The organism is Paenibacillus sp. FW507-14B1B (assembly GCF_058781425.1).
Genome location: NZ_JBYSWS010000001.1, coordinates 346,029 through 461,371, shown reverse-complemented (window position 1 = coordinate 461,371; position 115,343 = coordinate 346,029). Strand labels below are relative to the sequence as shown.

At 40.1% G+C, this 115,343-nt stretch carries 94 protein-coding genes and 2 pseudogenes (1 of these 96 only partly in view); 71 read left to right on the top strand and 25 right to left on the bottom strand.

Annotation, left to right across the window (positions count from 1 at the left end; translation table 11 throughout):
• Nucleotides 1-1,233: the 5' portion of a sensor histidine kinase gene (locus AC3WJJ_RS02005; protein ID WP_492537539.1), read on the bottom strand. Its footprint begins 576 nt before the window's first position; only the first 1,233 of its 1,809 coding nucleotides appear in the window; its start codon is at nucleotides 1,231-1,233; its stop codon lies beyond the left edge, outside the window.
• Between the two features lie 248 nt (nucleotides 1,234-1,481).
• On the opposite strand from AC3WJJ_RS02005, the gene AC3WJJ_RS02000 reads away from it, so the two are divergent.
• From AC3WJJ_RS02000 to arr, 19 genes are all read left to right on the top strand, one after another.
• Nucleotides 1,482-2,756 (top strand): ABC transporter substrate-binding protein, encoded by a 1,275-nt coding sequence (locus AC3WJJ_RS02000; RefSeq protein WP_492537537.1) that lies wholly within the window; start codon nucleotides 1,482-1,484, stop codon nucleotides 2,754-2,756.
• A gap of 106 nt (nucleotides 2,757-2,862) precedes the next feature.
• Entirely contained in the window at nucleotides 2,863-3,732 is an 870-nt protein-coding gene (locus tag AC3WJJ_RS01995) for a carbohydrate ABC transporter permease (protein WP_492537535.1), read from the top strand.
• Between the two features lie 13 nt (nucleotides 3,733-3,745).
• Nucleotides 3,746-4,549 (top strand): carbohydrate ABC transporter permease, encoded by an 804-nt coding sequence (locus AC3WJJ_RS01990; RefSeq protein ID WP_492537534.1) that lies wholly within the window; start codon nucleotides 3,746-3,748, stop codon nucleotides 4,547-4,549.
• A gap of 55 nt (nucleotides 4,550-4,604) precedes the next feature.
• Nucleotides 4,605-7,589 (top strand): beta-phosphoglucomutase, encoded by a 2,985-nt coding sequence (pgmB, locus tag AC3WJJ_RS01985; protein ID WP_492537532.1) that lies wholly within the window; start codon nucleotides 4,605-4,607, stop codon nucleotides 7,587-7,589.
• Between the two features lie 31 nt (nucleotides 7,590-7,620).
• Complete coding sequence (locus AC3WJJ_RS01980; RefSeq protein WP_492537530.1) at nucleotides 7,621-11,775, top strand: discoidin domain-containing protein; 4,155 nt, start codon at nucleotides 7,621-7,623, stop codon at nucleotides 11,773-11,775.
• Nucleotides 11,776-11,984: 209 nt separating this feature from the next.
• A complete protein-coding gene (locus AC3WJJ_RS01975; protein WP_492537528.1) occupies nucleotides 11,985-17,114 on the top strand; it encodes an MGH1-like glycoside hydrolase domain-containing protein in 5,130 nt (1,709 codons plus the stop codon).
• A 405-nt stretch (nucleotides 17,115-17,519) separates the two neighbouring features.
• A complete protein-coding gene (locus tag AC3WJJ_RS01970; protein ID WP_492537526.1) occupies nucleotides 17,520-17,942 on the top strand; it encodes a histidine phosphatase family protein in 423 nt (140 codons plus the stop codon).
• 157 nt (nucleotides 17,943-18,099) lie between these two features.
• Nucleotides 18,100-19,122, top strand: coding sequence for a DUF2332 domain-containing protein (locus AC3WJJ_RS01965; protein ID WP_492537524.1), 1,023 nt, complete (start codon nucleotides 18,100-18,102; stop codon nucleotides 19,120-19,122).
• Nucleotides 19,123-19,576: 454 nt separating this feature from the next.
• Nucleotides 19,577-20,470 carry an aminoglycoside phosphotransferase family protein gene (locus tag AC3WJJ_RS01960; RefSeq protein ID WP_492537522.1) on the top strand — a complete coding sequence of 298 codons (894 nt, stop codon included), beginning with the start codon at nucleotides 19,577-19,579 and terminating at the stop codon, nucleotides 20,468-20,470.
• Between the two features lie 177 nt (nucleotides 20,471-20,647).
• A complete protein-coding gene (locus AC3WJJ_RS01955; RefSeq protein ID WP_492537520.1) occupies nucleotides 20,648-21,730 on the top strand; it encodes a nucleotidyltransferase domain-containing protein in 1,083 nt (360 codons plus the stop codon).
• 76 nt (nucleotides 21,731-21,806) lie between these two features.
• On the top strand, nucleotides 21,807-22,736 hold the full coding sequence (locus AC3WJJ_RS01950) for a DUF2268 domain-containing putative Zn-dependent protease (protein WP_492537518.1): 930 nt from the start codon (nucleotides 21,807-21,809) through the stop codon (nucleotides 22,734-22,736).
• A gap of 234 nt (nucleotides 22,737-22,970) precedes the next feature.
• A complete protein-coding gene (locus tag AC3WJJ_RS01945; protein ID WP_492537516.1) occupies nucleotides 22,971-23,330 on the top strand; it encodes a BlaI/MecI/CopY family transcriptional regulator in 360 nt (119 codons plus the stop codon).
• A 9-nt stretch (nucleotides 23,331-23,339) separates the two neighbouring features.
• On the top strand, nucleotides 23,340-24,533 hold the full coding sequence (locus tag AC3WJJ_RS01940; protein WP_492537515.1) for a M56 family metallopeptidase: 1,194 nt from the start codon (nucleotides 23,340-23,342) through the stop codon (nucleotides 24,531-24,533).
• Between the two features lie 187 nt (nucleotides 24,534-24,720).
• Entirely contained in the window at nucleotides 24,721-24,942 is a 222-nt protein-coding gene (locus AC3WJJ_RS01935; protein WP_422661252.1) for a hypothetical protein, read from the top strand.
• A 357-nt stretch (nucleotides 24,943-25,299) separates the two neighbouring features.
• Nucleotides 25,300-25,620: a GNAT family N-acetyltransferase gene (locus tag AC3WJJ_RS01930; protein WP_492537512.1), complete on the top strand. Its 321-nt coding sequence runs from the start codon at nucleotides 25,300-25,302 to the stop codon at nucleotides 25,618-25,620.
• A 95-nt stretch (nucleotides 25,621-25,715) separates the two neighbouring features.
• A complete protein-coding gene (locus AC3WJJ_RS01925) occupies nucleotides 25,716-25,997 on the top strand; it encodes a lysophospholipid acyltransferase family protein (RefSeq protein WP_492537510.1) in 282 nt (93 codons plus the stop codon).
• On the top strand, nucleotides 25,967-26,326 hold the full coding sequence (locus AC3WJJ_RS01920) for a lysophospholipid acyltransferase family protein (protein WP_492539546.1): 360 nt from the start codon (nucleotides 25,967-25,969) through the stop codon (nucleotides 26,324-26,326). Before AC3WJJ_RS01925 ends, AC3WJJ_RS01920 begins: the two co-directional genes overlap by 31 nt.
• Before the next feature lie 147 nt (nucleotides 26,327-26,473).
• On the top strand, nucleotides 26,474-26,698 hold the full coding sequence (locus tag AC3WJJ_RS01915; RefSeq protein WP_492537509.1) for a hypothetical protein: 225 nt from the start codon (nucleotides 26,474-26,476) through the stop codon (nucleotides 26,696-26,698).
• Between the two features lie 166 nt (nucleotides 26,699-26,864).
• On the top strand, nucleotides 26,865-27,281 hold the full coding sequence (gene arr, locus AC3WJJ_RS01910; RefSeq protein WP_492537507.1) for an NAD(+)--rifampin ADP-ribosyltransferase: 417 nt from the start codon (nucleotides 26,865-26,867) through the stop codon (nucleotides 27,279-27,281).
• Between the two features lie 243 nt (nucleotides 27,282-27,524).
• Here the strand turns inward: arr and AC3WJJ_RS01905 are convergent, their stop codons facing one another.
• Nucleotides 27,525-28,028: an RrF2 family transcriptional regulator gene (locus tag AC3WJJ_RS01905; protein ID WP_492537505.1), complete on the bottom strand. Its 504-nt coding sequence runs from the start codon at nucleotides 28,026-28,028 to the stop codon at nucleotides 27,525-27,527.
• A gap of 107 nt (nucleotides 28,029-28,135) precedes the next feature.
• On the opposite strand from AC3WJJ_RS01905, the gene AC3WJJ_RS01900 reads away from it, so the two are divergent.
• The 5 genes from AC3WJJ_RS01900 (at nucleotide 28,136) to AC3WJJ_RS01880 (ending at nucleotide 34,950) form a co-directional block, all read left to right on the top strand.
• Entirely contained in the window at nucleotides 28,136-29,218 is a 1,083-nt protein-coding gene (locus tag AC3WJJ_RS01900) for a YhgE/Pip domain-containing protein (protein ID WP_492537503.1), read from the top strand.
• 420 nt (nucleotides 29,219-29,638) lie between these two features.
• Complete coding sequence (locus tag AC3WJJ_RS01895; RefSeq protein ID WP_492537501.1) at nucleotides 29,639-30,436, top strand: phosphotransferase; 798 nt, start codon at nucleotides 29,639-29,641, stop codon at nucleotides 30,434-30,436.
• A 502-nt stretch (nucleotides 30,437-30,938) separates the two neighbouring features.
• Nucleotides 30,939-32,192 (top strand): MFS transporter, encoded by a 1,254-nt coding sequence (locus AC3WJJ_RS01890; protein ID WP_492537499.1) that lies wholly within the window; start codon nucleotides 30,939-30,941, stop codon nucleotides 32,190-32,192.
• 39 nt (nucleotides 32,193-32,231) lie between these two features.
• Nucleotides 32,232-32,819, top strand: coding sequence for a hypothetical protein (locus AC3WJJ_RS01885; RefSeq protein WP_492537498.1), 588 nt, complete (start codon nucleotides 32,232-32,234; stop codon nucleotides 32,817-32,819).
• A gap of 391 nt (nucleotides 32,820-33,210) precedes the next feature.
• The gene (locus tag AC3WJJ_RS01880) at nucleotides 33,211-34,950 is read left to right on the top strand and encodes an ABC-F family ATP-binding cassette domain-containing protein (protein ID WP_492537496.1); all 1,740 of its coding nucleotides are present in this window, start codon (nucleotides 33,211-33,213) and stop codon (nucleotides 34,948-34,950) included.
• Between the two features lie 143 nt (nucleotides 34,951-35,093).
• Here the strand turns inward: AC3WJJ_RS01880 and AC3WJJ_RS01875 are convergent, their stop codons facing one another.
• Nucleotides 35,094-35,801 carry a P-loop NTPase family protein gene (locus tag AC3WJJ_RS01875; RefSeq protein WP_492537494.1) on the bottom strand — a complete coding sequence of 236 codons (708 nt, stop codon included), beginning with the start codon at nucleotides 35,799-35,801 and terminating at the stop codon, nucleotides 35,094-35,096.
• Nucleotides 35,802-36,017: 216 nt separating this feature from the next.
• Here AC3WJJ_RS01875 and AC3WJJ_RS01870 point away from each other — a divergent pair, with 216 nt between their 5' ends.
• The 14 genes from AC3WJJ_RS01870 (at nucleotide 36,018) to AC3WJJ_RS01805 (ending at nucleotide 53,827) form a co-directional block, all read left to right on the top strand.
• Nucleotides 36,018-37,112: a serine hydrolase domain-containing protein gene (locus AC3WJJ_RS01870; RefSeq protein ID WP_492537492.1), complete on the top strand. Its 1,095-nt coding sequence runs from the start codon at nucleotides 36,018-36,020 to the stop codon at nucleotides 37,110-37,112.
• A 110-nt stretch (nucleotides 37,113-37,222) separates the two neighbouring features.
• Nucleotides 37,223-38,098 (top strand): aldose 1-epimerase family protein, encoded by an 876-nt coding sequence (locus AC3WJJ_RS01865; RefSeq protein ID WP_492537491.1) that lies wholly within the window; start codon nucleotides 37,223-37,225, stop codon nucleotides 38,096-38,098.
• Between the two features lie 339 nt (nucleotides 38,099-38,437).
• Nucleotides 38,438-39,316 carry a phosphotransferase gene (locus AC3WJJ_RS01860; RefSeq protein ID WP_492537489.1) on the top strand — a complete coding sequence of 293 codons (879 nt, stop codon included), beginning with the start codon at nucleotides 38,438-38,440 and terminating at the stop codon, nucleotides 39,314-39,316.
• A gap of 518 nt (nucleotides 39,317-39,834) precedes the next feature.
• Nucleotides 39,835-41,202: a cytochrome ubiquinol oxidase subunit I gene (locus tag AC3WJJ_RS01855; RefSeq protein WP_422661266.1), complete on the top strand. Its 1,368-nt coding sequence runs from the start codon at nucleotides 39,835-39,837 to the stop codon at nucleotides 41,200-41,202.
• Nucleotides 41,199-42,212 (top strand): cytochrome d ubiquinol oxidase subunit II, encoded by a 1,014-nt coding sequence (locus AC3WJJ_RS01850; protein ID WP_422661267.1) that lies wholly within the window; start codon nucleotides 41,199-41,201, stop codon nucleotides 42,210-42,212. Before AC3WJJ_RS01855 ends, AC3WJJ_RS01850 begins: the two co-directional genes overlap by 4 nt.
• A gap of 37 nt (nucleotides 42,213-42,249) precedes the next feature.
• Nucleotides 42,250-44,025, top strand: a complete 1,776-nt coding sequence (gene cydD / locus AC3WJJ_RS01845) for a thiol reductant ABC exporter subunit CydD (protein WP_492537487.1) — start codon at nucleotides 42,250-42,252, stop codon at nucleotides 44,023-44,025.
• The gene (cydC, locus tag AC3WJJ_RS01840; protein WP_492537486.1) at nucleotides 44,022-45,749 is read left to right on the top strand and encodes a thiol reductant ABC exporter subunit CydC; all 1,728 of its coding nucleotides are present in this window, start codon (nucleotides 44,022-44,024) and stop codon (nucleotides 45,747-45,749) included. Before cydD ends, cydC begins: the two co-directional genes overlap by 4 nt.
• 246 nt (nucleotides 45,750-45,995) lie before the next feature.
• The gene (locus AC3WJJ_RS01835; protein ID WP_492537485.1) at nucleotides 45,996-46,502 is read left to right on the top strand and encodes a hypothetical protein; all 507 of its coding nucleotides are present in this window, start codon (nucleotides 45,996-45,998) and stop codon (nucleotides 46,500-46,502) included.
• A gap of 94 nt (nucleotides 46,503-46,596) precedes the next feature.
• A complete protein-coding gene (locus AC3WJJ_RS01830) occupies nucleotides 46,597-46,848 on the top strand; it encodes a hypothetical protein (protein WP_492537484.1) in 252 nt (83 codons plus the stop codon).
• Nucleotides 46,849-47,036: 188 nt separating this feature from the next.
• On the top strand, nucleotides 47,037-47,915 hold the full coding sequence (rarD, locus tag AC3WJJ_RS01825) for an EamA family transporter RarD (protein WP_492539544.1): 879 nt from the start codon (nucleotides 47,037-47,039) through the stop codon (nucleotides 47,913-47,915).
• A gap of 347 nt (nucleotides 47,916-48,262) precedes the next feature.
• Nucleotides 48,263-48,961 (top strand): ribonuclease toxin immunity protein CdiI, encoded by a 699-nt coding sequence (cdiI, locus tag AC3WJJ_RS01820; RefSeq protein WP_492537482.1) that lies wholly within the window; start codon nucleotides 48,263-48,265, stop codon nucleotides 48,959-48,961.
• Between the two features lie 310 nt (nucleotides 48,962-49,271).
• The gene (locus AC3WJJ_RS01815) at nucleotides 49,272-51,278 is read left to right on the top strand and encodes a DUF5054 domain-containing protein (RefSeq protein WP_492537481.1); all 2,007 of its coding nucleotides are present in this window, start codon (nucleotides 49,272-49,274) and stop codon (nucleotides 51,276-51,278) included.
• Between the two features lie 283 nt (nucleotides 51,279-51,561).
• Nucleotides 51,562-53,130: a maltose/glucose-specific PTS transporter subunit IIC gene (locus AC3WJJ_RS01810; protein WP_492537479.1), complete on the top strand. Its 1,569-nt coding sequence runs from the start codon at nucleotides 51,562-51,564 to the stop codon at nucleotides 53,128-53,130.
• A gap of 4 nt (nucleotides 53,131-53,134) precedes the next feature.
• Nucleotides 53,135-53,827, top strand: a complete 693-nt coding sequence (locus AC3WJJ_RS01805; RefSeq protein WP_492537477.1) for an N-acetylmannosamine-6-phosphate 2-epimerase — start codon at nucleotides 53,135-53,137, stop codon at nucleotides 53,825-53,827.
• A 634-nt stretch (nucleotides 53,828-54,461) separates the two neighbouring features.
• On the opposite strand, the gene AC3WJJ_RS01800 is transcribed toward AC3WJJ_RS01805, so the two are convergent.
• Complete coding sequence (locus tag AC3WJJ_RS01800; protein WP_492537476.1) at nucleotides 54,462-55,232, bottom strand: class I SAM-dependent methyltransferase; 771 nt, start codon at nucleotides 55,230-55,232, stop codon at nucleotides 54,462-54,464.
• Between the two features lie 94 nt (nucleotides 55,233-55,326).
• Between AC3WJJ_RS01800 and AC3WJJ_RS01795 the strand changes: the two genes are divergently transcribed.
• The 4 genes from AC3WJJ_RS01795 to AC3WJJ_RS01780 all read left to right on the top strand — a co-directional run bounded on the left by AC3WJJ_RS01795 (nucleotide 55,327) and on the right by AC3WJJ_RS01780 (nucleotide 60,240).
• A complete protein-coding gene (locus AC3WJJ_RS01795; protein ID WP_492537474.1) occupies nucleotides 55,327-56,343 on the top strand; it encodes a S66 family peptidase in 1,017 nt (338 codons plus the stop codon).
• Between the two features lie 137 nt (nucleotides 56,344-56,480).
• Nucleotides 56,481-57,395, top strand: coding sequence for a phosphotransferase (locus AC3WJJ_RS01790; RefSeq protein ID WP_492537473.1), 915 nt, complete (start codon nucleotides 56,481-56,483; stop codon nucleotides 57,393-57,395).
• Between the two features lie 839 nt (nucleotides 57,396-58,234).
• Nucleotides 58,235-59,014: an alpha/beta fold hydrolase gene (locus AC3WJJ_RS01785; RefSeq protein WP_492537471.1), complete on the top strand. Its 780-nt coding sequence runs from the start codon at nucleotides 58,235-58,237 to the stop codon at nucleotides 59,012-59,014.
• A 128-nt stretch (nucleotides 59,015-59,142) separates the two neighbouring features.
• On the top strand, nucleotides 59,143-60,240 hold the full coding sequence (locus AC3WJJ_RS01780; protein ID WP_492537469.1) for an L-dopachrome tautomerase-related protein: 1,098 nt from the start codon (nucleotides 59,143-59,145) through the stop codon (nucleotides 60,238-60,240).
• Between the two features lie 218 nt (nucleotides 60,241-60,458).
• Here the strand turns inward: AC3WJJ_RS01780 and AC3WJJ_RS01775 are convergent, their stop codons facing one another.
• From AC3WJJ_RS01775 to qac, 6 genes are all read right to left on the bottom strand, one after another.
• On the bottom strand, nucleotides 60,459-60,755 hold the full coding sequence (locus AC3WJJ_RS01775; protein WP_492537467.1) for a spore coat protein: 297 nt from the start codon (nucleotides 60,753-60,755) through the stop codon (nucleotides 60,459-60,461).
• Nucleotides 60,756-60,765: 10 nt separating this feature from the next.
• Nucleotides 60,766-60,966, bottom strand: coding sequence for a hypothetical protein (locus AC3WJJ_RS01770; protein WP_492537466.1), 201 nt, complete (start codon nucleotides 60,964-60,966; stop codon nucleotides 60,766-60,768).
• A gap of 32 nt (nucleotides 60,967-60,998) precedes the next feature.
• A complete protein-coding gene (locus AC3WJJ_RS01765; RefSeq protein ID WP_492537464.1) occupies nucleotides 60,999-62,135 on the bottom strand; it encodes a zinc-dependent alcohol dehydrogenase in 1,137 nt (378 codons plus the stop codon).
• Complete coding sequence (locus AC3WJJ_RS01760) at nucleotides 62,132-62,518, bottom strand: spore coat protein (RefSeq protein ID WP_492537462.1); 387 nt, start codon at nucleotides 62,516-62,518, stop codon at nucleotides 62,132-62,134. The genes AC3WJJ_RS01765 and AC3WJJ_RS01760 overlap by 4 nt, the downstream gene beginning before the upstream one ends.
• A gap of 11 nt (nucleotides 62,519-62,529) precedes the next feature.
• Complete coding sequence (locus AC3WJJ_RS01755; RefSeq protein WP_492537460.1) at nucleotides 62,530-62,772, bottom strand: spore gernimation protein GerQ; 243 nt, start codon at nucleotides 62,770-62,772, stop codon at nucleotides 62,530-62,532.
• Nucleotides 62,773-63,123: 351 nt separating this feature from the next.
• Nucleotides 63,124-64,674, bottom strand: a complete 1,551-nt coding sequence (gene qac / locus AC3WJJ_RS01750) for a QacA/B family quaternary ammonium compound efflux MFS transporter (protein ID WP_492537458.1) — start codon at nucleotides 64,672-64,674, stop codon at nucleotides 63,124-63,126.
• Nucleotides 64,675-64,888: 214 nt separating this feature from the next.
• Between qac and AC3WJJ_RS01745 the strand changes: the two genes are divergently transcribed.
• From AC3WJJ_RS01745 to AC3WJJ_RS01665, 17 genes and pseudogenes are all read left to right on the top strand, one after another.
• On the top strand, nucleotides 64,889-65,446 hold the full coding sequence (locus AC3WJJ_RS01745) for a TetR/AcrR family transcriptional regulator (RefSeq protein ID WP_492539542.1): 558 nt from the start codon (nucleotides 64,889-64,891) through the stop codon (nucleotides 65,444-65,446).
• Nucleotides 65,447-65,621: 175 nt separating this feature from the next.
• Nucleotides 65,622-66,500, top strand: a complete 879-nt coding sequence (locus AC3WJJ_RS01740; protein WP_492537456.1) for a PhzF family phenazine biosynthesis protein — start codon at nucleotides 65,622-65,624, stop codon at nucleotides 66,498-66,500.
• 298 nt (nucleotides 66,501-66,798) lie between these two features.
• Entirely contained in the window at nucleotides 66,799-67,782 is a 984-nt protein-coding gene (locus tag AC3WJJ_RS01735) for a phosphotransferase family protein (protein WP_492537454.1), read from the top strand.
• A gap of 28 nt (nucleotides 67,783-67,810) precedes the next feature.
• A complete protein-coding gene (locus AC3WJJ_RS01730) occupies nucleotides 67,811-68,233 on the top strand; it encodes a VOC family protein (protein ID WP_492537452.1) in 423 nt (140 codons plus the stop codon).
• 364 nt (nucleotides 68,234-68,597) lie between these two features.
• Nucleotides 68,598-69,350: a nucleotidyltransferase gene (locus AC3WJJ_RS01725; protein WP_492537450.1), complete on the top strand. Its 753-nt coding sequence runs from the start codon at nucleotides 68,598-68,600 to the stop codon at nucleotides 69,348-69,350.
• 98 nt (nucleotides 69,351-69,448) lie between these two features.
• Nucleotides 69,449-69,991: a dihydrofolate reductase family protein gene (locus AC3WJJ_RS01720; protein ID WP_492537448.1), complete on the top strand. Its 543-nt coding sequence runs from the start codon at nucleotides 69,449-69,451 to the stop codon at nucleotides 69,989-69,991.
• A 95-nt stretch (nucleotides 69,992-70,086) separates the two neighbouring features.
• On the top strand, nucleotides 70,087-70,272 hold the full coding sequence (locus tag AC3WJJ_RS01715) for a hypothetical protein (protein ID WP_492537446.1): 186 nt from the start codon (nucleotides 70,087-70,089) through the stop codon (nucleotides 70,270-70,272).
• A gap of 95 nt (nucleotides 70,273-70,367) precedes the next feature.
• Nucleotides 70,368-72,341: a GTP-binding protein gene (locus AC3WJJ_RS01710; RefSeq protein ID WP_492537444.1), complete on the top strand. Its 1,974-nt coding sequence runs from the start codon at nucleotides 70,368-70,370 to the stop codon at nucleotides 72,339-72,341.
• A gap of 367 nt (nucleotides 72,342-72,708) precedes the next feature.
• Nucleotides 72,709-73,500: a VOC family protein gene (locus AC3WJJ_RS01705; RefSeq protein WP_492537442.1), complete on the top strand. Its 792-nt coding sequence runs from the start codon at nucleotides 72,709-72,711 to the stop codon at nucleotides 73,498-73,500.
• 24 nt (nucleotides 73,501-73,524) lie between these two features.
• On the top strand, nucleotides 73,525-74,322 hold the full coding sequence (locus tag AC3WJJ_RS01700) for a helix-turn-helix domain-containing protein (protein WP_492537440.1): 798 nt from the start codon (nucleotides 73,525-73,527) through the stop codon (nucleotides 74,320-74,322).
• A gap of 344 nt (nucleotides 74,323-74,666) precedes the next feature.
• A complete protein-coding gene (locus AC3WJJ_RS01695; protein ID WP_492537438.1) occupies nucleotides 74,667-74,813 on the top strand; it encodes a hypothetical protein in 147 nt (48 codons plus the stop codon).
• 193 nt (nucleotides 74,814-75,006) lie between these two features.
• Nucleotides 75,007-75,660: a hypothetical protein gene (locus tag AC3WJJ_RS01690; RefSeq protein WP_492537436.1), complete on the top strand. Its 654-nt coding sequence runs from the start codon at nucleotides 75,007-75,009 to the stop codon at nucleotides 75,658-75,660.
• Entirely contained in the window at nucleotides 75,657-75,821 is a 165-nt protein-coding gene (locus tag AC3WJJ_RS01685) for a hypothetical protein (protein WP_492537434.1), read from the top strand. The genes AC3WJJ_RS01690 and AC3WJJ_RS01685 overlap by 4 nt, the downstream gene beginning before the upstream one ends.
• A 1,034-nt stretch (nucleotides 75,822-76,855) precedes the next feature.
• Complete coding sequence (locus AC3WJJ_RS01680) at nucleotides 76,856-77,575, top strand: RNA polymerase sigma factor (protein WP_492537432.1); 720 nt, start codon at nucleotides 76,856-76,858, stop codon at nucleotides 77,573-77,575.
• Nucleotides 77,576-77,660: 85 nt separating this feature from the next.
• Nucleotides 77,661-78,020 carry a VOC family protein gene (locus AC3WJJ_RS01675; RefSeq protein WP_492537431.1) on the top strand — a complete coding sequence of 120 codons (360 nt, stop codon included), beginning with the start codon at nucleotides 77,661-77,663 and terminating at the stop codon, nucleotides 78,018-78,020.
• Nucleotides 78,021-78,165: 145 nt separating this feature from the next.
• Nucleotides 78,166-79,626 (top strand): annotated as a pseudogene (abc-f, locus tag AC3WJJ_RS01670) (ribosomal protection-like ABC-F family protein).
• Between the two features lie 525 nt (nucleotides 79,627-80,151).
• A pseudogene (locus AC3WJJ_RS01665) lies at nucleotides 80,152-80,590 on the top strand (transposase); the annotation flags it as partial.
• A gap of 852 nt (nucleotides 80,591-81,442) precedes the next feature.
• Here the strand turns inward: AC3WJJ_RS01665 and AC3WJJ_RS01660 are convergent.
• Nucleotides 81,443-81,892: a MarR family winged helix-turn-helix transcriptional regulator gene (locus tag AC3WJJ_RS01660; protein ID WP_492537429.1), complete on the bottom strand. Its 450-nt coding sequence runs from the start codon at nucleotides 81,890-81,892 to the stop codon at nucleotides 81,443-81,445.
• A 232-nt stretch (nucleotides 81,893-82,124) separates the two neighbouring features.
• On the opposite strand from AC3WJJ_RS01660, the gene AC3WJJ_RS01655 reads away from it, so the two are divergent.
• The 8 genes from AC3WJJ_RS01655 (at nucleotide 82,125) to AC3WJJ_RS01620 (ending at nucleotide 95,229) form a co-directional block, all read left to right on the top strand.
• Complete coding sequence (locus AC3WJJ_RS01655; RefSeq protein WP_492537427.1) at nucleotides 82,125-82,760, top strand: SDR family NAD(P)-dependent oxidoreductase; 636 nt, start codon at nucleotides 82,125-82,127, stop codon at nucleotides 82,758-82,760.
• Between the two features lie 120 nt (nucleotides 82,761-82,880).
• Nucleotides 82,881-83,852: an aldo/keto reductase gene (locus AC3WJJ_RS01650; protein ID WP_492537425.1), complete on the top strand. Its 972-nt coding sequence runs from the start codon at nucleotides 82,881-82,883 to the stop codon at nucleotides 83,850-83,852.
• A gap of 205 nt (nucleotides 83,853-84,057) precedes the next feature.
• Nucleotides 84,058-84,336: a hypothetical protein gene (locus tag AC3WJJ_RS01645; RefSeq protein WP_492537423.1), complete on the top strand. Its 279-nt coding sequence runs from the start codon at nucleotides 84,058-84,060 to the stop codon at nucleotides 84,334-84,336.
• A 63-nt stretch (nucleotides 84,337-84,399) separates the two neighbouring features.
• A complete protein-coding gene (locus AC3WJJ_RS01640) occupies nucleotides 84,400-84,549 on the top strand; it encodes a hypothetical protein (RefSeq protein WP_492537421.1) in 150 nt (49 codons plus the stop codon).
• A 798-nt stretch (nucleotides 84,550-85,347) separates the two neighbouring features.
• Nucleotides 85,348-86,202, top strand: a complete 855-nt coding sequence (locus AC3WJJ_RS01635; RefSeq protein ID WP_492537419.1) for an ankyrin repeat domain-containing protein — start codon at nucleotides 85,348-85,350, stop codon at nucleotides 86,200-86,202.
• A gap of 846 nt (nucleotides 86,203-87,048) precedes the next feature.
• On the top strand, nucleotides 87,049-88,938 hold the full coding sequence (locus AC3WJJ_RS01630; RefSeq protein ID WP_492537417.1) for an ATP-binding protein: 1,890 nt from the start codon (nucleotides 87,049-87,051) through the stop codon (nucleotides 88,936-88,938).
• Between the two features lie 319 nt (nucleotides 88,939-89,257).
• Nucleotides 89,258-93,067, top strand: coding sequence for an nSTAND3 domain-containing NTPase (locus AC3WJJ_RS01625; protein ID WP_492537415.1), 3,810 nt, complete (start codon nucleotides 89,258-89,260; stop codon nucleotides 93,065-93,067).
• Nucleotides 93,068-94,542: 1,475 nt separating this feature from the next.
• Nucleotides 94,543-95,229, top strand: coding sequence for a DNA alkylation repair protein (locus tag AC3WJJ_RS01620; protein ID WP_492537413.1), 687 nt, complete (start codon nucleotides 94,543-94,545; stop codon nucleotides 95,227-95,229).
• Nucleotides 95,230-95,246: 17 nt separating this feature from the next.
• On the opposite strand, the gene AC3WJJ_RS01615 is transcribed toward AC3WJJ_RS01620, so the two are convergent.
• The 5 genes from AC3WJJ_RS01615 to cls form a co-directional block, all read right to left on the bottom strand.
• Entirely contained in the window at nucleotides 95,247-96,362 is a 1,116-nt protein-coding gene (locus AC3WJJ_RS01615; RefSeq protein ID WP_492537411.1) for a Ger(x)C family spore germination protein, read from the bottom strand.
• The gene (locus AC3WJJ_RS01610; protein ID WP_492537409.1) at nucleotides 96,359-97,462 is read right to left on the bottom strand and encodes a GerAB/ArcD/ProY family transporter; all 1,104 of its coding nucleotides are present in this window, start codon (nucleotides 97,460-97,462) and stop codon (nucleotides 96,359-96,361) included. The genes AC3WJJ_RS01615 and AC3WJJ_RS01610 overlap by 4 nt, the downstream gene beginning before the upstream one ends.
• Nucleotides 97,455-98,987 (bottom strand): spore germination protein, encoded by a 1,533-nt coding sequence (locus AC3WJJ_RS01605; RefSeq protein WP_492537408.1) that lies wholly within the window; start codon nucleotides 98,985-98,987, stop codon nucleotides 97,455-97,457. The genes AC3WJJ_RS01610 and AC3WJJ_RS01605 overlap by 8 nt, the downstream gene beginning before the upstream one ends.
• Nucleotides 98,988-99,224: 237 nt before the next feature.
• A complete protein-coding gene (locus AC3WJJ_RS01600) occupies nucleotides 99,225-100,289 on the bottom strand; it encodes an acyl-CoA dehydrogenase family protein (protein ID WP_492537406.1) in 1,065 nt (354 codons plus the stop codon).
• Between the two features lie 156 nt (nucleotides 100,290-100,445).
• Complete coding sequence (cls, locus tag AC3WJJ_RS01595; RefSeq protein ID WP_492539540.1) at nucleotides 100,446-101,894, bottom strand: cardiolipin synthase; 1,449 nt, start codon at nucleotides 101,892-101,894, stop codon at nucleotides 100,446-100,448.
• A 217-nt stretch (nucleotides 101,895-102,111) separates the two neighbouring features.
• Between cls and AC3WJJ_RS01590 the strand changes: the two genes are divergently transcribed.
• From AC3WJJ_RS01590 to AC3WJJ_RS01580, 3 genes are read left to right on the top strand one after another with little or no spacing between them, the layout of a single operon-like run.
• Nucleotides 102,112-103,197, top strand: a complete 1,086-nt coding sequence (locus tag AC3WJJ_RS01590) for an endospore germination permease (RefSeq protein ID WP_492537404.1) — start codon at nucleotides 102,112-102,114, stop codon at nucleotides 103,195-103,197.
• A gap of 27 nt (nucleotides 103,198-103,224) precedes the next feature.
• Nucleotides 103,225-104,721, top strand: coding sequence for a spore germination protein (locus AC3WJJ_RS01585; protein WP_492537402.1), 1,497 nt, complete (start codon nucleotides 103,225-103,227; stop codon nucleotides 104,719-104,721).
• 1 nt (nucleotide 104,722) lies between these two features.
• Nucleotides 104,723-105,886 (top strand): Ger(x)C family spore germination protein, encoded by a 1,164-nt coding sequence (locus AC3WJJ_RS01580; RefSeq protein WP_492537400.1) that lies wholly within the window; start codon nucleotides 104,723-104,725, stop codon nucleotides 105,884-105,886.
• A gap of 91 nt (nucleotides 105,887-105,977) precedes the next feature.
• Here AC3WJJ_RS01580 and AC3WJJ_RS01575 read toward each other — a convergent pair whose 3' ends face one another.
• The 6 genes from AC3WJJ_RS01575 to AC3WJJ_RS01550 all read right to left on the bottom strand — a co-directional run bounded on the left by AC3WJJ_RS01575 (nucleotide 105,978) and on the right by AC3WJJ_RS01550 (nucleotide 113,086).
• The gene (locus tag AC3WJJ_RS01575; RefSeq protein WP_492537398.1) at nucleotides 105,978-107,744 is read right to left on the bottom strand and encodes a DUF3658 domain-containing protein; all 1,767 of its coding nucleotides are present in this window, start codon (nucleotides 107,742-107,744) and stop codon (nucleotides 105,978-105,980) included.
• 45 nt (nucleotides 107,745-107,789) lie between these two features.
• The gene (locus AC3WJJ_RS01570) at nucleotides 107,790-108,485 is read right to left on the bottom strand and encodes an ATP-binding cassette domain-containing protein (protein ID WP_492537396.1); all 696 of its coding nucleotides are present in this window, start codon (nucleotides 108,483-108,485) and stop codon (nucleotides 107,790-107,792) included.
• Nucleotides 108,478-109,380 (bottom strand): hypothetical protein, encoded by a 903-nt coding sequence (locus AC3WJJ_RS01565; protein ID WP_492537394.1) that lies wholly within the window; start codon nucleotides 109,378-109,380, stop codon nucleotides 108,478-108,480. The genes AC3WJJ_RS01570 and AC3WJJ_RS01565 overlap by 8 nt, the downstream gene beginning before the upstream one ends.
• Nucleotides 109,381-109,965, bottom strand: coding sequence for an RNA polymerase sigma factor (locus tag AC3WJJ_RS01560; RefSeq protein WP_492537392.1), 585 nt, complete (start codon nucleotides 109,963-109,965; stop codon nucleotides 109,381-109,383).
• 140 nt (nucleotides 109,966-110,105) lie between these two features.
• Nucleotides 110,106-112,205, bottom strand: a complete 2,100-nt coding sequence (locus AC3WJJ_RS01555) for an ABC transporter permease (protein ID WP_492537390.1) — start codon at nucleotides 112,203-112,205, stop codon at nucleotides 110,106-110,108.
• Nucleotides 112,205-113,086 (bottom strand): ATP-binding cassette domain-containing protein, encoded by an 882-nt coding sequence (locus tag AC3WJJ_RS01550; protein WP_492537388.1) that lies wholly within the window; start codon nucleotides 113,084-113,086, stop codon nucleotides 112,205-112,207. The genes AC3WJJ_RS01555 and AC3WJJ_RS01550 overlap by 1 nt, the downstream gene beginning before the upstream one ends.
• Before the next feature lie 252 nt (nucleotides 113,087-113,338).
• Here AC3WJJ_RS01550 and AC3WJJ_RS01545 point away from each other — a divergent pair, with 252 nt between their 5' ends.
• Nucleotides 113,339-113,962 (top strand): DUF2238 domain-containing protein, encoded by a 624-nt coding sequence (locus AC3WJJ_RS01545; RefSeq protein WP_492537387.1) that lies wholly within the window; start codon nucleotides 113,339-113,341, stop codon nucleotides 113,960-113,962.
• Nucleotides 113,963-114,029: 67 nt separating this feature from the next.
• Here AC3WJJ_RS01545 and AC3WJJ_RS01540 read toward each other — a convergent pair whose 3' ends face one another.
• Genes AC3WJJ_RS01540 through AC3WJJ_RS01530 form a run of 3 tightly spaced genes read right to left on the bottom strand, consistent with a single transcriptional unit; the run spans nucleotide 114,030 to nucleotide 115,330 of the window.
• Nucleotides 114,030-114,542, bottom strand: coding sequence for an NUDIX hydrolase (locus tag AC3WJJ_RS01540; protein ID WP_492537385.1), 513 nt, complete (start codon nucleotides 114,540-114,542; stop codon nucleotides 114,030-114,032).
• A gap of 21 nt (nucleotides 114,543-114,563) precedes the next feature.
• On the bottom strand, nucleotides 114,564-115,094 hold the full coding sequence (locus AC3WJJ_RS01535; protein WP_492537383.1) for a P-loop nucleotide/nucleoside kinase family protein: 531 nt from the start codon (nucleotides 115,092-115,094) through the stop codon (nucleotides 114,564-114,566).
• Between the two features lie 26 nt (nucleotides 115,095-115,120).
• The gene (locus AC3WJJ_RS01530; RefSeq protein WP_492537381.1) at nucleotides 115,121-115,330 is read right to left on the bottom strand and encodes a hypothetical protein; all 210 of its coding nucleotides are present in this window, start codon (nucleotides 115,328-115,330) and stop codon (nucleotides 115,121-115,123) included.
• Nucleotides 115,331-115,343 lie beyond the last annotated feature (13 nt).

The window sequence follows — 115,343 nt, the reverse complement described above, 5'->3', positions numbered from 1 at the left end:
AATCATATTTAAGGTGTTATAAATGAAATGAGGTCTGATTTGTCTAGTAAGTGCATTTAACTTAGCTTCTTGTTCCAATAGATTAGTTTCATAGACTTGTTTAACGAGTTGTGTATTATCCGAGATAATATGACTTATTTGTGAGACCATACTATTAAAAGACTTCCCTAAGTACCCGATCTCATCATTGCGCTGCTCGGGAAATCGAACACTCAGGTTACCGCTCTTAACTTGTTTCATAAGCCGGATAATCGCAAACAAAGGATTAAGGAAATTCTGTATTGACAGAATTACGATAATTAACATGAGTACTGAACAAGCAAATGCGAAGTATAACGTCCGATTTCTCATTTCAGCTGCATTCTGATTTAACTCATCTAACGAGTTAAGAGAATATATATGCCATCCAGTTCCCTCAATAGGTATGGTGTATGTTAAATATTCTTTTTTATTAAGTGAAGTTTTTACAGCTTGATTCGAAAAGCTATCTTTTTGAATCCCCAGGATATCCGCTTTACTTAGATTATCCCCTAAACTAGAGTAAAGAATGTTTCCGCTTTCATCGGAAAGGACAATGCCTCCTTTTTTTCCATTACTGACGGTATTTAGGATATTAATAATACCATCAAACCTAGCATCCACTTTGATAATACCGATAATATCAGCATTTCGCTCGCCACCGAAAATAGGACGAACAATAGAAAATATCTCAGCATAATCATCCTTGATCAAGCTCTCTTTGTTATTGCTGAGGAAAAAAGGCGCTTTGTCTTGAATGGCTTTGTTGTACCAACTTAATTGTCTAAAGTCGATTAGAGAATCTAAAGACTCATAATTTCTCGAACCCAGATATACGCGATCGGTGATTAGAAAGACTCTTAAAATATCTTCCTGCGGATAAATCAAAGTGTTCTCTAGAAAATTATTAATAAAGCGATTATGTAGTAACTGTTCCATACTATTCCTATTATTCTCTTGAATTGATGCTATAAGTTCCGAGTTGTAGTAGGGAAGCATGGAGGTTCTTATCATTTCCTCCGTGTATTGTTTGAGATTAATGGAGAGTTGTGCGCTCGTTTCTACCGTATGTTTATAGGTCGTATTGATTGAGTTTCTTTTATACTGCATATACGAAAATACAGACGCTGAAATTACTGAAATGAGAATAAGGGTACTACATAAGAAAATTAGTTTTGTTTTAAATGTTAACCCTTTGTATTTTCTAATAGCCATGATGACTTGCTTTCCCCCTTCTAATAAAGGAGTGTAGTGAACTTCAACTTAGGTGTCAAACAAATTATTATGCGAGTTTGTGAAATCAAAAGAATTCGGAATAAAACCAAAGAACTAGGAATTTTAGCGAGTCGTGCGAGATGATACCATTAACGTGTAAGGAAAAATATAGATTAAAGAGGGGCAGGGCAAATCACATGTTACCTAAGCGCAGAAGAGTATTGGCTAGTATGCTTGTTTCCGTTTTAATGTTGAGTTCTTTAGCAGCCTGCGGGGGCAAATCTACAAATGATGAAACGTCGAGTGGAGGGGGGACAACCAAGGGAACTCCTGTTAAATTAACATTCCTTCAAGGAAATCCTGAAATGGTTGAATGGTTTAACTCGGCGATCGAGGAATTTAACAAAAAGAATCCGGAAATCAAGGTTGTACAAGAGAATTCAAAGGAACCAGAGAACCTCTTAAAGGTCAAATTTGCTTCAGGAGACGTTCCTGATATTACGAATCGTCAACCTCAAGAATTTATTGATAAAGGCCTTTTCTTGGATCTGTCCGATGAGGCAGAGTGGTGGTCCCGTCTGACACCTGAAGCGAAGGAAGCAAGTTCGGATTTGAAGACTGGTAAGCAATTTAAAGTCGTAACTAACTTTATTAATGGCGGCATTTTCTATAACAAGTCCCTTTTTGCCAAACATAATCTTCAAGAAGCATTAACATGGGATGATTTCGAGAAAAATCTAAGAACCATTAAAGAACAGGATCCATCTGTTGTTCCGTTTTATCTCAGTGGAAAAGACGCTTGGACTATTGCTCATCTAGGAAACTTGATGGCTGAAGGTGTTGAGAAACAGAAGGTTGGTAACCTTGAATTTAAGAAGGCAAGTCTGAATAACGATGCGAATGTTCTTAAATTTGATGAAGCAGGCGGACCACTTGAGATACTAGCAGGACATTTATTGGATATGCAAAAAGAAGGATTGATCAATAAAAATATCCTTTCAGATACATATGACCAACAGATCGATGCAATCGCAAATGGTAAAGCAGCCATTATTAGTCAGGGTATGTGGGCTCTTGGGGATATTCTTAATAAAAATCCCGAAATTGTAAATGATCTTGGCTTTAGTCCATATCCAAGCATTGTAGAGGGCACAAAACCAACCGTATTGAATGCAGACGATCAAGCTTATTCTATTCCAGCAGGCTCCAAGCATGTGGAAGAGGCCAAGAAATTCTTGGACTTCCTATTTGAAGCAGAGAATCAAAAGTCATTTAGTGAAACACGTAAAGCTCCAAGTGCCTTTACCGATGTAGAAGCAGATTGGGCACCTATTAAAGATCAAGTTAGTGAGGCTTTAGCTAAAGCAGCGAATGTGGATTGGGATATTCGCCCCATTGGATTTGATAATAATGAGCAAGGACAATTGTATCAAGAATTATTGGTTGGCACATTTACTCCAGAACAATTTACACAAGAGTTTAAAAAGAGATGGGATAACGCTTGGAAGGCAATGAACAAGTAATAAATTTGAAGGTGTACGAGTGGCTTGAGATTTTATAAAATCTCAAGCCACTGTGGTTCAGAAGCTATTTTAAATTCTACATATAAAAAAGAGTTGGAGGGGAAACATGTCTACTATATCAAAAAACCTACACAAGTTTATGGCTGTTCCCGCAATACTGTTATTTATCCTATTTTTCCTTTATCCACTAAGTTACGGCATAGGTCTTAGTTTCACGGATTGGGATGGGCTTTCAGAATCGAAAAACTTTGTTGGAATTCAGAATTTTATTGATTTTTTCAAAGATGCACGTGCAATCGGAGATATAAAAAATACATTGCTATTCGGACTGGTAAGTCCACTTCTACTAAATATATTTGGATTTTTACTTGCATTATTACTAGACAAAGAAATTAAGGGGAAGAACTTTGCGAGAACCCTTATTTACCTACCAGCCATCATAAGTCCTCTTATTATGGGGTATGTGTGGTTAATGATCTTGCGTCCAGATAGTGGGTTTCTGTTCAATGTACTTCAAGCACTGCATTTAGAAAACTTATATTCTAATTGGCTCGTGGATCCTCATAAAGCGATGTGGGCTATCATCATTGTGAACTTGTGGCAGTTCATAGGTTATCCGATGATTATCTTCCTTGCAGGCCTGCAATCCATTCCATCCGAAATGTACGAAGCAGCCAAGATTGATGGAGCAACATCATTACAAACCGTACGATATATTACCATTCCACAGCTCATGCCGGCCATTCAGATTAATATTATTACTAATATTATTAATTCGCTGTCCGTATTTGAAATTATTGTGGCATTAACCAATGGAGGACCTGGATATTATACAGAGCCATTAAGTCTCTATATTTATCGAAACGCATTCGCAGGTTTAACCGGTTATTCCACATCGGTTGCGATGATATTATTTGTCATTATTCTTATCCCCGTCGCAATAGCTTTTAAATTTTTCAAATATGACAACAACTAGGAGGTGCAGAGCGGTGCGAATACTTAAATATGTAGTGATGATTCTCTTGGTTCTATTAGCAATTGTACCTTTTTATGTATTGATTATGACTGCGTTATCAAGCTCTCCTAGTGGTGGAGAAGGCATACTGGTAAGAGAGTTTCAATGGGATAACTTTGCTGAAGCATGGGTTCTATCAAATATGTCAAGTGCATTATTCAATTCCATTGTAATTACGTTTCTTGCAATCTTAGTATCTGTTCTATTCTCAGCGTCAGCATCCTTTGCAATCGTGAGAGTACCGTCCATATTTCATACGATTGTTTTCTTTGCCTTTATATTCAGCATGTTAATACCCGCTATTATCAATATTGTTCCTTTGTATACGTTTATGAGACAAATTCATGGAATTAATACGATTTGGGCTATGAGCTTATTGCTGGCAACAACCGCACTGCCATTGTCCGTATTTGTATATAGCAACTTCATTCGCAGTCTATCCAAAGAAATTGAAGAAGCTGCAATCATAGATGGCTGTTCATTGTTTACTGCCTTCTGGAGAGTAACATTCCCATTGTTACGGCCAGTGACGGCTACTGTTATTATTTTGACAGCCGTACCTGCTTGGAATAACTATACCCAGGCTATCTTTTTCTTGCAGGATAAATCCATGCAGACGATACCATTAGCCATTTCCAGCTTCTTCACAACCTATGGTGCCAATTGGAATATGATGGCTGCTGCCTCTGTTATAGGGATGCTGCCTACCGTACTTGTGTTCTTATTCTTACAAAGATCCTTTATCAAAGGCTTGACGGCAGGTGCAGTTAAAGGATAAATCATACTTTTTTGATTCAAGGTATCATTTCATAGCAGATGCGGAGGACACGAACATGATTAAAGATATACAAGACTATAAGGTCCTATATCCTTACGATGAATGGAAAATTATTGAGACCGAGTTTGCGTTAGAGAATAACTACCGGAATGAAACGATCTTTTCACTAGCCAATGGATATATGGGCATGCGGGGAACCTTTGAAGAAGGATATAATTTACCTCCCGATAAAGGACTTGAAGGCACTTTTATCAATGGGTTCTACGAAAGCGAAACGATTCGCTATGGTGAACTAGCATATGCCTATCCAGAAAAAACACAAACGATGTTGAATGTGACGAATGGAAAAATTGTAAAAATATTCATTTGCGGTGAAGAATTCAACATGTTAGAGGGGACATTAGAACACTACCAACGTGTATTAGATTTAAAGAAAGGCATCGTCGAAAGAAACGTAATCTGGGTATCTCCGAAAGGGAAAAAGATTCAAATCGCTACGAAAAGATTGATTTCCTTCACGAATAAACATCTAGCCGCGTTCCATTATGAAATTACTCCTTTGAATTTCGATGGAGAGATCAAGGTTGAATCACTCATGGATGGGAACGTGGAAAACTCGACAGAGAAGACAAATTCACGAATCGATTATGGGCCGTATGGCAGAGTATTAGTAGAGAAGAGTAGGACGTTACTAGAAGATATTAGTGCTTTGATTCAAAAGACGAAGAACACGCAGATGTCTCTGATTAGTGCAATTGATCTTCAATTTGAAGATATGAAAATATTAAAAAATAGTGCTGACATCAGTTTAAAGGATCGACTAGGCAAGTGTTACAGGTTGGATTCAAAAACAGGTGAGACGATTCGTTTCACCAAACACTTGGTCAATATCAGTTCGAATGAAGTTGATGAGGATCAGTTGTTCAGAAGGGCACACGAAATACTTATCGATGCTAAGACAAGAACATTTTATGCACTAGAAGAAGAACAACAAGCGTATATGGACCAATTTTGGGATCGGACAGATATCGAGATCAAAGGAGATCTGGCGCTACAGCAAGGAATCCGCTTTAATATGTTCCATTTATTGCAGTCTTCCGGAAGAGATGGAAAGACGAGTATGGGGGCAAAGGGACTTTCTGGTGAAGGGTATGAAGGTCATGTGTTCTGGGACACAGAAATGTATGGATTACCTTTCTTCACCTATAACAATCCTGAAATTGCTAAGAGTTTGCTTGAATACCGATATAATAAATTGCCTCAAGCACGAGCGCGAGCGCGGGAGCTATCTATTACAAAAGGTGCCTGCTATCCGTGGAGAACGATTAACGGCCAAGAAGCATCCGCTTATTATCCGGCAGGAACAGCCCAGTTTCATATCAATGCGGATATTGCATTTGCTGTACAGAAGTACATCGATGCTACAGATGATCATGAATTCACTCTTCAAATGGGTGCCGAAATTTTAATTGAAACAGCAAGGTTCTGGCATGAATTTGGTGCCTACATCCCAACAAAGGGAAATCAATTTTGTATTAATGGTGTAACGGGACCTGATGAATTTACAGTGCTCGCAGATAATAATTTCTTTACTAATTTGTTAGCACGTGAAAATATGTGGAATGCTTATAACGTAGCAGCATGGATGAGAGAGAATTATCCGAACCAATATAAGAAACTTGCTGAGAAAATCGGACTTGAACCGGATGAATCAGATGCATGGAAACAGGCAGCGGACAACATGTATCTTCCTTACAGTGAGGAATTAGATATATTCCCGCAGGACGATGGTTTCTTATATAAACAGCCCTGGGATATTACAAATACACCAACGGACAAATATCCGCTATTGGATCATCATCACCCACTGGTCGTATATCGCCATCAGGTATCCAAACAAGCGGATCTCATACTAGCATTGTGTCTATTAAGCCATCAATTTACGAAAGAAGAATTGAAACGAAATTTTGATTTTTATGAAAAAGTTACAGTGCATGAATCATCGTTGTCAGCATGTATCTTTAGTATCGTAGCTAGTCAAATTGGCTATTACGACAAGAGCTATGAGTATTTTATGACCACTTCACGACTCGACTTGGATGATTATCATCGAAATGTTCATGCCGGTATTCATACGGCCAATATGGCAGGGACCTGGATGTGTATTGTACACGGATTTGCTGGTATGCAGACTCACGACAATATGCTGAGCTTCTCACCATATTTACCGGAGGGATGGGATGAATATACCTTTAAAATTAATTATAAAGGTAGACTGATAAAGGTCGTTACGAATCGTAGAGGTACACACTATGAGCTCCTCTCGGGATTAGAGATCGAGATTATTCATCAAGGAAATAAAATGCTCTTACAACCAAAATCGGATATTCAAGCAGTCATTTTTGACTTGGATGGCGTCATTGTAGATACAGCAAAATATCATTATTTGGCATGGGAACGACTGGCCGATCAATTAGGGTTTGAATTTACGGAGAGAGATAATGAACGTTTAAAAGGCATCAGCCGAATGAGTTCATTAGAGATTTTGCTTGAAATCGGAAATCTTCAATTTAGTGATGATGAAAAGCTGCATATGGCACAATTAAAGAATGATTGGTATGTGGAGTATATCACCCAGCTAAAGGAGACTGAAATCCTACCTGGAGTTAAAGATTTCATCCTACAGTTAAGAGGACAAGGATTGAAGACCGCGATTGGGTCAGCGAGTAAAAATACGACTATGATCTTAGATAATCTTCAAATCTCGGAATTATTTGATGCTGTTGTAGATGGTAGCAAAGCATTACAGGCGAAACCAGATCCGGAAGTGTTCTTGCTTGCAGCAAAGGAATTGGGAGTAGATCCTTCAGCCTGTATCGTATTTGAGGATTCATTCGCTGGTATTGAAGCGGCGAAGTCTGCCGGTATGTATGCGATCGGAATTGGTGATTCAAATATTCTATTTAATACTGACACGGTATTAGAAAGCTTTACACAGATTAAAACAGATCTTAAATATATTCTTGAGTTCACTTCATAAGCCATAAATCTATTGATTGGAGGACGGAAAAATGAAACAAAAACAAAAGTCATCGATTGCTTCATTGTTATCATTACTCATCTTCATTCAACTTGTAATACCTACAGCTTCAGCGGGGGCCTCTTCCACTTCGGAAGATCCTTCCCCGAGAAATGAACGTGTGGCTAGTCAAAATGTCGTTAGCTCAATATCTAAGGTTACGAATCTTACCTCTGTGAATTTGTCAGAAGTAGGGGATTTGGATTGGCGTTCTATCGCAACTACGCAGCCACCCATTGATTATGATGTGAAAAAACCTGGAACATCCCTGATTCAGTTATCGGAAACGCTTGGCGCAAATGGTACTAGTCAAATGCTTGAGGACGGGTTATTTAAATTCTCGTCTTCGGCTAATGAAAATAATCTGTCCAATGTGCAAAAGGCTCGCTCGAATTCAGGAAATGGTGCAACATTTACAATTACCGTTCCTGCATCCCAAAAAGAGCGTGAACTCAAAATCTATCTTGGTGCGAACCAAGGGACGATTCAAATGACCGCAGCATTGGGAGCCCAAAGCTATAAGCTCGATGAATTTAAGACAGCTAATAATGAAAGCGGTATCTATACCATTAAGTATACGGGTGATGATCAGCAAGACTTAGTTGTTACAGGAACACTATCGACTGCGAATGCTTCAGGATATTTCATGTTAGGAGCCATCGCGCTATCGCAAGCTCCAGACCCTGGTGTGAACTTGGCTCTGGGCAAGCAAGCTACCAGTTCATCGAATTCAGAAAGCCCTGAATTTACAGCGAATAAAATGCTGGACGGAAATTACAATACACGTTTCTCCACCAAACAAGCAGGACAAGTAACGATTGACTTGGGTAAGACTTATAAATTAAATCAAGTCGTCGTGTATTGGGAAGCTGCATATAGCTCTAACTTTACGATTCAAGTATCAAAAGATAATTCAACCTGGACAACAGTGGATTCCGTCTCAGGTAAATCCGATTACGCTCCGACCTATCATAACTTTGCGCAGAATGAAGCACGTTACGTTAAGATTGCACCAACGAATAATTCAAACGGATACAGTATTTTCGAAGTGGAAGTCTATAACTTGTTAACTATATCTGATTCCAATCAGATTATGGGCATTACATCGAATAAAGGAACACTTTTACCTACTTTTAATCGCAATGTTAAAGAATACGAAATCACCGTCGGTTCTGATACGGAATCGATTGCATTACAAGCTAAAATAAAAGGAGGAAATACGCAGCTTGTAAATATTGCCGGGCAAGTTGTAGCAAGCGATCAAGCGGCCACAATTCCTCTCAAAAAAGGACTTAATGAAGTAAAGATTATTTCTACGGATTCAATCGACTCTAGCATTCAAGAAACCTATAAGGTAAGTATCTATCGATTGGATTATAATTTTGGATCCCAGACTTATAAGAATGTTATTCAGGCAGCAAAAGCTGAGAACGGAAGTAACTTCAAAGTAACTTCGTCCAAATCATCGTTCTGGTCACCACTGGCTCAAATAGCGGATGGGAATCGGTACAGTATTGCCCAACCTAACTTAGGCGCAAATACGCCTTGGGATGCCAAGATTAATTTAGGAAGTAAATATATTGTAGACCAGGTTAAGTTCTTCTCCAATCGGGGCAGCTTTCTGGATGCCTATGATATCCAGCTTTCAACAGATGGGTCGACTTGGAAGACCGTGGCTGCTGAAACAGCAGGTAACGGAGAGAATAAGACCTATCGCTTTGCACCTACTACGGCACAATATATTCAAGTTGTAGGTAAAAAAGCTGTCGGTTACTCTTCAATCAGTGAAATTGAAATGTATGGTGTTAACGTATCCATGGAGAGCATTATCAACTCACTATCTGGATATAAGATCAATAGAGGGGATCGTATTTTTGATATAAATGTTCCTGACGGATACCGTATTTCGATTATCTCGTCATCTAACCCGAGCGTAATTGCAAAGACGGGTGAAATCACACCTAAGAAAAATCAAATCCAATCATCAAAATTAAAATTCTCGGTTCAAGAAATATCAAGTGGTGTCACGCAAACATCCAATGAGATCGAATACACCGTTCCTGCGTTAGTGGATTTAGTTAGTATCAAGGAATTATCGAAATCTACTGTAGAATATGGAAACTCGCTCTCGTATGTACTGGAGAAGGTTCTTCCTGCAACGGCAATCGTCACTTTAAGTGATAACAGCAGCGAAGCTTTCAGTATAAACTGGAACCCGGATTCCACACCTGTTTATGAGGGGACAAAGCCTGGAAAGTATGTATTTACCGGGAAGGTTATCCTGCCGGCAGGGGTATCCAATGACAATAACATACCGTTAACAGTCTCAAATGAGGTTACCTTAAAGGATGCAGCAGCTAATTCAATCGTTGTAAGCCCAGGAAATCAGGTATTGCCTGTCCCTCAATCGGGAACAACCAAGCGAAGATTTTCAGCAAAAATAAATAACACATCTACCAAATATACGAATGTAACTTGGAGTGTTAACAGCAATAAAAACTATATCAGTATTGATCAAGACGGTTTGTTGACGATACGCCCTAGTACAGAAATGATGCCAGGCGAAAGCTATGATCTTATTGTTAAAGCGAAGGATAACAATAGTGACGTGTTTGGAACCATTCCGGTTAAGATTTTATTTACCAAGAACTCGCAGTCAGAACCTAGCAATCTGAACAAAGATGGTTATACACTATATTATGCAACTGAATTCAATGATAATGACATTGATCGCAAAGCATGGTCTGATTATTACCTTAGACAGTGGGCTACGAATGGAGATGCACAGGCCCAGGCCAATTACAGCTTTGAAGACGGCTCAATTGTACTCAAGATTGATGAAGATACGAAGCCGTGGAGTCCACTTGATGGCAAAGTCATGACCTCCAGTATTGTATCGTATGAAAAACCTGGATTGCACAAATTCGGGAATAATAAATATGAGGATAGCCGAAACATTCCAACCTTTGATGGAGCAGCCACGACCAAATATGGTTATTTTGAAATGAGAGCCAAAATGCCAACAGCAACGGACGGAAGTCACGTCGCCTGGTGGATGGTTGGTAACCAGGAAGATCAGAATATCTATGATACGGGCACGGCCTATGTTTCTAATCAGGTCAGTGAAATTGATATTAATGAAAGTCCATTTGGGACGATTCAAGCTAACAAGTGGTTCTCTACCTACCATCAGTGGGGCAGTGATGCAAGTGCAACATCATCTAATCCATCAGATGGATATGTACCTACAGGACTGAATGCAGGATCTAGACTCGATAACGAATTCCATAATTACGGGATGGAATGGGATGAGAATGGTCTGAAATTCTATTTTGATGGTAAATTAATCAGAACGATTTCAGTCCAACTGGATCACCGTCTTGAAACTCTTTTAGGTCTTTATACAAATTCATGGGGCGGGCAGGATGCTGGAATCTATCCGAAAGAATTGGCTATTGATTATTTCAGGATCTACAAGAAAAATGATTCTGTCGGAAAAATCAATGATATCTTCTTTGACCTCACTACAGTTCCACAGAAGCTGCAGAAGCCAACCGCTGGAAATACAACAAAAATGAAAATTACTGCTACACCTGTTGATTCCTTGCACAAACCAGTTAATAACGCAGAATTGGAGTGGTATTTTGCTTCCGATATACCTTTTAAGAAGGAAACTACGGTAAATGGTGCAACAATTGATCGGAAGACGGGAGAAGTCACCATTACAGATCAGATTGCAGCAGGTACTGTGCTAAGAGTTAGTGCGAAAGCAAAAGATAATATTCGCATTCGTCAATCCTATAGAGTCATTGTAGAAAACAAAGCAACTTCAATCCCGACAAGCATTTTCTTTAAGAATGCTAAGAATATAAATACGATACCTGTACCCACTGCCACGACTGAATTGCAATTGGAAGCGACACTGTATGATCAATATATGAAACCTATGCAAGCGACTATGGAGTATTCACTCGTGAAAGATACACCTGGATTGAAGCTTGCTACACCGACAGGAGTAACCCTTACCAATAATGGGAAATTGATTATTCAGTCGAACGCTAATCCAGGAGAAGTATTCTATGTTCATGCAAAGAATGGAGTGATTTCGAATAACTATATCGTTGAACTGGTAGAGATTAAAAATTAGCAAATATGAATGAATTGCAGTAATTACTAGAGCTCTGGGTATGATGGATGTATTTATTGATGGAATGGATGAATGTTTAATACCCCACTGTTTTTTTATCAGTGGGGTTAATTTTAACAAAGTAATTATTCACAAAAATTAGAGCAGTTTTGGAGTGATACATACCGTTAACTTTATTGGAACTTAATAATATTATCTAGGAGGTAATTATGTTGTTATTTAAAAAGATAATGTCATTTTTGATTGTATTAAACATGATAAGTTTGTTTTTGTTACCGGTTGTTGTACTAGGAGCTCCTGAAACGCTTCCCGAAAGCGGATACAAAATTGATATGGATCTTATACCTAAAGTTTACCTGGGTGAGCATAAGGATTGGGAACGATTATATGATGAAGCATGGCAGTTTCATAAGAATAACATTAGAAATAACAAATCGAATATAACGGGGATAAGTGATTATTGGGTAGATGAGGCTTTTGACAACAATCTTTATCAGTGGGATACATTGTTTATGATGTTGTTTAACAAGTATGGTTACCAACAGTTCCCTACATTACCTTCTATGAATAATTTTTACCGTGGGCAATTTGATTCTAATGGTACGACAGAAGGAGACAAACAAAATGGATTTATTTCAAGGATAATTAATGAAACGAACGGGAGACCACAGTATAAGTATGATAACGCCGATGCCATCAATCCGCCTTTGTTCGGATGGGCGGAGTGGGAGCAATACTTGTTGCATAATGACAAGGAGCGATTCACACAGCCGTTGACTTCATACATGTCATCTTCCATTCAGAATGTACCGAGTAATGTTGTAAGCCCTGTATCCAAAACTGTTTTGCAACGCATGATTGATTACTTTGAATTTATTAAGAGGAATCGTACATATACAAACGGAGTAGGGAAGGATCTATTTTACTCGGCAGGACAAGCCAACGGTTTGGATAATACGCCGAATCAGGATTGGGGAGCTAAAAGGGAGGTTTATAACGATATTAGCATACAGATGGTGCAATATGCAGATAGTATATCGAAAATTGCAGCTGAAGTAGGCGACACAGCAAACGCATACAAATATGCGGGAGAGCGTGACCGTATAAGCGCACTGATCAACTCGACGCTGTGGGATGAAACGGATGGTTTTTACTACAATTATGACAGAAGCAAAGGGACACTAACGAAAATAAAGACGCCGACTGGGCTTTGGGCTATGACGGCGGGAGTTGCGTCGACGAAACAGGCTGAAAGGCTTGTTCAATCTATGTTGAACTCCGAGGAATTGTTTCGTCCTAATGGTCTTTCAACGGTAGCTTATAATTATTCTTCATTTAAACCTACCGGTGGTTACTGGAATGGTGCCGTTTGGGCCCCTACTTCTTATCAAGCGCTAGACGGTCTGAAAAAGTATGGATATGAAGACTTGGCTTTCCAAATGGCTATACAGCATCTTAACGCTTTTAGTGAAGTGTATAAGCAAGGTGCCTATGATCGAAATGGAAATTTCCTACATACTCTTTGGGAAAACTATTCCTCCGAATATACATTACCAGGCTCAACGGAATTTTCCGATAATGAAGCTTCGAGAAAGGACTTTGTAGGTTGGACGGGTGCGATTCCGATTGCGTCACTTATTGAGTATATTCTTGGTATTGATGTTAATACGCCGAAGAATACGATTAACTGGAGCATACGACTTCTAGAAGAGCATGGTATGGACGGTCTTGTCTTCGGTAACCCAGCTAATCAATCGGATAACATTGTATCCTTGAGGGCAGCAGCAAGAAATAGTGGGACGTCCGGCACAACGATTACGGTCAATGCCCAAAAACCGTTCAAATTAAAAGTTAATATAAACGATGTAACGAGGACGTTTGATGTGAAAGCGGGAACCCAAATATTTAATGTTGATGGCATTGATGGAAATACTCCTTTTTTGAGTGCGGCAAAGCAGGAGTTGGACAATCAACAGGATCGAATTGATAGCATAATCCAAAGTAAAGACTTTGTCTTGTTTAGCGATAAAACAGATAACACGGTCGTTGATGGAATAAAGAACCGCTATGGTAAATCAAAAGAAGAAAGGCTAATTTACAACGTAAATACGATCGGCCACCGAAATGCGACGCTGAAGCCTGCTATCCAGATGGAGAACAGTATTGACGGGGTACAGCTATTTGAAATGGCTAAATCCGGATTAAATGAAGGTTTCATGGCGATGGCACCAGCAAATAACCGTTTACAAACCTTGAGACTGGTGTTAGGAGTGAAAAATGCGAAAGCGACTATGACCGCATCACTTAGTGACAGTTCGCAGCCTGACATGAACATGCAGCTTCGGGGAGGAGATAAGGAAGTCGAATACGTTATAGATGTTCCTTATAGAGCAGGATCCAAAGATAAGAATATACTAATTAAATATGTTATTGCGGAAAATGAGCCCGGTAAAAAAGGAGTAATTACATTAAAAGGCATTTCGCTTAATGATGGAGGACAAGAGTATGAGCAACCTTCAGATGCTCCGACAAATGTAACGGTTATACCGGGAGATAATAGTTTGACTGTTAATGCTGATATAAGCAATCAAGCTAATCTGGATGGTTACAAGATTCAACTAGGCTTAACTCCTTTTGATAAGATTAATGAATATAGTACGACAAGTTTACCTTTCACGATTAATGGGCTTGATAACCATACAAAATATTACGTGGCCATACAGGGTGTTAAAAATTCGATTGACGGTAACTTAAGCGAGTTTGTCTCAGGTGTTCCAGAAGAAGGAGGAGGGAAGGCAACACTAGAGGAAAAAGTAAATAGAGACTTAGTTACGATCTTACCGCAAATCTTAAATGGAAATTCTGATTTGGGCAATATTACAGATAAGCTTAAATTTGAATCTATTGAAGGACTGTTATACGGTAGTCAAGTGAAGGTAAGCTCGCTTACGACAAACGCTATAGATGTGAATGGAAATGTAATCAGATCTGTCGGAGCAAACGCGGATAAGAAGGCAATCATAGCGGTGCAGATTATTTTGGGGACATATACAACGACAAGGCAATTCATTGCTACTGTTAAATCTGTAGACCCTGCGGTAGAACCTTATGTTGCAGCTGATCTGATGGATTACTCTGAGAATATTAATTTAACCGAGCAGGGTGAGCTTGACTGGGTGCATTTCGATAGAATTACAGCATCTGACTTCCCAAGAAAGAAGAATGCCAATCAAATAGCAGATATTTCATTCAGTTCGGGCATGCCTGACGAGAATCCGAAAGATTATCCGAGGAAAGTATTGTACACAGATGGACAGACAAGCAATGGTGATGTTCCAATAGTTACGGAAAGCTCAAATCAGTCCATGTACTTTACTGGTATTTCTGGACAAAACAAGAAACTGGAATTCACGCTCCACGGAGACAACGAATTGAGAGATGCCAGAATTTATTTAGGATCGTGGAATAGTATGGTGCGAATTCAGGCGACCTCATCAAATGATCCTAGCAAGATCTATTATTCAAATACGTTTGGTAAAAATAGTTCCGCGGGTGTATTAGTGAAGGAATTAGTAATTAAGTATCAGCTTCCGAAAAATGACAAGCTCAAGGTAACAATATCCGTAGATAATGGGCAGAAGGCATTTATCCAGGCGATCACACTGAGAAATGCCTTAATAGAGAAGGAGAAGAACGTTAATGTAGTAGCTGCTCCCGCTCAGGCCGATCTTACAATTGAAGGCTCAAAGGACTGGGCTCATTTTAACAATAAGACACCGGATGCTTATGAGAGAAAAAATATTATGTCTAGTTACATTACAGACTTCACCACGCTTACGGGGACAACAATTGAAAAGGTGGCCACAGATACTGCAACAAATTTCACCTATTCAGATGCCACGGGACGTAATTATACGGAAACCAGTGGGAATAGCAAAGGTTTGGTGGCACAGAGAACGGGAGGAGGTTTTCAATTTACGCTTCCGTATTCTTCAGCCAAACAATCCGCCAAAATATTTGCTGGTTCTTGGGCATCAACGATTTCGGCGGAGTTATATATTACGGAGGATGGCAAGCCTGATGAATTGTACGATAAAGTCGAATTTGGAAAGAATACTACGACAAATGGTGCCGAAAGTTATATTGTACAACTTAATTATCAATTAGATCATCCAGGACAAAAGTTAAAGGTTAAAATGTATAACAAGCAATTGTATGATTCAACGTACGGCAATATGTCGCTTCAGGCTATAACATTGCGTGAAGATACTAGTTACACCTATAGTAGCTTACATGCTTCAGCCGGAGAAGGTGGTACGATTACGCCAAATGGTGTTCTGAGCGTAATCAGAAATACCTCTCAGCCATTCATCATCGAACCATTACCAGGATATCAACTCGATAAGCTGTATGTAAATGATACAGAAGTATTGGGGTTTAATGGATTAGTCTTTGATGTAACGGCAACTAGCGATAATATGAAAATCCATGCATCATTTAAACAGAAGACTTTTAAGGTAACAACAATGGCAGGTAGCGGTGGAACGATAACAGCAGATAAGAACGAAGTAGAAAAGGATGGAAGTGTTAATATTACGGTAACACCTGATAAAAACTATGACATCTTAGACGTATTGGTCAATAGTAAGCCTGTCAAGTTAAACTTGCAGAACCAATACACTTTTAACGGAGTAAGAACAAATGTCGTCGTCTCGGCTGCGTTTAAAAAAAGTTCACAGACCGAAGTTACATCAGGAGTGCTTTCCGCTAAAGAAGAGATAGAAGTAGGTGAACAGTTTGTAGTTGTTTACGGATTGAAGAATACTCAGGATCCGGTTTACGGGCAGGATGTGACCTTTATGTACGACTCAGAAAAGCTGAGGTTAGTCACCTATAAAGCCTCAAGCGAGGGCTTTCAAATTGTGCATAAAAAAGATGATACGCCTGGAATACTTCGTGTCATTTCTGCTGGTATGGGGAGTGGGGTTACGAACGGCGATAATATCATTCTGACCTTCGAGGCGCTGGCAGCTGTCGAAGCACCGGGCACGACGATACAGGCGATGGATAGCGTGATTGCAAACGGTGTAGGGTTGGAACAGGCATTGGAAGACGCTACGTTAAGTGTAGTGGTAAACAAAGCGTCTGTTGGGCTTCCGGGTGATGTTAACCAGGACGGAAAACATTCCATTGGTGACCTTGCAATGATCGCCGCTGCATATGGCAAGAGATCAACGGATGTCGACTGGGAGAAGTACAGTAAGCTTGACGTCAATAAGGACAATGTTATCAATATTGAAGACTTGGCCTTTGTGGCATCGAAAATTTTGAGTAACTAATTGGCCAACAATACGAGGGCGTCTAATCATTTTGATTAGACGCCCTTTTATTGAACTAGGGGCAAGATGATTAGCATTATCAATGTGAAATGAGGCATTTGATGTTAGATGCTCATCCGTTATAGGCCCGCTTCCAATCTCCTAAAAATAATGCTCTTGAAATCGTCATACATCAACTTAGCGATGGGAAAAATTAAACCGTCGTCAACTCTCTTGTGTATCACATCTTCGTAAATTTATATTAGGAATGACCCAATATAGATTCTAGATGAGACTTAAAATAAAGTCTCATTCCTTTACGTTGTTAATTTTACCAAGAGTCCTTTTAAAAAAACTAACGGGCAGGATAGATCAAGACAACCGTAGAAATACCTAATATCGTATTTGATGTTAGGAGGACGGAAAATGGAATTCATATATATACGTCACGGTCATGGAGAACATCTCAATGATTATCCAAATCGGTTGAATACGCTACATCCTGGTCTTACAGAGTACGGCAAGTTTCAAGTAACACAGCTACGAAATGAAATTAGGATTAATCCTGAAGATCTAGTGCTTGTAAGTCCAACTATACGTACTATTGAGACGGCAACTATTTTGAAAAATAGTAAAGACTTCATTATTTCACCATTTGTAGGTCCGCGTATGTTTCCTCAGAACCCCGAACTTCCCTTTTTTGCATGTGATCACATCCTATCTAAAACTGAAATCACAACTCGATATGGAAATATTGGGTTTCTTGATTTCGACTTGGATTGCTGGACAGAAGGAATAAATATGATCGAACAAGTTATTTTTGAAGGATATGCTAAGCAGGATCAGTGAAAGCTATAAAAGAATATTCATCATTTCACATGATGGTACAATTACGAATTATCGGATATTCCTTGGAGAAGAAGGATTGACCAGAGAAGATTTTCTCGGTGAGGCTGGGGTATATCGAATGAAAATATAATATTTTAAGGCTAGGGTGGTGGATGTGTTGGATATCCAAGTTCTATCGGAACGTTTTAGGATTTTTGCAGAAAGAGAGTGTAAAAACTCTAGTCGGCTTTATGAACATCTTGCAGCGAACATAGCAAATGACTTGGACTTGCTTACATTAGCCGCACACTCCAAATCGGGTCAACCCGTACCCAACCTCTTACTGGGGGCAGTTCATTATTTGCTTTTAAGTGGGGTAGAACATGAAGTAGGCGCGTATTATGCCACCATAGCAGACCAACCCAAGGAAGCTTCAGGAGCAATATTTTATTTCAAGGATTTTTGTATACAGAACGAAAACAAGATTATTCAACTTTTAGAAAGTAAACGTGTCCAAACGAATGAAGTTAGACGTTGTGCCTATTTGTATCCCAGCTTTTGTCACATCTATAGGATATCAAAGAAGTCGCTGACTCTAATAGAATTGGGAACAAGTGCGGGTCTGCAACTTCTATGGGACCAATATACCTACTCTTATAATTCCAGCCAAAAATACGGATCTAAACATTCGACGTTAGAGCTACGTGCAGAAATTAAAGGAGATAGGTCTCCATTTTTGTTTGAGCATAGTCCACCTGTCACACGCAGAATCGGATTAGACTTACACGTTAATAACCTAAACAATTCCGAAGATTATCTTTGGCTAAAAGCACTGATTTGGCCAGAACACAAGGAACGTAATACGTATTTTGAAAAAGCAGCTGATTACTTAAAAAGCCAGCCCATTGAACTGATTGAAGGAGACGGGATATCCATTCTTCCAGAAATTATCCCTACTATTTCTCAGGATTCATCCATTTGTATTTTTCATACCCATGTGGCCAACCAGATACCGGCAGATTCTAAGAATAAACTAAGTGCGCAAATTCAGTCATTGGGTAATGAACGAGAAGTATTTCATCTCTATAATAATATGTGGGACCCTGACCTTCATCTTGATTACTATATTAATGGAACTGAACACCGTGAAACGCTAGCAGAAACAGACGGACACGGTCGTTGGTTTAAGTGGAAATTATGAGATAAAATCCGAATACAAATAATCCGAATCCTACGATAAAATGAATACTTCTTACCATCCACCATGGTAATATTCTTAATAATAGTCCCACAAACAAGCCAAATAATATACTACCGATTACACTGATTATTGCCCCAAAGATCCAACCTATAAAAGTATCGGATGAAATGTTTAAGAAACTAGGCAGTACGATTGAATCAGTAACCTTTCGATTCTTATGGACTTCTTTAGTAGTATAAAAGCCGAACCCAATTGCTATAACAGCGACTACCCAACAAAGGAATACCAAGAACATTGTTCCTCCCAAAATCATTCATTAATAGATATTAATAGATATATTAGCTATCCTAGTATAACTACCCCCACATTCTCACGTCTAATTCCATATTATTGAAAAAACGCTGTCTTCAAATCTAATTGAGGCACTAATATAGTAATAAGGAGAATTTCATTCATGGCTATCGAGTCTAAGCTACAGGAACTTTTTCACGATCCTATCGAGAGGATCACATCTCTAGATCCAGGTTATTCTGGGCATGCCAGTGATGTATGGTTAGTCAAAACTGCTCGAGATGAGTACGTCGTACGTTCATCCAGAATGACTGAGGCGCCAAGCCGAGAGTTTTGGTGGGGCTGTTACGATTTATTTGGTATCGACCCGAGACAAATGCGACATTTCGAGAAAAATGCTGCGATGCTCAGCTCCATTTTGGACATTCGGGTACCTCAGGTATATTCGCGAACTGTTATCGATAACAAGGAGTATCTCGTTGTCGAGAAGATGAATGGTGAGACACTTCGGGCATTCATTGGGCAATCTCATGCGCTTCTTCATCAGTTAGGTATGTGGCTAGCCCAAGTCCATTTAAATCGTTACGATTACTTCGGAAACCTTTCATCTGGCCAAATTGACAGAAAAGATTCCTTCCACGTCCACATGTCCCAAACGATCCAGCATCTTGTCGAGCGCGATTATAAGCATGATCGTAAGATCCAGGCGCAGGTAGATGATATTATCAGTCAGCATATTGATCTACCTGTACCGGAACACTTTTGCCCCGTGTTTATTGATCTGGACCCGTCACAGTTCTTAATCGAAGACGGTATGTTGTCAGCGGTCGTCGATGTTGAAGCTTATGCTATAGGCCCGCGCGAATTTGATTTTGTAGGACTAGAGTATGTGCTCGATGGGACATCTGCAGCTTCTTTCCTTGAAGGTTACTCGAAGATCCTAGCTCCCCCTGATATATCGAAGTATCGCAAGGTGTACCGTTATTTTTACCGCTTGTTAGGAGTACAAGGTTCTGTTGATTTGGATCAATGGTATGCGCAGCGTGCAATATTCTGACGGCCAAATGTTCAACTAACTAATGAAATCCGCTAATCGTCATATCGACGGTTTAGCGGATTTTGTGCAAAGATGATTTAAAACAAATTATACATATCAATAACACCTCTAAATCGATAGACTCAAGCTATGGTTGTTGAAATGAATGCGGCCGGCTTATGTGAAGGGGTGTAACAAATGAACGAAATTATAAAGAGCAAGCTATTGGACAAAAATGAACAACTAATCAATATGGTAATCGAACGCGTAAAGAGAGATTTTCTAGACGATATCGCAATTATCGGGCTTACAGGTTCATTTAACACGGGAGATTTTCATGAAAAGAGTGATCTTGATTTAATTATCATAAATAATACAGATAGGGGATGGGGGATATCCAGTTGCTTCATCTTAGATGACATTGGATATGACATCTATTGCACACCATGGGATACAAGAATATACGCTCAGTCCTCCTTGGAGAGTCCCAATGTATCAAGCTTAACCGATCTCAAAATACTCTATTATGCAAAGCCTGAGGATTTAGAAAAGCTGAACGAATTCAGGCAAAATGCTCTTGATGCACTCTCGAATCCAATTGGAGAAGCGTGTCTTAATCGAGCAAAGACATGGATCGATCTGGCTAAGCAGGGATACAGCGATACAATGCTGGGTAATGATATCGGATCGGTACGATGTGCATCTGCCGGTGTTTTGTACAATCTAGTTAATGCCTTGGTCAGCATGAATAACATGTGTATTAAACGAGGAATCAAGCGATACTTGGAAGAAATATGTTCGTATCGCTATGTTCCAGATGATATTGAATCTGTATACATGTCAGTTATCGAAGCTCGTACCATTGAAGATATCCGAATAGCATCTTTTAATATGTTGAATAGCGTTACGAAGTTGTATAGCACAATGTGTGATAACTTTATTGTTAAACCTGTTCCGACCTTTGATAATCTGAAGGGAACCTACGAAGAATTATGGTGCAACTACCGTAATAAAATCTTGAACAGTGTTAATACGAACGATGCTTCCTATGCCTTTCTTTCAGCTTTTGGAGCACAAGAATATCTTGATGAAATGGCTGCGGAGAAAGGAACCAAGAAATTTGATCTTATGCGGGACTTTGATGCAAGTAATTTACCCGTTTTGAAAGAAAAGTTCCTTGAAATGATGGATGAATATGTAGACCAATATGGTAAGGTCGGTAGAGAAGTCGAACGATTTACAACCTTCGAGCAACTATATGCTCATTATATGAATATATAGGGTTTACCAAAGTTCTTGACTCTGACGTTAGGTCATAGTTCATACTTCTCACTATAAACGACAAGGAGTGAGAGAGATGAATATACAATCACTGCGTTCAGATCACATTTATCAAAAAGTTGCCGAAGCTTCACCCGAAGAAAAGCTTGAATTATTTAGAAACGAAATGATGGCTCCTTTTATGAAACAATGGCAGATTCAACAGATCCCTTTTAGAGCGGAAGCGGCGAATGGTTTTGACGTTATTACGTTTAATAGTATGATGCATCGATCCCCTGATCAGATAACCCCACAGATTTCGTCTGAGATCGGTCTGATTTCGTCTGAATCATTTTGGTTAGAGTGTGAGCGTACTGTGAAGAAGAGTCTGCTTCTTTTTGAAGAACATGATATTAACCTCCCGGTCTCCGATTATTTGTTTACCATTCAATTAGGGAATCCGGAAAGCCGTGTCTTAGTAATAAACGAAGGATATAGCGGTTTTGGGGGCATTCCCGGGTTTATCTGGGGTACACTCTTGCCAAATGAGTACACCATTCCTCGGATGAAGGTTGCTCTGGCGCACGAATGTAACCATAATGTGAGATATCAATTTATTCAGTGGGATCATAGCGTTAATTTGGGTGAACTCATTGTAAGTGAAGGATTAGCTGAAAACTTTGCTGCGTTCATGTTTGGAGAAGAATTCCTCGGTCCTTGGGTAATAAATACAAGTGCAGAAACACTTAACACACGTATTAAGCCCGTGCTCCGAGAGCAATTGCAATTAACGGGGTTTGATCAAATTGCCCCGTATCTTTACGGTGACGAGATCGCCGAACTTCAGAACTTTAAACCGGTCAATATGCCTTACAGCGCTGGTTACGCTTGCGGATATTACTTAATCCAATATTACTTAAGAAAAACAGGTAGAACGATCTTCGAGGCAACAATAACACCTGCGGATCAAATTCTAGATGAATTAAAAGGATTTTGGGATGAAGATACCATAATTCATGGCTTGTGATAAAGAGTTAGAGGCAAAATTACGGCAGTCGGTCACATGATCGATTGCCGTTTTTTTATATACCCGCATGATTGCAGAAGATTTGTAAATGATGCGGTCATTTAACTAGGGGAGAACTCAATACAACCTGAATATTTTTAGACTACCACAATAGTCTTGACAATCACAGACTATCGGAGTAGTATTCGTGTATAGATTATTGCAATAGTCTACAAATCAAAGGAGTACGCGCGTATGGAAATTAAATTATTTGATTCAGAATTACAAGTTATGAATATTCTGTGGGAAGAAGGGGATCTGACAGCCAAAGAACTTTCACAAAAGTTAAATGAAAAAATCGGTTGGAATAAAAATACTACTTATACGGTAATAAAAAAATGTATCAAAAAAGGAGCAATTGAAAGAATTGAACCGAACTTTATTTGTCATCCTTTAATTGCGAAAGAACAAATTCAAGAACAAGAAACAAGCGAATTGATTGACAAAATGTTTAATGGTTCAACATCTTTATTATTTGCATCTTTATTAGATCAAAAAAAATTATCATCTAGTGATATTTCTAAATTAAAACAGATTGTTAAAGATTTTGAATAAGGATATACCATGAATATTATACAAATGAGCTTAGACGCTTCGGTCCTACTTATTGGTGTAATGTTAATTAGGTTGTTGTTTATGAATAAGATACCAAAGGTAACATTATTAATTCTTTGGGGAATAGTTGCATTAAAACTTATCGTTCCCTATTCTTTTTATTCAAAACTTAATTTTCTTCCATTAATTCAAAGTCTATTTTCTAATATCACGAACACACAAGGTTCAGATCTTATAAAAGAGGTCATTAAGGTTCCACAAGAATCCAATACGGTATATAGTCATTTTTCACTTGCTATACAGAGTGACTTCGTCTTATCAATATGGTTCATTGGTGCAATCACGATCTTAGTATTCTTTATAATACTTTATGTTAGGACTTATAAAGAATTTCAAACTGCTATCCCAGTTAAAGATAATTCTTATCTTAATGAATGGCTACGAAAAAATAAGTTAAAAAGAACGGTTCAAATCTCTGTATCAGATAGAATAACAACGCCTTGTACATACAAACTGTTTAAACCAGTGATTATTTTTCCTAAATCATTCGATTGGAACGATGAGAAAAACCTTCAATTTATTTTAGCCCACGAATACGTTCACATCAAAAGATGGGATGTATTATGGAAAGTCATATTGACGGTCATTGTAGCTTTGCACTGGTTTAATCCACTAGTATGGGTTATGTACTATATCGTAAATAGAGATATTGAATTATCTTGTGACGAGAAAGTAATTCGACAATTTGGAGATGAAACAAAATCAGAATATGCTTTATCTCTAATAAATATGGCTGAGAAAAGTCAAAAAATGACCTCGCTTTGCAATAATTTTAGTAAAAATGGAATCGAAGAAAGGATTGTATCTATTATGAAATTAAAGAAAACATCGATTTTGGGAGTAGCATTAGCAAGTACATTAGTTGTAGGAGGCATTACTATTTTTGCTACAACTGGACAAGCTTCAGAAGCACCAAAAATTGAAATAAACCAGCTAGATGGTAATAAAGTTTCGAAACAAGAGAAGAACGGACAAAGTGAAGTTGTAATTAATGATAAAGAAGTAGATTTAGTGAGAAACAGCCAGAGAAAAGTTGAAATCAACGGTAAAGAAGTGAAAAACAATGTTGATACTATAGTTCTCAAAAAGACAGATGAGGGTATAGAAATTGAAGGAGAAAGATTTATCTATAAAGATAAATAAGTTAATTCGTAGGAAGACAAAAATTGTAACATCAGAAGCCGCTGATTAAGCGGCTTTTTTATATTTATGTTGATCAAGAGCCACCTGTTCAATAGAGTTTGAAACTTTAGTGAAATCGCTGCTGATTAAATAATTGAAGGAAGTTTCCGAATCGATGTCGAACTGTGTTGTCGAGGGAGGTGATGTAATGTTTGTAATTGAAAAGTATTTTCTGAAGAGTGGTGGGGTTATTGAAGTTGTAGTTAAAACTGACTTGTCTCTGGAAGACCATCAAGAAGATACACTGCAAACGATTCTTGATCCAGAGATTGGCGCACTTCAAATTGCTAGTGCCAGTGCTAATGACAAATCTTATTATTTGATCCTTACTGATGAAATTGCAGCATATAAAGTAGTAAAAGCACCTTAACCGGTGTTTTTTTTATTTGGATTCATGATGCTGAGATTAAGGGTCGTTTGTTTAGTTAACCAGGGATGTAAGGCAGAAAGAACGAAATTTTAATACCTATTTATGGTAATGTGTATGTACTGATACTTTTTTCAAAGATACTTTGTGAGGGGTGTTATGAATGAGCGAATTAAACACCGTATATATCGAAACAAAAAGGCTGGTCGTCAGAACTCGAAAACGATTTCGAGCCATTTACAAAGCTTTTAGATTTGTACCATGGTTGGAAATTGCAGAAGCCAAGAGCAAAAGAATTTTTTAACTGGCACCTTTCTAATTATAAGAAGATGGATATTATAACTGGAACATTATGCTTAGGTGTTTTTGAAAAAGAAACAGGTGAAATTCGCTGCAATAGAACATGATGATCTAAAAGAACCTGAATTTGGCTACGGAATCCTCCCGTGTGCAAGAGAGAAAGGGTACGCTAAAGAGGCAGCAAAAGGAACTTTTAAATGGATAGAGGAGATGTACGATATTCCATATATCATTGGAACTGTTGCAATCGACAACATTCCGTCTCAAAAGGTTCTTGAACACTGCGGTTTCAAGCTTATTAATGAGCAAAATTTGTTGATTCATATGATGAATGAGAGGCATGATTTTAAGTATTATCGGTATTACTTTGAAATTTCTTGAGTTTGAGGAGAACAACAATGAAGAATAGAGATATAACAGGTATTAATGCCCTTCTGGTGCAGCTCCTAATGCACCGTCGGTAAAGGAGAACAAACATGTATGCAATAGCAAGTCGGTTAGTTCAAGTCTTTCTTTTTTTTGCCTTTAAGCGGACATACATCAATAAGGAGGTACTCCCAAAGACGGGTGGATATATTCTTGCAGGAAGGCATATTTCTTGGCTAGATGTAGTGTCCTATGGAGTTGCGGTTTTGCCGCGTCAAATCCATTTCATGGGAAAGGAAGAGCTGTTTGCTAATAAAGCAGTTGCGTGGCTTTTGTCTCGAATTAAACGCTTTTCCAGTAAATCGAGACCATCCAGGTCCCCAGTTCTATAAAAATCCCCAGTAAACTACTGCAGGAAGGCGAGATATTCGGGATTTTCCCTTCCGGAACGCGCAAGCATAATAATGCGATGAAACTAGGTGTAACAACGATCGCGCTCAGAAGTAAAGCACCAATTATTCCTGCCGTGTATATAGGTCCAGAACGATTTTCATGGCGTTTCTTGATAAGTAGACCTAAAGTGACCATTATTTTTGGTGAAGCGATTGATTCTTCAACAGCATCATCCGACGACAACCAAGATGAGAGAGATGTAAGACTTCGACTATTGCAGGACATTGATGACACTTTCCAGGATCTGTTGAATAAAGTTAGGAATTAAGGAGGGGCTAATACCTAAGTGAAGATAAGACCAATACGAGGTATCGAATATATGCCACACGCGTTCAATTAAATCTGCTTGTGCGAGTAAGCGACTCTTACTATGTGACGATATCATTTATCTTGATTGGAAATGAGGGTTTAATCAATGAATAGGAATATTATTTGGGGAATCGTATTCTTAGCGCTGAGTTTGTTCCTTAAGCCATTATTGACGATTGTGGGGTTGGATGAAAACTTGTTTGGATTGCACTGGCAAGGTGAAACTGTGTTTTTACTAAGTCCATCCTTAGTTCGGATTATTCTAACATTAATTGGGGTTTTTATGCTTATCATCGGTGGTATGCAACTTTCAAAGCAGAGGAAAAATTAGTTGAACGTATTGAGATCTCATCAATAATTGCAATTTTATTAGCATTAAATCTTACTCTCTACTTATATTATAACAACATCCAATAATCTTTTATAGACTGTTTTTTCAGCGCTCACTTAGCTTATACTGTTATACGCTAGTCAGAAATTTTAAGGGGTGTGTTTATATGGATGATCAAAAATACAACTTGGATCCTGGTCCATTCTTTCATGGTACTAAAGCAGAACTAAAAATCGGAGATTTGCTCGAACCTTTGCACTTATCCAATTATCAGGATAAAAAATCCAACTATATATATTTTACAGCAACTTTAGAAGCTGCTAAATGGGGGGCTGAATTAGCTAGATCTGAATCCAAAGAGAGAATTTATGTTGTAGAGCCATTAGGTGATTTTGAGAATGATCCGAATGTAACGGATAAACGATTTCCTGGAAATCCAACTCGTTCCTATAGATCTAAATCTCCTTTGAAAATATTAGCTGAATTAAGTTCATGGGAAAGACACTCGGATGAAGAAATCAATCATATGCTTACATCTTTAAAAAAGTTAAGTGAAGAAGGAAAATATATAATCTACGATTGATTCTGACACGCTACTCCTGGAGAGGTATTCTATGCTCATTCATTGAGTGGAGGGATCTCGAATAACTATAGGATAGAAGTGCAGAGATTACAACAGCTCAGCAAGTAGATATTACATTGCAGGAGTACCTGTCGTCAAAGTACAAAGGTAAAATTGGACTAAGCAAATAAGTACAGAAATCTTTCTCTATTGCTGAAGTGAAAACTGTTTAAAAACCCACTGATTAAATCAGTGGGTTTTGTTTTATTTATCTAGGATTTCTTTCCAATTAATCACAATGAAATTACCATCTTTATCTTTGGGAACTACTTCAGATATGAAGTGCTTTTTCATTACTTGTTTATAAGAGTTTTCTGCTTCAGTAAAAATTTGCTTCGCTAATTCACCGTATTGAGCAACTAATTTTTCAGAATGAAACATGGTATAGATCACATCGTAATTCACCTGTTCCAAGAAACTATCTTGTGTTTCCATGATCACAAAAAGATCATAAAAACTAATTTCTTCAACACTTTTATTTAAGGAATAACCACCGTTCTTGGAAGCTTCTGATTTGATGATGCCTGCATCCTTGAGTTTTTTTGCAATCTTTTGTAGATATGTATGCGATACTCTCATCCTATTGCTAAGTTCTACAGATTTTAGATTCACCCCTTCAGGTAACTCGGCTAACATGACAACTATGGCTATAGATTGAATAAACGAATTGCTTAGTTTCAAAAAAATCGCCCCTTGTTTTGTTGACATTGTATATCCGTGGATTTACTATATACACAGACATTTGATATCTATAGATAATTGATGTCTACAAAAATTATAATGTATCGCAACTATACATTCAAGAGGTGGGTATTATGCAGAAGAAGTTTAAATTGTATTTTATACTAGGAATTTTAGCATTAATTCCAGTTATTTATTCAAGTCTATTTCTAGGTTCGATGATGGATCCTTATGGGAAAGTTAATCATTTACCTGTAGCTATCGTGAACAAGAATCCTAATACAGTCTATGATAATTTACTGAAAGCAAATCTCTTTAATTACAGAATAGAGAATTTAGATACAGCTAATCAGGATCTTAAAGATGGCAAAGTATATTCCATAATTTATTTTGAGGACGATTTTCAAGAAAACTTAAACCGTTTTGTGGTAAAGCAAAAGTCCCCAACCATTCAATTAATTACTTCAGAAGGGCTTAGCTATTCAACAACAAAGATTTTGAGTAATGTTATGAACCAATTTGTTAATGAAGCTAATGATCAAATAAGCAGCCAAATTATCACTCAAATGGGGCATAATAATATTCCCTCATCTATTAGCTCTGTAATAACTTTGGATTTAAAAGATGTACACCCTGTAAAAAACAATGGTGAGGCAATGGCTCCATACATCTTATCGTTAACTTTGTTTGTTGGTGGAATATTTGTAAATCAATTTATCATACGCATTTTTGCTAATAAAGGGGATTCCTTTTTTACATATTGGAAAAAGCAGTTCTTAATCCCATTAATCATAGCTGTTTGTCAGGTCTTTCTACTGCTCTTAATTAATTACCTGTTTATCCATATAAAAATTGATCAGGTACTCCTTTTTATTCCTTTTTTATTATTAGTCGCCGCAACTTTCTCTAGTATCATAGTTGCATTTAATAAGCTTATCCCTGGGATCGGAAGTTTAATTGTTTTATTACTGACAATGTTACAAACCTCATCTTCAGGCGGAGCTTATACGATAGATTTATCGGGCTCATTTTTTCAAAAAATCCATCTTTTCCTTCCAATGACCTATAGTATAAATGGCATGAAGAAACTGATGAGTTTAAATAATACTCATGTGTTGCAAGAAACGGTAATTTTATTCCTGTTCTTCTTAGTAGGACAAATTATATTAATAGCTGCTTATAAAAGACACGAAGAGAAAAATGTGAATCATGATTAATTTAAATAACTATAAAGGAAAAGCCCTTGGGACATTCTCCAAGGGCTTTATAAGTTGGAGTTATTAGTGGTATAAGGAGTGAGTTGAGTAGCTGTAGATGCTCTTCGTCATTATAGAGAAATAAAAAACCTTTTAATGGTTGTTAATTTCTGGTAACATCTAATTTAGAGATGTAAGAGAGGGGAATCTATTCCTATGTTGAACACCTTGAAATGATTATCTAATTGGATAGAGACAGTAGCGGTCCTTGGTTCATAAGGATGCGTTTATTTGTCTATCTTAAATCATTCAAGGGAACATGGTGTGGACAATTCTATTTCCATTACTGAGCAGATACCTTTGTATATCTGCTTTTATTCATGGAAAAAAACACATCTCAATTGACACAATCATAGAGCCCCTATATTGGGGGGAATTTTAATGAATAGTCAGTACGATAATGAAGAAACGCTAACTGGAGGGAATATTTCCAGTGTACATCGTTTAGGAGATACGGTTAGACGAGAATTAAACCCTGAGAGTGTTAAAATCCATACATTGTTAAAGCACCTGGATAGCAAAGATTTGCACGGCGTGCCGAAGTTTCTAGGGATTGATGAACAAGGGAGAGAAATCTTAACCTTTATCAAAGGAGAAGCTGGAAATTATCCGTTAAAGACATATATGTGGTCCGAAGAAGCTTTAAAAGGAATCGCAAAAATGCTTCGGCGCTATCATGATGCAGTGAATGATTTTCCTATGGATGAAGATTGGCAGCCTATCGATAACACCCCGCAGCCTTTTGAGGTAATATGCCATAATGATTTTGCCGTCTATAATATTATTTTTAATCATGAAGAGCCAGTAGGTGTGATCGATTTCGATTTGGCTGCTCCTGGTCCAAGGCTTTGGGATATCGCTTATACGCTTTATACTTGTGTTCCATTAAGCAGGCTTTATCATACGGAAGCGGGCGAAGCCATTTATTATAATTCGTTAAAGGATGCTGAGCGAATCAAGGAAAGGATTAAATTGTTTTTTGATTCCTATGGTATAGAGGGAATAGATAAAGGATTCCTAGAGATGGTATTGCTGCGAGTTGATGGTTTATGTAAAACCATGCTAAGGAAAGCTAAAGAAGGCGATTTAGCGTTTCAAAGAATGATCGATGAAGGTCATTATGATCACTATCAAGAGGACCTTCGATTCATTCGTGAACACGGAAGAGAATGGAGTTAAGGGGAACGGCTTTGTAAACTACGGGAAAATATAAAAGTGGTTGAATAAAAATACTATGAAGAACACTGCTTTATTAAGCAGTGTCCTTTCTTTATTTTGACGGATATAAGCTTGTGCCATATTGAATCCTGCAGATTCAAAAAAGTCGATGTTTGATTCATGAGTGCACCTTTGAATTTGTATATTGAACTACGAAACACAATAGTAAAGACAAGAAACGCAACCGAACAGCATGATCGATATTATGGCAAAAGATATACAGTACGACTGTACTGTAAATACACACATAAATTCGTCAGCTGAATGTGCGGATTTAATTCTAAGATGTTTATTTGGCAGGTCCGAAAATTAAATTAGTTGATACTAACTAGATACACTAAATTTAAAACCTCCTATTCGAAGCAACTAGATCTCATAGTTCTATTAAGGGGGGTGTTATGCATCAAACGGACAGGTTAATGCTTATATCTGCTGTTTTTTAAATTTAGAGAGGGGGATTGATTTGCTGCAGTTAAATACTAATCCTCAAGTTAATCTTTTACGGTCTAACAAGAATATTTTTTGGATGTTTATAGGGATGTTGATATCAAGACTTGGAGATGGAATATACTCCGTCACTTTAATAGCCGCTGCTTATGGAATAACAAAATCAGGTAGTGGAACGGGTATAGTCTTAGCTTCTTTTGCAATCGCAAATTTTATCTTTGGATCTGTTTCAGGAATATTTTCAGATAAGATAAACAGAAAAAAACTAATAGTTTGGTCAAGTTTTATATGTGGATGTATCATTGTGGTGATGAGTGTTTTCTCCTATGCAAACATGCTTAATATTTTTATGTTATCAGCTCTTTCTTTCTTATTAGGTGGGGCTACCCAATTCTTTGAACCAACTGTTAACGCTGTTATACCTTCATTAGTAAAGAACGAAGAGCTTACTGTTGCTAATTCTACAATTGGTATGACAGAAAGTATTGGTTATTTAGCTGGTCCAGCGTTGGGAGGAATTCTGCTATCTTTTCTTAGTTTGGAAACTGTTTTAATTATTAATGCATCAACATTCATTATTGCTATGGTTACCGGCATGTTTCTAAATGTAAATACAGAGCAAACAAAAAAAGATGGTAATACAAAATTCATTAACGAGGTCTTTCTAGGATTTAAGTTTGTTATTAATAATAAGACAATTAGAAATTTATTTCTTGTTAGCTCTGTTGGCTTATTAGCTTACTCTCCATTCTTTGTGATTTTACCTGTCTTCTTAGATAAAAATTTAACAATATCTATAGAGAATCAATCTAGTATTATAGGTTTTATATATTCAGCATTAGCATTAGGACAATTGCTAGGCTATTCAGTTATTGTTTATTTGAAATTAAAGCCATATCAATATTTACTAATAAGTTATTTTATTCAAGCACTAGGTTTTGGATTGATTTCGTTATATACAAGTCAATATTTAATTGTTACCTCAATCTTTTTTTGTGGATTTGCTTTTGGTATATGTGCTTCTAGTTTTAATTCACTGTTACAAAAAAGTACACCGAACTATTTATTAGGAAGAGTTTACGGAGTTAATTATACATTGAGCGGGGTAATCTCTCCTCTTGGGAGAAGTGCCTCTGGTATCTTAAGTGATTTTATTGGAGGAAGGGTTATATTTGTGTTGATGGGAGCATTATATGCAATCTCAGCTGTATTATCAATGTCCTTAAAATGTAATGAAGAAAAAGATACTAAATTATATGAAGGGAAATGAAATTTTATAAAATATAATAAAGTAAATAAGAGGTCAACTATGAAAAAAGTGTTGGTGACTATAACAGGATGGGTATGTTTTTCAATGCTTGCAGTAATTATCTTCGTGTCGTGGCCTTGGTTGTTATTGATTATTGGAATCAATTCACAGCCGAACCCACAGCAACCAACCATCAAACATGGACAATTTCCATTTCGTTTGGAATATGAGTTGAACGGGCAACTTAAGATTATTGAAGATACTTTAATATGTGAATTTGATGGATATGGATCGGATGAAGGACAAGGTAAACACCGTAAATGGAAAGGATATTTAGCCAGTGGCAAAGAGAGTTTATTACTATTGGAAGTCGATAAGCCTGTTGCCCTAGGGGGTGATGGAAAGGTTGTGAAACAAGAAATCTATTATTCAGAAGGAAGTGCACGATTTTACATGGGAGATATGAATGAGTATGAAGGATATAGACAGTCCTTTCCAAACGCTGGTTATTTCGAACAATATGAGGATGGAAGAACTAGTTACGGTGTTATTCAGGCAGATGAGTTGCTTGGAAAGTACAATATCAAATTAATAAGCTGGGATTATACGCAGCCAATAAAGAACACTTTTGTTACATCAAAGGAATAATAGTAGTCCCTAAAATCGAGCCGTGAACCGACATTGAACTTTCATTAAAAGTCTTGTCGGTTTTTTGTAGTCTGAACAAGCAATACGGGGTGTTAGTATAAAATCAAATATGTTTGCACTACCTAGTATATAGATTCCTTTATTATGCAAACGAGGAAATGAGATAAATTTCACACGGTTTAAAGTAAGCCTAATCTTTGGCTTTTTAAACGTAATAAGAGAGGCCATTTAGAGTATATCTAAGTAAATAAAATTAGTGAAATTTCAAAGTGCGGGTTAAAGGCTAAAAATGAATTGAACTTGCTAGCAAAGAGTGTTACTCTAAAAGTCTGTGTTCGACAATACATTTAATAAATAGTCACCATTTTAGTTGTAAAGAAAGGTATTACTTATGATAAAGGTTGAAAACCTATCCTTCTCATTTCCACAAAAAGAACTATATAAAGACATTTCATTTACGCTAGAAGAGGCACAGCATTGTGCTTTTATTGGAACAAGTGGCAGTGGTAAAAGTACACTGATCGATATACTGATGGATCCAGAGAAATATTTGTTCGAAGGCAAGTTAGAGATAGATCCAACCTGCAAAATTGGTTATGTAAGTCAGTTCTCCCAACTAGACAGTACTAAAGAAACAACTGTTTTTGAATATATCGGGGAAGAATTTATTAAGCTACAAAATGAAATAACATCTATTTGTAGTGAAATGGAAACCTCATCGGATATTGAGCCGTTACTCGAAAAGTATCAACTTGCTTTAGACGCATTTGATGCAATGGGCGGAGAAAATTTTGAGAGTAACATTAATAAGAAGCTAAATCTAGCGAACCTCTTGAAGCTAAGAGATGTTAGGGTATCCGACCTGAGCGGCGGGGAATTCAAACTGATTCAAGTAATGAAGGAAATGCTTAATAGTCCTGACTTAATGATCATGGACGAGCCGGATGTATTTTTAGATTTTGAGAATCTAAATGCGCTAAAAAAACTTATTAATACGCACAAAGGCATGCTGCTAGTTGTTACACATAATCGATACCTATTGAATCATTGTTTCAACAAAATTATTCACCTTGAAAACACGGAGATCCAAGAGTTTGATGGGCGATATATTGAGTATAATTTCTCATTACTTCAGACAAAAATGGAGCTGCAGGAAATTGCAGTCGCTGAAGCTGAAGAAATTGAGAGATACGATACCATTATTGATAATCTTAGAGCGATCGCAACTATTAATTCTGAAGCATCTAGAGGTAGAGCGTTAAAAGCGAGAGTTAGATTTCAAGAGAGATTAGAAGCGCGTAGAATTAAGGCACCATTTGTTGAAATTAAGCAACCGAATATCCGTTTCGGTATTGAGAATGAAATCGAAGACAGCACTGTTGTAACAGTCAATAATTATAGTGTTGCCTTTGATGAACTGCTTCTAGAGAATGTTAGCTTTGAGATAAAGTCTACGGATAAAGTAGCCATTATTGGTCCAAATGGTACAGGGAAAACAACTTTACTCCGAGATATCTTTAACAACAATCATGATTCCATTGAAATTAATGATAATGTAAAAGTGGCTTATTTATCTCAGAATCAAGGTGAGATTCTAAAGGATTCTAATACAATACTAGAAGAATTCATCGATGCAGGGTTTCAATCTTATGATGAAGTTAGATCGTATATTTCAAACTATGGCTTTGAAGGCGAAATCGTTAATCAAAAGATTGAATCGCTATCTGGTGGAGAAAAAAACATACTGCAATTGGCTAAAGTTTCTGCTAGTCATGCAAACGTACTGCTTCTTGATGAACCGACAAGTCATTTAGACACATATACACAAATTGCACTGGAAAATGCCATTAAAGACTATAAAGGTGCAATTCTCATGATATCTCATGATTTCTATTCTGTTGTAAATGGTATGGATTATGTATTAATCATTGACAATAAAACGATTAGAAAAATGAAAATGAAAAAATTCAAACAGATGATTTATGCTAGTCACTTTGATAAAAACTATTTAGAAGCAGAACAAAACAAAAAAGCAGTTGAAATGAAAATAGAATTGGCTTTAAAAGATACTAATTTTGAATTAGCAAAAGTATTGGTTGATGAGCTAGAGGAGCTAATTAAGTTGCTTTAAATTTCAGCTTTCGAATTGAAATGATGATGAATCATGATGTTGGTGAAAAAGTATCAACATAAAAGACACTGATGAAAGAATTATCAGTGTCTTTTTTCTACATAGAGCCTAGTATTGATTTTTGAGTCAGGTAAGCCTTTATTTCATTTTGGCCGTGTATTCGTACCTTCGTTCAGCAACGATTCTGACACAAAGCTGTCGATTTGAGCGTCATACTCAGCCCACGTATAATCCTTGTTCTCTATGATTAATTTTGGTATTGGCCATGCATCGATCGCCGCGCGTACGAAAGCCTGACTTGCGCTCCACACCTCGCCAGCCTGAACGAAATCTTCTTCCGATTGAAAGGAGACTGGACCCCATTCGTTGCCACGAATACCACATATGTACCGCCACTGCCCCTCGACATCAGTGTGGTAATAGTAGATCAAGTGAGGGTTCAGAGGCATCAATAACCGTTGCAACGACTCGGTTAAGCTTTGGAGCTGAGCGATATTCATGCCTTGCAGATGCGAAACGCTGACAATATCCTGGAAAAGGACGCTTTCTATAATGGTGATGTCTTCGGAGCTGCTTAATTGCTCATCGACGAACCGGCGGTACCGGTCAACTAGTTGCCGAATAAAAGCGTCAGCGCCATCTTCTGTATTCAACAAATAGTTCTGCTCCATGGACGGCAGTAAAGGGTGATTTTCTGTCTGTTCGAGCAAGCATTTTGTGCGTATGTCTTGTGATGTCAACCGGTTATAAATGCGGGTCGCCGTCGTCGTTTTGCCCGAGCCGGGGATACCGTCGATAATAAGCAATCGTTTCGAAGAATGGATGGATGTTGCGTGAGGTACCTCGTTCATGGTTGTTTAGAATGCCTCCTTTGGTCAGTAAATCGACTATACTTTCGACGTTTGGGAGAAATATCCTTCTTTCGAAGAGATCGAAGCGCCTATAGGGCAGGAATATCGAGATATGGAAGCGAATACATGATTTAGCATCCCAATATAGGTTTGTTAAAGTGATTTCAACATTCGATTTATGAAAGCGACATTAGACTAAAAGGAGTAACTTCCACAATGAAGGATTTACATAATTTTGTATCAGATTACACAAAAGATAAGAAACGATTACATCTTGCTATCGGGATTATTAGGGAAGGAGATATTGAATGCTTCTCATTTTGTAATAGTAAAAAGAAAAGTAGGGTCCCTTCTGAGAATATGTTGTTTGAGATCGGATCCATAACCAAAGTTTTTACATCTATACTTTTATTAAAAATGGAACAGGAAAAATTGCTTTCTTCTGATGACACGGTTGGTAAGTTTGTGCAGAACGCTAAAAACGATTATTTGAATAAAATTACCTTGAGAAGCCTTGCTACGCATACCTCTGGATTACCTATATTGGCAACCAACCATAACTTGGCTAAAAAGAGATCGAATCCTTATTTAATGTATACCGAGCAAGATTTAATTGCTTTCTTATCTAATGCTGATTACACGGATAGCATGGGTTCGTTTGGTTATTCCAATATCGGTGTCGGTTTACTGGGATACATACTGTGTAATCTGTCAGGAAGTACGTATGACCAACTGTTAAAAAAATATATAACGAATCCATTAAAGATGAATGAGACAGCCGTTATGCTTGATTCAGAACAGAATAGTAGGTATTTGAATGGACATGCATCAACTGGGAAAAGAGTTCCTCATTGGGACAATATTTCTATTCATGAAGGGGCAGGGGGGATTAAGTCATCTATTAGAGATTTAAGTTTATTTGTCCAAGCCAATCTCAATGATGATAATCCGATAGCCTCTACATTGCAAAAAAGTCATCTCCCTATATGGATCGGTAATTCAAACCGTTATTTTGGCTGGGGTGAGGATAAAATTCTAGATAACGATATTCTCTGGCATAATGGGGGTACAGCTGGTTTTAATAGTTATCTAGCTTTCAACAAGGAACTCCGTGTAGGAGTTGTATTGCTATCCAATTATTCTTTTTTCTCGAATTCTCTTATGGACTATTATGTTGCTCAATTACTTAAATGGATTACTAAAAAAGAGCCTTCTCAAGGAACTATGATAGACTCAACAGGCAAAAAAATACTTGAAGCAATCATAAGTAGAGAACAGACATTAGAGTCACGGAATACGATAGCTGAGTAAGCTCGAAGAAACGGCAGCCGATGAACTGGCTGTCGTTTTCTCATCTTTCTCCAGAACTTTGATATAATATGAGTATCTGTACTATATGTATGAAAAGGGAGTATACAACCATGAATAAGATTTTGCGCAGTAGCTCGGCAGAAGCTGAGATTAATACCCTTGGGGCCGAACTGATCAGCTTCAGAAAGCTGGATTCGGAAGCTGAATATATCTGGAGCGGTGACGCCACGTATTGGACAGGCCGTTCTCCGGTGCTGTTTCCCATTATTGGTGCGGCCCGGAACGGAGAGATTAAGGTGGACGGCACAGCCTATAAGATCGGCAATCACGGATTCGCAAGACGCAGCGAATTTACGCTGGTCCAAGAAAGTGACACTCACGCGGTTTACCGTCTATCTTATGATGAGAAAACCCTTGCCAGTTATCCATTTAAATTCAACCTATTTATTACATACAAACTGATTGCAAGCACACTGGAACTGAGCTACCGGGTGGAAAATAGTGATGAACAGGATATCTTCTTCCAGCTCGGAATCCATCCGGCGTTCAATTGTCCGATGGATAACAAAGGTAGCCTAAGCGATTGCTATCTAGAGTTCGCTGAATCGGAAAACCTTGAAAGGTTGTTCCTGAATTCAGACAGCCTGCTGATCAGCGGCAAATCGGAGTCCGTTCTGAAACAAGAGACCATCCTACCTTTATCCCATGAAATGTTCACCGAAGGCGCATTGATTTTCCGAAATGTGAGGTCTCGGCAGATTTCACTTAGAAGTAAGCAGTCCGCCAAAAGTGTAGTTGTCACCTATAAGGGTTTTCCCGACCTCGGCATCTGGCAGCCTTTGAACGCTCCCTTTGTATGCATCGAGCCTTGGCATGGAGTAGCAGATATGGACGTCTTCGAAGGTGAACTTCAAGATAAAGAGGGGATCATCACCCTGGCGACGGGAGAGAATTTCACAAGTTCCCTGACCATAGAAATCAATTGACGATCTGAAGGAATATTCAGGGTCCTCCACTGGTGAAGCTCGGCTTCATACCATTGTAAAAGGTTCAATCAATAGGAGGAGAAGAGGACGCTGAAGACTCCTATTTTTTCGAAAGAACAGAAGCCGCTATTCAGCGGCTTTTTTATATTAGCGACACAAGTTATTGCACCGAGTCGAGGACAAAAACTTCTACCAATCATCGATTAGATTAACACTAATGATCTTCCATGCAGTTTCATTGAGCGAGCTGGAATTTTTGTTAAATATATCAAGTGTGTACCTATCAAACAAAGAGTTTGTGTTATAAAATTAATGAGGTGATTTCGGGAGGTAGTAAACATGGAATTAGGAATAGATGTTAACGAGATTATTAAAGAGCTTTGTGATAAAGGCATAATTGATCGCAACACTAAAATTACTAATAAGATGAATGGAACAACAGAAGGCCAAGTCTATACTCTTGCAGTTGATGACAATCCAAAATATGTGTTTAAACTCGACAGTTCACATAATATTTATATGGTAGAACAATTGCATCAAGCTTATAAACAACACACACTTTTACCTAAACTTCTCTACACCGATCCTGAGAAAAAGTTCATCGTATATTTCTATACTGCTGGTCAAACACATTTTAATCGAGGTTCAAAAATAAACTGGCTGACACTCTTAATCCATAATCTCCTGAATCATTACAAAATCTATCAACTTACAGATAAATGGGGCTTTTGGTTAGAAGATCCTTGTCAAACTTGGCGCGATTTCATTAATCGGGGTGTTGAATATGCCCGAATTAATGTGGGTAACTTTTTACCAGCTGAGGATTATTATTTAGTGAAATCATTTGTTGAGAATATATCGACGGGTGAAGGGCATGAAAAGTATTTGCTTCACGGTGATTGTGGTGTCCATAATTTCGTGTATGATCAACAAGTACTAAATGGAGTTATTGATCCTTCACCCATGGTTGGACCTGTTTTATATGATTTTCTTTATGCGTTTTGCTCCTCACCGGATGATTTAAACCTAGAAACTTTAATTTCAACAATCACCATGCTAAAACATGTGTCTATTGAGAGATCAAGACTTATTGAAGAAGTAATCATTCAGCTTTATTGTCGTATAGGGATTTGTCTAAAACACCATCCACATGATTTAACTGAATACTTAAATGCTTGGGATTACTGGAAAGGCCTTACCTCGAACCTCAATGGATAAACCGTCGTGTCTTGACTAAGGGTAATGTTCAAATGATAATTGAAGAACTTAATGAACATAAAAAACAGTGGACCAGAGGAGTACAAAACTCTTTGGTCCATTTTTTGTAATTATGACACTGTCCACTGTGATGTTTTTCACTAAGTTGTCAGAAAAGGTTGACCTTTTCTTGAACATTCAAGGACGAACATGTGTCAGTGATTGAATTCGTGGTGAACAAAGATATAATAGCGGTACGATCAGGTTTCGCACTCGTACATTTGCCTGCATTCCATACCCGATCAATAAAGGCTCTTTAGATCTCTGTTCACTAGCTAAGTACGGTATGACACAAGAATGATGTGGGCGCAGCCAATGTAGCATCTTACTTTGTGAAAAAAATCTCTTTTTACATAGTTGAGATCGAGGTGCACCTTATACCACTTGGGTATGGATTGCAAGTAAACGACGGGCAGACCTGTTCAAAGGATTAATTTACCCCAGGATGAAACAGAAGTTTGAAAGGAGGCAGTATTATTATGGAAATGGATACGGTACTGTGGAGCAGGCTGGTGACAGGTTTGACACTTGCATTCCACGTGATTTTTGCAACAATTGGCGTCGGTATACCATTAATGATTGCAATTGCAGAGTTCATCGGGATCCGCAAGAAAGATCCCCATTATACATTGATGGCGAAGAGGTGGGCGCGAGGATTTGTCATTTCGGTTGCGGTAGGTGTCGTGACCGGTACAATCATCTCCCTGCAGCTGGCCCTGGTATGGCCGAACTTTATGAAGATGGCTGGAAACGTCATTGCACTGCCGTTATTCATGGAAGTGTTCGCATTCTTTTTTGAAGCCATTTTTCTGGGCATTTATTTGTATACCTGGGATCGATTCAAAAACAAGTATATCCACTGGCTGCTGACGATTCCAATTGTGGTCGGGGCAGGCATGTCTGCTGTGTTTATTACGACGGTCAACGGATTTATGAACCAGCCTGAAGGTTTTGTCTTGGAAGCGGGTCAATTCTCAGCGGTTGATCCGGTGCAAGCGATGCTAAATACGGCGACGTTCTCCAAGGTATTCCATGTGTTAAGCTCGGCCTATTTGACAGGGGCGATCCTTTTAGCCGGAATTGCGGCTTTTGCGATGCTGAGAAAAGGAATTTCCCCATATCACAAAAAAGCCTTGAACCTCATGATGGCCGTTGCCTTGTTGTTCGGCATGCTGAACACGCTCGCCGGGGATGTGTCCGCCAAGTTTTTGGCTGAGCATCAGCCGGAGAAGCTTGCGGCGGCAGAGTGGCATTTTGAGACGGAAAGTGGTGCGGACCTGATTCTAATGGGTTGGCTGAATGCCGAGCATGAAATTCTAGGTGCCTTGCATCTGCCGAAATTCCTTAGCTTCCTGGCCTTTGGCGACTTTAACGCTGAGGTAACGGGGCTAGAGGAATTCCCTCAAGATGAATGGCCTCCGCTTCTCGTGCATTATTTGTTTGATTTAATGGCAGGAATCGGATTCGCACTGGTTGCTATTTCGCTACTTTATTTCTTGTTTAAGATCTGGAAAAAGCGCAATGAGCTGAACAAATGGATGCTTTGGCTTATCGCACTCTGCACACCGCTCGCCTTTCTGGGTGTTGAGCTCGGCTGGTTCTATGCAGAAGTTGGGCGACAGCCATGGATAATCCGAGGAATTTTACGTGTAGAGGAAGCGGCTACGACTTCACCGACGGTAAGAACTTTATTCTTCGTCTTCTTGCTACTGTACATCGTACTTGGCATCATGTGTGTCGTTGTGTTAAGACGCTTGTTCAACAATAAGCCAGCAGAAGTTGAGATGGAGAAATGGTTAAAAGAAAATCCTAATCAGACTATAGAAAAGGGGGATCCTGCACAATGAGTTACGAATTGATTGGCATCACGGTGCTCTGGCTGTTCTTGTACGGCTATTTAATTATAGCCTCAATTGATTTCGGAGCAGGCTTCTTCGCTTTCTATGCACGTTTGACGAAGCAGGATCATTTGATTAACCGTCTGATTTCCCGTTATTTATCTCCCGTTTGGGAGATCACGAATGTATTTTTTGTTTTCTTCTATATTGGTATCGTCGGATTCTTTCCGGACACGGCCTATTATTATGGCGCAGCGCTGCTTGTTCCAGCAAGCATAGCCGTAATCCTACTTGCCATTCGCGGATCTTTCTATGCATTTGAAAATTACGGTTCCAAGAAAAGCCTTGTGTATTTGTTTTTATACGGAGCTACAGGTTTACTTATTCCGGCTTCGTTATCCGTGGCGCTGACAATATCTGAAGGCGGCTTTATTGTAAAGCTGGGTGAGACGGTTTCTCTGGATTACTGGGAGCTATTTACCAATCCGTTATCTTGGAGCATCGTCGGACTCGCCATCGTATCCGTACTGTTCATTAGCGGATCATTTCTAGCATTTTATGCTTCTCGGGCAGAGGATCACGCTGCTCTGAAGCTGATGCGTAACTATGCTCTGTTCTGGAGCACACCGACGATTATTCTTGCATTGACAGCATTCATTTTTTTGGGTCAACACAATGAACGGCATTTTCAAAACATGATGGACTTATGGTGGTTATTAGGTCTTTCCGTTGCTTTCTTCATGATCGCCATGTGGCTGATCTACAACGGACGTCGATACGGATTAGCTTTTATTTGCGTCATGCTGCAATTTTTCACTGCTTTTTTTGCATACGGAATCGGGCACTATCCTTATATTCTGGATCCGTACATCACGGTTCAGAGCAGTGCTACATCACCAGCCATGGGCTTCGCATTAGTTGCTGCATTTATTGGTGGTCTGCTCTTGTTAATCCCGTCCCTGATACTGGTCTTCAAATTATTCCTGTTTGATGCGGATTATGTAAAAGGGAAAAAGTGATTTCATTATAAGCTTGTATATAAAGGAGGAGAAAACTGTGAAAAGGAAATCCAGTCTGATTTCTCAACAAATGTCTTCACAAAGAAAAAATATAGTTCTCCTCGCAGTCATTTCACTTGCGCTTGGTGCAGCTATTTTGAGTCAGGCTGGATTACTTGCTGAAGCGGTCCAGCGGGTTTTCGTGGAGCGTGCTACCTTTTCATCGGTTATCGTACTGCTTGGTCTGCTTCTGGTTGTTATGGTTGTACGCACACTGTTGTCATATGTAAACGGTAAGGTTGGACTGCGTATGGCTGCAATGGCCAAGACGAATATGCGAGCAGCCGTACTGCAGAACTTGACTCAAGCCTCCATGCCTTCAACCCTTCGTGGACAGACAGGCGGGAAGGTCAGCACTCTACTGGATGCGGTGGATGAGGCTGACAGTTATTTCAGTCAATATATGCCCCGGATGATGGAAGCGGCGATCATCCCGATTATGATTCTGATTGTTACATTTACTGAGCATGCCAACACTGGTTTCATTATGTTGTTTACAGCCCCGTTCATTCCACTGTTCATGATTTTGGTAGGGCTTAAAACGAAGAACAAATCTGAAGAAAAATATGCACAGCTGGCCGAGTTCTCGGGTACATTTCTAGATTCTCTCCAAGGACTAGTGACACTAAAAATATTCGGACGTGCTCACCGTCAGCAGCAGGAGATTGAACGCAGCAGTCTAGGTTACCGAGATGCCACGATGGGCATTTTGAAGATTGCATTTACGAATACCTTCATGCTGGAGTCGATCGTGATGCTAAGCATCGGCATTGTCGCGCTCGAACTAGCCATCCAGCTGCTTGTTTTCAAATCGATGACGTTCCACACCGCGTTTCTTGTATTGCTGCTCGTTCCCGAGTTCTACAGCCTGTTAAAGAATACGGGAACTGCCTTTCACAGCGGTCGAACAAGTATGGGTGCTATTCATAAAGTGGAGCAGATGCTTGAGGAAACAACAGCGAAGAGCCAGGACCTGAATAGCACTGAAGGTGCGGATACTTCTGAGAAATTCGCCGAAATCGACAACATGCCGCCAACCATAGAACTGGACCATCTCCGGTTTCAATATGCGCCCGATTCTTTTGAGCTTAAGACTGGAGAAATCACGCTCAGTCCGGGAGAACATATCTCTATCGTTGGCAAAAGCGGCTCCGGCAAAACGACATTGCTCCATCTCATTGCAGGTCTGTTGAAGCCAGCATCGGGAACGGTTCGGGTGAATGGAAGCCCGCTCTCCCATATGGATGAGGATGTATGGTTTAAGCATGTCAGCTACATTACACAGCACCCGTATATTTTTACAGGCACATTGGCTGAGAATATTGCAATTGGTGCTGGTAGAAACATTACCGGTGCTGAAATAGAGCGGGCAGCGGAGGAAGCCGGTCTTGCTGCGCTTACAGCCCAATTGGAGCATGGACTGAGTACCTTTGTTGGTGAAGGAGGCAGGGGATTATCTGGTGGGGAAAAACAGCGACTTGCGTTGGCACGAGCTTTTTTGAAGCGGCCTGCCATCATTCTGTTTGATGAGCCTACCGTTGGTCTGGATTTGCACACCGAGCGGGTACTGCAGCATTCCATTGCTAAACTGGCAAGAACGGCTACGATGATTACGGTGGCTCACCGATTATATACCATTCAGCATGCTGACAAGATCTTATTCATGGACCATGGAGTGTTAGTGGATGCCGGACGGCATGAAGAGCTTATGGAGCGCCTGCCACAGTATGCCGAGATGATCGATATAGAGCGCAAAAGGAGGGAAGCATCATGAATGAACTGGCTGTCCTGTCCAAGGCGATGATTCAGGAGCGAAAAGACATCTTGCTTTCGATTCTGGGTGGATTCATCGCAGGTATAGCGGGTGTGGCACTCTTTTCTGCGAGCGGGTATCTCGTTTCGCAAACCGTGTTTGCGCCACCGCTATATACTTTGATTGTACTGACCTCGACGGTCAAACTGCTGGGTCTGCTTCGGGCGGCAAGCCGTTATGGCGAGCGATTGTTTTCTCACCAGGCGACGTTCTCGATACTTTCTCGTTTGCGCACCTCCTTTTTTGCCAAGCTTATTCCTTTAACGCCGGGTATATTAAATAGAAATCGAAGTGGGGATCTGCTTGCGCGGATCGTTGGGGACGTAGAGAGCTTGCAAAACTATTTCCTGCGAGTGGCATATCCCCCCATCATTGTCGTGATGGTGTTCTTGGCTACGGTGTTGTTTACCTCTGCTTTCTCGTTCTGGATTGCTCTTCTGTTTGTCATCGGTATGCTCTTAGCGGGATTCGTTGTACCGGGCATTGTTTTGCTCGGGCAGCGGAAAATACTTGGACGCGTTCGCGACCAGCGGGCGCAGCTTTCCACGGAGCTCACCGAAGTACTATATGGTTTTCGGGATTTGAAAGTATACGGGCAATTGGCACAGCGGGAACAGCAGCTTCAGCAGGCTTCCGCAACACTAGCAGCCGAGCAAAAGCGAGCAGCAGAGAACTTGCTTCGCGGGCAAGCGATGCACGCTTTGGTTACGTTTCTCATTTCATGGGGAGTGCTCGCGCTTGGAGCCTACTTGATTATGGATGGAGCACTTGCCGGGGTGTTTCTTGCTATGCTAATCATGGCTTCTTTAACCGTGTTTGAAGAAGCGGCGGCAATGGCTACATTACCCGCGTATAAGGAGGATAGCGAACATGCAGCCAAACGATTGACAGAAACGGTTCAGTCTTCTGAGGTGCAGTTATCGGAGCCAGAGGGCGCGTTGTCTCTTGATCAAGCCGTTTCGTTAGAATTATCCGGTGTTACGTTTCAATATGAAGGGGAGTGGAGACCGGCGCTTAACGATATTTCCCTGCATTTTTCACCTGGCTCCAAAACAGCGATTGTCGGCCCGAGCGGGTCAGGAAAATCAACGATTATCGAATTATTGCTTAAGCTGCGTAGACCAACAGTTGGCGATATACGACTAAACGGCGTTTCAGTAATGGAGCTGGACGAGAAGAACATCTGGGAAGCGGCTAATGTCGTGTTGCAGCAAAGTCATTTTTTCCGGGGAACGATTCGCGATAACTTGCTACTGGGCGAGGAAGAACATACTGACGAACAATTGCTGGATGTGTTGGCTAAAGTACAACTGCCAGATAAATCGTTGACCGATATCGTGTATGAAAAAGGGGAGAATCTATCGGATGGGGAGAAGCAGCGACTGGCTCTGGCTCGAGCACTGCTCCGCAAAGGACGTCTGTGGCTTCTGGATGAACCTACCTCATCAATGGATTATGTGACAGAGCAGCATGTGTTGAAGCATCTTTATGCACAGACCGCTCAAGATACACTTATTTTGATATGTCATCGTCTTACTGGATTGGAAGAGATGGATCGAATTGTGGTCATGGACCAAGGGAAGATCGTCGAAACAGGTTCTTATTCGGAGTTAATGGAGCAAAAAGGCTATTTTTATGAAATGAAGCAAATCGAGCGGCAAATGATCGGAGAAGCTGCAGTGTAGTGTAATAAGTAGAAAGCCCAATGATCAGGATTTAAGAATGCTGTCGAGGGCCAAGAAACATGTGTACAGGAAGTCGCTATTATAGCGGCTTTTTTTGCTTTATCGGTATAAGTTCTTGACCTAGCTCTGGGATAATAACTTGGGATTTATTGACTTAAAAAGAATATTTAAATATATTTTCATTAATATAAATCCAACATACCCTTCGATTTTTTGGTATTTATAAATATCAAAGGTGGGACATAAATGAAAAAGATATTACTCATTATTTTTTTGATTTCTCTTATCTTCATAATAACACCGAACAAAATAAATGCTTTATCATGTATCAGTCCTCCGTCAATAGAAGAACGGTTTGTGTATACCGATGCAATTGTCATTGCGAAAGTTGAAGAAATAAAAAAAGGATCAAGTCGATATAATGATGTCATCTTAAACATTTCAAAAAGTTATAAAGGAGTTAATGAAAAAACAATAACGATGAAAGAAATGGCTGATTGGGGAACAAGTGTAGTTGGTGAGGAATATTTATTATATCTGCAAAAAACAGAGGATGCATGGGCCAATGCATCGTGTTATTCTATGCTGGCTAAACATGCAGATGTAGAACTGAAATTCCTCGAAAATAAACAAGAATTAAAACTTCACGAGAGAAATAAAGACGTTGCTAGTTTTATGTACTTTATCGTTTTTTTCGTTGTCGTTGGAATCCTTATATTATGTTTTAAATGGATTAGAAAGTATAAGAAATAAAATGATGATGAGTATCGGGGGAAAACATCGTGATTCCAGTGCAATATAGGAACTGGAAGCCAACGAATCATATTACATTTTGAGGAGGGGCAAGATGTTTAATTTTGAATTGGGATTAGTGTTTTTAATCGTACTCACACTAATAGTTATTGCAATCTTTTATGTATTTGTATTTTTGGAGTTTATCAATCCAAGTGCTCTTCAAGTTCAACTATTAGGTGTACATATGATACTGTTCGGAGTGATTGTGTTATTGGCATTTGAAGATTCTTCTGGATATGGATTTACCTTTGGGTTAATAGGGCTTATTACAGGAATTTTTGGTTCATTTAGAGAACCTAAATAGTCCCAAAATTGAGAGTTTATTGAAAAAACGTGTCGGGTTACGATAGCTTAATCTAAATAAGAAGGCAGCTGATCATTGTATCGGCTGTCTTTGTTAAATTAATAGGCAGTTTATCAATCCCTTTACTTAAAAGATGATAGAGGCGTATAATTCGTTAAGACATCGTAGTGAGAAGAGGGAAATTGAATATGAACAACGGATTGGTTAATGCTATTATCGCGTATATTATGTGGGGGGTTCTCCCACTTTATTGGAAGTTATTTAACGATGTACCAGCAGGAGAGATTCTGTCACATCGGGTTGTCTGGTCGTTTGTCTTCATGGCTATTCTCGTCGCCGTCCAGCGTCGCTGGGGAGACATGAAGCGGATTGTGACTAGCCGCTCGCTCCTGCTGTCGCTGACCGCTAGCGGGCTGTTGATCGCTGCTAATTGGCTCATCTTCATCTGGGCGGTCAACAACGGCCATGTCGTCGAGACAAGTCTAGGTTATTATTTGAACCCATTGCTTAATGTGCTTCTTGCGGTTGTCTTCCTTCATGAGAAGCCCAACCGTGGTCAATGGCTAGCGATTGCCATCGCTAGTGCGGCGGTGCTTATCATTGCCATCGACTACGGACGGTTCCCATGGATCTCAATCACACTGGCCGTGACGTTTGGCTTGTACGGTCTCGCGAAGAAGAAGATCGGGCAAGACGCTTCTGTAGGCTTGCTATCGGAGACGGCTGTAGTCCTGCCGGTTGCGCTAGGCTACTGGATCTATTTGGCCATCGTGGGAAAGACGACCGCATGGACGCTACCTTTATCCACGTTCGTCGAGCTGCTTCTTTCCGGCGTGGTAACAGCACTACCACTGCTTTTCTTTGCGCGAGCGGCTGCCCGGATGGAACTGTCCACGCTAGGATTCGTACAATACATCGGGCCGACGATCATGCTGTTACTGAGTATATTTGCATTTAAGGAATCGGTCTCACCCGTGCTTCTTATCGGCTTCGCGCTCATCTGGACAGCCCTTGTCGTATACGCTACGGCATCAATTCGTGGCACAAAACTTGCGAAGGCAAGCTGACGGAATAAACGTCCAAGCACCCGGTAACAACAAAACAGCTATTTTCTCTCGAATCCGGAGGAGAATAGCTGTTTTCTGTTTGGGATTAAGTTAATTGGTAGGGTAGTGAAATGGAATAGGACAACCTATTCCATCATGGTGAAACGCGGCGTCTGAAACATAATCAGTTGCAGGGCGGTAAAGCTAAAACCTTTTTGCATGATGAAAGGAAATGTAAAAAAAGTACGAACATCAAGGAGCAATTATGTATTTGGAGGAAGTCAAATAAGTATTCATAACTCTCGATTGGCAACAGAAATTTTACAAGGTTATGTTGGTACTAGATACTATAAGAAATGAGTGATTCAATGAAAATCTTATTTAATTTTAATACAAATGAATATTCTTATAGATACTGTCTTTCAATAGTTGAAGACATGCAAAGATATCTTGGGATATCGAAACAAGAAGCAGTAGATCGCATCAATAGTTTTTGGAAAGATGTGGATCTAACAGGCGATGAAGATCTTATATTTCATGAGAATCCAACTTATTGGGCTTACCAAATATTCAGTGATGATAGTGCATGGTGGAATATGAAGAAGGAAGATATTACTCCACGAAAATATACGAAATCAAAAGTTTGTATTTATCCTAATGAACCATTAGAATTCGTCACGCTGTCTGACTTCAAAATTTTAAAAGAAGACGAAAAAAAATTACTCGAATTGTACTACGCCCATATTCCTGATGAAAAATTTATAGGTGTCTTGAGAAATTATCAGAAGTTACGAGGGAACCAGGAAGATAGTATGTGGTGTGTTTTTGCAAATGAATTTGATCCTTGGAATGATTTTTATTTTGGAGAAACGGGAGTTATGTATTTTATTAAATCACCTCTAGACGATCAAGAATTTGCTATAGATAACGAGCACTTCTATAACTATCTTGAACATGCAAGCTTGGAGTACTTAAAACGAAATCCAAAAGATGAACAAGTTGTAAAGGGTTATTTAAATCAGATAAAAAATAAACTGGGGCTAAACAGTAAAGATGTTAAATCATGATTTATGAAATAATACAAAAATGGGGAATGAAAACTACTATTTATAAGATGGCAGCCGATCAACTTGATTGGTTGCTTTTTCATTATGCTAACCTGATATGTAATTCATTTGGTTTTAATAGATTTATTCGCATGAAAGAGGTGGTAGACATATTAAAATGTCAGGATTTTATAAAGATATGTCCGTATAAGATAAATACTAGACGGATGGAATCATCTATTATTACTTCGAATACTCCAAAATATGCTGAGATGTTAAGTAAACAACAATTTCACGACGTATTATGACTATGAAAGGCGTGATTATAGTAATGAAAAAAATCTATGTGGTAAACAAAACTCATTTTGACATTGGCTTTACCGATTTAGCAGAGAATGTCTTGCACAAGTATTGCCATGATTACATTCAAAACGCTATCACTCTAGCTGAAGAGTTAAGAAAAGAAGGCAAAGACTTTGTTTGGACAACAGGTAGCTATCTTATTGAATATTACTTCAAAAACATGGATGAAGAAGCTTGTAAAAGGCTAGACGACGCCATAAAGAAAGGTTACATTCGTTGGCACGCAATCCCATGTACGTTTGAATCTGAAGCTATGACACCTCAAACTTTACATTACATAACTTCAATCTCAAAGAAATTAGATGCTCGTTATGGATATAAAACTACAAGCGCAAAGATGACGGACGTCCCAGGACATACGATCGGTATTGTTGATGAGTTATATCGTCAAGGCATTAAATTTCTGCACATTGGTGTAAATGGCTCGAGCTCAATTCCAGAAGTTCCAGATACTTTTCTATGGAAGAATGGCGAAAGTGAGATCATTGTCTCGTATTCAGACGACTATGGTGGCGTAATCGGGATTGATTGCATGGATAACAAGCTGGCGTTTATGCATACTCATGATAATAGTGGTCCAGGAACCAAAGAGAAAATTAATGCCTTTTTGTCAAAAATGGAAAGCGAGTATCCAGACTATGAGCTTGAAATGACTTCAATGGATCAGTTTGCAAATGAAATTTGGGAAGTACGTGACCAACTCCCAGTTATTACAGAAGAGATTGGGGACACCTGGATTCACGGATTGATGTCTGATCCGAAAATCATTCGTGATTATCGGATTTTAACCAATTACATGTCTGACAACAAAATAGAAAATGATGATGCTAATTTCTACGCGATGTTAGTTCCAGAGCATACTTGGGGAATGGATATCAAACGCTATTTCAGTGACTATATGAATTATGAAAAGAAAGACTTCCAAAGAGCGCGTAGTTTAGACCAAATTACCGATGATGATTTAACCTACGCTTATGGAATTGTTAAAGATGCAACGCTTAAAGAAATGCAATACACTTATAATGAGTGGACTGATCGTTCGTACAAATTTTATGAGTCTTCATGGAAAGAACAACGTAAGAACATTGATCGTGCAATAGCTTGTTTGGAGCCTGAAGATCAAAATAACATTAAAAAACTTATCGAAGTTCCATATTATATCTTTGATAACCAAGGTATAGAATGTGGTTTGGAAGAATTGATTTCGGTAAACGGATATCAAGTTATGTTCGCTAGCGATGGTTCAATTAACCACTTAGAAAAGGATGGAACACTTTACTTTGATCAGGATCATAAACTCGGGGTTCTGAGTTATACAATTGCTGGGCAAAATGACTATGATAATCTACGTTACAACTATGTGCGTGAATTACAACATAATTGGTGGGCCATTGACTTCTTAAAGCCAGGCATGGAAATACAAAAACGCATTCAACTAAATGAAAATTTCACACCACATGTTGTGAAATTAGTTAAGGAAAATGATTCGATTATTGCAACTTTAAAGTATAGTGAGCGAGCTGTGAAGGAGTATGGTGCTCCAAGAGTTGTAAAGGTTAAATATCAATTTGGAGATAAAGTCGAAATTGCACTTTTACTAAAGGATAAAGATGCAATTCGTTATCCAGAAATTTATTCTTTTGACATGACACCACGTTTGAATTCGCCATACTTAACTAAAATCCGAAAAATTGATACCGTTATTTCACCTTTTGAAGTGGTAGGTCACGGTAATAAGTTGCAACACATGATTGAAGAGTTAATCTACGATGGTAGCGATAAAAAAATCAATATTAAACCTATTGATGCCCCTCTTTTGGGAATCGGAACTAATAACAATTTAACTTATAACAACAAATACCATCAAGACAACAATAAATTTACGTTTACACTATTGAATACAACTTGGGGAACTAATTTCACGATGTGGTATGAAGAAGATATTTTCGCTCGTTTTGAATTAGTGTTGGGATAAGAGTTACTCCGAGCATAGGGACACAATAGTTGAATATGATAAGAAGGCAGCCGATCTATACGATCGGTTGCTTTTTCTTTTAAGGCACACGGAAATGACTTCATAATGGTATATGCCTAATGGATCTAGTCACATTTCACAGTTTGAATAAAAAGATTCACTCTAGAAAATAATGAAAATCAGGATATATCCTAAAGTATTGCTAGGAGTGTCCTTCACACGGTACTTCATGTACAAACATGGTTGTTGAAGATCTAAAAAATTAGAATGAGAGGTCCCCCTCATGAAACAATACTTTGAGAAGGCGCAAAAATTCGGCAAATCCTTCATGCTTCCTATTGCAGTGCTTCCAGCGGCTGGTCTCTTATTAGGCATCGGCGGTGCACTATCCAATCCGAATACGATTAACTCCTATCCTTTTCTAGAAATAACATGGCTTCAACAGATTTTCACCGTAATGAGCAGTGCTGGGAGCATCATTTTTGATAATCTCGCTTTGATCTTTGCCATTGGCGTTTCCGTCGGGATGGCAAGAGCAGATAAAGGAACAGCAGGACTTGCAGCAGGGTTGGCCTATCTGGTTATGAATGCATCAATCCATGCGATGTTGATTAATTCCGGGACGCTTGCAGCGGATAACCTAGCCGGTGTGGGACAGGGCATGGTGCTGGGAATACAAACATTACAGACAGGGGTCTTGGGCGGAATTATTGTTGGATTGGTCACGGCGTGGTTACATAACCGGTACAACAAAATAGAGCTTCCACAGTTTATTGGCTTTTTTGGAGGTTCTCGGTTTATTCCAATTATTTCGTCCTTTGCGGCCATATTCATCGGTCTTGTTTTATTTTTAATCTGGCCGACAATCCAAGTTGGAATAGCTAATCTCGGTAGTCTAGTGGATAAGACCGGTTATATCGGGACGCTGTTTTATGGATTTTTTCTACGTATGCTTGGTCCTCTTGGGCTACATCATATTTTCTATCTTCCATTTTGGCAAACCGGCTTGGGCGGTGTTTTGGAGGTAGCGGGCAAAGTATACGAAGGAACACAGAATATCTTTTTTGCACAACTAGGCGATCCCGCTACGGAAAAATACTTTGTGGGAACCTCGAGATTCATGTCAGGACGTTTTATTACGATGATGTTCGGATTGATGGGTGCAGCACTGGCCATTTACCATACGGCTAAGCCTGAACGAAAGAAAATGGTTGGTGGATTGATGCTATCAGCAGCACTCACATCATTTTTAACAGGTATTACTGAACCCTTGGAATTCTCATTCTTATTTGTTGCCCCAATACTGTATGTAATTCATGCTGTATTTGATGGGTTTGCTTTTATGCTGGCACATATTTTTGAAATTACAATCGGTCAGACGTTCTCCGGTGGATTGATTGACTTTATCCTGTTTGGAATTCTGCAAGGTAACGCGAAAACGAACTGGATGTTAGTTCCGGTGATTGGTGTGATATGGTTCTTCCTGTATTACTTTACGTTTAGAATACTGATCCTTAAACTGGATTTGAAAACTTCGGGCCGCGAAGATGAAGCAGAGGTTGAATCTGTAGTGGCCTCACCTGCGAACAAAAGTACATCATTGGAGTCTGGAGAATCCAGATCGACCGCAATACTAAACGCACTTGGAGGTGCGGAAAACATTGTAGAACTGGATTGCTGTGCTACACGGCTTCGAGTTTCAGTCAATGATCAGGATAAGGTGCAAAAGGACGCATTTGCAGCCACAGGGGCTAAAGGTGTTGTATTTGTCGGGAATGGTGTGCAAGTGATTTATGGACCTCAGGTCACGGTGATCAAGAATGAGATCGAGGAAATTCTGGAAAAGGAGTGATGTAATGAATAAGCTAGACCTACTAGGGCTAAAAGGCGGTCTTGTAGTATCTTGTCAGGCATTGGAGCATGAGCCTCTTCACAGTCCGTATATTATGGCAAGAATGGCTGTAGCTGCAAAAGAAGGCGGGGCCATAGGGATTCGGGCCAATACAGCAATAGATATCAAAGAGATAAAAAAGCATGTTGAACTCCCCATTATTGGAATTGTAAAAAGAAATTATGGGACCAACCCAGTGTTTATTACAGCGACGATGCGTGAAATAGATGAATTAGTCGATGCTCAGGCGGAGATCGTTGCCTTAGATGCAACGCTCCGTCCAAGACCAGATGGTAAGACATTGAACGAATTTGTCAGTGAGATCCGCAGTAAATATCCTGAGCTACTGTTGATGGCAGACATTTCAACAACTGCTGAAGCGATTAATGCAGAGAAACTTGGTTTTGATTTGATATCTTCGACATTAGTAGGTTATACAGAGGATACAGCTGAAACTAAGTTGTACGATAATGATTTTGCCATATTCAAAGATATCGTGTCCCATGTGAAGACTCCGGTTGTAGCTGAAGGAAACATTCTAACGCCGGAGATGGCAGCCAGTTGCCTGAAAGCAGGAGCATATTGTATTGTCGTTGGCGGAGCCATTACCCGCCCGCAGCAGATTACAGAACGTTTTGTGTCGGAGATGTCGAGATAGATACCAACAGAGGAAAACACAACAGCAGCCGTTTAAAAGACGGCTGTTTTTTCTTTATTCTAAAGGGCAGGATAGTTCAAAAGTTTTCGCGAATACCCTACATATAAACTAGACTAAACTAGATAAAAAAATTCTAATTCAAGAAGAACCTCTCCTTTGTCGGAGTGGCTTCTTTTTTTACTGATGTAAAATTTCGTGAACAAAATGTTCTTTTCGTTTAGATACATTAAGAAGAGCCGTATCATCAGTAAGGGCAATGCCTCCAGAAAATCATTAATCCAAAGATTTGCTCGATTTGCAGTGCATATTGAAAAGTCTTCCTAAGGATAGAAGATTTGCTCCAAGATTTTAAGGAGGTTAACAATGGAGTGGCAAAACATTGACGAAATCTACACTGAACCACCTTTTTCATTAGTACAGGGGAATATCATTAATCTCACAGTTAAAGAAAAACCGACAAATCATTTTCAGCAGAATTAAAAATATGTAGGAAATCTAAAGAAGTCGATGAACTGAGATTGTTTTGCGAAGATATTGCATTTGTATTTAATAATGAGGATATTTTTATTACATCGTGGGAGGTAAAGTTATTAGAAGGCTAAGTAACTTGGTAACATTTCAGATATGATATCATTTAAGGTTTTTGTGCGAGGTACAGGTCCATTGTGTCGTATACCTTTAGACTTCCACCCAAACAATTGATTGCGCTGGATATTTCTTTCTCTAATCCGTCTTTCACTTGTTTGGGAAGAGCTCTATGATCGGAATAGCTGTTCAATAACGCTACATAACTCTCTGCTGTAAAGGTTCGAGTTTGATAAAACAGCTTCGAAAGACTATTACGGAAGCCGTATTGTTGAAGGTCATCCATGATTGTTGTGCAGTCCTGAATATCGAATTCAATAATCGGTCTATCAGATGGCCGGTACTTGTTGTATATTTTACGAATCTCCTGATGTAGTGGATCATCTATTCGATTTACAAAAGGGTGATTCCAAAAGAGTGCCAACACTCCACCGCTCTTCAATAGATCATAAGTTTTGGAATAACTAATTTCTTTAGGAATCCAATGAAAGGCTGTGGCAGAATAAATTAAGTCATATGTATTACTGTTGCCGATAAATTGCTCATAATCACCTTGAATTACCTCAAGATTAGGATAAGAAGCAAATTTCCGTCTTGAAAATTCTGCTAACCTATCGCCAGGCTCAATTGCTGAAAGCTTACATTTGGTTTGAAGGATTGGCAAAGTCGCCTGCCCTGTTCCAATCCCGATCTCAAGAGCTTGTTTCGTTTCATTTATACCTGAGTATAGAATGATTTTATCGAACAACTCCGGAACATAGGTTGGGCGCCATTTATCATAATTCACTTCATCCTCGTTAAATGTAAGGCGTAATTCCATTCTGTAACACCTCGCTTTATTAAAATACTGTATGTTTGAATAGATTTATCATAATACAATTAGCTATTCAATCACATATGTGGAGGGTATGCAAATGATCCGTTATCCTTATTTGCAAGAATGTACCACTATTGGTGTCACAGCACCTTCATCAGGTGTAGATGATTCCTTACATCATATAGTCAAGCAAGCGATCAGACGCTTAGAAGCCAAAGGATACACAGTGCATTGCTGCGAGACGGTATGGACTCAAAAGAAGGCAAAATCTGCACCTGCTGCTAAAAGAGCGGAAGAGCTAAACGCCCTACTGGAGGATGAAAACGTCGGACTGATCTTCCCTCCATGGGGTGGAGAGCTTTTGATAGAAATAATAGATAGAATCGAGTATGCCCGAATACAGCCAAAATGGATTATGGGCTACTCAGATATAAGTGTTTTGTTGCTGGCTGTTACATTAAATTCCGGAATCGCTACAGCGCACGGCGTTAACTTAGTTGATATAAGAGGTGAGTACTCTGATGAGACAACTGCCATGTGGGAAGCTGTACTGACTACACGAACAGGTGAATCTGTCCAACAGCAGTCGTCTAAGTTGTATCAAAAGAGTTGGGATCACGATCACCCTTCGCCATATGTGTTTCATCTAACGGAACCAACAAAGTGGCTATCAACTTTAAAAACGAATGTTCGAATGCAAGGGCGATTGCTAGGTGGATGTATCGACGTCATTAGGCATCTGATTGGGACACCATATGGAAATGTACGGAAATTTCAGCGTAATATCATCCACAACGAGCCGATTATATGGTTTCTTGAAAATTGCGAGCTGAGTGTAACCGACCTTCGACGTTCGCTTATTCAAATGAAATTAGCAGGTTGGTTTGATCATTGCAGTGGCATTCTATTCGGTCGGAGTGATGCGAACAAGCCGGTCAATGGCTACGAAGCTTTGGATGTGTACCGAGAGCTTGCGGAGGAGATCCAAGTTCCAATAGTTTACGATATTGATTGTGGACATGTTCCTCCGCAGATGACGTTCGTTAATGGTGCAGATGCAATAATAGAAGTTAATAACGGTAAGGCTACCGTGATTCAGTTCTTCAGGCCGTAAAAGTTGCTAAGTATCTAACGTCTTGGAGCAGTGTACCGGGTGGTAGTTGATCCTTTTTTCGTTAAGCTAACGGTTATGTATAACTTTCAAGGAATGTAAAAAATAAATAAAGTAAGGAACGAGGAGGCAGACAATTCATGGGAGGAACGAATGTATGGGATGCGGAGTGGGAGGTTAACGAAGAGCAGGCGCGAACGCTGATAGGCAGACAATTCCCTCAGCTGTCATCGAAGCAAGTGAGACGATTGGGCTGGGGCTGGGACAATACGGTTTTTCTCATCGGTGACGAGTACGTGTTCCGGTTTCCAAGAAGAACGATTGCAGTTGGCTCGATTCGTATGGAAGGGAAGCTGCTGCCGAAGCTGGAGGTATATATAACCATCCCCTATCCGAAACCGTTGTTTTATGGTGAAGCAAGTGACGAATATCCGGCACCATTTCTTGGCTATACCTACGTGCCAGGAGATTTCCCAATCGGTTTGACGGAAGAACGCCGAGCTTTATCGGCAGAGATGCTGGCGAAATTTTTGCGGAGATTGCATGAGTTTCCGGTGCAAGCGGCGCTGAAGTGCGGAGTTCAGCAAGATCATCGAAACTTGACGGACATAGCATCGCGCAAAGTGAATTTGGAGGGCTTCCTATCGAAGCTGGTAGAACACTTGTCAACGGAGGAATCCGGTGCGATCGAAACGTATATTAGCAGGCTGCAAAAGGACCGTGTCGAGGCGGTGAATGCACTGCTACACGGCGATCTTCATTTCAAAAATATGCTTGTGAATGAGAACGGGATCGTTTCCGGTATCATTGATTGGGGCGATCTGAGCATAGGCCATCCGGCTTGCGATTTGAGCGTTGCTTACAGCTTTTTACCACCTTACGCTCGCGGCGTGTTTTTCGAAACTTACGGAGGAGTGGACGAGGAAACGAAGCTGCTGGCGCGGCTGATCGCGGTATACATCCCCATACTGATCTTGATGCAAGCGGTCGATGATGGGAATGAAGTGATTGCGGCAGAGGCGAAATCCAACATTATGCGGGCACTGTCGGATTAGGCACCTTATTTCGTTGCGACTAAGGCTATCGACGCCATTTTGTTGCTTAAAGGGCGCGCTTAAGGAACGATCCGCCCTCTGATCCCGCTTTATGTTGAGGTACACGAAATTCAACAGTGTAAGTCGTTGCGCTAACGGGACACGATTGTGCAATACAGAAACTTGGTAGACGGACAGATCCGCAGCCTTTTGTCATTGAAGTACCTCGCAGGGGAGTTAAAAAGGAAATTTCAATGTAGCAGAGAAATTAAAATTGATTTGACCGGAAATCATGTTTTCTTTTGTCTCTTCATAAATACTGACTTAAGTAGGGATTAATTTGAAATTTTATTTATCATCTTCATAACATATTGGATTAAAGATGAACTGGTAAATTTCAATCCGATAATTGCTGATATTTATTGGATTACAACTGGTTTATTTGGTATTACTCTAGGAATTTATACGATTTTTAAATATAGAGTTAAAGATTTTGCCTATTTAATTTCATTACTTACATTTGGTGTAGGATTACTCATACTAAGTATTTTTGTTTTGGCTTCATTTATAACCTCAATGTAGGTTGACTTGTTCTGGTTAGCATTGATCGAAACTAAATTGAAATTATAAAAATAGATGAGTGAAGTGTTTACAAAATAAAAGATATGAATATTGATATATTAGATATGCACGATAAAAGATAATGTTACTGTAGCTTGATAGATTGGGAATAATTTGGGCGGGGATTCGAAAGAGTCTCCGTCCATTTTGTGTTTGTGAATTTATGAACTTAGGCATTCGCACTGCCTTGGGCGAATATCTTATTGGGAAATTACTTATTAATAATTGAGGTGATACACTTGGGATACTTTGTAACTGTAGAACCAGGCGTCAACGTATTTATAGAGGACATCAATCCGAAGGGAAATAAAACGATACTTTTTATACATGGATGGCCACTAAACCATAATCAGTTCGAATATCAGTTTAATTTCCTTCCAACGCTTGGATATCGTTGTATCGGAATCGACTGGAGGGGGTATGGAAATTCGGATAAACCTTTTAGCGGGTACAGTTTCGATAGATTAGCAGATGATGTTCGCATGGTCATTGAGGCATTACAGTTAAGAAACGTAACACTGGCAGGGCACTCGACCGGAGGCGCAATCTCGATTCGTTATATAGCTCGTCACAAAGGGTATGGGGTATCTAAACTTGTTCTGATCGACGCTGCCGCTCCATCAAGCGTACCAAAAGAATTTACAAATAAAATCATTGAAGATACAAATCATGACCGACCGCAAATGCTGTTAGATCAAACGGGAATTTTTTTCTTTCAGTATATTTCCAAACCGAAAACCGATTGGTTCGTTTTAATGGGATTACAAGCGGCGAATTGGGCGACTTCCGCCATTATGGTTACGCTTAGAGACGAAAATGTTTACAACGATCTCGGTCAGATCGACGTACCCACATTAATTATTCACGGAATTCATGATAAAGTCGTTCCGTTTACCCAAGCTGAGGAAACAAATAAGCTGATCAAAAATTCGATGCTAGTTCCGTTTCAATACAGCGGCCATTGCGCTTTTTTAGAGGAGCGCGATAGATTTAACCAATTATTATCTTCTTTTGTATAACGACTCGGATTAGCAACACCGCCATCAATTAATTCATAAGCGTCAAGTAGACTCCACCATTCACTCGGCACTACATAATAATTTCATCATATATAGTTGATCCGTTCGGATTTGATGAGGAGGATATCATGCAACCTATGTTACCTATGGAAAAATATTTTGGGCAGTTTGAACTGGTGCATGCTTTTTATGGGGCTATGCCTACAGGTGTCAGCGTTTCCGAAACCGGTCGTATTTTTGTTTGCTTTCCAAGTTGGGGAGACGACGTTCAATTTACTGTGGCGGAAATTGTTGAGGGTGAATTACAGCCATATCCTAGTTTAGAAATCAATATAGTTAATCCCATTAATATCACAATGTCTTTCGTCAGTGTCCAAAGTATCGTTGCGGATGGAAGAGGAACACTTTGGGTACTAGATACAGGTGCACCCAATTTTTCTGAACCTATTCAAGGGGGAGCGAAATTAGTTGCTGTTGATTTAAGGACCAATACAATAAGGAGAGTATATACCTTTACAAAAGATGTTGTCTTGCCAACAACTTATCTGAATGATGTTCGTTTAGATTTTCGGGTTGGAAGCGCAGGGTATGCATATATAACGGATTCTTCTTCCAGAGGGCCAGGGGCTATTATTGTCGTAGATTTAAAAAATGGAAACGCGTTTAGACGATTAAGCGGGGATGAATCAACTTCACCTGATCCCTATTTCTTACCAAAAGTTGAAGGTCAAATATTGATGAATCGAAACCCGGACGGTTCGACTTACCCATTTAGATTGGCTTCCGATAGTTTAGCGATTTCTCCTGATGGTAAGGTTTTATATTATGCTCCGCTAACCAGCCGTCAACTATTCTCAATTTCAACAGAAGCTCTAAGAGACAGAAGAATAGAGGAGATGAATTTATCCCGATATGTGCAATATTGGGGAGAAAAAGGTGCGTCTGATGGAATGATCACCGGCTCAAAGGGAACCATATATGCGGGAGACTATGAAAACAACAGTATCCGGAAGATATTGCCGAATGGCGCAATGGAAACCATCGTACATGACCCGAGAATTTTATGGCCGGATACTTTTTCGATTGGCCATGATCAATACTTATATGTCATTGTGAATCAATTACATCGACAGGCAAGATTTCATTATGGAAGAGACCTGCGGGAAAAGCCATATAGTTTACTTCGTAAGAGAATTGATGAATTCCCTGCTCCTACCTTTTCATAATGATCTTAAATGAAGTTAGCAGGAATTTTTCCTAGAAGTAAAAGCCCCTCCGAGTTTCGCGGAAAGGGCAGTCTCAAAAAATGCTCTGCCTTAAAGGGTGGCCATCTTTGAGGTGAACCTGTTTGACAATACGGGAAACATTTAGTTCTCAGAAGTCTCCGGATTAAATTAATAACGTGTTTGTAGCTTTATACATTTTGCCAAGACAAAATACGGTGTCAGGACATAATGTTCATAGCAGTCTGAATATTTTTCAGATCAAGTTGAATTTGTTCAGGAATATGGTAGGGATGGTATAGGCCCCTTTGCATCATATAGTTTGTAATCTTTTCATGGGAGTCTATAGCTTCGTCGAGCTGTTTCATCAAAATTTGCTTGATTTCAGGGGTGGAACATTCGGTCACTGCCATAGCGTAGTTTCTGACTCCACTCTTGGCGTTCATCAAAAAGTCCATTGCGATCACTTCATCGGTCAGCGTATGAAGCCCTGTTATGTGTTCTATTATTGGATTCATGTTTTATCTCCTATAGGTTCACTTTAGAAAGTACTCCACTAAGTTCCTGAAGCTGCTGTTGTGATAATGTCACATCTTGTTGCAAAATTTGCTTGAGTTCAGGATCCGTCACCAGAATTTGCATGGTCTTGGATTTGGTCATACAAAGCGTCTTGAATGCAGTCATTTCATGAACCTCCAGCATCTCATGCATAGCGTGTTTGGAATTCATTCTGATTGTCCTCCCGTGTATCTATCTATTATTTAAGGCTTTAAGATGACTTTAATGCAATCGTCCATTTTCGTATCGAACACTTCATAGCCACGTTTAGCCTCACTGAGCGGAATGACGTGCGTAATAATGTCTCCAGGATCCACTTTTCCAGAAGTGACCAGATCGTACATATATGGCATGTAGTGAATGACCGGAGCTTGTCCGGAACGAATATTCACGTTTCGCTGCATGATGTCGCCGAGCGGGAATCCGTTATAGCGTCCGCCGTAAACTCCAGTGATTTGGATCGTTCCGCCTTTGCGGACAGCCTGAGACGCAATGATAAATGCACTCATCGTGCCACCTTGCAGTTTCAAACCGCTGGCTAGAAAATCGAGATCGCTCATCTTTCCGTCCATTCCAACAGCATCAATCACGACATCGGCGCCACCTTTGGTCATTTCCTTGAGATTGTTGCCTATGTTCTTATCTTGCTCGAAGTTTACGATTTCTACATGGTTCGTTCGCTTCGCATGCTGTAAGCGGTAATCGACATAGTCAACGGCGATAACCCTTTTTGCTCCTTTTAGCCAGCAGAATTTCTGAGCCAGAAGTCCGACAGGACCGCAGCCGAGCACGATGACCGTATCTCCTTTCTTGACACCGGCATTATCTACGCTCCAGAAGGCCGTCGTCATGGCATCGGCGATCAATGTTAGCTTTTCGTCAGGTTGCTCGCAGTTTTCAGGAATCTTGAAGTGCGTGAAATCAGCAAACGGAACTCGTAAATACTCAGCTTGCCCACCAGGGTAACCACCGGTTGTTCCGGAGTAACCGAAGTAAGCGCCCATATCCCCGTTTTCGTTTGAATTGTCGCATTGGCTTTCCAGCTGATTCTTACAATAAAAGCATTCTCCGCATGCGATGTTGAAAGGGATGATCACCCGGTCGCCTTTCTTTACCTTGGTCACTTCAGGGCCTACTTCTTCTACAATCCCCATGGGTTCATGCCCGATGACATAGTTTTCCTGAAGGTTAGGGATCATTCCGTGAATCAGGTGAAGGTCGGAACCGCAAATGGCGGAACTGGTGACTCTTACGATAATATCGTCCGGCTTCACAATCTTCGGATCCGGCACCTCTTTGACCACGACATTTTTAATCCCTTGATACGTTACCGCCTTCATGCTTTATGTCCTCCAATATGTTCATCTGGGGTCCGATCAAACATCCCTTTGCGAGACGTATCATTCGGAAACAAATTCATCTGCCCGATCATCATCGTATTTTTCGCTGAAAGCTGGTCGAGTTGGTATTGTTCATTTAATTCGTAAGGATGGAACCATTTTTTGCGAATCATGAGCTCTGTGATTTCTTGGTGCAATGCAATCCCTTGCTTAAGATGATTATGCAGCAGTGCTCTTACATCCGGTGAAGCCGTTTCTGTCAGGGCAATGGACAAATTACGCACACCCTCCTTGGCACGAAGAAGGAAGTCCATTGCAAAAGTCATATCTGCCATTTCCGGCATATTTAATGAATTAATCGGGTCTAAGTAATCAGTATTCATTCGAACTCCCCTTAATGTGTTATAGGTGTCGGATTATTCGGAACAGGCGCTTGGAAAGGAGCTCTTTCGTAAATTGCTTGCAGCTCGGTAATCTGTTGAATGGATTGAATTACGTCTTTCTGCATTAGTGCTTTTAACTCTTGGTCAAAGACCAAGCCTTGCATAAGTTTTGACTTAGCCAGGCATAGCGTTTTAAAGTTTAATGCTTCATGCAATTCCAACGATTCGTGCGGAGCTAGCGTTTGACTATTCATTCAGAAATGATCACCTCCTTTTTCACATAAACTTTAGATTTTCACAATGCTTCGAATCTTATACTAAAATGGATTGACGGAGACGTAGGATCCGTGAAAAAGCATAACTAGATAGGGTTAATCGACTACATTAGATTGGAATATATCCATGTAGAAGCTGTGGCGAGATTTACCCCTTATTTATGATATTTAAGTGCAATACAGTATATAGAAATTCAATCAACTTTAAAGAGCCTTGCTACACACTAAAAAGGTAGCAAGGCTCTTATATTTTTTCACATTATCATCTTGGCCTGGATATCACAGACAAATTTTTGAGAGTGATTTATCTGATTTTGTAAAAGAGATTTGTTAGTGATGATCTTTCTTCATAATATCAAGTGATTTGGGAATGAGAATGAAGAGAATAACTGCTACGATCATCATTATTATTCCACCAAATAAGGCTGTTAGTACAAAAGAGTCGTTAAACGCAGCAATAGCTTCAGTAGCAAGATTAGTAAAGCCTGTCATTTTAGATACTTCAACAGCACCTACAACGGATTCGTTAGCTATATGAGCTAATTCACCAACAATTCCATTGGATGAAAATGCTTCAATATCTAAATAGGAGCGATAAAACTGTGATGCGAGACTCCCAAGAACAGCTACACCAAACACGTTGCCAAGATCATACATTGATTCTTCAATTGCAGCAGCATTTCCTGCTTTTTCTGTTGGCGTTTCTAACATGATGAGAGCAGAAGCAACAGCTAACGAAGCAGTACCAGCTCCGACTAGTATTAGTGCTACAGCTAAGGTTGGATAGGTTAACGGATGTCCGAAGAAATACATAATGAACATGCCAATGGCTGCAATCGCAATTCCAATGGGTAGTACAATTTTTGCACCTAGACGTGCAGCTAACCCCGGAGCTATTGGAGCGAAGACCATGGCTCCTGCTGCCATTGGTAACAGATAGATTCCTGCTTTGAATGGTGAAAGTCCTTCAACCACTTGTAACCATTGGGCGACTAAAAAGAGGACAGAAGCCATTGCAAACATGGTCATCAGTGCCGCAATCGTTCCAGCTGAGAAAGGACGACTATTAAATAGCCTTACATCAAGCATTGGATCAGTACTTATTAAATTACGTCTCACAAACAATATGAGCATAACGATAGCAACTACAATAATAATCCATGGTGTTAATTCAGAAAGCCCTTCTTTTGAAAATTCTTTAATACTCCATACAAGTGCAATAATACCTCCGACAGATAAAAAAGTAGACGGGATATCCCAGCGATGAGCTTGTGATTTTGATACGCGTGATTCAGGTAATAAGAATAGACCAGCAACTATAGCCAATAAAGCGAATGGAACATTAATTAAAAAAGCTGAATGCCATGAAAACTCTTCAAGTAAAGCTCCTCCGATAATTGGGCCAAACACAGCACCCACAGAAGAAACAATCGACCATACAGCCAGTGCTGTTGCTCTTTCTTTAGGATTTTCGAAAATTACACGAATCATAGAAAGTGTCGTTGGCATGATTAGAGCACCAGCAATTCCGAGAAGAAATCGAATCGCGATTACATATGATGCACTTTCGGCAAAAAATATCAGTAAAGACACTAAGCCGAATAGAGCAAAACCAGATAGCAAAGCCTTTTTACGTCCCCATTTATCGGCTAGAGCAGTCATCGGAATAATAAAACCAGCTAAAATGAGTGAATAGATATCAACAATCCATAACTGCTCCGTAGAAGTGGGATTTAAGTCTCTCACAAGGTCAGGTAAAGCCATAATAAGAATAGTCATATCCATCATAACAACGAATAAGCTAGCTGCCAGAACAATTAAAGCAGTCCATCTCTGCTTAGATGTCATCATATCTGACGTTTTTGAAAAAAATGAAACCATCTAATTTCTCTCCCTTTAATTATATATTTTATAGACCGACCGTACGGTCTGTAAAAGGAGTATATCTAATAAAAGGTGTTTATTCAAGTGGAAATTGCGTGGATTATTTTGAATTGAAATGGATAAACAGTATGATAAGACTAAAAACGAACTGTTTTTTGTTTATGCTATAATGAATAACAATGATAATTTCTTCACAGTAGGAGTGGAAAATTTGAAAGAAAAGATACTAAAGGTAGCAAAAGAGCTATTTATAAAAAATGGTTATAATGCTACTACAACTGGGGATATTGTGAAATATTCTGGCAGCAGTAAAGGAAATTTATATTATCATTTTAAAACAAAAGAAAATCTCTTTTTGGAAATTATAAATATTGAAGATGAAAAATGGTTTGCAAGATGGCAAGAGGAAGAGAAAAAATGTCAGAGTAATAGAGAAAAGTTTGATCTATTTAACGAATTATCCATTGAAATGGATGCCTTTTATCCTTTGCAAACCGCAATTCTTGAATTTTATTCTCGAGAACATGAATCAAAACATATTGAAGAAAAGGTAAAAGAATTTGAACAGCGATATGTGGAGATATACTATGATATTTTTAATGCGGGAAATAGAGAAAATGAATGGCATATTGAAGATATTGAATCTGCTGGTCAGATCGCAGCTGCTACAGTCAGTGGAATTGTTACATATAATCCAAAGATTGATAAGAACAAGAGAATGGAGCTTATGAAGCGCTTTTCTCAAATATTTTTAAAAGGCGTTGAATGAAATGAAACTATGGAGTATGAATGAGTATTGTCGGTTTTCATAAACATAATCACCAGTAGCCGCAAATTAAGCGGCTTTTTATTATTTATGTTATCAAGTTCTTTTCAAAACCCAATGACAAGAACTTGGTAGTGCGCACATGGTTTTTTTTAGATAAGGAGAGGACGAGAGGAACATGAATGTGGAAGTATATACATTAAATGCGTTTGCGAAAGGGGACCGTGGCGGTAATCCAGCAGGCGTTGTTTTGGAGAATGGCCTTTCGTTGAGTGCTGCCGAGATGCAGCTCATAGCGAAGGAGTTGGGCTTTTCGGAAACGGCTTTTATGGAAAAATCCTTGCTTGCAGATTACAAAATACGCTATTTCACTCCCGCCAGCGAAGTTGATCTGTGCGGACACGCCACCATTGCTACATTTGGACTAATGCATTCGCTTGGACTGGCCAAGGAAGGGACCTCCTATAGGATAGAAACCAAGGCAGGGATTTTAGATGTCGATATTAGCTCTGAGGGTCTTGTTTACTTGTCACAAGCTTTACCACAATTTCTTGATAGGATATCCAGTGAGGAAATCGCCCCATCTTTGGGGATGGATGCCGAGGATCTGGAAACTGGGTTACCCATCCAGATTGTTTCGACGGGACTGCGGGACATTTTGATCCCGATTCGTAGCAGAAAGCTCATGAATGAGATTCAGCCAAATTTCGAAGCTATAACCGCCATAAGCGAAAAACATGATGTGGTTGGATATCATCTGTTCACGCTGGATACTCCAGACGATGCTATTGCGGAATGCCGGAATTTTGCCCCGCTGTACGATATTCCCGAGGAGAGCGCTACAGGAACATCCAACGGTGCTCTGCTCAGCTATTTGTACCAACATGGCCAACTATCTTTAAGGGAAGTGGAGCACGTCATGTTCAGACAAGGGTATTCGATGGATTGTCCTTCCGAAATCAAGGTAGGATTGCGTCTGAGTGAGAGCGGTGAAATCAACCAGGTTCGGGTTGGCGGTGCAGTGGTTGGCATTGAACGAAGACATATTACGATATAAGGGGAATCCAAAAGCCTGTTTGCAGCCCACCGATCCGGGGTCAAACGGGCTTTTTCTCGGCTACTGGCGAGGCTAGACAGAAGAGGGATGGTTGCGTGAGATGTCGTAGCACGAAATTGCAGCATGTCGAAAAACGATTGGATCAAAAAACATTAGCTGGAGCACCACTCTAAAGTCGCATTCATTGCAGCTTATTTGTTTTGAAAGGTATAAGGTCTTCAACTATTAATAGCATCCTACTAATAAATTTAGAGGTATAATGATTTGTAGAGGAAATTTTGTTAAGGACGTGATTTACTTGCATCAGTCAAGAATATTTAAGGAACTTTCGGTAAAAGAGATACATGAACTTGTAACCTTACATTTTGGAAATTCAAAGGATATTGAGATAAATCTTTTAAAAGGCGGCCTTTTTAACACAACTTATAAGCTGAAACTGCTCCCTACGCTGCGTGAATTGGTGTTGAGGGTAGGTCCTGTAAATCGGGAGTACCTGTTAGACTTTGAACAAAATTTAATGGAAGCAGAATGCCATATTTACGAGTTGCTTACTAAAAGGGGGATACCTTGTCCTGTACTAGTAGCAAGTGATTTTTCTAAGTCATGGATCGACAGGGATTACATGATCACTGAATACATGAATAGCAAACCTCTTTCAGATGAATCTATACCAAGTGAGGCAAAAGATCAATTATTTGAACAAGCAGGTAAATGGACAGCAGAAATTCATAAAATTAATGGTCCTAAATTCGGAAGGGTATCGGACATTCTCAGGAACGAGGGGCATGATACTTGGGAGCAGTTCTTAATATCACATATAAACGAGATCTGTGTGAAGTGCCGACGGTTTGGTGTATTGGAGCAAAACATAATGAACCGAATCATTCATGTAGTTGAGAACCTTAAGGATATTTATAGGAGTGTCATTACCCCCAAACTTGTACATGCTGATTTATGGGCAGGGAATATCCTTGTTACTTCTGGAAATAATGGAAATTTGAACGAACTTGCCGCTATTATCGATGTAGACAGGGCCGTCTTTGGTGATGTTGACTTCGAATTTGCAAGTCCATGGATGATTAATGATTCATTCTTAAAAGGGTATGGGGCATATAATAATGATCCCGAAAACCAAGTGAAAATGAATTCATATAAGTTAATTTACAGGTGTATTGATACCTATGTTTGGAAAGTTCAGTATCAAAATCAAAATGAGTATGAAAATAGTAAACGAAGAACCATGGAGTTATTGAATTTTATAGAAGAGCAGATATGCATTTGAACAGTAGAGAAAGAAGGGTTTATACAAAATGATACAATCGGTTGTACATATTGCTTTGGTTGTTCAAGATTATGATGAAGCTATTGAGTTTTACACAAAAAAACTTCATTTTTCGTTAATTGAAGATACCTATCAACCAGAGCAGGATAAGCGCTGGGTAGTAGTATCTCCACCCGGTTCGACTGGAACTACAATATTACTTGCAAGAGCATCGAAACCAGAACAAATATCTTTTGTTGGGAATCAAGCGGGAGGAAGAGTTTTTCTTTTCCTAGGTACAGATGACTTTTGGAGAGACTATAATGACATGTTAAGGAATGGAATTGAATTCGTTAGAGAACCACAAGAACAGACATATGGTATTGTTGCTGTATTCAAGGATTTATACGGAAACTTATGGGATTTAGTTCAATTTAAAGAAGGGCACCCTATGCATCAACGGGTAAAATAGGGTATACCTTATAAATTTACTTAACAAGTTAGTGTATAAGTAGTAATCGAAATCTTCTGAATGAGATATGCTGGGGGACAAGAACAAGGCCCCTTTGAAAGTCGCTATTAGCGGCTTTTTTTGTTTTAACAGCACAAGTTCGTGTCCAGATTAGAAGATACGGAATTCTCCTGTTTGCTTAATATGACAAGAACTAGTCTGCTTACCAATTAGAGAAGAAGTAAAAAATATTTATTGATCTAGTCTATTCAGCTAACTGGCAGGGAAGCTTATTATTTTCGCGAATACTCTACCTATGAATTATTTACGTAGTTTGTAGATAAGACGTTAGCCGAATGAAGATCTTAGTTTAGGAGGAGTCTATATGATATTAGAAAAAGTTATTAAAAGAATTGAAATACAAAGTGAATATAAGGATTTTGTTGATAAGTACTTAGATAGTATACTTGCCGAATTTAAAGATAAGATTCATAGCATTTATATGTGTGGCTCAATTCCAAAAGGAACTGCTAAAGCTTTTAAGTCAGATGCAGACTTTACTATTGTATGTGTAAATCCCAAAGATATTGATTACGAGAGATTGTCAAAAATTACAAACAGACTTTTAGAAGAATATCCATTGTTAACTAAGATTGATACGACAATTTGCCCGATTGACGATGTATTAAGTAAACCCAATGAGTGGGGGTTTTGGGTTAAGATCATTTGTGTTTGCATATATGGTGATGACATTGGTGAAAAAGTACCACCGATCATGATTTCTCCAGAGTTCATTTTAGACTTAAATACAGAGACCAAGGAGGAAGTAGATCGTATACATAGGTCACTTTCAAATGCTGGTGATAACACAATGAAATCTAGATATATTAAAGGTTACTCTAAGAGATTAATTCGTGCATTATACTCTTTGGTGTTAAAAGATACAGGTGTATGGGAAGATGACATTATTAAGATGAAGAATGCCATATTAAACTATTGTGAGATTGACTCCGCATTAGTTGATTATCTGTATGCTTGTTACTTGGAAAGTGATGTACCTGTAGAAGAGTTTCTAGGAATTGCAGATGAAGTATATAGCTATTTTGAGAATGCCTTAAATAAAATGGCTGCTTCCTGAACTTCGTTCGGATAACTAGCAATTTATGAGTTTCTACTTTCTGGAGATGCACAGTATTAACTCACATTTAGAATCTAGAATAGAACGGAGATTTGATAATGGCAAAAGTTATTATTCACGCAACAATAACATTAGATGGATACATGGCTGACAAAGACGGTGGTATCGATTGGATGTTCGATTTTGAAGCTACAGACCAAGATTATGCAGTAGTCAATAAAGTCATGGAGGAAATAGGTGCCGTAGTTGGTGGCGCAAACAAAACAAACACGATTGAAGAAGGGCAGATACCGTACGGTGGTATGTTGAAAATTCCAATATTCCTCATGACCCACGAAGCCCATGAACCCGTTGAAATAGATGGTATCACTTATAGTTTCGTCGTTAATGATATTAAGCAAGCCGTTGAGGCTGCCAAAGCAAGCTCTGGTGATAAAAGTGTCGCTCTTTTGGGTGGCAGCATCTCCAGGCAATGCCTAAAACTTGGTCTAGTAGATGAGATCGTACTAGATGTAGTCCCCTTGCTACTGGGTGACGGCATTTCATTATTTGGCGGGTTAGGAGAGTGCATGAAGTTGGAGCGGGTAGAAACATCGGCCTTTGCGAGTGAGACACACCTACGATACCGAGTTTTAAAGTAACGTATTATTGTTAGGTTTTAAACAGACACCTTAAGTGAATCGGCGAAATACAGATCCTTCCTCTGCTGAGCGCCTATGGTGACAAGCTGCCTATGGTGGGAGCAGGAGATCAATACGATGAGCGAAGAAAAAAAGGCTTCCGCGATGATATCCGGCGGCCTTTTGGCCGTTACCGCATCTCACACCCTACATTGCCGGTGATCGAGGCGCCACGTCCTAATCTTCTACTGTGGTTTGCTATTTTGGGGTGGATTGTCAATATTTTCATAAAACAAGTATAATAAGAGATTATATATGAGGAGCGTGAATAGTATGCGGAAAAATACTAAGACCATTAAAAAGGAGATTAATATGACAATGAAAAGGACGATAACGATTGAAAAAAATAAATATAGGGATTCTTGCACATGTAGACGCAGGGAAGACTAGTTTGACTGAAAGAATACTATTTGAAGCTGGCATCATATCTGAAATCGGCAGTGTCGATAAAGGTAATACGCAAACAGATTCTATGGAAATGGAACGACAACGAGGAATTACCATTCAATCTGCTGTTATTTCCTTTTTGCTTAATAATGTGAAAGTGAATTTGATTGATACACCAGGTCACCCCGAATTCATCTCTGAAGTTGAACGAGCATTACAAGTACTAGATGGAATTATACTTGTCGTTTCATCTGTCGAAGGTGTTCAACCTCAGACACGAGTTTTGATGAAGACACTTGTTAAAATGAAAATACCCACAATCATTTTTGTCAATAAAATTGATCGTGTGGGTGCTAGGTACGAATCATTGCTAACTGAGATACATGATAAATTGACACCTCAATCTCTGGCAATGGGCTTTGTTGCTAATATCGGTACAGCAACAGCCCGTTTGGAATTGTTCACGGAAACTAACCAGAAGTTTGTAGAGGCGTTAGTAAATCGTTTAGCAGATAATAATGAATACTTTCTTGAAGAATATCTGTACAATGAAATGGGCTTAGTCCACGCTGACTTTGAAACGGAATTCTTAAAACAGTTTAAGCGAGCACAGCTCTATCCGGTGCTATTTGGATCGGCCATAATGGGTGAAGGAATCACCGATTTGATTACAGCCATACAGAACTGGTTTTCTTCTGTTCCTTTTGAAGATAATTTACCTCTAAAAGGGAAAATTTTTAAAATTGAACGTGGAAAGAACGATGAAAAGATCGCTTATGTACGAGTTTTCACCGGTGAAATCAAAATACGGGAGAGTCTTTCCTATTATCGAACTAATCAAGCAGGGGAACTAATAAAATTTATCAACAAGGTGACGGGCTTGCGGCATTTCTTCTCCGGAAAAACAACAAATGGAACAAGTGCAGTAAGTGGCGATATCATTAAGATTATTGGGTTAACAGAGTGCCAGGTTGGTGATGCCATCGGAATTCCTTCCAATGATACAACTGAATCTCTATTCTCTCCGCCTAGTCTAGTAACAACAATCAAAGCGTGTAACGAAAATGATACGATTCATTTATACAGAGGTCTGAAAAGATTAGCTGAACAAGATCCATTCATTCAGATCAAACAGCATCCTCTTCAAGGAGAGTTATCCATTCATCTTTATGGTGAAATTCAAAAAGAAGTGATTCGGGATCAACTGAAAAAAGACGCTCAAATCGATATTGAATTTCTTGGGACACAGCCTATTTATATTGAAAAGCCAATCTATACAGGGACATCCGTTGAAAGAATGGGAGAGAAGGGAAACCCATTCTACGCTACCGTAGGCTTTCGAATTGAACCGAACCCTCGCCTAACCGGCATTGAATATCATCTAGAAGTAGAATTAGGCTCCCTCCCTTTATCGTTTCATAAGGCAATTGAAGAAACCGTCTATGAGACGCTTAAGCAAGGACTATTGGGCTGGGAAGTTTGTGATCTAATCGTGACACTTACCGATACCGCCTATGCAAGTCCAGTGAGTACGGCAAGTGATTTTCGGAAGTTAACACCTCTTGTATTAATGAGAGCACTAGCTGAAGCAACAACCCAAGTGTATGAACCTATTCATCGGTTCGAATTAGAGATCCCTGTGGATTCGCTTAGCAGAGTTTTATATAAACTTACTCAAGCGTCTGCAACCTATTCAGATCCGATCCAGAATGATCAGGTATTCATGATTCATGGCACGATCCCAATTAAGAATATTCATTCATTCGAGATCAAACTTCCGGGCTGGACCCAAGGTGAAGGGGTATTTTTATCAGAATTTCATGGCTATCAGATTTTTAAAGGTAAAGTGCCCTTATGTACACGATACGACCATAATCCTTTAAACCGTAAGGAATATCTCTTACATGCCTTGAATTCGATGTAATTTGGTGAAACCAGTAAATAAATAAGCAGCGTACAGGTTTTGTACGCTGTTTTTTATTTTATCGGAACAAGTACTTGTCCCGAGCCAAGGATAAGAACATACTCCGATTACTGCTTAGATAAGAATCTAATATACATGCTTTAATATACAAACAAAGAACTAAAAAATGAATGCTAAGATGGAGTATTTCAAAGAGTTTTTGAGTGATTGCGAAGAAGGCATTCGCTCCTGATAACACAGTATTGTGACCACATTAAAAGAAGCACTTCAACAAGTATCTGGAAAAATAGCTCTTGACCTTAAAGCAACTTTAAGGTGTATGATATTCTAACCCGGGAATATTCCAAAAAGTGGGGGGGCTGCATAAATGGAAACACCTAAATTTAAATTTGACGGCGGTTTTATTATGGTGCCGTGGGATCAGTTCGATGAGGCAGTAGAATGGTATAGTGATAAAATGGGTTGGAAATTAATAAGTACGGGCAATGGGCCGGTCGGCAGGAAGGCTTTCTTCAAAATGCCTGGGTCTGGACAAGCCAATTTGAAGTCTTTCGAAAGTGAATTAAGCCACTTTACGTCAGAAGATTATTTTGAAGGAAATTGCAGGTTCTGCTTTCGCACGGCCAATCTCGATGAGACATTGGAATATTTCAGTAATCAAGGCGTCAAATGTAATGCGCCTTTTAAGATGCCGGACGGAACACGTTCCGCCGATATTATTGCATTCGGAAATGTTCGCCTTACATTAAGCGAAGACAGGAAGTTGAAAGGTAGGTTTCCTGAATCGCGCGTCATTCAATACGCTGCAAAGCCATTATGGTTAGGTGTCACCGATTTGGAAGACTCAATTAATTGGTATTCGCGGATATGCGGTTGGGAAAGTTCGAAGAAAAATTTTCAAGATCGTGGATTTGCGTTGATGCGCGAAACATGGGACTTCGTTTGGCTAGAAAAAGTGAATGTCGAGCGATCATCAAAAAAGGCAAATCCCGGAGCAAGATTATACTTCAGGATTAAAAAGCAAGAGGATCTGTATAAGACGAATGAATGGCTCAAAGGGCAGGGAATTGAAGTATCCGAAATTATAGGAGAGCGTTGGAAAGGATTTCATTTCTATGATCCGGACGGGAATCGATTAAACGTGTGGAGTTATTATTAAAGAGGGTGGTAGGAGGAGGAAACGTTGAAAACCAACATGACCATCCAAATCTTTTCAGAGCGAACGGGACTTCCTGCCAGCACGCTTCGTTATTACGAAAAAGAAGGATTGCTGCAGCCAAGTCATCGTGCGGATAACGGGTATCGATACTATCGGGAAGATCAGATTCCGAGCGCCTTAAAGATTCATACGCTGCGCCAAGCGGGAATTGGCCTAATCGAGATCCGTCATTATCTTGCTGGCGATGCTGACGGGCAAGCAGGATGGTTGCGCAAATGGCGGCAGGACGTTGACGCGAAGCTGTTGGCGCTGAATGTAGCCAAACAGTACCTGGATGGTGTCGATTCAGTTGATGAGCATATCCGGTTGGTTAGATGGTCTCAGTCCACGAGAATTATTTGGTTTCGGCATCGTGTCAAGCGCCAGCTTCATCCGTTTGCACAGGCGATAGATGAGAGTGCGGCTTACTTAGAAAAGCAAGGGCTCTTGCATACGAAAGAGGCTTATGTACGGCAGGAACGAATGATCGGAGATGAAATGCTCGGCAAAGTTGGTTTTCGCTTGCCTTTGAAGTCAGCCTTACCGGACGATTGGAAGCATGAAAAGGAGCTTGACGTTGAGCTTGAAGTCTTCCATCCCACACTTTTCGTTACACTTGATTGCTTGACTACCGATCCTTACGCTTGTTTTAGTTTAATGCTCGTTTTGCAGTCGTTCGGATTCGAGCCAGCAGGTCCGAATATTGAGCGATATCAGCTTCACGACAAAATGCATTACCAATGGATGATTCCTGTAGTTCATGGTGATGAAACTGGAGTTTAAAGATCAAACCAGTGAAAAGCAATTCTACAATTAGAGTGATTGGACTAGTTTTCATGTGACTGGTTCAGCGAACTGCCTTACTTAAAGAATGTTAATTTGATAATCAGCTAACGGGACAAGGTAGTGCAATATGCAACGGCAAAGGCAGCGATCTCTTAGATCAGCTGCCTTCCTCAACTAACGGGCAGTACAGATACTTTACCCTTTCGGTCTTTCCGACACTACCAATAAAGTAATTGGGGGAAGATCGTTTAATCTGGCGGTGGTTGTTTGTATGAACTTCATCCGTAAATGATCAACTTGCTAAACTCCAGCGAGGTCAGCAAGGTACTTGACCAGTTCACATGGCAACGACCCTAGAAGGGCATGGACAAACCATCTTGAAGCGGGTTCAAACTCAAGAAGTGACTGCGGCCGAAACAGCGAACGAAAATTTCAGTGGTGGATATCAGCCAGAAGACCTTGATGAAACTGTTACAAAATCAGGTTGAAATGTGGTTAAAATTACAAAATAACATTAATTTCCCACTAGATATAAGAATTTAAATTTAGTATTATTTTACACCGTAGCTACTGGCCAGTCCTACATAAACATACTAACATCCTTAGGGAAACATAAGTCCTGAAAAATTTATTTAAGATCAGTACATTTTTATTCCTAACTAGTGCATAACAATATCATTATTGCCAGCAGCATATGTAGAAGAAAATCTACTACCAGAAGAACAGTTCTCTTTTCTTCAACTGGAAGCAAGTCTTCCTCCGGGAAACCCGACAATGGAGGAGACCTATGACAAATATCTAATCTATCACCGTTACCCGCGTGGTATCTATATCGGAGGTTCCGGTATTGTGAAAAATCATATAGAAGCTCCAATCAATTCAGATGTAGATATTCCGAATTATGCAAGACCACTTGCTCTACAAGATAACAACTTCACACACGCTGTTACTGCGAGTAGAATTCGTTCTTCAAAACGAGGATTAGTGGATATAAAACTTAACTATAATTGGGACTGGAAGTACGCCCCTTTCTTTACAGGAAAAGATACTTATGCTGTAGGCTGGACTGGCGGTTTTATCGTTAGAGGTGATACAGCTCAGCAAGTTTACAATGTTTTCGGCTCCACTTTAACAGGCTACAAGGATTATGAATCTGAAGGGAAAGCATATACAAGATACGATCACATTAATAACGGTGCAGGTGTAGGTTGGGATGTGAATTTGGTTAAAAGGACATCAATAGACGGTACATTACAAACAGACATAAGGGCTGGAGTGGAGTCAAATTTCAAAAAGGGCATGATAACAGTAAAAACACTGAGGTTATTGGTATGATAGGAGATTACTGGCATTTTTCAAAAAAAGTTAATCCTTCTTTAAGTTGGAGTACAAAAGATGGTGTATCTATTTCAGTAGATATTAATGATAATTATACAAAAGCTACTACTACTACTTCTAAAGTTAATTTCACTCATTCGGATTATATTGTTCAGTAGTCTAAAACTATAATTATGGAGGAGATCAATTGAATACTGTTTACTTCTTAATTGGTGTTGTATTTATGTGGTGTTTTATCAACAGTTTAAAGAACTCGAAAAATCAAATTATATACAAAATTGTAGCATCTTTAGTATTCGGGTATATGTATTATCACGTTACATATTTGTTGGGCTTTGTCTAAATAAAGTTAACATTAAAGCACCCTAAAATAGGGTGTTTTTTTCATGCTCTATTTCCAAACTGATCTCTGTAAGTATTTTTTAATTCTACTATTAGTGGACTGTACTACGTAGTTACTTTTTTTTTTGAATCATCAGTACTACTATCTATCTACAAAGTTAATGAGTGGAAGAGTGTTAATTTCAATTAAAAAGTGACAAATACATAGTTACAATAGAAGTCGCTGATTATGCGGCTTTTATATTAATGTTATCCAGTTATCCACGGCATTATATAAAGATGATATGACTACTTTTTATAAAACTAACGCGCAGGATAGTTTTAAAATTTTGCGAATACATATTTTAGAGTTGTTTAAGGTTACAAATGACTATCTTGATCAATTGTAATGTTTGAACTTAGAAAAGCAATTGCTAGGTGGTTGTCTTATTAACATCTTTCAAGTAAGTGCTATTGTCGGGTGAAAAAAACATAGCAACATTAGAAATCGGTAATTATGCGGTTTTTTTATTATGTTATCAAGTTCTTGAAGAAATGCAATGACAAGATCATTGTTACAATCCCGATATGATTTCATCGATGGCGTCAAACAAAGATAATTAGACAGGTGCAAGAAATAGTCCTCTACTTGATCGAGAAATGCTGTTGGAACTGATCTGGCGTAGCACAGTATGTTCACATCTTGTTGTGATTTTATGATCCTCAAATCTACATACCTCCTGAAAATGACCCCGAGAATTTACGTTTTTTGCAGTGAAAGTCAAACTTAGAAGTAACTCCTTAAACAAGGAGTTTTGGTACTAAGGTCCAATATATAATATAAACTAGATGCTTGAATGAGGTTGCCAAAATGTTCGCACATTTTCTACAAAAGTTTGAATCAGATTTACGCAGTTACTGTCGTATGCTTACAGGAACGCCCTGGGATGCGGATGACCTTTATCAAGAGACGCTTTTGAAAGCGCTGAAGGCAGAGACAAAGCTTTTTCAGCATCCATCACCAAGGGCGCTGTTGTTCCGAATTGCCTCGAACGCTTGGATTGATGAATGTCGCAAAAGAAAAGCCGATGTTGGTCTGCCCGACGGTTATGAGGCCATATCTGTAGATCTTGATGTGTATTCGTTTGATATTAAAGATTCCCTAGAGTTATTGGTTTCTGTAGTTCCACCATTCCAGGTAGTTGTTTTTTTATTGGCAGATGTTTTCGAATACACGTCTAGGGAAATTGCAGACATGCTCCAGACAACGGAAGGTGCGGCAAAAGCCTCTCTACATCGAGCACGCAAGCGATTAACTACCCTTGCACTAGAAGAAGACGAAGCAGAGAAGGTTTCCACTGCCACACGAAAGAACATGGAGAAGCAAGCCGTATTGATCCAACAGTTTCTAGAAGCGTTTCGCCTTCAGGAACCGAGGTGGATAGCCGACGCGTACCGTCGCCTTACTCAGCTCGGTATTCATGCAGAGCGTTATTTGCTATCAGGTCAGATATATTTTACTTTCCGTGATCTTGAAGGGAATGCATTCACTATTATAGCTGAACGAAAAACGGAAATTATTAATAATTGATTACCGGAACGTATCGTTTGTACGTCCTAATCCGTGTATGAAGTGATGAAGATCATCATCTAAAATCGAAGGGAGTTAAAGAAAAATGAAAATCAAAAATCGAATCAACACTTGTTTCATTCATCTGAAAGATCTAAAGAAAGCGAAAGAATGGTATAAAATGGTATTCCCTTTTGAGGTAGATGCAGAGGGAGAAGACTTCCTCTCGTTTAAAATGGAAGGAACGGGTCTGCTTTTACTACAGACACATCATAAGGACATTTCACCCCTACCGTATTCGGTCTTTTTCTTTGAAACATCCGATGTGGATCAAGTCTTTCAGGAGCTAACCCAAAAGGGTGTGAAAACGGATGGAATTGAGGCGTTTCCAGATGGGATGCGCGGTTGCCATGTTTACGACCCAGAAGGCAATATGTTACTTGTCTGCACGCCTCCTAGCGCATAACGGGAGATTAGTTAAGGTTCTTTCAAGGCCATCCATTAAGGATGGCCATATTTTCATAACTTGCCGTTTCAGACAGCGCGGAGAACCGTATCATAAGTAACGGCAAGTTTTTCACTCCAGCATGTAGAAACAGTTATAGTGAATTATGCAGCGGTTCGCTTATGACGGCAACTACGACAACCTCTTTGAAGATGTCAGCTTCTATATGGATACTGACTGGAAATTGGGGTTTACCGGAAGGAACAGCAGAGGGAAGACTACGTTTTTGAATTTGCTTATGGGGAAATACGGGTATAACGGTACGATATCCGCCCAGGTGCAGTTTGAATACTTCCCGTTCCCTGTAAGCGATATATAATGGAAAGTTCTGGATGTGATCGCGGACCTGTACCCGGACTATGTTCATTGGGAGCTCATCAGAGAGATGTCTCTCCTTGGTCTGGCCGAAGAGGTGTTGTACCGGTCCTTCAACACCCTGTCGAACGGAGAGAGGACCAAGATGATGCTTGCGGCATTGTTCTTAAAGGAGAACCGTTTTCTGTTGATAGACGAACCGACTAACCACCTGAATCTTGAAGGACGGATGCTAGTCAGCCGTTATTTGAAATCGAAGAGTGGCTTTATTCTGGTTTCCCACGATCGCGCCTTCCTGGATCACTGCGTAGACCATATTCTGTCCATCAATAAAACGAACATCGAGATAATGAAAGGGAATTTCTCCGATTGGTGGGAACAGAAGGAGAGACAAGACCAATACGAATTAGCGGAGAACGAAAAGCTCCGGAAGGACATCAAACGACTAGCCCAGGCAGCAAAACGAACGGCAAGTTGGTCGCATGAAGTGGAAAAAACGAAAAACGGCATGCGCAATTCCGGCTCCAAAGTCGATAAAGGCTATATCGGGCACAAAGCGGCCAAAATGATGCAGCGCTCCAAAAATCTCGAGCACCGTCAGCAAGCGGCAATCGAGGAAAAATCGGGCCTTCTGAAAAATATCGAAACCTCTGAAAATCTAAAGCTAAGGCAGCTGCTTTATCACAAGAATCAACTGGTGCAATTGGACCGTGTTTCTATCTCCTATGGGGGTCAAGACGCATGTACTGATGTGAGCTTTACTATTGAAAAGGGGGATCGGATCGCGCTTTCGGGCCGAAATGGATCGGGTAAATCGAGCATTCTCAAACTGATTCGCGGTGAAGATTTTACGTATACGGGTACCCTGCGGATCGGAAGCCAATTGAAAATCTCTTATGTCTCGCAGGAAACCGACCACCTTCAGGGTACGTTGACAGATTATGCTGAAGCCCAGGGGATTGAGGAAAGTCTCTTCAAAAGCATTCTCCGCAAGCTGGATTTCTCTCGGATTCAATTCGAGAAGGACTTAACCTCGTTCAGTGAAGGCCAGAAGAAAAAAGTGCTGATTGCCAAGAGCTTATGCGAAAAAGTCCATCTTCATATCTGGGACGAACCGCTGAATTTCATCGATGTCATCTCCCGGATGCAAATTGAACAACTCCTTCTGGAGTATGCCCCAACGATCATTTTTGTCGAGCATGACCGTGAATTTTTCGGCAGAATTGCAACGAAGATTGTAGATTTAGGATAGGAAAGAGATTTTAGATACGCCGTTCTTACCTCGGGAATGTTATCAAGTTCTTGTCAAAACAAAATGACAAGAAGGAAACCGGCAGCGTATCGTATGTAAATCAGCGTGATCTAACATTTAATTGATTATGGCCTATGATAATCGACGGGAGAAATAGCTTAACCATACGTATTGTTACAAGTGAAAAAATTTTACGATGCCCACAATCTCAACGGATGGGATCCATAAATTAATCCTCATGAGTTGTCGGGGGACAAGAACATGGTTCCTTTGAAAGTCGCTAATAGCGGCTTTTTTTGTTTTTACGGTACAAGTTCTTGTCCTGAGCCAAAGACAAGAATTTGTACCAATTGCCATTAAGGACAAGAAGATAGTCCGATTACCGATTATTTAATTTAACTACTAATATCTAACGTTTATATTTTCGAGAAGAAAAACGATTAAGTTACGGTCGCTCACATTAATCCCCCTGAAATCATATAATAAGTTTAGCGAACTACTAGACTAGGGATATACCAATAATTCAAGTGGCATTACATTTGTGTACTGATCGACTTATTCAACAGAGAAATCATCGGTCACAGTGCAGGTCCACGTAAGGACGCTGCTCTGATTTCTCGTGCCTTCGCCACAGTAGAAGGCGATTTAAACGACATTCAGTGGTTTCACACGGATCGTGGAAGTGAGTTTAAAAACCAGACCATGGATACCATGTTAAAGACCTTTAATATTGGTCGTTCGTTGAGCACGAAAGGCTGTCCAAACGACAACGCCGTTGCTGAAGCGACCTACAAAGTAATGAAAAACCGAGTTCATTAATCAAATGAATTTTCAAAGTCTTCAGCATCTAAATGTAGAATTATATGATTATGTGAACTGGTTTAACAGACATCGAGTTCATGGCTCGCTAGATTACATGACACCGGTTCAGTACAAAGCTGCTACCCTTAAGAAAGTTGTCTGATTTACTGTTGACAGTCCAGCTACACTTTTCCAAGGATGAGGTTGCAGGCTTGATGGATGATACAACCTCATATGTATGGAGGACGTACCAATGGTGAGCTTATTGAAATGCCTTATTCTGATTCTGAATATCATCAAAAATTTCTATATGATGCCGATTTTATAAACAAGGGGTGAGATTTCACTTAACAAGGTACTTGGTGAGAGTAGTACGTCCAGCAATTTGAATGAGGTATATCCGCAGGAAAGCTATGCCTTCGTCGAATACCATATCAGTGGCATCGACCCGGCTGTCGAGGGAATGGACTGGCGAAGTCTTCGCCTAGTGTTCGAGAAGATTGGTCAGGATCACGCACTGGTTGGAACTTCATGATCAATGGACACCATAAAATGATGAAATCAAACCACCGTATGCTGATTGCAGGCGTTGGTTTGTTGTTTGCTAGCATAGATCTATAATGTTATAGGCACCTGAACATGACTTGTTGTCGGGGGACAAGAACATGATCCTTTTGAAAGTCGCTATTCGCGGCTTTTTTTTGTTTTAACGGAACAAGTTCTTGTCTCGAGCCAAAGACAAGAACTTGTTCCGATTACCGATTATATAACCATCTAAATATGTTTCCAGTGCAACTTCATTAAGCTAATGGGCAGGTTAGTTGAAGATCAATCGTACTGAACCGTATCATAAATAGGGTGAAAAGGGGGGGAGCTACCCACAACTGGCGGAAAAGCCGAATAAAACGGGCTGCTGCGTGTTTCTTGGAGGTACAGATAAAGGGAAAGACCGGTTCAGTCCCTTGTCGTTTTCGAATATACAGCCCAGAGAAGCGATCAAGTTAATGAAACTTTACTAGTGGCTAGGGTCGCTTTTTGTTCTTTCCGCAAGCTTCGTAATCGATTCAATGTCTTGATCGGTTAATTGATCCAGAAAATACTTGCGTATTGCCATTGAGACGATGGGCAGGGCCTCATCCAAAGCTGCTTTTCCGGCAGGAGTAATGATGACCTGGACACCACGATCTGCGTCTAATGGCTCCCTTTTAACAAGGCCCCGTTTTTCCATCCGCGTCAAATGATGGGATAATCTGCTCTTATCCCAGTTCATCGAGTCGGCTAGTTGTTGTTGGCGAAGCTTGCCATCTCCGAATTGGATTAACCGATCTAGTATTCCAAAGTCTCCTTCTGATAGTCCTGTATGTTCAGAAAGCTCCTTAACAACGCGACCGAAGATTCGTTTAAAGGAGCCTTTCCACATATTCCATATTCGCATTTCATCTTCGTTTACTTTGTTGATATCCATGTAAGTATAATATCATGGTTGACACATCAACCACAAGGTGTTAACTTATATCCAAGTTGATGTGTCAACCTCAGAGAAAACTGTCGAGTAACAAGTTGATGTATTAACCTGTTAAATCCCCACTAAAGGAGTTGTTTCTTATGCAGGATAAACCCGTGGCCTTGGTCACCGGAGCCAATAAAAGAATCGGTCTTCAAATCGCCAAAGATCTCACGGCTCACGGGGCTTCACTGTGCTCGTCGGCTCCCGCAATCTCGAGAAAGGGGAGACGGCCGCGAAGAATGTCGGCGAGGATGCCCATGCCCTCCAACTTGACGTTACAAATCAGGATTCTATCTCCGCCGCGGCAGAGCGCATCCGGAGTGAGCTCGGTCGTCTCGATGTGCTCGTGAACAATGCGGGCATATCGCACCAAGGTCAGCCGGGCAGGCCTCTTAAGGAGGTCGGGAAGTCGGGGCGCCCAAGCGTGGCCTCTCTAGAAGAGGTGCGAGCAGTGTTCGAGACGAACGTGTTCGGCGTCATCACCGTCACTCAAGCGATGCTACCGCTCCTTCGTGAACCGCCGACATCGCGTATCGTCAACGTATCAAGCGGTTCGGGCTCGCTGACCTTGAACGCGAATCCGACTAATTCACATCGCGAGATGTTCGGCGCCGTTTACAGCCCTTCGAAGACGGCTCTCAATGCGATTACGCTCGCCTTTGCCATTGAACTCGAGTCGACAGGCATTACGGTCAATGCGGTATGCCCGGGCTTCACCGCGACGGATCTCAACAACTTTGAGGGCACGGGGACCGTCGAGCAAGCCGCGCGACACCCCGTGCTCCTTGCACTCCTCAACGAGGACGGTCCAACGGGCACATTCTAAAACGAAAGACACCAACTCCCGTGGTGACGCAGTCTCGAGTAGTACTGGCTCACCGAGTTATGTGTAGACAACCTGAAGGCGTGAATGCCTTCCCAATATCCTTAAGGAGTGTGCAATCAAATGGAATATGTAAAACTTGGACGCAGCGGGTTAGAGGTCTCAAAGTTAAGTCTTGGAACCATGAGCTTCGGAATACCTGAACGTGGCAATACCCCATGGTCTCTGGATGAGGAGCAAAGCAGACCGATCATTAAGAAGGCACTCGAATCGGGCATCAACTTTTTCAGCACCGCCAACATGTATTCCGACGGAACAAGCGAAGAAATTCTCGGGCGTGCTCTAAAGGACTTTGCTCATCGGGACGAAGTCGTCATAGCAACAAAGGTATTTGTTCCGATGCGCAAAGGTCCGAATGCTGTGGGACTTTCCCGTAAAGCTATCATGACCGAAATTGATAACAGTCTAAGACGACTCGGAACAGACTATGTCGATTTGTACCAGATTCATCGGTGGGATCCTAATACGCCAATTGAGGAGACCATGGAGGCTCTTCACGATTTAGTTAAGGCGGGCAAGGTCAGATACATCGGAGCATCCTCCATGCTGGCATGGCAGTTTGCGAAAGCTCAGCATGTAGCAGAGCGCAACGGCTGGACACGGTTCGTTTCCATGGAGAATAGATTAAACCTGCTCTATCGGGAAGAAGAACGAGAAATGCTCCCCCTTTGCAGAGACGAGGGAGTTAGCGTCACTCCTTACCTGCCTTTGGCTGCAGGCCGATTAACTCGGGATTGGAATGAGCAGACCGCGCGATCAGAGAAGGACCAGGTAGCAAAGGCTTTGTTTAATAAAACGGAAGAGGCTGATCGCAAAGTCGCGGAAAGAGTTGCGGAAATTGCCGCTAACCGGGGAATTTTGCGCGTACAAATTGCACTTGCATGGTTGCTGCAAAAGGAAGAGGTCACAGCGCCGATTATGGGTTCGACCAAAATCAGCCATCTGGAAGATGCGGTTTTGGCTTTGTCGGTTAAATTAACTTCTGAAGAAATTACCCGTTTAGAAGAACTGTATATTCCACATCCATTCGTATAAATTTGATGCAAGTAAAGTGTGCATCTGCTAATCATGCAAAGCCTAATTCTTATATGTTCAATTCTATGGAAAGAACTCTTCATGCTATTTCTCATGAAGAGTTCTTTTGCTTTTGTGGTGATACGGAGAACCGTACCCTAAGTAGGGGGTGTCGTGAAGGGGGGAGGCTTATAGGTTCGTTATTAAGTAGGGATGCTAAAGAGATTTGTTATCCCTTCCACCTGTTAAATCACTGGAAGCGCGAGCAATATGGACGTCGGCTTCCGCGAGTGGGTCAGATGGCACTCAAGGATATGTGCGTGCAAAAGACTTGGAAACAGAAATATTTGGGGTCTACTCGAATACAGGAGTTCATAAATGGCATGATGATGTAACCGATGTTCCAACGAAAGTGATGTTGGACTTTGTCTGTAAGCCAATTGGTGGGCATTTAGATTATGTTACTAAACCGAATTTTGAATTGAAATTGAATATAACCATATAATCATTGAACTAACGGGCAGATTTGCAAAATACTTAATTGTATAATCATGGTAGAATATTGCTTGTGAAAATACATTTTTCAGGAGGTCGTTATGTTTCTGTCCGGGTATGGACGATGATGGACGAGCTGCTGATTTTGTTCTGGTATTTGGTAGTTACAGCCCCAAGAGTGAGGGTTCCAAAGGCAGTAGAACTCTATAAAGCTGTCGGGTGACAAAAACATAGTAACATTAGAAGCCGCTGATTACGCGGCTTTTTTATTTTATGTTATCAAGTTCTTGTCAAAACACAATGACAAGAACTTGATAACATTCCCGACAGATGACAAGAACATTGTTACATTCCCGATATGATTTCATCGACGGCGGCAGACCCCTCTTTTTTAAAAACTAACGGGCAGTTTAACGCAATGGATCATATCGCTGTGCGGCGCAAATGGATAATATTGTGAGGAACTGTTATAAAAGGTGTTGTAAAAATACCAGCAACTTGGACAGTTAGTGTTATCAGAAGGGGGCTTTCCCCTTGTAAGAATTAATCTTACACATGTTTGCAGAAGATGAACTAATTCGATCAGAGTAGACCGAGATCATTCATATGAGATGTATGAGTTTTGTTTCCCGCTTTATCTGATCTAAAACGTTCTAGAGAGGAAACACTAAACAATGTTGTTAAAGCCTCAAATCACTATCTGCATAAAACAGAGGAAATAAACTGGTTTATGGGAACAGCTCAATCAAATAAAGACTATATATTATCGGCAATTGAAAAGCATTTTGGTCTGTCATGAAGCGACTACTTAATTAAGTAGTCGTCTTCTTTATTAAGATAACAGGAGACGTTAGTTCAGATACTTCTTGGAGCAGTTTACCACAGCGACAGCTGCTTCTTCTTTTATTTTGGCTTCTACTACGATGATCCAAAGGGTTCTAAGAAAATATCTAAGTTTCATACAGAATCAGGCCGATATATAGTTGATAATACTACTAATATTGGAAACTCGGAGGATTCTATGTTAAAAAAAATGATGTTGTTAATTTCCTTGGTTATGTTACTTACTGCTTGCTCTAACGAATCGAAGGTGGCAGATGAATCAAAAGTCCCGCCATTATTTAAAGCTGTTCGAGATAAAGATACAGCTAAAGTTAAGGAGTTAGCTAAAGGTTATCCAGAATCTATAAATGAGCTTTACCAAGGAGAATCTGCACTTCATTCAGCGATTTTCTCCGGTGAAATCGAGATCATTCAATCGTTGGTCGAAGCGGGTGCCGACATTACATTGAAAAATGAATCCGGAGAAAGTCCTTTTTTTGTTGCAGCAGATTTAGCCAATGTAAAGGCGATACATTACTTTTTGGATAAGGGAGCCAATCCAAACGAGGTGAATTTAGTAGGAGATACTCCAATGATGAAATTTGCCGTTCGAGGAGGCATTCCCCTTGATGTATTTCTCGAAGTATTGGATCGAATGATAGATGAGGGTGCGGATTTAACGATAAAGAATAATCAAGGGGATACCTTTTATTCTAAGGTTAAGCCAATGTTAGAAACACAGAACACCGTTAATGAGATAGAGAAGCGGCTGCCAGACATTCAAAGTGATGAAATTAAAGTATTGGATACACTAGACAGTCATCCAGACTCTAGCGCCTTTAGAACAATCTACGGAGACATTTTAGGGTGCCCGAATAGTGGGATGGGGGCAATGGTTGTAAGTATAGGTGGAGTTGTTCATGCTATTAACGGTATTGCGATAGGATATTATAAAAATCTCCCTGAATATACTGGAGAACACTTTGATGAGTATGTGTCGGCTTGTAAAAAAGGGTTAGAGGAAACCAAACTGGATCCAGTAATTGAACCATGAACAAGAATTTGATGGCATATTACGTTTTGATTGCTCACAGTTGAATGTAAGTGACGAAGTCTGCATTCGGTAATCGGCATGTTCTTGTCCTTTTCGGCAATCGGGACAAGAACTTGTACCGATAAAACAAAAAAGCCGCTATTTTAGCGACATTCAATGTTTATCTGCAAACAATACTGAGTAATGCCGGGTGACAAAAACATAGTAACATTAGAGTTGTCAAACCCGATGACAAGAACATTGTTACATTCCCGATATGGTTTCTCATCGACGACGGCTAAGAAAGAGGATTAGACAATAGATATTATTAATAGCTAGGTTAATAACAGGCGTTAATTATTTTGAAAGGTGGGAATAAACATGTTAAAGATTATAATATTAGCATTGATTCCAACACAGGAGCACAGGGGAAATACATACAAAATACGGTGTATTTGTCCTAGTAGATGAACAAACTATTTTCAGTGAGTCTAAGATAGCACGATTATTAAAGGAAATAGGATTTAATACGAATCAATCGCTTTTTGATTATGGAATTTTTTAAAAGGATGATTCAGAATAGATGCAGATGCATAAAAATGAGAAGAAATCAATGCCTCCATATCAGGTAGTAAATAAGATAAAGTCAGGGGACAAGAATATGGTCCCATTGAAAGTCGCTAATCTAGCGGCTTTTTTTGTTTTATCGGTGCAACTTCTTAATAATTGTATCTTTTCTGAATGGAACCCTACGAAACTGCCGCATATGGTAGAATGGACCTAGCAAATGGGAATTATAGCCTATCTAGCTTATACTGAAGTGGTTATAGATCCAAGATGCAAGTTTTCTAGGTGGAGGGAATAGTTGTGAAATTAAAAAGACTCATTATCAAAAATTTTCGATCCTATAAAGAAGAAATTCAAATTCCGATTGATGATTTTACGGCTCTTATTGGGAAGAACGATATTGGCAAATCAACCATTCTCGAAGCAATGGAGATCTTTTTTAACAATAAACTAATCAAACTGGAGTCATCAGATGCCTGCGTACATAACTCAGAGAAAGAAGTGGTCATTGGGTGTATGTTTTCGGACTTTCCTGAACAAGTTATCTTGGATTCGCAATCCCCAACTACCTTTGCAGACGAATATTTGCTCAACCCTCAAGGTGAGCTCGAAATTCATAAAATCTACGATTGTAGCCTTAAATCCCCTAAAGAGACTGTTCATGCTCATTGTAATCATCCACAGGCCCAGGATGGGAATGATCTAATTAAGATTAAAAATATCGATTTGAAGAAGCGCGCAAGGGAACTTGGTATCGATTTAGGCACGATTGACCAACGTTCCAACCCGGCCTTACGTCAAGCTATTCGCGATCAAATTCCCGAACTCCAACTTGAAGAGCAGCTCGTATCTTTAAATGAGGAGAATGCTAATTCCATGTGGGGGAGCATTGAAAAGTTACTTCCACAGTTTGCTTTATTCCAGGCCGACCGTCCCAGTAAAGATGAAGACTCCGAAGTCCAGGATCCGATGAAGTTCGCCATCGAACAAGCCATTAAAACCGTTGAGCATGATCTTGAACAAATCAAAGAAACGGTTCACCGACAGGTTATGGACGTGGCAACTAGAACACTAGAAAAGCTTAGACAAATGGATCCTGCACTTGCAACGGAGTTAGCTCCTCAATTCAAGTCTGAGCCGAAGTGGGAAGGCATTTTTAAGCTATCTTTGACTGGTGATGATCAAATCCCTATTAATAAACGTGGGAGCGGTGTACGCCGACTTGTTCTTCTAAACTTCTTCCGAGCGGAAGTTGAACGTAAACAGGCCGCTGCTGGCAATCCAGGGGTCATCTATGCTATTGAAGAGCCCGAAACAGCCCAGCATCCAAATAATCAAAAGATGCTAGTAGAAGCCCTATTAGAACTTTCCCAAACCGAAAATTGCCAAGTGATGATTACTACCCATGTTCCTGGACTTGCTGGCCTCATTGATATTAGAAATCTGAGATACATTGAGAAGGACTTCGATGGAAATAGACAAATCACCCATAACACTGATACTGTTTATCAAAAGATTGCTGATCAGTTAGGCGTCATTCCAGACCAACGGGTTAAAGTGTTTGTATGCGTGGAAGGACCGCATGATATTCGGTTTTTAAAGCATGTTAGCCGTATGCTGCGGAATCTAAATCCGATATTTCCCGACTTAGAAAATGATCCACGAATCATCATGCTGCACCTCGGCGGAAGCACATTAAAGGACTGGGTATCTTCTAACTATCTTAAAGCGTTAGGGATCCCTGAAGTACATATCTATGATCGGGATGAAGGTACTCAGCCTAAATACATAAAGGAAGTGAGAATGGTTAATAGCAGGGGGAATGGTTCAATAGCGTTTTACACAAGTAAACGGGAAATGGAGAATTACCTGCATCCTGCAGCAATCGCTGCCGAATATAATTTTGAACTAACATTCACTGAAATGGATGATGTTCCCGCCATGGTGGCTAAAATGCAACATGAAGCTAATTCGGATAATCCATGGGGCTTGCTTGACGATAGAAAGATGAAGAACAAAGTATCCCAGGCTAAAAAGAGGCTGAATCATGAAGTCGCTATGAAAATGACATACGAACAACTATGTGAGATTGATACTAGTAGAGATATAGAAAGCTGGTTGGGAGCCATCATGGCAATTCTGGGCATTCATGAAGCCCATGAAATGGCAGCCCCTTCGTTAGAAGCTTAATCATACAAAAGGAACAATAGAACTATTATCTTAATGAAAATTATTTGCGCTTCGCTTGAATGTTGCTACAAACATAGTGAAACTTCAACAAATGAATTAAACTGAGGAAATATTCACATTAACATCGACGTAATAACAAGCGTTAAGTTAGAAAATAAAAGAGTAGCCCTTAAACCCACACGAGCTAGAGTTTGAGCGCATTGAAAAAACAATCAAATTACACTTCTTAATTCAAAACAAAGATATTTGACTAATGTCAGATTTTATCAAAAACTGAAACAATAAAGTTATCATATCCGACCAAAGGAGTATTTTGACAATGTCCATTGAGGTAACAGGAACGCAAGGCTACGACTATCAGTACCTACAGACAGTTTATCTAGCTCTCCTTATGTGGGGGCGAGATGGTCTTGAGCTCATCGTGGAAAAGAAAGATGGAGAGGATGCGGAGCTTCATTTTACATTTGAAGGGAATACGGTAACGATTGAAATCCAGGTGAAAAGTGAAGAAGGTAATCTTGAAATTGACTCCCTCGCCAAGTGGGTCGGACACTTCCCCGATAAAAAGGAAAGAGGTAATTTACTGGAGCGAATCCAGAACGATACTCAGCGACGGGCATTGTTCATTACCAAAAGTCGCTGTTCGGATTACATACAGAGCTTTCACAGTCCAATTGGTAACATTGAGGAGCACCCAAAATCTCCGCTCCAGGGGCAACTTGCGGACATATTTTTAAATGCATTCTCAAAAGCATTTGAAGAGAAAACGCAGACGCCATTAAAGAAGAGACGAGATGATTTCTGTAAACTGCAGGCTTTGCAGTTGAGGAAAAATAAAGGAGAGATTCGTGAGATTGCCCGGCGCATTCTGATTTGGGAGCGTGCAGACGTGACCTCAATCCAAGCAGAAGTGATTCGCTTGCTGAAGCTTCATCATATCCCGGAACAAGTAGCTCCTACGGTAATTTCCGAGATGGAACATGCGGTAAGAATGGCTCGGGATGAAAGGGGAGACGTCATTCCTCTTATGAGAGAATTATTGAACGGCTATGCAGGTAACCGTGCTTTCTCTCGGCCTGTTCACGTGGCACGGGAGGGAATCGACATTTTCAACCGAGACCTGGAAGAAAATCACGTGTTACTTCTTACTGGAATTTCGTTCTGCGGGAAATCGCATATGGCCGAGTGGATAGCCGAACAACTTCGTGCTCATCAAGGCTTTACCTATGCAAAAGAAAATCAATTGGATTCAGCTTACAGATATCTTATGGCTGCGAGCAGCGAAAGCCGAATTTGTTTTCTTGAGGACCCTTTCGGTCACACAATTCTCAACTCGGATGCTGTGAATACATGGTCTCGCCTACATGACCTCACGATACAACTGGCTCCACACCGAAAGCTCATCGTTACTTCAAGGAAAGACCTGGTGCAATCTCTTAGCGGCTGTTCTTCTCCTGAAGCTTGGTCTTTGGGTGAATGCCGGTGGAGAGACCTCACCGTGTTCGACTCACAATACGCTATCGATGTTTGGTCTGCTTATTCGAGTAAAAAGCACTTGCCGGATAATGTACGGTACATTATGGTGGAAGGAATGAGAATGAATACTTCAGCCGTATTGCAACCAGGACAAATCCGTCACTTGGCGTTTAGTGAGCAGGCTAAACTATTAGACAGGAGTTTCGAGGAACTGGCAAGTCTGGCCAGGGTCGACGCTGATCAACTGGGACAATCCTTTCTGAACCGGAAACCGACTGAACAGATATTACTAATGACTATGGTGCTCGGCAACCGTGTAGGTTTTGGAATGATGGAGGAAGACTTTCATTATCACTTGCAATCCGTATATGACGAATTGGGATTGTCGGAGGGTATCGGACAATCTGAGGCCTTCTGCGAGGAACTGGAGCGGGCGGGATATGTTCAATCTGTTAATAGCCAATGGATGTTTTCTCACCCCACATATTATGAAGCAGCGATGCATGTTGTAGAGAATCAACAAAGATTAGGGCAGAAACGCCTACTTGTTATCCTCCGTCACCTACTTAGTAGCCAATCTGTCACTATCATACTTAACGCCATTCGTAGTTTTGAGCGAATATATGTAGCATATGCGGGGAATGACATCCGTGGTGAGGTCAGAAAGATGGCCCTACAAGCTTTAACAAACCCTTATCCGACTATGCGTGACGAAGCCCTAGTTTTATTAGCCTCTCGGATCAAGGAGTTGCCAACTTCCGAAGTAACAGAGATCATGAGCTATATCAAAAGCTATCATTTTTCGGACTATAAGATCGAATGGCACGATGGAATTCCAAAGCTGAGCGACTCTCCAGAATACATAGTATGGCCAAGAACGAGTGAACGCCAGACTAAAGACATCACGAAAGAAATGTTTTTAGCTATTGCCGAACGTCTCCAGTCGCCGGACGAAGCATTCAAGGTGATTCCCGAGGAAGCATGGCAGCTTGCCCGTGATTTGGATGTTTATGAATTGGATGTCCAGGTCAAGCTACCGGTACTTAAGCAGCTGTTAACTTACAAAGAAGCGTTTATTCGTGAGACGGCAGCCTTTAGTCTCGTTTACGAGTATGGTGAGGACCGGAGACACCTCGATCTTGTTTTAAGCGATCCACATCCTTTCGTCGTACTGCAAGGTATTCAAGGCTGTTTTCAGGGGTGGAACAACTGGAGCTTGGAAACGCGTGAATGGGTTCGTAAAAAACTTCAAGAAGTGTTAATGGTCAAAGTTAACTGCGTGGCGGTCCATGAGTTCATGATCCAATTCTCTCAGAAGCCACATCGGTTTCGATTGAATTGGGTGGGGATATCCCCGGAGGAAAGGGCCGATCTTCATCGTCTATGGGGTACGCTTCTCCCTGTTTTTCTAGAGAATGTGCCTGACGAATTTCTGGAAATTGACGAAGCTTATTTATTCGAAACGACATCGAAAGCTGCCTCCGTGTTCACTGAAGATCAAGTGGTGCGCATTACCGAGGCGTGGGTAGAATGGGTAGAACGAACAATCTCGCACAAACGTCCTAGTGACTACGGAATGGGCTACCTTGATTTTTTACTGGTTCATACAACCAGGAGCATTACTTATAGAGAGCAACTGGCTACACGTCTATTGAGCCACCAAACTTCTTATATCGTATCCATGTCACTCGCCGAGTACGCAAATTACTGGCCCCGCCTTCATAATCAAGAGCGTGCTCAAGTCATGAAGGTATTACAGAGCGACCGAAGTGATGTTCGCTGGCTTAAAGCCGTTGCTCTTACACGAGAAGAGGTATCGCCTGAGATATGCCTTCTCCTACTTGGGAACTCGGAAGCACTAACTTTACCTATTGCCGTTACTGAACTGATTTCAAAGACAGACTCAGAATTAATAATGGACTGTATTGAGGTGTACGGAGCGGATCGTGGGGAACTTTACAACCTTGTTGGTACATCTCGGGATTACCGTTGGCCATCTGTAGCTTTGGAAATACTAAAGTATCCTGAGCATACCGCGTTCCCTACGGCACTCGCCTATGCGTTGAGGCGAGTAATTAGTACGTTTGCAAACAATAGCTTTAAGGAATTTGTTCTTCAATCATGTACTAATATTTGTAAATATGGGCCGAAGAGCGCTGTACTACTGATGGTAGAAATTATTCTTCACTGGACAGTAAGAGTTAACGGAGCAGAAAGCCGTGAATTATGGGAGATGCTCTACCAGAATCTCGATGAAAAGGAGACAGAGGAGATCACCGCTAAATTAGCAGATGTCATTGAAGCTATCAGCATTAACTGTGATTCGCCAACCGAGATAATTGGAGTTCGTGCATACTCTCTTTTGCTCAATCATTATTTAAGTTCCGACAAGATTATATGGTATCTTTTCAAGAATAACGGTTTTATCAAAGAAGGAATTATTACCGTTTTAGATTTGATGTTTAATAAAGAACCACCAAGGGTACATTTAAGCTACGAAATTGTAGAGGGTCACTTTAGATATAGAGAGGATGACGGTGTCCCAGACTTGTTATCCAAGGTAGAGGTACTGCGAAAAGAATTAATCCGAACAGCCTCTGTCAAAAATGGTGCGTTTTATTACAAGGAACCGCTTGAAGGGTGGGTAGAGTAACCGAGGCTCAATTACAAGATGCAAGGTACAAGTGAACTCTGAAGGGTGTTTAAGAAAGGTCCATTTATTGATCAAAGAAGGTAATGTGCTGTTCAGATACAGATTAATTTTTCTGAAATGCAGCCAACTTCGTACGAAAGTTGGCTGCATTTATTAAATTCAATTCGAATCTATACTGTCGAACGACAAGAACCTGGGACGATATCGAAAATGTACTAAAGCCCGATCGTTCGGGCTTTTTATTTTAATGAGGTAAGATTTGTGTCATGAAAAAAATGCACAAATGTGGCCCCATTATGGTTTTTTGACATAAAAGTGGATACATAACTGGAAACTCGGAATACAGGCAGGATATATGAAGCCTATCGGGAGGAGAATGGGACATTATTTGGACATGCTTCTGATCTGCGAAAACTTCGCCATACTTTTCACCTTCATTGTCAGGATGATTTTCTTCTGGACTTAATATCCCTGGTTTCATCTTTTCATATTATATAGTAGTGCCTGGCAGTTCTTTTTCAGTATCTAATTATGGTGTGACCCCTTTCTTTAGGCAATAAGAGATAGAAGGATACGATACCATTCCTGTCGAATTTCTTATAAATGCGTCGATGGCTGGAGATGGAGGAAGTCAGGGTATTAATAAAGCTACCGGCACATGAAATTTTAATCTAACGAGGGAATGTGTGACGAGTATGAAACTGTTCGACATTATTTCCAGATCGATTGTTCACACTACTTACGGGCTCTAATAAGCAAATCTATACTGAGGCCCTGTTTGTTGCTATACGATTAGGCACAGACAGGGCGCTTTGGCATTCGCTTTAACAGCTGCTGGAGATGCTCATCAATAATTTATGGAACTTCGAAGAGAACATGGCGTGTCTTCAGATCTTGAGAATACATATGTACAAAATACGAGTTTTGTGTAAAAGTAATAATGAAAAAGGTCAGTCGCGCTTAATCGACGCTTAATTTCTCAATTAGTTCAATTTTATTAGTTAAGTTAAATTGTTGCAATTGTGCATGCACTTCTTTATTTATTTGTAAGTTTCATTATCATTTCATTTCGCCTTTTAAAATTCATGTAATCTGTTTTGTTTAACTGTGCTCTGAATGATCATATGTTAATGATCAAATTTTTTCACTAAGAATCTTTACATACAAACATCTCAGATTCACGAATCAACAACTTTGGTGTCTTTTTGTATTATCTCAATTACATATTATTAATATGGTTAATCATGTGAAAAATTATACAATCACCCTATATATCTTTATTCTTTTAGTAATTGTTACGAACATGCACTGGTATCATTTAAATCCTCTGCTCAACTTTTGTATCAACTTCACCTTATCATCAAGGTTGAACTTCCAGATCCTTCAAATTAAGTACCTTGATGAGATGATTGAGATAATGATAAGATTCCTTAGTAATAACCACGATCAACTAAACCATAAGGAGCGCATGTCCGTTGAATCTTCAAGATCTGAATCAGTTAAAGAGTCTTTTTGCTAAGCACGCTGACCCCACTCTATCGCACAAAATGAAAGCTTATATGCGTAATCAATTTGAGTTCTTCGGCATTCCGTCCCCATTAAGAAAAGAACTCACGACTCAATTTCTTAAAGAGTACGGTTATCCGAATGAAGATCTGGTTGTTGAAGTAATAACAGCAATGTGGCATATGGATGAAAGAGAGTTTCAGAATGCAGCACTACAGATCATGGATATGAGAAAACGTAAGTTCCATTTGGATGATATTCAATTGATCGAACAGCTTATTACCGAGAAGTCCTGGTGGGATACCGTGGACCATATTGCCTCCAATCATGCTGGACACTATTTTTCACTATTTCCCGAACAATTGTTTATCGCAGATCGCTGGATGGCGTCTGATAACTTTTGGCTTCAACGAACAGCTATTCTGTATCAGTTAAAGTATGGACACAATACAGATACTGAGAGATTATTCAACTACATTAATATGGTGGCGGATTCCAATGAATTCTTCATTCAAAAAGCCATTGGTTGGAGCCTTCGACAATACAGCAAATTCAACCCGGAAGCAGTTATACATTTCGTGAATACGACCTCCCTATCCAACTTAAGCAAGCGGGAAGCATTCAAGGTCTTGAACCGAAAAAGCTCTTCTACTTAATGAATCTACGAACAGATCTAATTCATTATTCCGTAGTTTACGATTTCGACATCTACGAGAGGCGTAAAGTGAACTTTTGAATAATCTTCTTTCCAGTTCAGATTGCTCCAAGTATCTGAGTGAAAAGCGATGAGTCTACGGCCAATTTCAAATCCATCATGATGTGCCTGAAGTATTTTATCTACTACCACTTTAGCTTTTCTAGTTAATTCCTCAGAAAGCTCCTCATCTAAATGGTCCAATTTCTGAAGATTGTATAGATGGTCACGTGGGTATTCAATTGCTGTCACTTTTAACTTCATATTCAACCTAACATCGATGTCTCGATGGCCCTGAGTTCCTACCTTCATCGTTCTTTTAATTTTTTGAATATCCATTGTAATATAATTTTCAGGCTTCTGTTCTCCCTCTTTATTGCTCCTTACTGTTAAGCTTGCTGTCTTTGATAACTGATTTTTCATTAGCATATATAGTAATGACTCATCCGTATTTAATGTTCCTCGCATCATATCCCCTTGGAACAAGGCTGCACCAGCGATCGAAGGATGTTCGTTGTTCTTAGATATATATGGAGCTGCAAAATCTTGACCAGGATCCAGCATACTGGAGCAGACGAGTTGAAGATTAACCTTCGGCACAATGGTCCTTTGCTCTGCACTCCTTACCAGATCATAGAAATATTCACCGACCAGGCTCGTTCCAGTTAATTTCAAATTGATGGCATCATGAGCACTTCCTTCAACCACAGCAATCCTTGAGTTTAACGCACTTTTGGGATCACGATAGAATACATCAAGTATCGGATATATACCTTGCTTCGCTAACTCCTCCCCGATTAAAATGACACGCAGCTTCGAAGAAGATACTCTACCAGAGACTTCTCTGTCGATTAATTCTCGGGTATGTCTACTTGTATTTCCGATAACGGAATGTATTTCATTAACCTGTTTCGATCCAGATTGCGAACTACCTATATCGAGTAAGGATGTGGTCGATTGGATTTTCCCATCAGGAGTCAGATCAAAGCCTAATACGTATGCAATTTTGTCTTGATTCAGTAATTGTTGATCCCAACAACCTGATAACATCGTTATCATGATGCAGACTGTGAACAATACGCTACCTAACTTCACCGCATATCCCTCCTAGATTCTTTTACATTGAACAGCAAGGATATCAACAATAGTAAGAGTGGAATTCCAATTACAAATATATAGCTCAGGGTAGATAAGAAATTTCCTAATATGTAGTTTGTGCGTGGTGCTTGGAATATCAAACCAATCACAAAAACAAGGAGCACCGTATAAGGGGCTGCCTTCGGATGATCACTATGCTTCTGAAATAGATTAGCAATTCCTCTTGAGGCCATAAACACATACCCAATCAATGAAGAAGCTGATGCTACAGCCCATAGTGAGAGAAAGTATAGATCTGGACGCTCAAACACTGAAAAAGATAGAGCTTTTACCATGTAGAGTAAAGGCTGAGGAATGAGTTCCATCTCAGCTGGACTAAATACGATAATGCTCGTGAAAACTGCGAATGCGTACAATATGGTCGTAAACATATTCGCAAAGCCCGCCGCTTTAAGTTTTCCTAGGCTTCCACCCTGCACGAAGGGATAACATACCATGAGCATCTCGTAACCGGAAAAAGAGGTCATGGCTTTATGTGATCCCTTTGCTATTTTCTCAATCCCGGATTGTCCAATAGGTAACGCATAGAGAATATTCACATGTGAATACGCGTAACAAATGATGAGAATCACAACGATGTTGCAGAAAAAGACGAGTACGAAAAAACGAGCGATCGTCTGTAATCTTTCTCGTACAAGATAAAGACAGACACCTAACATCATACCCATGACGACCCATCTGGGTGTATCAATTAGGATCCAATTCTGTACGGTTATGCTAAACTCAACAACGATAAAACTGGATATCGTGATAAAATAACCGGTGTATAGAAGTTGAGCCAGTTTACCGATATAGCGTCCGAGTAGAGTTAACAAATTATCATACAATGTATGTGTTGGAAATCGTCTGCTCAGACTCCACATGATGACAATGAACAATTGAGTCAACAGTCCGGCGAATAGCACTGAAATCCATGCATCCCCTTTGGATACGTTATGCACTCTAGCAGTTAGTCCAAGTAAGCCAACACCTATTTGAGTCTGAATGATCAAAAATATGAGCTGTCCCGGAGTAATTTGTTCTTTTGTATTAATCATTCTTCTTCTGCCCTTCAGCTGCTGATGATTGAATTTCAAGTTCTTGTGGGGCTGGATCATTCGGACGCTGCTTTAACATCCACTGAGGTAACCGAACAAATGTGTCTTTCCAATCCTTCCATCTCATCGGTGCTGCTGGGGCGAAATAAGGCGTACCAAAAGACTCTAATTTGCATAAGTGAATTAGAATGATCATCAGACTATATACAATTCCGAAAAATCCGAATAGAGACGCAGCAATCATAACTGGAAAACGAAGCAGTCGTACCGAACCACTCATCTCATGAGAAGGAACTACGAAAGATGCAATGGCAGTTAAAGCTACAACAATAATCATAACGTTCGATACCATACCTGCTTTGACAACGGCATCGCCAATAACGAGACCGCCCACAATCCCAATCGTCTGTCCTACGGGTCCTGGAAGTCGGATTCCAGCTTCTCGAAGTAATTCAATCGTCAGCTCCATGAATAATGCCTCAAGTATTGGAGGGTACGGAATATTCTCGACACTAATTTTGATCGGTAGTAATAAATCCTCCGGAATCACCTCATAATGAAAAGATACAACGGCAATATAATAAGCCGGTAGGGTGATGGCAATCACAAAGCTAAATAAACGGATGAGTCTGATAAACGACCCTTGCAAAGAACGAAAACGGTAATCATCCGGCGATTGATAAAAGGCAAAGAAAGTTACCGGCATGATTAAAGCTGTAGGGCTCCCCCCCGCTAATAAAGCTACTCTTCCTTCCAACAAGTTCCCTACGACCCTATCAGGTCTTTCGGTATGTAACAGCTGTGGAAAAGGTGAGAAAGATTTGTCCTCTATGTATTCTTCTATCATTTCCGTTGAAGTGATATTATCCGCGTCGATTTGATTTAACCTTTGATCGATCTCCTCGACGAGTTTGGGATTGGCAAGATTCTGTAAGTACACAATGACCACTTCTGCCTTTGTTTCATTTCCAAGTGTGTAGCGCTTTACAACTAAATTGCGATTCTCTATCTGCTTACGAATGAGCTGAAGATTAATACTGACATTCTCTACAAAACCTTCGTGTGAACCTTTCACTACCTTCTCATTACTTGGTTCAGTAACACTTCGATCAAAACTCGATTTTACGTCAATAACGAAGCACTCTTCTAACCCTTCTACAAAAAGGACAGCATTCCCCTTGACAAGATATTCAATTACTTTCTCAAGATCATCGTATTTATTGGATCTAATTGCAATGAATATCTCATCCAAGTCTCGATCTTTCGTATCTAAGATAGGATTTAATATTTCTTCACGTATTTTGCTTGGATCACACATGGTCTGCATATATAAAAATTCACTAGTATGCCCTGGGATCGTTACCGATTGGCGTACTAAATCATCTGTATGAAATAGAGCATTTTGAAGGTATTCAATGTTGCTTTGTACAGATTTATGTACTGGCTGAGGAGTCAGTGTGGACTTTTTCGATAAAGGCTTACTTCTTCTTTGATTGTTATTAAACATGGTTTTAAAAAAGCCCACGACGCTGCCTCCTTCTCATCATCTGAAAGTTAAGTTGTATATTCCCCACAATGACAGGAACATATTCCTTTAATAGAACTTTCAAGGGTAATTTATCGTCCAGAGAGCTATCCTAATCCGTCCTTTTGATATCAGGTGAAGTCCATTCTCAATGCACAAAAAAACTGCTAACCGCATTAGAGGGATTTTTATCCCTTGCTTGCGTTTCGCAGTCTTTGTTTAACTAAATGCATATAATTATGATCTATACTTACGAAGCAGTGCATGCTGACAAGCCGTTTGCAGGTCTCTCCATGTTCGGTTAACTGTGCTATTCTCCATAGCTGCAGATAGCCCTAGAAGCGGGAACAATTCCTGTCCACATCGCAAGGACATTTCCGCCATCGATATACATTGTTCTGAAACAGCGGATTCTTGTTCAGAGAATAAACGTCCTTCCTTCAATAGCTCATCCCACGATTGTGTAATGCACGAATAGAAAGCTGTTTCACTTCGCGTTAGATCTGTCTTTAAGGTTGTTAATTGTTTCTCTACATAGGTATGACTCGGTTTCTGTGCCAGCAGCTCTTCTGCTGCTTGCAGGAAGTGCTCCGCGATACCAAGCGTCACTGCTGCAAAAGAAGCTTGTGCAAAAGGAAGGAATGGATACTTATAGATCATCTCATTCTCATAGGCTTGTATTTCGGTAATATCAAATGTCATCTCATCAGGTACGAAAGCATTGGTGGCTGAAATTTGGTGACTAGAAGTTGCTTTCAAGCCAAAAGCATTCCAGTCCGGATTGATATGGATTTGCTCAGGCCATAAAATCATAGATCTAATTACTGGAGCTTCATCAGATAAAGCTGTTACTTGTTCCTCATCGGGTTCCACAATCACATTCGCAGTAAACACAGTGGCATGTGTTGACCCACTGCAATACTTCCAGCTTCCATCCACGATAAATCCGCCTTCGACACGACGAGCCTTTCCCGTCGGCATTCCACTGCCAGCGATGACTGCATTGCGGTGGGCATATACTTTGCGACTTATATCAGGACGCATAAACGAGGCAAAAAAACCTCCTCCTGCACCGATCGTAACCAACCAGCCCATGTTTCCATCAATACGCGAACATTCCTGAAATATTCTCACAGCATCAGGCAACGATGTCATGCGTCCTTCCAATTCATTCGGTACGAATAAATGGAACAAACGATGATCGTAAATGAGCTGAAGCAATTCTTCTGATATCTGACCATCCTTCTCCATTCGTAAAGATTGCTCTCTGATCTTATCTACCTGCTGCTGACTTAGTAACATCTCTTTACACCGCTTTCCATATATTTCGTTCCCTCTATTCTATCATGCGCTTTCACTTAACTCTATTCTATGAGAAGTCGGTTATAGGCTTCTACATAGTAAAAAGACAACTCCTTCTAGATCTTTTAATCTAGAGGAAGCTGCCTTTAGGTTGCGTTATAGTATAGGCGACAAAAGTCGAGAAATGGACTCTTTAATCCGAACCCACTTCGATCGTTCTAAATACTTCTCCATGGTAAGCAGTTCGGATACCAACATGTCTTCTCTAAAATCTTGACTTAATCTTTGAGCGATGGCTTCATCGTAAATAAACGCATTCACCTCAAAGTTTAGTTTAAAGCTTCTAAAGTCGATGTTGGCCGTACCAACGGATGCGATTTCTTCATCCACCACGAGTGTCTTAGCATGGACAAATCCATTGCTGTACTGATAAACTTTTGCGCCAGCTCTCAGCATCTCTCCAATATAAGAAAGTGTAGCCCAATACACAAACATATGATCCGGCTTATTCGGAATCATCACATTCACTTCCACGCCAGACAAGGATGCTACTCGAAGCGCATCGAGCACACTCGAATCAGGAATGAAGTAAGGTGTTTGAATATAGATCGATTTACGCGCTGATGTGATCATCTTCAGATATCCGTTCTTAATATGTTCATATTCGGAATCCGGCCCACTCGTTACGATCTGAATACCTACATTACCCTTGGAAGGTAAATGTGGAAACAGACTAGGGAAATACACAATATCGTGATCCGCAGATGCCTGATTCCAATCCAGTATGAATCTAGTTTGGATCGAGTAAACAGCCGTCCCCTCAATTCGGAGATGTGTATCCCGCCAATAACCAAACTTGGGGTTAAGTCCAAGATACTCATCACCCACATTAAATCCTCCGACATAGCCGATCTTTCCATCAATGATGACCAATTTACGATGATTACGATAATTCAATCGAAGGTTAATGAGACGATATTTGGATGGAAAAAAGGCTTCAGCTTGCCCCCCTGCTTCACGAAGCTCTTGTAGAAACTTTTGATTGATTCTTCGGGAACCAAGCTCATCATATAGCACACGAACTTTAACGCCTTCTTTAGCTTTTTTCGTTAATAAATCGAGAAGGTGCTTACCCAAATTATCCTTCTGAATAATGTAGTACTGGACATGGATAAAATCAGTAGCCTCTTCAATATCTCTAAATAGAGCAGCGAATTTGGCTTTACCATCCGTAAAGATCTCCACTTGGTTATCTTCACTAAGTACAGCTTGATTGTGCAAAAGATTCATGGTGATTAAATCTTTATTCTGACCCGATATGTAGTTCTTAAAATGAAACTGTTCCGATCGAAAAAGGGATTCTTGAAATTTCAATCCCCGATCGAGCCCTTTTTTCTTAATATCATCCCAGTAGAATAACCGCTTACGTCTGAAGTTTTGAGCGAAGAACAGATATAGAACGAATCCGGCAATAGGAATGAGCAATAACACCAACAGCCATGCCCAGGTTGATCCTACATCACGTCTCTCCTGAAAAATAACGACGAACGCAAATATGATATTCAAAAAAATTATGAGCCCGAGCAGCACCGTTGTAACGTTCATACTCATCTTCCTTTAACTCATATATTTGTCGTTTAATCAGTCCGCTGATTTCATTATACATACGGACATCAAAGCATTAGCATACCAATAACCTCTCTCCTCTGTCTAGATGTATCAATTCCTTATATATATTATCCCTATACATAAAAAGCGAAGAATAGTGAATACTCACTGTATTGTTACTCAGCACGTATTCCCTGATATGGAGATTGACACCATGCCTTCAAGCAAAAAAATATCCATTCTTGAAACTTACTTCATATTACTCCTTGCATTAGGTATCACAAATCACGTTATTCTGATCCCTCTACTGCTTCAAACGGCAGGTCGGGACGCATGGATGGGCGTCATTCTAACAACGGTGCTACAGCTTGTTTGGCTTTATATCTTCTACATTATTATCAAACGAACAAACCAGAAATCGATTACGCTGTGGTTTAAAGAACGCTTTGGCTTCGTTGTAGGCTGGATCTTTTTAATCATTACAACGTGTTATTTCTTTCTTATGGCGCTAGTAATGCTACGAGAAACAACAACCTGGATCAAGGTCACTTATCTGCCTCAAACGCCAAAGTTTTTTGTGTCGATTGTCATCATACTATTATGTGTCTATGTTACTTACAACGGAATTCGATCTATTGCCATTATTTCCGGTATCCTTCTCCCTTTTGTATGGATATTAGGACATTTCGTAGCGGTAACGAATCTCCAATATAAAGACTACTCTTTATTGACTCCGTTATTTGTTGATGGATATACCCCTATGCTACGTAGCATGATTGTAGCGGGTGGAGGTTTTATGGAGCTAATAATCCTAATCTTTATTCAGCATCATATATCCCGTAAGGTCAGTTACATGGCACTAGCCGTACTAGCTATTCTGTTAGCTGGACTTACCCTTGGTCCACTCATGGGGGCTATTGCAAATTTCGGGCCCGTTCAAGCGATGCAAGCCCGCTACCCTGCGTTTGACCAATGGATGCTGGTGACGATAACCAAATATATAACTCACATTGACTTTCTAGCTCTTTATCAATGGATATCAGGTGCTCTGATCCGAATTTCACTATTCCTGTTTATGATCACAGATAGCATTTCTTTCAAAAAATCTAAATCCAAGTTGATATTTCTACTTATCCTGGGCTCATTGTTGTCCGGCTTGTCGTTAATACCGGTGATTGATCGACAACTTGAGCTTTATGTGATGGGGAAGTACTCCTTGCCATGTCTTCTGTTCTTAGTAGCTCTATCTTTAGTGATTCTATGCGCAACTGCATTCAAGCCAAGACCAAAAGGTGATTAGAAGATGCATACTAAACCCAGAAACCAAATGTTCCGTAGAAAATCCAAGCCACTTGAGAATCGTGTACAGACTATCCCGAAGACAATAGATGAGCAGACTCTACGCTCGCTATTCGATTCATCAGCAGATGTGGTAATCTCCAACTTCCCTAACAACACGAAAGATGTGCTACCCGCTTTAATCCTTTATTGCCAAGGCATGATTGATTCTACAATCATGACACAGTACGTATTTCCCGAGTTGATGCAAATGCTTAATACGGTCGAGGATTGGGATCAACTTACGAATGAGCTCTCTAAATCTCCCAAATGGAGTGAACTTACGGATCATTCTCAAATTGTAAATGAGGTGTTTTCAGGGAAGTTAGTCGTTTTTTTTCCTACGGAGAAAAGCTTGTATTGGATCGATATATCACAAATGCCTAAACGACAGCCTGAAGAATCCAATACAGAAGTATCCCTCAAGGGAGCTCGGGATGGATTTACTGAGGATATCAGTACCAATGTGGCATTGATCCGAAAACGTCTGCGAACAGCTTCCCTGAATCATGAACAACTAATTATAGGAACAAGAAGCCAGACTAAAGTTTCTTTATTGTATATAGATGATATCGCACGTCCAGAAGTTATTGATGAGGTTAGATCTCGACTCAAAGGGTTGAAGGTTGATGCCCTTCTGAATAGCGGACAGTTGGAAGAAGGAATCTCCGACTCTTCCCTAGCCCTGTTCCCGCTAGTTGATTACATTGGGAGACCTGACTTTGCAACGGAGTGTTTAGTAAATGGACGATTTATCCTTTTGGTTGACGGCTCTCCAATGGCGCTAATCGCACCATGTAACCTTCTTGAATTATTGAAAACGCCGGAAGATTCTTACTTCCCTTACCATTTTGTCATATTCGAAAGAATATTGAGGCTAATTGGTCTATCTATTGCTCTCTTTCTACCAGGATTTTGGGTTGCTCTAACCTCTTATAACATGGATCAAATTCCATTCCCACTGCTTGCTACCGTGACTAATTCAAGATTCGGCCTTCCCTTCTCCTCCCCAGTAGAAATCTTACTTATGCTTGGGATGTTCGAATTATTCAGAGAAGCAGGGGTTCGACTACCTAAAGCTGTTGGTCAAACTATCGCTGTATTAGGAGGACTGATTATTGGTGATGCAGCAATACGAGCAGGACTAACATCTCCGACAATGCTCGTTGTTTCTGCAACAACAGCCGTCGCTACATTTACTTTGGTGAATCAGACATTAAGTGGAACCGTGAGTATTATTCGGATCTATATCCTCTTTTGGTCATCTATCTTAGGTCTACTTGGATTTTTCGTTGGAATGCTAAGCGTTATCGCCTACTTGTCTGTATTAGAATCCTTTGGGCTACCATATTTGGCGCCGGTTTCTCCACTGACCACGAAGGATCTCATGTCTGCAATTCTTACGAAACCATGGGCTTTTATGAAGAAAAGGCCCGAAATCCTAAATCTAATCGATGATACTTCCCAAGAAGGGGAATCGGAATGACATGATAAACTGTAACGGAGTACTCAAGATCATAGCTTCACTCCTGTTATTAATCTTGTTATGTGGTTGCTGGGATATTAAAGAAATACAGGACATGAACTATATATCAGCTATTGGGATTGATTACAACGAAGAAGATAAGAAATTTGTTTTGTATACCCAAATGCTCGATTTCACCTCCGTAGCGAAGACTGAAGCAGGGAAGTCAAGCACACAATCTCAAGTATGGATCGGGAAAATTGAAGGGGAAACGCTCGATATGGCCATGAATAATCTATATAATTCCGCTCAGGAACGAACTTCTTGGGGTCATATTTCCAGCATTGTCATTGGTGAGACACTTCTGAAATCTGAGGTACTTCCTAAACTAGATACTCTAACACGCTATCAGGAGATTCGCATGACACCATGGGTTTTTGGTACGAATGAATCTATGGAACATTTGTTCTCTTCCCCTGCATTCTTTAACCTTTCCCCTTTGAATACTCTTACGCATGAGCCTATGGAGGTGTATAAACAGAAATCGTACATTGTTCCTATCCGGTACTTTGATTTTATAGCTGAAGTGACTGAGCCGGCTTTTACCGTGTTGCTTCCAAGTTTATCGTTTGATGACACCACATGGAAAAAGAACGATAAAGCAGACCCCAAACTCGTTTATAACGGAGTATACGTGATATCTAAAGGCAAACTTAACGGATTACTTTCAGAGGATAAAATAACGGGGTTACGCTGGTTAGAAAAAAACACAAGACGTTCACCCATTCCTATTTACAAAAATAATGACCTTGGTGCTGTCTTGATCTTGCAAAGTCCAAAAATCAAAAAAGAATTGATTATATCTCAAGGAGTGCCACGGTATAGAATTCATGTCAAATTGAAAGGAAATGCGGTTGAAGTCCGTAAAGAATATACAAGAAGTGAACTTGAGCAAGAAGCAGCGAAAGTAGTAACGGAAGAAATATGGGATACTTATAGACATGGCAAGAACATCAGAGCCGATCTATATAGCCTAGAGCATCTTTTATTTAAAAAGAACACAGCTCTTTGGAAGAATCTTAAACAATCCAGTGACTTCCTCCTCGATGAACAATCATTAGACCTAGTTACTGTTGACGTCAATTTAGAACATACAGGAATGAAGCTTTTACCGAAAAAGGAGTGACCTTCCTCGCTCTTAAAGCTTAATTGAGTAGCTTATAGCCAAACCTCATGAAGAAGAGACCGTCCTTGAATGAACGGTCTCTTCTTATTTCTTACATATAATGTCGATGAACCTCTGCCGCAAGACCTTCAAGCAATTGTCCCCGCTGCTTTGATTGATCTTGATAACGTTCAATGATCTGTTGAAGTTGTGTATGTTCACCCTCTGTTTCTCGCTTTAATAGCATATCATTCATCAGGAGCATACGGAGATCGCCGATCAGATGCTCCTGCTCAAAGTGCATTTCCACAAGGCTCTCCAGCACTTCCTTCACTTTAACAAACGATAAGGATGATGCGTTATCCATTGTAACGACCTCACTTAATCCTCTCTCTGTTAAAGAAATGCTATAATAACGCATTGCTCTTTGTTCCCCTTCAACTTGAAGCATCTCTTCCGATATAAGCTCCCGCACACGGTACTCAATGAACGAATCTGTAACGGACTGCTCCGTATATCCGATCACTTCACCGACAATTCGAGCCGACTTACAATAATGTCCGTTTATTGCGCCTAACTTGAATGCGGCTTCGAGTATCTTGTGGTCGAAATAACTTTCTGGAACACTCTGCAGTTCACCATCAATCAATACTCGTAGCATCGTTGATTCAGACGTTAAACGATGCCAATCGTATGCTAACTTTTCTTTCTCGTATACGGATAGTGACTCTTCTTGACCTAGCAGAGACATCAAGTGATGAGGAGGTATTTCACCGGTTTTCATATATTGACAGCGATCATTATTTAATATTTGCGTTGCATTAATCACCTGAATGCTAGTATCCCTCGCTACATTCGCAACAAATCTTCGAAGACCACATTGCTCTGGCGCAGAGTCACCTGCCCAAATCACAATTGGATACTTGGCGAATTGCCTCGGCAGTGCTTCCCAGTCAAAAGACGCTCTCATGAGCCTCTCCATCCATGAGTCGCGTTCTTCAGAATTACTAAACTGATCACAAAACCAACGCAACCGTAAATTCGTACTCTGAGTGCTATGCTCTTTCGGTAACGGTCCAATCATTAGATTGTCTTCGAGCATCACAGGAATTTCGCCTTCGTGATCTTGAAGCACTATTCGTAAAGAACCAAGAGTAGATGCATCAAACACAATATGTAGACGTTTAATATTACGATGAAAACTTAGGGATTCCTCAATATATGATTCATTAGCCAGACCCCACTCAGAATCAAAAGCCCATAAATATCGCTTCATCACATCATGTCGCTCTTCCGCAAGAATTCTGGCGCCGTCGGTATTCATCATTGATTTCAGCTTTAATAACTTCTCGTAAAAATGATTAATAGAAGTACTTCGGCCACTTCGATATTCTGACTTCGTGAACGTTTCTCTCGGTCTAAGCTCTGGATCATAGATCGCCTGACCCTTCCATCCGGAATAGGTAAAGGTACGAGCGATTCCAATCGCACCTATGGCATCTAGCCGATCTGCATCTTGAACGATCCTCCCTTCAAGTGTAGGTAGAGGTTCATTAGAACGATTCCCAAATGACATATTGGCAATGATATCAAGAACATGTTCCCGCTCATTTACTTCAACACCCGCTTCAACCAACCAAGTATTCACCTTGTCTATTCCCGCTTCTTTCGAAGCATTAAGTTTCTCATCTGCAATATCGTGAAGTAGTGCAGCTAACTCACATATGTATACATTCGCACCTTCGATCATTGCAAGCAAACATGCTGTACGAGTAACTCGAACGATATGCCACCAGTCGTGACCGCTCCCGTCATCTTGCAATTCGGCTCTTACAAACAGTCTAGCTTGTTCTAGAATGTATTCCCGAGGGTTGCCCACAGTTCTATGACACCTCCACTATTATGTTCGTTCAAACCTTGATCTTCATTTCGCTGTCCTAACATGAATTCCTGCATAGATCATACGCCCTCTTTCCATTTCAATCACTCGATCTTGATGATGAGGATCAATCCACTCTAAGCGGTGCGTACTCATGACGACGGTACTCGTGAGCGCTAGCTTTTGGATAAGATGTCGAAAGATCATGACCTCCATCAAATCTAGCCCTTCGAAAGGTTCGTCTAATATACAAACCCTCGGATTGCCTATTAAAGCCTGAAGGATTCCGATGCGTTGCCTCTGACCACCCGAGAGCCTGAATAGTTTCGTCTTTCGCTCATTCCACAGGTCAGTGCTTGTAAGCCATTCTTTCATATGACGCTTCACTATATATGTAGGAATGCCTCTCTGTAGCGCTTGGTGAAATAGATATGCCTTCACACTCATTTCCGGGTACCCGATAAAGAATTGGGGTACATAACTTATGATTTGTCGTACTTCACGGGTGGTCATTTTACGGTTACAGAACAAATGTTCGCTACCGCGTAAAAAGTACACTATCGTTCCTTCTGAAGGTGGAATGACCGTAGTTAACATTTGAAGTAAGGAACTTTTACCGGAACCGTTCGGTCCAATAAGATACGTAATACCCGGTAAGAACGTTAGTGAAAAATCATCAACAACCTTACTCCCGTCAAGGATCTTACTCACATGATTGCAATCAATCGTTATCTTATTCATCTAGTTGATCCCCCGTTTTTCGCTGGCTCAGAAGATAGAATAAGAATAATCCGGCAGCTATAAGTAACATCATCCATCGGAGAGGTTCAAAGTCATTTCCCATCGAAAAAGTGACTATTTCCTCGGGGTGAGAACGTTTGTTCCCTTCCGAGACAATAATCCCTAGAACGGATAACATCAGAATGGATTTCCAAACACCAAACCACTGTATGAACACAAAACAAATTAAGGCAACTGAAATAACCGGAATACTCCAACCTACGATGAATCCAATCAAAGAGTTCTGAGCACCTTGATCTATGAATATGAAAGACAATGGAACTGCCACAATGATCTGGAATAGCATGACGAGTATGAGGCGAGTAAGTGTCTGCTCCAACAAACTGTATCTCCCTAACTGTTCGAGAATCATTGTACCTTGATCACGTGGACGGAAAGCATAAACGATTGTCCCCAGAATGATCAAGGTTAAGCCAAGCGTCCATAAGAACAGATCGTTATATTTCTCCGTATGATAGGTTGAAGCAATATACCCTGTAGCGACGATAGAGGCTCCCGTTGTCAGCCAGCTACGGAATCCATAGGCATTCCATTGCGAACGAATGAGTCCTAATAATCGAGAATATTGTTTTTCATTAGAAGATGTTCGTTGAAAAAGATCGAGTTCTTCCGGTTCTTGAACTACTTCGCCCGCTCCGTTCTTCTTAACAAATTCAATTAACTGGAACGTGTCTTCACGAGATGGCATAGGGACAGTTAAACTTGAAAGTCTTGGTTCCATGCGTTTCTCAATAGATTCCAGCTCATCTAATTCTTCATTAGAAAGCTCGTCTAGTTCGATCTTCGAATCCTTGGATGAACTCATTCCAACCCTCTTCTTATCTGAATCTTTCAACTAAAGTCCACCTCTTCTCTGTAATGACGATTTCCCTGTATTTCCTTCTTCGATGTATTGGTCTGAATCTATAACAGCTTCCAGTTGTTTAAGCCCTCTAAATAATCGAGACTTCACTGTATTGAGAGGAATCTCAAGGGTCTGTGAAATTTGTTCATAAGATAGATCTTGATAAAATCTCAAGTAAATGATGATCCGGTGGTCTAGATGTAACTGATTTAAAGATTCCAGCATCCATTGGCGCTCAATTTGATGATCTATAATATGTATAGTCTGCATCTCAAATAGTTCACTGTCTCGTGCCCAAGGGATTTCATGTCTTGTAGAAGCTTTCTTCCAATAATCCTTACATAGATTCGTTGCAATCTTATAAATCCATGGCTTTAACTGTTCAGGGACACGTCCATATTGGGCATGACGATATAGATTCATAAATGTATCCTGAACAATGTCCGCTGTCGTTTGTTCATTCATGGTCATGCGATAAACGTAGCCGTATAAAGGCTGATGATACCGATGGATTAAACTTTCCAATGCTGATTCGCAGCCTATGACCAGTTCACGTAATAGATCTTCGTCTTTCATGTGCTGCAAATCCTCCCCACAATAAACACTACTTTCTTTTCCAATGTGTAAAAGCCAGCCATACACAAATGATACATCCCCAGAATAACGGACTACGTAAGTTCACTCTTATCCATAGCGACATTTGGATAAGAATTCGTCTAGTCATGAAGATGATCTTCATCTAGATTGGCAAGGAGTTGTTCTAGCTCTTGAAGCGGGTTATAGTGCTGATCTGAACCAACAGCCAAGTAACGGGAATACATCTGACCTGATATGGTTACAATGCGATCCCAATCTGAAGAAGCCTGATCGATATGCTTAACAAACTGTTCTTCTATGGGCGATAATACTCTTGCGGATCCTCTACTCGTTAAGAAATTTACATAGTAGGAACTAAAAGATGCATCCCATGCTCGCCCGTTCATAGGATATTCCCGTTCGTATACCCAGTTAAGTAGCCCTTCTAAGAGCAAAGGCTTAACAGCTGGTAATTGAATCTGTTCACGTGGGAATCGAGTTTTGAAAGAGTCATTCGTCAGTGTGAAGTGATTCAAGTTCCCACCGTAAAAAATATACCCACTATATAAATCAGCCGTTTGTAGGTTTAGGCCAAGCCAATCGTTCAGATAATTCATTTGATCTTGTTGATGCTGAAAGTGCCTCATACTATATTCAATAACATCTGGATGATCAATAATACGTGTTCCATTGACGCTTCGTTCTTCTGTCACTCCCTGATAAATATATAAGCCGTTCGAATTACTTCCGCTATATTCATGCTGTTCACGATTCGTTACGGGAAGCGGGAGGACCATATCTCCTTTCCGCCCAGTCACAGATACATGATATCGGGTACTTCCAGGTTCTCTATATTCAAGACTATCTTTTAACAAGAAGCCAAGGGTCGTATTGTTATGTTCTACACTAACACTTAACTGCCTCTTCCCAATTTGTGGGTACCACGCAATTGATTTTGGGAGCAGGACATAATCCTTACTTATTCCTGAATACTGCTTAACTCCTTCACTGCGATAAGTATCAATTGCGCCGGAGTAATTCAACTTCAAACGAATGGCTTCGCCATTTACTATGGGAGTGGCTGTATGAATCTCTAATACATCACCACTTCGATTCCATTCCAGTGGCTGATCACTTTGGATATCTGTCACTACGAGCTGATGATTCAGTGTTAGATGAAATATGGACGACTGATCTTGCTCGGTCTGTACTAATAGAAGCTCACTTTCCACCTGAACTTGATTAGGTTCTGATAATTGCACGTTTAAATCCATTTCCATAGCCTGAAAATCACTATGTACATTTGCTAATCCGTTCTTATCAACAAGTGCATTCACATCTTTCACCATATACCGAGTGCCGTCATCTACATATCGGTTGACTCGAGATAAGAATTCATCGTAGCTGACCCATCCCACAGATATGACAGAGACGGACACCACGGCAGAATAAATGATCAACTTCTTTCGTTCTTTTCTTAACGTTCGGCCATGATCAGCAAATAGGCAGGTTAGACCTAGAAATAGTAGTCCTAGTAGAGCAATAACAATCTGATGGATAGCAGTCCAGTTAACACCAAATAAACCCCAACTGTCACTTACCGGATTATACCGAAACCGGGTCATATCATATGGAGCGAACCATCTACTAATGACTTGAATCGATGAGGTTTCACTCTGAGAGAATTGATGTACGATAACGGGAATAATCCACAACATAGCCAGCAGCACAAAAGATAACTTATGACGTAGAAGTACAGCTATAAACATCCCCAAGGAAACAAACATAAATATAGCAGCGCTCATCTGTATAAATGTGTAACTTACGAATAACATGATTGGCTCTTTATGATCTCCTCGTAAGCCCATCCAGATTCCTTGAATGGCAACCGTAGGTAAGGTGAAAAATAGTCCGTATATTTGAGCCATTATCCATTTACCAAGTATCACACGGATTGAAGATTGTGGCCACGTCCGCTCTAGTATTTCCAATCCACTGATACGGTCTTTATACAATACATAAACAGAGAACAGTCCTGCCAGTAGGACAGCAGTTGGCATGTGAAGAATCCAAGATTCATAAAAGTAGTAACTTCGGCTGCCCTGTCCATCCCCGCCTAATTCATAACGCACCAGCAGCCATACCCACATGAGCACATACAATGCAGGTAAAGAGCAGAAGATGGGATTTCTTCGAAGTAGGATCGATTCCATTCGGATGGATTCATAAATGTACTTCATCATATCAACCCCTTTAAGACAGCAACATATCCATCTTCTAAGGAAGGAGATACCTCCGTAGCTTCAGCAACAGGTCTTTTCTCAGAGATGATACGCAATCTCATACCGCCAGCCTCACGAATACCTGCTACAACAGCTCGCTGAGTGTACCAGCTTTCTGCATCTTTCGTTGACATTACCGCTTCCCACACCAATCCGGACGCTTTGGCAGCTAACTCCTCAATCGTACCTTGAAAGCATAATTCACCTTGATTCATGATGATAACTTGATCACAGGTAGATTCCAGATCACTTACAATATGCGTAGACATCAGCACGGTGCTCTCTTGTCCCAGATCTCTAATTAGATTGCGGAATGCTAGCCGCTCAGCTGGGTCGAGTCCCGTTGTTGGCTCATCGAATAGAAGGAGCTTGGGTTTACCAATTAACGCTTGCGCAATGCCGATCCGCTGCCGCATTCCGCCTGAGTATCCTTTTATCCGATCATGAGAACGTTCAAGAAGATTTACCACAGATAGTACTCGCGATACCTCTTCTACACGCTTTCCATCATCATGGATACCTTTCATCACAGCCGCATAGTTTAAAAACTCTTCGGCACTAAGCTTCCCGGGTACATGAACCTGCTGAGGTAAATAACCTAAGATTTTACGAATGTGATGAGTTTCGTCTCCTTGTAAAGGATTTCCGTATAAAGTAGCTGTTCCGTGACTTGGTTTCTCAACCGTTGCAAGTAAGCTCATGAAGGTTGATTTCCCAGCTCCATTTGGACCAAGTATTCCTGTAACGCCTTCGCTAATTTCAAGCTCAAGTGGACTCAATGCATTCTTTTTCCTATAGGTTTTGGATAAACCTCGTATTTGTATTGTGACTTTATTCATTTCACGCACTCCCCCTTTCTTTCTCAGCCCTAACACGAAGTAGTTAGAGGAAAGGTTCCCTAGGTTTTCACATTTTTAGTTGGATTGCGGTTATATTATCGTCATTCCAGTCAAAACTGTGACTAACAAGCGACAGAAGCGTTTCTTTTGACTCGAGAAATATAGAATGATAAGCTAACGATTCTGCTCTCATGCATAAGATAATTCAGTAAGTTACAATGTAAATCACTACATTTGGAAGAGAGGCTATTCATGACACAAACATCAAGAAGGACACCAAGAATGGAGCGTTTCAATACCATATTTGAATTGGCTCTATACGTCATTTGCAGTGGATCGTTCGTTTACTTCGCCTTTAAGGGCATGTATGCTAAATGCTTTCAAGCGGTATTAATCATTACGGTTCTATTGTTGTTACGAGGACTTGTGAAATGGACGAAGACAAAACTTCCCCCAGCGCTTCGATTCTCCATACTACTGTTCATCACGATTGCAATGCTCCTGGCTAATTTATTTAATATGTACGGCGTTATCCCTAAATTGGATAAGATTGAGCATCTGCTATCCGGGGTTATCCTTGTTTTCGTTGGCCTGCTTGTGCTGGGCAAAATCATAAGACGACTAGGTATGACCGAGATTGCACCACGTATAGCCATCTGGTTCGCCCTGTTCTTCTCCATTGCGATGGCAGGGTGCTGGGAAATATACGAATTCACTGTGGATCATCTATTTGGACTCGTTTCACAAAATGGAAGCTTAGATGATACGATGTGGGACATTATCTGCGGAACGATTGGTGCGGTGGGAGCAGCATTATATCTAGCTTTTAAAGCAAAAAGATCCCCTCAATCGCTTATTGCAGAAGAGGATCTATAATTTACGAACTGTAAGAGGCCACCTCAGGAAATGCTTCCTTGAATGTGGCCTCTTCTTGTATATCTACTTACGTTACAACGCTCAAATACCCTCTTAGCATTAACTGCAATACTGCATAAATCAGTTCCGAATCTTGAATTTCATTACTTCGAATCTGACGGATACAATCCTGAATATCTATGTATACAATTTCGATGTTCTCATACACTTCCAGTCTTTGATCCGATGAGCTTACAACATCTACCGTGTAATAGACATGTGCAATTTCATTACAACGCCATGAAGCGGGATACAACTTCCCAAGGTACTCTAAAGTTCCACACTTGAGGCCCGTTTCCTCGAACAATTCCCGTCGTGCAGCCGCTTCTAGATCTTCTCCCGCTTCTACACCGCCGCCTGGCAACTGTGTAACATAACAACCTACAGCTTTTCTATATTGCCGAATCAGAATGAACTGGTTATCTTTCCTAGCTAGCACGACAACGGATTCTGGATGATCCTTGGAAAAATAGACCTTGCCATATGCATCTTCATATATCATAATCCCGTTTTTACGGAGTAAAACATTTTCTTCTCCCATAAATACCCCTCGCAAATGGATTTAACCTAATATGAACCGACTATTATGACAAATTTCTTCTATTACTGCATCGATTTGCTGTGCAGATAAATGACCTGTATGTAGTATATGTCGTGCATCCTTGGTAGCTTCTTTAAATTCATGCAACAAAATGATACTTCGTTCCCCCATCTGCTCATCTAATGGTCGCAGTCGATCACGGGTAACCAGTGTTTCCTCATCCACTAATAAAATGACATATACGATCCGGGCAGCTTGTTTCTTCAGCTCCTCTGCCAACCATTCAGCTTCGCTTGGAAAAGTTACATAATCAATGACAACATCATAATCAGCGTTCAGCAAATTATGAGCGAGGCTGGCTATATTCACCCAGGTGAGCCGGTTTGTTTTCTCACATAACCAAGGTTTCCCTCTGCCTACAACAGGAAGATGACTTATGTCATCGCCTGAGATATATGAACTTCGTTCCAGTGAATGAACTAGCTTTTTCGAGGTTGTCGATTTTCCCACACCCGCTGGTCCTGAAATGATATAAACGGTTCTTTGCTTCATAAGATCACTCCATTATTGAAAGTCTCTTACCTTCCAGTTACAAATGATTGAGTTTTGTCACCTTGTTCATCGTGCTCTGAAAATTGACCTCTTGTATATTCTGAAATAACTTTGTTCCAGAAATATTGTGCAGGGATATTCGTCTTAAGTTGGAACACTTCCCATTGCCCTGAATGAAGGTCAAACAACGCGATCGCCGCTAGCTTCCCAACTCCTTGGCGACGATACTTCTTCATTACAAAAAAACTC

Excerpts from the sequence above, each read along its gene's own strand:
- AC3WJJ_RS02000 (WP_492537537.1), top strand. The coding sequence starts at position 1,482 with ATGTTGAGTTCTTTAGCAGCCTGCGGGGGCAAATCTACAAATGATGAA.
- AC3WJJ_RS01995 (WP_492537535.1), top strand. The coding sequence starts at position 2,863 with ATGTCTACTATATCAAAAAACCTACACAAGTTTATGGCTGTTCCCGCA.
- pgmB (WP_492537532.1), top strand. The coding sequence starts at position 4,605 with ATGATTAAAGATATACAAGACTATAAGGTCCTATATCCTTACGATGAA.
- AC3WJJ_RS01980 (WP_492537530.1), top strand. The coding sequence starts at position 7,621 with ATGAAACAAAAACAAAAGTCATCGATTGCTTCATTGTTATCATTACTC.
- AC3WJJ_RS01975 (WP_492537528.1), top strand. The coding sequence starts at position 11,985 with ATGTTGTTATTTAAAAAGATAATGTCATTTTTGATTGTATTAAACATG.
- AC3WJJ_RS01970 (WP_492537526.1), top strand. The coding sequence starts at position 17,520 with ATGGAATTCATATATATACGTCACGGTCATGGAGAACATCTCAATGAT.
- AC3WJJ_RS01960 (WP_492537522.1), top strand. The coding sequence starts at position 19,577 with ATGGCTATCGAGTCTAAGCTACAGGAACTTTTTCACGATCCTATCGAG.
- AC3WJJ_RS01955 (WP_492537520.1), top strand. The coding sequence starts at position 20,648 with ATGAACGAAATTATAAAGAGCAAGCTATTGGACAAAAATGAACAACTA.
- AC3WJJ_RS01950 (WP_492537518.1), top strand. The coding sequence starts at position 21,807 with ATGAATATACAATCACTGCGTTCAGATCACATTTATCAAAAAGTTGCC.
- AC3WJJ_RS01945 (WP_492537516.1), top strand. The coding sequence starts at position 22,971 with ATGGAAATTAAATTATTTGATTCAGAATTACAAGTTATGAATATTCTG.
- AC3WJJ_RS01940 (WP_492537515.1), top strand. The coding sequence starts at position 23,340 with ATGAATATTATACAAATGAGCTTAGACGCTTCGGTCCTACTTATTGGT.
- AC3WJJ_RS01935 (WP_422661252.1), top strand. The coding sequence starts at position 24,721 with ATGTTTGTAATTGAAAAGTATTTTCTGAAGAGTGGTGGGGTTATTGAA.
- AC3WJJ_RS01925 (WP_492537510.1), top strand. The coding sequence starts at position 25,716 with ATGTATGCAATAGCAAGTCGGTTAGTTCAAGTCTTTCTTTTTTTTGCC.
- AC3WJJ_RS01915 (WP_492537509.1), top strand. The coding sequence starts at position 26,474 with ATGAATAGGAATATTATTTGGGGAATCGTATTCTTAGCGCTGAGTTTG.
- arr (WP_492537507.1), top strand. The coding sequence starts at position 26,865 with ATGGATGATCAAAAATACAACTTGGATCCTGGTCCATTCTTTCATGGT.
- AC3WJJ_RS01905 (WP_492537505.1), bottom strand. The coding sequence starts at position 28,028 with ATGTCAACAAAACAAGGGGCGATTTTTTTGAAACTAAGCAATTCGTTT.
- AC3WJJ_RS01900 (WP_492537503.1), top strand. The coding sequence starts at position 28,136 with ATGCAGAAGAAGTTTAAATTGTATTTTATACTAGGAATTTTAGCATTA.
- AC3WJJ_RS01895 (WP_492537501.1), top strand. The coding sequence starts at position 29,639 with ATGAATAGTCAGTACGATAATGAAGAAACGCTAACTGGAGGGAATATT.
- AC3WJJ_RS01885 (WP_492537498.1), top strand. The coding sequence starts at position 32,232 with ATGAAAAAAGTGTTGGTGACTATAACAGGATGGGTATGTTTTTCAATG.
- AC3WJJ_RS01880 (WP_492537496.1), top strand. The coding sequence starts at position 33,211 with ATGATAAAGGTTGAAAACCTATCCTTCTCATTTCCACAAAAAGAACTA.
- AC3WJJ_RS01875 (WP_492537494.1), bottom strand. The coding sequence starts at position 35,801 with ATGAACGAGGTACCTCACGCAACATCCATCCATTCTTCGAAACGATTG.
- AC3WJJ_RS01870 (WP_492537492.1), top strand. The coding sequence starts at position 36,018 with ATGAAGGATTTACATAATTTTGTATCAGATTACACAAAAGATAAGAAA.
- AC3WJJ_RS01865 (WP_492537491.1), top strand. The coding sequence starts at position 37,223 with ATGAATAAGATTTTGCGCAGTAGCTCGGCAGAAGCTGAGATTAATACC.
- AC3WJJ_RS01860 (WP_492537489.1), top strand. The coding sequence starts at position 38,438 with ATGGAATTAGGAATAGATGTTAACGAGATTATTAAAGAGCTTTGTGAT.
- AC3WJJ_RS01855 (WP_422661266.1), top strand. The coding sequence starts at position 39,835 with ATGGAAATGGATACGGTACTGTGGAGCAGGCTGGTGACAGGTTTGACA.
- AC3WJJ_RS01850 (WP_422661267.1), top strand. The coding sequence starts at position 41,199 with ATGAGTTACGAATTGATTGGCATCACGGTGCTCTGGCTGTTCTTGTAC.
- cydC (WP_492537486.1), top strand. The coding sequence starts at position 44,022 with ATGAATGAACTGGCTGTCCTGTCCAAGGCGATGATTCAGGAGCGAAAA.
- AC3WJJ_RS01835 (WP_492537485.1), top strand. The coding sequence starts at position 45,996 with ATGAAAAAGATATTACTCATTATTTTTTTGATTTCTCTTATCTTCATA.
- AC3WJJ_RS01830 (WP_492537484.1), top strand. The coding sequence starts at position 46,597 with ATGTTTAATTTTGAATTGGGATTAGTGTTTTTAATCGTACTCACACTA.
- rarD (WP_492539544.1), top strand. The coding sequence starts at position 47,037 with ATGAACAACGGATTGGTTAATGCTATTATCGCGTATATTATGTGGGGG.
- cdiI (WP_492537482.1), top strand. The coding sequence starts at position 48,263 with ATGAAAATCTTATTTAATTTTAATACAAATGAATATTCTTATAGATAC.
- AC3WJJ_RS01815 (WP_492537481.1), top strand. The coding sequence starts at position 49,272 with ATGAAAAAAATCTATGTGGTAAACAAAACTCATTTTGACATTGGCTTT.
- AC3WJJ_RS01810 (WP_492537479.1), top strand. The coding sequence starts at position 51,562 with ATGAAACAATACTTTGAGAAGGCGCAAAAATTCGGCAAATCCTTCATG.
- AC3WJJ_RS01805 (WP_492537477.1), top strand. The coding sequence starts at position 53,135 with ATGAATAAGCTAGACCTACTAGGGCTAAAAGGCGGTCTTGTAGTATCT.
- AC3WJJ_RS01800 (WP_492537476.1), bottom strand. The coding sequence starts at position 55,232 with ATGGAATTACGCCTTACATTTAACGAGGATGAAGTGAATTATGATAAA.
- AC3WJJ_RS01795 (WP_492537474.1), top strand. The coding sequence starts at position 55,327 with ATGATCCGTTATCCTTATTTGCAAGAATGTACCACTATTGGTGTCACA.
- AC3WJJ_RS01790 (WP_492537473.1), top strand. The coding sequence starts at position 56,481 with ATGGGAGGAACGAATGTATGGGATGCGGAGTGGGAGGTTAACGAAGAG.
- AC3WJJ_RS01780 (WP_492537469.1), top strand. The coding sequence starts at position 59,143 with ATGCAACCTATGTTACCTATGGAAAAATATTTTGGGCAGTTTGAACTG.
- AC3WJJ_RS01775 (WP_492537467.1), bottom strand. The coding sequence starts at position 60,755 with ATGAATCCAATAATAGAACACATAACAGGGCTTCATACGCTGACCGAT.
- AC3WJJ_RS01770 (WP_492537466.1), bottom strand. The coding sequence starts at position 60,966 with ATGAATTCCAAACACGCTATGCATGAGATGCTGGAGGTTCATGAAATG.
- AC3WJJ_RS01765 (WP_492537464.1), bottom strand. The coding sequence starts at position 62,135 with ATGAAGGCGGTAACGTATCAAGGGATTAAAAATGTCGTGGTCAAAGAG.
- AC3WJJ_RS01760 (WP_492537462.1), bottom strand. The coding sequence starts at position 62,518 with ATGAATACTGATTACTTAGACCCGATTAATTCATTAAATATGCCGGAA.
- AC3WJJ_RS01755 (WP_492537460.1), bottom strand. The coding sequence starts at position 62,772 with ATGAATAGTCAAACGCTAGCTCCGCACGAATCGTTGGAATTGCATGAA.
- qac (WP_492537458.1), bottom strand. The coding sequence starts at position 64,674 with ATGGTTTCATTTTTTTCAAAAACGTCAGATATGATGACATCTAAGCAG.
- AC3WJJ_RS01740 (WP_492537456.1), top strand. The coding sequence starts at position 65,622 with ATGAATGTGGAAGTATATACATTAAATGCGTTTGCGAAAGGGGACCGT.
- AC3WJJ_RS01730 (WP_492537452.1), top strand. The coding sequence starts at position 67,811 with ATGATACAATCGGTTGTACATATTGCTTTGGTTGTTCAAGATTATGAT.
- AC3WJJ_RS01725 (WP_492537450.1), top strand. The coding sequence starts at position 68,598 with ATGATATTAGAAAAAGTTATTAAAAGAATTGAAATACAAAGTGAATAT.
- AC3WJJ_RS01720 (WP_492537448.1), top strand. The coding sequence starts at position 69,449 with ATGGCAAAAGTTATTATTCACGCAACAATAACATTAGATGGATACATG.
- AC3WJJ_RS01705 (WP_492537442.1), top strand. The coding sequence starts at position 72,709 with ATGGAAACACCTAAATTTAAATTTGACGGCGGTTTTATTATGGTGCCG.
- AC3WJJ_RS01695 (WP_492537438.1), top strand. The coding sequence starts at position 74,667 with ATGGCAACGACCCTAGAAGGGCATGGACAAACCATCTTGAAGCGGGTT.
- AC3WJJ_RS01685 (WP_492537434.1), top strand. The coding sequence starts at position 75,657 with ATGATAGGAGATTACTGGCATTTTTCAAAAAAAGTTAATCCTTCTTTA.
- AC3WJJ_RS01680 (WP_492537432.1), top strand. The coding sequence starts at position 76,856 with ATGTTCGCACATTTTCTACAAAAGTTTGAATCAGATTTACGCAGTTAC.
- AC3WJJ_RS01675 (WP_492537431.1), top strand. The coding sequence starts at position 77,661 with ATGAAAATCAAAAATCGAATCAACACTTGTTTCATTCATCTGAAAGAT.
- AC3WJJ_RS01660 (WP_492537429.1), bottom strand. The coding sequence starts at position 81,892 with ATGGATATCAACAAAGTAAACGAAGATGAAATGCGAATATGGAATATG.
- AC3WJJ_RS01650 (WP_492537425.1), top strand. The coding sequence starts at position 82,881 with ATGGAATATGTAAAACTTGGACGCAGCGGGTTAGAGGTCTCAAAGTTA.
- AC3WJJ_RS01635 (WP_492537419.1), top strand. The coding sequence starts at position 85,348 with ATGTTAAAAAAAATGATGTTGTTAATTTCCTTGGTTATGTTACTTACT.
- AC3WJJ_RS01625 (WP_492537415.1), top strand. The coding sequence starts at position 89,258 with ATGTCCATTGAGGTAACAGGAACGCAAGGCTACGACTATCAGTACCTA.
- AC3WJJ_RS01610 (WP_492537409.1), bottom strand. The coding sequence starts at position 97,462 with ATGATTAATACAAAAGAACAAATTACTCCGGGACAGCTCATATTTTTG.
- AC3WJJ_RS01600 (WP_492537406.1), bottom strand. The coding sequence starts at position 100,289 with ATGTTACTAAGTCAGCAGCAGGTAGATAAGATCAGAGAGCAATCTTTA.
- cls (WP_492539540.1), bottom strand. The coding sequence starts at position 101,894 with ATGAACGTTACAACGGTGCTGCTCGGGCTCATAATTTTTTTGAATATC.
- AC3WJJ_RS01590 (WP_492537404.1), top strand. The coding sequence starts at position 102,112 with ATGCCTTCAAGCAAAAAAATATCCATTCTTGAAACTTACTTCATATTA.
- AC3WJJ_RS01585 (WP_492537402.1), top strand. The coding sequence starts at position 103,225 with ATGTTCCGTAGAAAATCCAAGCCACTTGAGAATCGTGTACAGACTATC.
- AC3WJJ_RS01580 (WP_492537400.1), top strand. The coding sequence starts at position 104,723 with ATGATAAACTGTAACGGAGTACTCAAGATCATAGCTTCACTCCTGTTA.
- AC3WJJ_RS01570 (WP_492537396.1), bottom strand. The coding sequence starts at position 108,485 with ATGAATAAGATAACGATTGATTGCAATCATGTGAGTAAGATCCTTGAC.
- AC3WJJ_RS01560 (WP_492537392.1), bottom strand. The coding sequence starts at position 109,965 with ATGAAAGACGAAGATCTATTACGTGAACTGGTCATAGGCTGCGAATCA.
- AC3WJJ_RS01555 (WP_492537390.1), bottom strand. The coding sequence starts at position 112,205 with ATGAAGTACATTTATGAATCCATCCGAATGGAATCGATCCTACTTCGA.
- AC3WJJ_RS01550 (WP_492537388.1), bottom strand. The coding sequence starts at position 113,086 with ATGAATAAAGTCACAATACAAATACGAGGTTTATCCAAAACCTATAGG.
- AC3WJJ_RS01545 (WP_492537387.1), top strand. The coding sequence starts at position 113,339 with ATGACACAAACATCAAGAAGGACACCAAGAATGGAGCGTTTCAATACC.
- AC3WJJ_RS01540 (WP_492537385.1), bottom strand. The coding sequence starts at position 114,542 with ATGGGAGAAGAAAATGTTTTACTCCGTAAAAACGGGATTATGATATAT.
- AC3WJJ_RS01535 (WP_492537383.1), bottom strand. The coding sequence starts at position 115,094 with ATGAAGCAAAGAACCGTTTATATCATTTCAGGACCAGCGGGTGTGGGA.
- AC3WJJ_RS01530 (WP_492537381.1), bottom strand. The coding sequence starts at position 115,330 with ATGAAGAAGTATCGTCGCCAAGGAGTTGGGAAGCTAGCGGCGATCGCG.